Origin of the sequence: Bradyrhizobium sp. IC3195, from assembly GCF_020193585.1 — a bacterium.
Taxonomy (GTDB): Bacteria; Pseudomonadota; Alphaproteobacteria; order Rhizobiales; family Xanthobacteraceae; genus Bradyrhizobium; species Bradyrhizobium yuanmingense.
The window spans coordinates 1-87,674 of the sequence record NZ_JADYVG010000028.1; the positions used below are offsets into that span (position 1 = coordinate 1).

General features: G+C 64.5%; 73 protein-coding genes, 1 tRNA gene and 1 pseudogene. 31 read left to right on the forward strand and 44 right to left on the reverse strand.

Features of this window, described 5'->3' with window-relative positions; genetic code table 11:
* Positions 1-205: 205 nt before the first annotated feature.
* The 8 genes from gyrB to rpsT all read right to left on the reverse strand — a co-directional run bounded on the left by gyrB (position 206) and on the right by rpsT (position 12,023).
* Positions 206-2,641: a DNA topoisomerase (ATP-hydrolyzing) subunit B gene (gene gyrB / locus I6F09_RS33250; protein ID WP_036002622.1), complete on the reverse strand. Its 2,436-nt coding sequence runs from the start codon at positions 2,639-2,641 to the stop codon at positions 206-208.
* Between the two features lie 389 nt (positions 2,642-3,030).
* Positions 3,031-5,193, reverse strand: coding sequence for a hypothetical protein (locus I6F09_RS33255; RefSeq protein ID WP_225189899.1), 2,163 nt, complete (start codon positions 5,191-5,193; stop codon positions 3,031-3,033).
* Between the two features lie 120 nt (positions 5,194-5,313).
* Complete coding sequence (locus tag I6F09_RS33260; protein WP_225189900.1) at positions 5,314-6,048, reverse strand: hypothetical protein; 735 nt, start codon at positions 6,046-6,048, stop codon at positions 5,314-5,316.
* 120 nt (positions 6,049-6,168) lie between these two features.
* Positions 6,169-7,305 carry a DNA replication/repair protein RecF gene (gene recF, locus I6F09_RS33265; RefSeq protein ID WP_225189901.1) on the reverse strand — a complete coding sequence of 379 codons (1,137 nt, stop codon included), beginning with the start codon at positions 7,303-7,305 and terminating at the stop codon, positions 6,169-6,171.
* Between the two features lie 46 nt (positions 7,306-7,351).
* Positions 7,352-7,639: a GIY-YIG nuclease family protein gene (locus I6F09_RS33270; RefSeq protein ID WP_157284865.1), complete on the reverse strand. Its 288-nt coding sequence runs from the start codon at positions 7,637-7,639 to the stop codon at positions 7,352-7,354.
* Positions 7,640-7,695: 56 nt separating this feature from the next.
* Positions 7,696-8,814 (reverse strand): DNA polymerase III subunit beta, encoded by a 1,119-nt coding sequence (gene dnaN / locus I6F09_RS33275; RefSeq protein ID WP_036002613.1) that lies wholly within the window; start codon positions 8,812-8,814, stop codon positions 7,696-7,698.
* 258 nt (positions 8,815-9,072) lie between these two features.
* Positions 9,073-10,482: a chromosomal replication initiator protein DnaA gene (dnaA, locus tag I6F09_RS33280; protein ID WP_225148457.1), complete on the reverse strand. Its 1,410-nt coding sequence runs from the start codon at positions 10,480-10,482 to the stop codon at positions 9,073-9,075.
* Positions 10,483-11,756: 1,274 nt separating this feature from the next.
* The gene (rpsT, locus tag I6F09_RS33285) at positions 11,757-12,023 is read right to left on the reverse strand and encodes a 30S ribosomal protein S20 (RefSeq protein ID WP_036002606.1); all 267 of its coding nucleotides are present in this window, start codon (positions 12,021-12,023) and stop codon (positions 11,757-11,759) included.
* 424 nt (positions 12,024-12,447) lie between these two features.
* Here rpsT and I6F09_RS33290 point away from each other — a divergent pair, with 424 nt between their 5' ends.
* Positions 12,448-12,765, forward strand: coding sequence for a hypothetical protein (locus I6F09_RS33290; RefSeq protein ID WP_025033220.1), 318 nt, complete (start codon positions 12,448-12,450; stop codon positions 12,763-12,765).
* Between the two features lie 133 nt (positions 12,766-12,898).
* Complete coding sequence (locus I6F09_RS33295; RefSeq protein ID WP_036002627.1) at positions 12,899-13,645, forward strand: polysaccharide biosynthesis/export family protein; 747 nt, start codon at positions 12,899-12,901, stop codon at positions 13,643-13,645.
* 147 nt (positions 13,646-13,792) lie between these two features.
* Here the strand turns inward: I6F09_RS33295 and I6F09_RS33300 are convergent, their stop codons facing one another.
* The 3 genes from I6F09_RS33300 to I6F09_RS33310 form a co-directional block, all read right to left on the reverse strand.
* A complete protein-coding gene (locus I6F09_RS33300; RefSeq protein ID WP_225189902.1) occupies positions 13,793-14,467 on the reverse strand; it encodes a dienelactone hydrolase family protein in 675 nt (224 codons plus the stop codon).
* Positions 14,468-14,634: 167 nt separating this feature from the next.
* Entirely contained in the window at positions 14,635-14,970 is a 336-nt protein-coding gene (locus I6F09_RS33305) for a hypothetical protein (RefSeq protein WP_225158010.1), read from the reverse strand.
* 24 nt (positions 14,971-14,994) lie between these two features.
* Positions 14,995-15,759 (reverse strand): alpha/beta fold hydrolase, encoded by a 765-nt coding sequence (locus tag I6F09_RS33310; protein WP_225189903.1) that lies wholly within the window; start codon positions 15,757-15,759, stop codon positions 14,995-14,997.
* 485 nt (positions 15,760-16,244) lie between these two features.
* On the opposite strand from I6F09_RS33310, the gene I6F09_RS33315 reads away from it, so the two are divergent.
* The 3 genes from I6F09_RS33315 to I6F09_RS33325 all read left to right on the forward strand — a co-directional run bounded on the left by I6F09_RS33315 (position 16,245) and on the right by I6F09_RS33325 (position 20,529).
* Entirely contained in the window at positions 16,245-16,736 is a 492-nt protein-coding gene (locus tag I6F09_RS33315; RefSeq protein WP_025033225.1) for a (2Fe-2S)-binding protein, read from the forward strand.
* Positions 16,733-19,015 (forward strand): molybdopterin cofactor-binding domain-containing protein, encoded by a 2,283-nt coding sequence (locus I6F09_RS33320; protein WP_225189904.1) that lies wholly within the window; start codon positions 16,733-16,735, stop codon positions 19,013-19,015. Before I6F09_RS33315 ends, I6F09_RS33320 begins: the two co-directional genes overlap by 4 nt.
* Positions 19,016-19,434: 419 nt before the next feature.
* Positions 19,435-20,529: an HD domain-containing phosphohydrolase gene (locus tag I6F09_RS33325; RefSeq protein ID WP_225189905.1), complete on the forward strand. Its 1,095-nt coding sequence runs from the start codon at positions 19,435-19,437 to the stop codon at positions 20,527-20,529.
* Positions 20,530-20,664: 135 nt separating this feature from the next.
* On the opposite strand, the gene I6F09_RS33330 is transcribed toward I6F09_RS33325, so the two are convergent.
* Both I6F09_RS33330 and I6F09_RS33335 read right to left on the reverse strand, forming a co-directional pair.
* Positions 20,665-22,245 (reverse strand): AMP-binding protein, encoded by a 1,581-nt coding sequence (locus I6F09_RS33330; protein ID WP_225189906.1) that lies wholly within the window; start codon positions 22,243-22,245, stop codon positions 20,665-20,667.
* A gap of 226 nt (positions 22,246-22,471) precedes the next feature.
* Complete coding sequence (locus tag I6F09_RS33335; RefSeq protein ID WP_109142053.1) at positions 22,472-22,888, reverse strand: VOC family protein; 417 nt, start codon at positions 22,886-22,888, stop codon at positions 22,472-22,474.
* Positions 22,889-23,011: 123 nt separating this feature from the next.
* On the opposite strand from I6F09_RS33335, the gene I6F09_RS33340 reads away from it, so the two are divergent.
* The 4 genes and pseudogenes from I6F09_RS33340 to I6F09_RS33355 all read left to right on the forward strand — a co-directional run bounded on the left by I6F09_RS33340 (position 23,012) and on the right by I6F09_RS33355 (position 25,687).
* Positions 23,012-23,986: a tripartite tricarboxylate transporter substrate binding protein gene (locus I6F09_RS33340; protein WP_225189907.1), complete on the forward strand. Its 975-nt coding sequence runs from the start codon at positions 23,012-23,014 to the stop codon at positions 23,984-23,986.
* A 149-nt stretch (positions 23,987-24,135) separates the two neighbouring features.
* Entirely contained in the window at positions 24,136-24,588 is a 453-nt protein-coding gene (locus tag I6F09_RS33345; protein ID WP_225189908.1) for a metalloregulator ArsR/SmtB family transcription factor, read from the forward strand.
* Between the two features lie 8 nt (positions 24,589-24,596).
* Positions 24,597-24,932 (forward strand): annotated as a pseudogene (locus I6F09_RS33350) (SRPBCC domain-containing protein); the annotation flags it as partial.
* A 17-nt stretch (positions 24,933-24,949) separates the two neighbouring features.
* A complete protein-coding gene (locus I6F09_RS33355) occupies positions 24,950-25,687 on the forward strand; it encodes a thioredoxin family protein (RefSeq protein ID WP_225189909.1) in 738 nt (245 codons plus the stop codon).
* A gap of 166 nt (positions 25,688-25,853) precedes the next feature.
* On the opposite strand, the gene I6F09_RS33360 is transcribed toward I6F09_RS33355, so the two are convergent.
* Entirely contained in the window at positions 25,854-27,101 is a 1,248-nt protein-coding gene (locus I6F09_RS33360) for a serine protease (protein WP_225189910.1), read from the reverse strand.
* A gap of 200 nt (positions 27,102-27,301) precedes the next feature.
* On the opposite strand from I6F09_RS33360, the gene I6F09_RS33365 reads away from it, so the two are divergent.
* The 4 genes from I6F09_RS33365 to I6F09_RS33380 all read left to right on the forward strand — a co-directional run bounded on the left by I6F09_RS33365 (position 27,302) and on the right by I6F09_RS33380 (position 29,637).
* Positions 27,302-27,919, forward strand: a complete 618-nt coding sequence (locus tag I6F09_RS33365; protein ID WP_036002509.1) for a hypothetical protein — start codon at positions 27,302-27,304, stop codon at positions 27,917-27,919.
* Positions 27,906-28,280: a transcriptional regulator gene (locus I6F09_RS33370; RefSeq protein ID WP_025033235.1), complete on the forward strand. Its 375-nt coding sequence runs from the start codon at positions 27,906-27,908 to the stop codon at positions 28,278-28,280. Before I6F09_RS33365 ends, I6F09_RS33370 begins: the two co-directional genes overlap by 14 nt.
* Before the next feature lie 28 nt (positions 28,281-28,308).
* Positions 28,309-29,049 (forward strand): di-trans,poly-cis-decaprenylcistransferase, encoded by a 741-nt coding sequence (locus I6F09_RS33375; RefSeq protein ID WP_225189911.1) that lies wholly within the window; start codon positions 28,309-28,311, stop codon positions 29,047-29,049.
* A 102-nt stretch (positions 29,050-29,151) separates the two neighbouring features.
* Positions 29,152-29,637, forward strand: coding sequence for a cyclic nucleotide-binding domain-containing protein (locus I6F09_RS33380; protein WP_036002505.1), 486 nt, complete (start codon positions 29,152-29,154; stop codon positions 29,635-29,637).
* Here I6F09_RS33380 and I6F09_RS33385 read toward each other — a convergent pair.
* Entirely contained in the window at positions 29,576-30,403 is an 828-nt protein-coding gene (locus I6F09_RS33385; RefSeq protein WP_225189912.1) for a metallophosphoesterase family protein, read from the reverse strand. The genes I6F09_RS33380 and I6F09_RS33385 overlap by 62 nt on opposite strands.
* A gap of 209 nt (positions 30,404-30,612) precedes the next feature.
* Here I6F09_RS33385 and I6F09_RS33390 point away from each other — a divergent pair, with 209 nt between their 5' ends.
* Together I6F09_RS33390 and I6F09_RS33395 are read left to right on the forward strand one after the other, a co-directional pair.
* On the forward strand, positions 30,613-31,299 hold the full coding sequence (locus tag I6F09_RS33390) for a DNA-3-methyladenine glycosylase I (RefSeq protein WP_225189913.1): 687 nt from the start codon (positions 30,613-30,615) through the stop codon (positions 31,297-31,299).
* Between the two features lie 203 nt (positions 31,300-31,502).
* Positions 31,503-31,796, forward strand: coding sequence for a hypothetical protein (locus I6F09_RS33395; RefSeq protein ID WP_036024052.1), 294 nt, complete (start codon positions 31,503-31,505; stop codon positions 31,794-31,796).
* A 123-nt stretch (positions 31,797-31,919) separates the two neighbouring features.
* Here I6F09_RS33395 and I6F09_RS33400 read toward each other — a convergent pair whose 3' ends face one another.
* From I6F09_RS33400 to I6F09_RS33415, 4 genes are all read right to left on the reverse strand, one after another.
* Entirely contained in the window at positions 31,920-33,374 is a 1,455-nt protein-coding gene (locus I6F09_RS33400) for a lipopolysaccharide biosynthesis protein (protein WP_225189914.1), read from the reverse strand.
* A 424-nt stretch (positions 33,375-33,798) separates the two neighbouring features.
* Entirely contained in the window at positions 33,799-35,244 is a 1,446-nt protein-coding gene (locus tag I6F09_RS33405; protein WP_225189915.1) for a HAMP domain-containing sensor histidine kinase, read from the reverse strand.
* Positions 35,245-35,347: 103 nt separating this feature from the next.
* Positions 35,348-36,448, reverse strand: a complete 1,101-nt coding sequence (gene dinB, locus I6F09_RS33410) for a DNA polymerase IV (protein ID WP_036002491.1) — start codon at positions 36,446-36,448, stop codon at positions 35,348-35,350.
* 193 nt (positions 36,449-36,641) lie between these two features.
* A complete protein-coding gene (locus tag I6F09_RS33415; RefSeq protein WP_225189916.1) occupies positions 36,642-38,576 on the reverse strand; it encodes an acyltransferase family protein in 1,935 nt (644 codons plus the stop codon).
* A 307-nt stretch (positions 38,577-38,883) separates the two neighbouring features.
* Between I6F09_RS33415 and I6F09_RS33420 the strand changes: the two genes are divergently transcribed.
* Both I6F09_RS33420 and I6F09_RS33425 read left to right on the forward strand, forming a co-directional pair.
* Complete coding sequence (locus I6F09_RS33420) at positions 38,884-39,327, forward strand: TspO/MBR family protein (protein WP_225189917.1); 444 nt, start codon at positions 38,884-38,886, stop codon at positions 39,325-39,327.
* 96 nt (positions 39,328-39,423) lie between these two features.
* Positions 39,424-39,633, forward strand: coding sequence for a hypothetical protein (locus I6F09_RS33425; protein WP_225113284.1), 210 nt, complete (start codon positions 39,424-39,426; stop codon positions 39,631-39,633).
* Between the two features lie 226 nt (positions 39,634-39,859).
* On the opposite strand, the gene I6F09_RS33430 is transcribed toward I6F09_RS33425, so the two are convergent.
* From I6F09_RS33430 to I6F09_RS33495, 14 genes are all read right to left on the reverse strand, one after another.
* On the reverse strand, positions 39,860-40,735 hold the full coding sequence (locus tag I6F09_RS33430; RefSeq protein ID WP_225189918.1) for an SDR family oxidoreductase: 876 nt from the start codon (positions 40,733-40,735) through the stop codon (positions 39,860-39,862).
* A gap of 129 nt (positions 40,736-40,864) precedes the next feature.
* Entirely contained in the window at positions 40,865-41,698 is an 834-nt protein-coding gene (locus tag I6F09_RS33435) for an AraC family transcriptional regulator (RefSeq protein ID WP_225183666.1), read from the reverse strand.
* 388 nt (positions 41,699-42,086) lie between these two features.
* Positions 42,087-42,163, reverse strand: a tRNA-Arg gene (locus I6F09_RS33440).
* Between the two features lie 63 nt (positions 42,164-42,226).
* Entirely contained in the window at positions 42,227-43,264 is a 1,038-nt protein-coding gene (locus tag I6F09_RS33445; protein ID WP_225189919.1) for a diguanylate cyclase, read from the reverse strand.
* Positions 43,264-46,374, reverse strand: a complete 3,111-nt coding sequence (locus I6F09_RS33450; protein WP_036002400.1) for an EAL domain-containing protein — start codon at positions 46,372-46,374, stop codon at positions 43,264-43,266. The genes I6F09_RS33445 and I6F09_RS33450 overlap by 1 nt, the downstream gene beginning before the upstream one ends.
* A 176-nt stretch (positions 46,375-46,550) precedes the next feature.
* The gene (locus tag I6F09_RS33455) at positions 46,551-47,636 is read right to left on the reverse strand and encodes a branched-chain amino acid ABC transporter permease (protein ID WP_225189920.1); all 1,086 of its coding nucleotides are present in this window, start codon (positions 47,634-47,636) and stop codon (positions 46,551-46,553) included.
* Positions 47,633-48,643: a branched-chain amino acid ABC transporter permease gene (locus tag I6F09_RS33460; RefSeq protein WP_036002397.1), complete on the reverse strand. Its 1,011-nt coding sequence runs from the start codon at positions 48,641-48,643 to the stop codon at positions 47,633-47,635. The genes I6F09_RS33455 and I6F09_RS33460 overlap by 4 nt, the downstream gene beginning before the upstream one ends.
* On the reverse strand, positions 48,640-49,362 hold the full coding sequence (locus I6F09_RS33465) for an ABC transporter ATP-binding protein (RefSeq protein ID WP_225189921.1): 723 nt from the start codon (positions 49,360-49,362) through the stop codon (positions 48,640-48,642). The genes I6F09_RS33460 and I6F09_RS33465 overlap by 4 nt, the downstream gene beginning before the upstream one ends.
* Positions 49,359-50,135 carry an ABC transporter ATP-binding protein gene (locus I6F09_RS33470; RefSeq protein WP_225189922.1) on the reverse strand — a complete coding sequence of 259 codons (777 nt, stop codon included), beginning with the start codon at positions 50,133-50,135 and terminating at the stop codon, positions 49,359-49,361. The genes I6F09_RS33465 and I6F09_RS33470 overlap by 4 nt, the downstream gene beginning before the upstream one ends.
* Before the next feature lie 200 nt (positions 50,136-50,335).
* The gene (locus I6F09_RS33475) at positions 50,336-51,520 is read right to left on the reverse strand and encodes a substrate-binding domain-containing protein (RefSeq protein WP_036002387.1); all 1,185 of its coding nucleotides are present in this window, start codon (positions 51,518-51,520) and stop codon (positions 50,336-50,338) included.
* A 104-nt stretch (positions 51,521-51,624) separates the two neighbouring features.
* Positions 51,625-53,658 carry an acyl CoA:acetate/3-ketoacid CoA transferase gene (locus I6F09_RS33480; RefSeq protein WP_225189923.1) on the reverse strand — a complete coding sequence of 678 codons (2,034 nt, stop codon included), beginning with the start codon at positions 53,656-53,658 and terminating at the stop codon, positions 51,625-51,627.
* Positions 53,659-53,903: 245 nt separating this feature from the next.
* Entirely contained in the window at positions 53,904-55,346 is a 1,443-nt protein-coding gene (locus I6F09_RS33485; protein WP_036002382.1) for a sigma-54-dependent Fis family transcriptional regulator, read from the reverse strand.
* Between the two features lie 272 nt (positions 55,347-55,618).
* Complete coding sequence (locus I6F09_RS33490; RefSeq protein WP_225189924.1) at positions 55,619-57,355, reverse strand: EAL domain-containing protein; 1,737 nt, start codon at positions 57,353-57,355, stop codon at positions 55,619-55,621.
* A gap of 433 nt (positions 57,356-57,788) precedes the next feature.
* Entirely contained in the window at positions 57,789-58,754 is a 966-nt protein-coding gene (locus I6F09_RS33495) for an HWE histidine kinase domain-containing protein (protein ID WP_109142072.1), read from the reverse strand.
* 179 nt (positions 58,755-58,933) lie between these two features.
* Here I6F09_RS33495 and I6F09_RS33500 point away from each other — a divergent pair, with 179 nt between their 5' ends.
* The gene (locus I6F09_RS33500) at positions 58,934-59,773 is read left to right on the forward strand and encodes an SDR family oxidoreductase (protein WP_109142073.1); all 840 of its coding nucleotides are present in this window, start codon (positions 58,934-58,936) and stop codon (positions 59,771-59,773) included.
* Between the two features lie 128 nt (positions 59,774-59,901).
* On the opposite strand, the gene I6F09_RS33505 is transcribed toward I6F09_RS33500, so the two are convergent.
* Both I6F09_RS33505 and I6F09_RS33510 read right to left on the reverse strand, forming a co-directional pair.
* Positions 59,902-61,278, reverse strand: coding sequence for a cytochrome P450 (locus I6F09_RS33505; protein ID WP_225189925.1), 1,377 nt, complete (start codon positions 61,276-61,278; stop codon positions 59,902-59,904).
* Between the two features lie 262 nt (positions 61,279-61,540).
* On the reverse strand, positions 61,541-62,776 hold the full coding sequence (locus tag I6F09_RS33510) for an LLM class flavin-dependent oxidoreductase (protein WP_225189926.1): 1,236 nt from the start codon (positions 62,774-62,776) through the stop codon (positions 61,541-61,543).
* 474 nt (positions 62,777-63,250) lie between these two features.
* Here I6F09_RS33510 and I6F09_RS33515 point away from each other — a divergent pair, with 474 nt between their 5' ends.
* Positions 63,251-64,441, forward strand: coding sequence for a PHB depolymerase family esterase (locus tag I6F09_RS33515; RefSeq protein WP_225189927.1), 1,191 nt, complete (start codon positions 63,251-63,253; stop codon positions 64,439-64,441).
* Between the two features lie 31 nt (positions 64,442-64,472).
* Here the strand turns inward: I6F09_RS33515 and I6F09_RS33520 are convergent, their stop codons facing one another.
* A complete protein-coding gene (locus I6F09_RS33520) occupies positions 64,473-64,775 on the reverse strand; it encodes a hypothetical protein (RefSeq protein ID WP_225130141.1) in 303 nt (100 codons plus the stop codon).
* 195 nt (positions 64,776-64,970) lie between these two features.
* Here I6F09_RS33520 and I6F09_RS33525 point away from each other — a divergent pair, with 195 nt between their 5' ends.
* Entirely contained in the window at positions 64,971-65,339 is a 369-nt protein-coding gene (locus I6F09_RS33525; RefSeq protein WP_036023994.1) for a helix-turn-helix domain-containing protein, read from the forward strand.
* A 2-nt stretch (positions 65,340-65,341) separates the two neighbouring features.
* Here I6F09_RS33525 and I6F09_RS33530 read toward each other — a convergent pair whose 3' ends face one another.
* Complete coding sequence (locus tag I6F09_RS33530; protein WP_225189928.1) at positions 65,342-66,022, reverse strand: MBL fold metallo-hydrolase; 681 nt, start codon at positions 66,020-66,022, stop codon at positions 65,342-65,344.
* A gap of 161 nt (positions 66,023-66,183) precedes the next feature.
* Between I6F09_RS33530 and I6F09_RS33535 the strand changes: the two genes are divergently transcribed.
* A complete protein-coding gene (locus I6F09_RS33535; protein WP_036024022.1) occupies positions 66,184-67,785 on the forward strand; it encodes an alpha-amylase family glycosyl hydrolase in 1,602 nt (533 codons plus the stop codon).
* A gap of 200 nt (positions 67,786-67,985) precedes the next feature.
* Positions 67,986-68,474: an MmcB family DNA repair protein gene (locus tag I6F09_RS33540; protein ID WP_225189929.1), complete on the forward strand. Its 489-nt coding sequence runs from the start codon at positions 67,986-67,988 to the stop codon at positions 68,472-68,474.
* 207 nt (positions 68,475-68,681) lie between these two features.
* Here the strand turns inward: I6F09_RS33540 and I6F09_RS33545 are convergent, their stop codons facing one another.
* The gene (locus tag I6F09_RS33545) at positions 68,682-69,236 is read right to left on the reverse strand and encodes an ActR/PrrA/RegA family redox response regulator transcription factor (RefSeq protein WP_036002403.1); all 555 of its coding nucleotides are present in this window, start codon (positions 69,234-69,236) and stop codon (positions 68,682-68,684) included.
* 102 nt (positions 69,237-69,338) lie between these two features.
* Positions 69,339-70,661: an ActS/PrrB/RegB family redox-sensitive histidine kinase gene (locus I6F09_RS33550; RefSeq protein ID WP_225141305.1), complete on the reverse strand. Its 1,323-nt coding sequence runs from the start codon at positions 70,659-70,661 to the stop codon at positions 69,339-69,341.
* A 119-nt stretch (positions 70,662-70,780) separates the two neighbouring features.
* Here I6F09_RS33550 and I6F09_RS33555 point away from each other — a divergent pair, with 119 nt between their 5' ends.
* The 4 genes from I6F09_RS33555 to I6F09_RS33570 all read left to right on the forward strand — a co-directional run bounded on the left by I6F09_RS33555 (position 70,781) and on the right by I6F09_RS33570 (position 75,121).
* Entirely contained in the window at positions 70,781-71,584 is an 804-nt protein-coding gene (locus I6F09_RS33555) for an ABC transporter ATP-binding protein (RefSeq protein WP_225189930.1), read from the forward strand.
* 211 nt (positions 71,585-71,795) lie between these two features.
* The gene (locus I6F09_RS33560; protein WP_036002338.1) at positions 71,796-72,614 is read left to right on the forward strand and encodes an ABC transporter permease; all 819 of its coding nucleotides are present in this window, start codon (positions 71,796-71,798) and stop codon (positions 72,612-72,614) included.
* A gap of 121 nt (positions 72,615-72,735) precedes the next feature.
* Complete coding sequence (gene phaZ, locus I6F09_RS33565) at positions 72,736-74,064, forward strand: polyhydroxyalkanoate depolymerase (protein WP_036023987.1); 1,329 nt, start codon at positions 72,736-72,738, stop codon at positions 74,062-74,064.
* A 217-nt stretch (positions 74,065-74,281) separates the two neighbouring features.
* Positions 74,282-75,121 (forward strand): SprT family zinc-dependent metalloprotease, encoded by an 840-nt coding sequence (locus I6F09_RS33570; protein WP_036023974.1) that lies wholly within the window; start codon positions 74,282-74,284, stop codon positions 75,119-75,121.
* Positions 75,122-75,445: 324 nt separating this feature from the next.
* Here I6F09_RS33570 and I6F09_RS33575 read toward each other — a convergent pair whose 3' ends face one another.
* Positions 75,446-77,656 (reverse strand): penicillin-binding protein 1A, encoded by a 2,211-nt coding sequence (locus I6F09_RS33575; protein ID WP_225189931.1) that lies wholly within the window; start codon positions 77,654-77,656, stop codon positions 75,446-75,448.
* 170 nt (positions 77,657-77,826) lie between these two features.
* Here I6F09_RS33575 and I6F09_RS33580 point away from each other — a divergent pair, with 170 nt between their 5' ends.
* Positions 77,827-78,252, forward strand: a complete 426-nt coding sequence (locus I6F09_RS33580) for a DUF1330 domain-containing protein (RefSeq protein ID WP_036002330.1) — start codon at positions 77,827-77,829, stop codon at positions 78,250-78,252.
* A 129-nt stretch (positions 78,253-78,381) separates the two neighbouring features.
* Here I6F09_RS33580 and I6F09_RS33585 read toward each other — a convergent pair whose 3' ends face one another.
* Positions 78,382-79,605 (reverse strand): ABC transporter substrate-binding protein, encoded by a 1,224-nt coding sequence (locus I6F09_RS33585; protein ID WP_225153624.1) that lies wholly within the window; start codon positions 79,603-79,605, stop codon positions 78,382-78,384.
* Positions 79,606-79,739: 134 nt separating this feature from the next.
* Positions 79,740-80,123 (reverse strand): DUF1304 domain-containing protein, encoded by a 384-nt coding sequence (locus tag I6F09_RS33590; RefSeq protein ID WP_081494490.1) that lies wholly within the window; start codon positions 80,121-80,123, stop codon positions 79,740-79,742.
* Positions 80,124-80,195: 72 nt separating this feature from the next.
* Here I6F09_RS33590 and I6F09_RS33595 point away from each other — a divergent pair, with 72 nt between their 5' ends.
* Positions 80,196-80,726: a methylated-DNA--[protein]-cysteine S-methyltransferase gene (locus I6F09_RS33595; protein ID WP_036023966.1), complete on the forward strand. Its 531-nt coding sequence runs from the start codon at positions 80,196-80,198 to the stop codon at positions 80,724-80,726.
* Between the two features lie 8 nt (positions 80,727-80,734).
* Here the strand turns inward: I6F09_RS33595 and I6F09_RS33600 are convergent, their stop codons facing one another.
* On the reverse strand, positions 80,735-80,920 hold the full coding sequence (locus I6F09_RS33600) for a hypothetical protein (protein ID WP_036023964.1): 186 nt from the start codon (positions 80,918-80,920) through the stop codon (positions 80,735-80,737).
* 33 nt (positions 80,921-80,953) lie between these two features.
* Positions 80,954-83,743 (reverse strand): [protein-PII] uridylyltransferase, encoded by a 2,790-nt coding sequence (locus I6F09_RS33605; protein ID WP_225189932.1) that lies wholly within the window; start codon positions 83,741-83,743, stop codon positions 80,954-80,956.
* A gap of 242 nt (positions 83,744-83,985) precedes the next feature.
* On the opposite strand from I6F09_RS33605, the gene I6F09_RS33610 reads away from it, so the two are divergent.
* From I6F09_RS33610 to I6F09_RS33620, 3 genes are all read left to right on the forward strand, one after another.
* Positions 83,986-84,495, forward strand: coding sequence for an OsmC family protein (locus I6F09_RS33610; RefSeq protein ID WP_036002314.1), 510 nt, complete (start codon positions 83,986-83,988; stop codon positions 84,493-84,495).
* A 184-nt stretch (positions 84,496-84,679) separates the two neighbouring features.
* Positions 84,680-85,489 (forward strand): hypothetical protein, encoded by an 810-nt coding sequence (locus I6F09_RS33615; protein ID WP_036002311.1) that lies wholly within the window; start codon positions 84,680-84,682, stop codon positions 85,487-85,489.
* Between the two features lie 366 nt (positions 85,490-85,855).
* Positions 85,856-87,532 carry a PAS domain-containing methyl-accepting chemotaxis protein gene (locus I6F09_RS33620; protein ID WP_225189933.1) on the forward strand — a complete coding sequence of 559 codons (1,677 nt, stop codon included), beginning with the start codon at positions 85,856-85,858 and terminating at the stop codon, positions 87,530-87,532.
* The last annotated feature ends 142 nt before the right edge of the window (positions 87,533-87,674 follow it).

Here is an 87,674-nt window from a genome sequence, read left to right on the forward strand (position 1 = left end):
GTTCAGGGGCGGTGTTGCCACGAAGGTGGTGCGCCCTCTCCCCCGTTTGCGGGGGAGGGCGGGGGAGAGGGTCTCTCCACACGGGACAATCCCCTAGAGGAGGAAGCCCTCACCCGCCACGCTCTGCGAGCGTGTCGACCTCTCCCGCAAGCGGGAGAGGTGCAGCGAGTGCTTGGCCAGCAGATCAATCCAAAGCCAACCGCCCTCAAATATCGATCGTCGCGCTCAGCGAATGTTCCTGAATGAAATCGCGGCGCGGCTCGACGACGTCGCCCATCAGCTTGGTGAAGATGTCGTCGGCCTCGTCGACCTCCTTGACCTTCACCTGGAGCAGCGAGCGTGCCTCGGTGTCGAGCGTCGTTTCCCAGAGCTGCTCCGGGTTCATCTCGCCCAGGCCTTTATAGCGCTGCAGGCTGATGCCCTTGCGACCCGAATCGGTCACGGCCTCGAACAGATCGACCGGGCCGTGGACCACGTGCTCGGAATCCTTGCGCCGTAGCTTGCCGGAGCGGGCGTAAACGTCCTGGAGCTTGGTCGTGTATTCGTCGAGCTTGCGCGCCTCGGCCGAGCCAAGCAGCGCATCGTCGATGACGGCGGCTTCCTTGACGCCGCGCACGGTGCGCTCGAACAGGAAGCCTTGACCCTCGATGAATTGTCCGACCCAGCCGCGCTCGACCTCCTCGGCCTGGTTGTCCAGCCGGCTCGCGATGTATTGCGCGGCGGCCGCCGCCTTCTCGGGATCGCCGTAGATCTCCTTGTTCAGCACGCCGGTGATCGCGGCCTGCTCGACCACCTTGCGATTATAGCGGCTGTGCAGGTTGCGCAGGACGCTGCGGACTACGCGGGCGTCGTCGACCAGCGCGCGCAGATCGCGCCCGGAGCGGTCGCCGCCGGTGCCGGGGATGTACACGCAATCATCGAGGCCGGCGTCGATGAGATAGTCTTCCAGCGCCCGCTCGTCCTTCAGGTACTGCTCGGACTTGCCGCGTGAGACCTTATAGAGCGGCGGCTGGGCGATATAGAGATAGCCGCCATCGATGATGTCGCGCATCTGCCGGTAGAAGAACGTCAGCAGCAGCGTGCGGATGTGGGCGCCGTCGACGTCGGCGTCCGTCATCACGATGATCTTGTGATAGCGCAGCTTCTCGACCGAGAACTCGTCGCTGATGCCGGTGCCGAGCGCGGTGATCAGCGTGCCGATCTGCTCTGACGACAGCATCTTGTCGGGACGCACGCGCTCGACGTTCAGGATCTTGCCGCGGAGCGGCAAGACGGCCTGGAACTCGCGGTTGCGGCCCTGCTTGGCGCTGCCGCCTGCCGAGTCGCCCTCGACGATGAAGAGCTCGGACTTGGCTGGATCCTTTTCCTGGCAGTCGGCGAGCTTGCCCGGCAGCGAGGAGACCGAGAGCGGGCTCTTGCGCGTCAGCTCGCGCGCTTTTCGCGCAGCTTCACGGGCCGCCGCGGCCTGGATCACCTTGCCGACGATCATCTTGGCTTCGCTCGGGTGCTCCTCGAACCAGGCGGCAAGCGCCTCGTTAAGGACGTTCTCGACCACGGGGCGCACTTCCGAGGACACCAGCTTGTCCTTGGTTTGCGACGAAAACTTCGGATCGGGCACCTTCACCGAGAGAACGGCGGTGAGCCCTTCGCGGCAATCGTCGCCGGTCAGCGCGATCTTTTCCTTCTTGGCATTGGCCTCGGCATAGCCGTTGACCTGGCGCGTCAGCGCGCCGCGGAAGCCGGCGAGATGGGTGCCCCCGTCGCGTTGCGGGATGTTGTTGGTGAAGCACAGCACGTTCTCGTGGTAGCTGTCGTTCCACCACAAAGCGGCCTCGACGCCGATGCCGTTGGCTTCCGAGCGCACCATGATCGGCGCCGGCACCAGGGCCTTCTTGTTGCGGTCGAGATATTTGACGAACTCCTCGACGCCGCCGGAATAGAACATCTCCTCGCGCTTCTCGACCGCGTGGCGCATGTCGGAGAGCACGATGTTGACGCCGGAATTGAGGAAGGCGAGCTCGCGTAAGCGATGCTCGAGCGTGGCGAAGTCGTATTCGATGTTCTTGAAGGTCTCGGTCGAGGCCAGGAACGTCACCTCGGTGCCGCGCCGGCCCGGCGCCTCGCCGACCACCTTCAGCGGTGCGACGGCATCGCCGTGAGCGAACTCGATATAGTGCTCCTTGTTGTCACGCCAGATGCGCAAGCCGAGCTTGCTCGACAGCGCGTTGACGACGGAGACGCCGACGCCGTGCAGGCCGCCGGAAACTTTGTAGGAGTTCTGGTCGAACTTACCGCCGGCGTGCAGCTGGGTCATGATGACCTCGGCCGCCGAGATGCCTTCGCCCTTGTGGATGTCGACGGGAATGCCGCGGCCGTCGTCGCGCACGGTGACGGAATTATCCGCGTTGAGGATCACCTCGACGCGCGAGGCATGGCCGGCGAGCGCCTCGTCGATGGCGTTATCGACGACTTCGTAGACCATGTGGTGCAGGCCCGAGCCGTCGTCGGTATCGCCGATATACATGCCCGGGCGCTTGCGGACGGCATCGAGTCCCTTGAGCACGCGGATCGATTCCGCGCCGTAATCGCTCGCGTTGGAGGGCTCGTTTTCGGCAGCGTGCTGCCGAGCAGGTTCTGTCATGAGAGGCCTTCGAGATGTCGCCCGAATCAGCGGCGCAAAAGGCGCTGATTTGCGGGGCTATTTGTGCCATGAAAGACCGCTTGCGCCTAGCGCAAAGTATCCTCCGGCAACCCTTTGAGTAGATAGGGTTTTTCGGCCGGTTTTCAAGGCGCCGGAGGGCCGATTCTGGGCGCCGCAAAAAGCCCGATTCGAGGGCAGTTTTTTGCCTCGAAAAGACGTGGATTTTTGCGGGGGCCAGGAAGAGTGGTTTTGGGGCACCTGAAACTGATTCATCGATCGCCGTCATGCCCGGCCTTGTCCTGGCATCCACGTTCTTGGCGTCGCGGAAGACGTGGATGGCCGGGACAAGCCCGGCCATGACGATACCGCGAATCTGAAAGCGTGCAGCCTCAATACATCTGCAGCGGCAGCACGTCGCCGCTCGGGCCCACCAGAAGGCCCCAGGCCTCGCCGGCGGCAACGGTCAGGGACTCGCTACGCGCAGGGCGGCCGGGCAGGCGGAACGCGTACACGTATTTGCCGGGCGGTAGGTCGAGCATCGGGCCTTTCGGTGATTGCGGGCCGCCGGCGCCGGCTGCGATCTTCACCGTCTGCTTGTTGATCGTCAGCGCGACCTCGTTCGCTGCCATGTTTCCGAGCATGAGCCGCGCTTGTCCCGCCTTCGGCATGATCTCGGCCTTGGCCGCGGCATCGGCATTCTTCTGCGCCAGGCTGACCGTGGTCTCGCCCTTGGCGCGGCCGAGCTTGAGCACGGCGGGACCTTGCGGCGAGGTGAAGTCGATCTGCGCGCGTTCTGCGGACGCGGTCGCGCCGTCGGCTCTCTCCCGCCAGCCCAGCTTTGCAAGCTCGGCCCGGTAGAAGGCGAGGACCTCGTCGAGCGAAGCGGGGATGCGGGCCTCGAGCTCGCGGCGGAGCGGCGCTTCGCCTCCGGGTATCTTGGTGGTGGCGAGCGATTTCGACGAACGCTGCGTCGGCACCGGCAGCGGGGACTCAGGATCGGGTTTGAGCGGCTCGGCGGATTTGGCCTGAACCTCCACCTCCGCGCCGGCCGCAGCCTTGGCCGCTTCGGTCACCAGGCCCGATCCGTCGGCGCGGACATTCACCTTCGGGGCCATCTGCATCACCGTCATCGAGATCGACTTGCCGCCCTTCGAGAACGCCATCACCGCCATGTTCGGCTGGTTGATGACGGAGGGCTGCTCCTTCCAGCCCGAGCTCTTCAGCGCGGTCCGATAGAAGCTGCTGAGCGCCTTCACGCTCGACGCCGAGGAGAATTCCAGGTGGCCGTCGCCGCCTTCGAACTTCACGGCTTCGGCGTTTTCGGGCAGCGGCACCGGCGTCTTGCTGTCAGCGAGCGCGGTGAGCGGGGCGTCCGACAGGGAGGCGGCCTGCGTCTTGCGCCTGATATCATCGGCCGCAATGAGCTGCTGAGCCGTACCCAAGGCATCGCTCAGGAACCTCGCGTCGGCCTCCTTCTTCGCCTTGGCGCGAGCGGCGAGCGCGGATTCCTTCACCTGCGCGGTCAGGCTGACCATGGTGAAATCATATTTGCGGCCGAGCCGCAGCACACCGGTTTCATCAGTGTTGGAAATCTTGATCGCCACCTCGTCGCCGGGCGCGAGCGGCGCGCGGCCGTCCTCCTGCCAGCCGCGCGCGGTGAGCTCGCGCTGGTAGAAGGCGAGCACGGCGGGCAGCTCGGCGATCGCGGCGGCCGAGATCTCGCGCTTGTTCGAGTTGGCGCTGCCGAGGCCCCGCGCAGATTTGGTTGGCTTCGGCCGTGGCAGGCCGGCCATGTCGTCGTCGGCCTCGAGCACCTCCGGCAGTGCGAACGGCGCCACCCTGATCTCGACATTGGTGCGGCCATCGTCGCGGCGCGTCAGGGTCAGCATCACCGGCTTCTGGTAGATGTGCGTCGCGTCGCGATCGGGGTGGTCGTAGAAGACGCGAACGCCGTTCGGAACGGCTCCGGCAAGATCGGCGTTCGGCCAGCGCGATGCCGTATCGGGGTTAAGCTTGCGCCACCCCATCGCCGCCATGTCCTTGGTAAAGAATGCTGCGGTCGCATCGAGCGCGCCGGGCGCAATGCAGCTGAGATAGGGCCGGGTCTCGTCGAACACGAGATCGATCGCGCCTTCCGGAAAGGGCACGTTCGCATAGATCCGGTTCGGCGTGTAGAACACGGCGGACTGGTCGGGTCGCCCGCGCGCCTGTGTGAAGGAAACGCGCAGCCCCTGCCGTCCCTTCTTGAAGGTCAACGCTGCGCTTTTCTCATCCAGCGGATACACATAGGGCACCCAGCCGTCGGCGCTCAGCAGCTTCCTGGTCGCGTCCGACGTGGCGGCAAGCGGGGTCGACACGGTGTAGATCACGCGATAGGTGTCGGGACGCGAAGTGTCCTCCACCGCACCGTCGAGCCGCGGCAGCGTATGGACGTCGACGATGCCATCGTCTGCCGCGCCGGCGGGACGCGAGGGGATCACTATCGCGAGAATGCCGCAGGCAAGCAGCAGCCATCTTGCCGGGACTTGCGCCCCGCGCCGGATCATCGGCATCGTCAAAAAACTCCTGGATGTCGCGCGGGTCGTCTTGCCCTTGCGCATTGGCGGGCTGCGGCGCCGTCGGCGCGGCCTCAGACGAGAAGTCGCGCCGGGAACCGGAGAGGTTCAACAGGCTCAGTACAGCTGCAACGGCGGCCAGGCGTCACCGTCGCGCCCGACCGTGAGCTCCCAGGTGTCGCCGGCGGCGACGGTGAGGATGTTCGTGGTGGCGGGTTGGCCCGGCGCGCCCAGCCTGTACGAATATTCGCCCGGCGCGAGGTCCAGCGCGACGGCGTTCGCGCTGGCCGGGCGCGGGATGGTCCGCTCGTTGATGGTGAGGACCGCTTCCTTGTCGCCGATATTGCTGAACACCAGCTTCGCCTGGCCGGGCTCGGGCAGCACGTTCGCCTTCGTCGCCATGTCCGCGTTCTTCTGCACCAGATGAACCGAGGTGCCGGAATCCTTGCGATCGAGCTTCAGCGCGGCCGGCCCCAGCGGCGAGACGAAGGCGAGCCGGACGTGATCGGCGTTGACCACGGCGCCATCATGCTGCTCTTGCCAGCCGAGCTTGCGAAGCTCGGTCCGGTAGAAGGCGAGCACGTCGCTGAGCCCCGCGGGCACGGTGGCCTCCAGCCTGACGCGGAGCGGCGCGTCGACGCCCTGCATCAGCGTGGTGTGGATCCCTCTGTAAGTATAGCGGGTCGGTGCGGGCAGCTTGGCATCGGAATCCAGCGTGAGCGTCGTCGGAAACAGATGCGGCAGCGAGGCACCGGCGCTGGCCGCGAGCATGCACATCGCAAGCAGGGCGAAGCCGCACGCAAACAACTGCCATCGTGCCGGAGCTTGCGCCCCATGCCTCACCGCCGTCATGCTCATGCTCCAAAAATATCGCGAAGGATATCGCGCATGTCCGAGTGCTGCGCGATGGCCGCTTCTTGCGGCCTCAAGCAGCTAGTCGCGATCTGGAACAGGCGGGTTCAATGCGGCGGCCTAACTGCGGGCCGAGACTCGTCCGCTCTCGACGTCAAACACTTCGCCCCCCGCGCCGATCTCGGCGAAGGCGGCAGGATCCGCACCGCTCAGCCACACCTGCGCGCCGAGCTTCTTCAGCTCATCGAACAGCGCCGCCCGGCGGTTCGGATCGAGATGCGCAACCACCTCGTCGAGCAGCAGCAGCGGCACGATGCCGGTCATCTCGGCGACCAGGCTCGCATGCGCCAGCACGAGGCCGATCAGCAGCGCCTTCTGCTCGCCGGTGGAGGCATCGCGCGCCGGCATGCTCTTGGGCGCGTAGATCACCTGGAGGTCGGTGAGATGCGGGCCGTCGGTGGTGCGGCCGGCGATCGCATCGCGCGGGCGGTTGTCGCGCAGGATCTGGCGGTAGCGGTCCTCGACCGAGGTCGCGGTCTCCTCGAGCAGCGCATTCTCCATCCAGCCGTCGAGCGCGATCTGAGCGGACGGAAATGCGGATGCCTGTGCGCGCGCGTTGAGCATGCCGGTGAGCCTTGCCGCGGTCTGGCCGCGCGTGGCCGCCACCGCGACGGCGAGTTCGGCCGTCTCGCGCTCGATCGCGTCGCACCAATGGTCGTCGTAATTGCGCGTCTCCAGCAGGCGGTTACGCGAGCGCAACGAGCGCTCGAGCGCGTTGATGCGGCTGGAATGCTCGCTGTCGATGGCGAGCACGAGACGGTCGAAGAAGCGCCGCCGTCCGGACGCTGCGCCCATGAACAGCCCGTCCATGGCCGGCGTCAGCCACACCATGCGGATATGATCGCCGAAGGCGCTGGCCGAGCCCACCGGCTCGCGGTCGATGCGGCAGCGCCGGCTGACCGTGGTATCCGCGCGCGGCGCATCGATGCCGGTGCCGAGCGTCGCCAGCCCCAGCGCGCCCTCGACCTGCGCCGACACCGCCCAGGAGCCGTCGCCCTGGTTGTCGGCGACATCCTCCAGCGTCGCCCGGCGAAGGCCGCGGCCCGGCGACAGGAACGAGATCGCCTCGATGCAATTGGTCTTGCCCGCCCCGTTCGGTCCGACCAGCGCCACCAGATCAGCCGCCGTCTCGAGCCCCGCCGCCCGGTAATTGCGAAAATGCGTCAGCGTCAGCCGATGAATGCGGGAGGGGGTCATATCACTCTGTCATTGCCGGGCTTGACCCGGCAATCCATCGCCCGCGTCAGCGGGCTATTTCATCATATAGGTCTTGCCACGCGGGATTGCTTTTCACGATCAGGTCGATCTTCCACTCGCGTGACCAGTGCTTCATGTTCTTTTCGCGCTGAAGGGCAGCGGCGATCGTGTCATGCGCCTCGAAATAGACCAGGGTCTTCACGCCGTAACGCTTGGTGAAGCCGTCCGCCAGGCCTTCGCGGTGTTCGTAGACGCGCCTGACCAGATTGTTCGTGACGCCGATGTAGAGTGTTCCACCGGGCTTGCTGGCGAGGATGTACACCCAATAGGTCATCTTGTTCGATGGATGGCCGGGTCAAGCCCGGCCATGACAAAAAGGGGAAAGCAGCCTCACACCCGCATCGGCATCAGCACGTACAGCGCGCTCTTGTCGTCGCGGTCCTGCACCAGCGTCGGCGAGCCGGGGTCGGCGAGGCGGAGCGTGGCGACGTCGCCTTCGATCTGGGCGGCGATGTCGAGCAGATAGCGGGAGTTGAAGCCGATATCGAGCGCGTCGGAGGCGTATTCGACCTCGAGCTCTTCGGTCGCGCTGCCGGAATCCGGATTGGTCACCGACAGCACCAGCTTGCCCGCCGACAGCGACAATTTGACCGCGCGGCCGCGCTCGCTCGAAATCGTCGAGACGCGGTCGACCGCGTTCTCGAAATCCTTCTTGTCGACCACGAGCTCCTTGTCGTTGTTCTGCGGAATGACGCGGCCGTAATCGGGGAAGGTGCCGTCGATCAGCTTCGAGGTCAGCACGACGTTGCCGATGGTGAAGCGGATCTTGGCCTGCGACAGCTCGATCGTCATCTCGGCCTCGGTGTCCTCGATCAGGCGCTGCACCTCGCCGACCGTCTTGCGCGGCACGATCACGCCGGGCATGCCCTCGGCGCCCTTGGGCTGCACCAGGTCGAGCTGGGCGAGGCGGTGACCGTCGGTGGCGACACCGCGCAGGGTGGCGGCCTTTGGCGTGCCGGCGGCATGCAGATAGATGCCGTTGAGGTAATAGCGCGTCTCCTCGGTCGAGATCGCGAACTGGGTGCGGTCGATCAGCCGCTTGACGTCCTTGGCGGCGAGCGAGAACGAATGCGACATGTCGCCGGCGGCCAGATCCGGGAAATCGTTCTCCGGCAGCGTCTGCAGCGTGAAGCGCGAGCGGCCGGCGCGGATGGCGAGCACGGCGCGGTCGCCGTCGGCCTCCAGCACGATCTGCGAGCCGTCCGGCAGCTTGCGCACGATGTCGTAGAACATGTGCGCCGGCACGGTGGTGGAGCCCGCGGTCGCGGTTTCCGCCGGCAGCGTCTCGGTCACTTCGAGGTCGAGGTCGGTCGCCTTCAGCGACAATTTCGCGTTCTCGGCGCGCACCAGCACGTTGCCGAGAATCGGGATCGTGTTGCGGCGCTCGACCACGCGGTGGACATGGCCCAGCGACTTCAGCAGTTGTGCGCGTTCGACCGTAACCTTCATTGCACTACTCGCCCGATCCCTTAGGAAAACACAGCGTTGAGAAGGCCGGGCGGCGGGACGCGCGCCACGGCATCGAAGACCCCGACCGGCCGGATCATTCCTGCCGATATGACCAAAGCCGTCTGGGTCGCGCAAGGTGGCGCGGATAGCCCGCAGATTCAAGGCATTGGGGCCAGTTCCCCACGATTTACCGCCTCAAAACGAAGACGCCGCCCAGGCAAGCCGGGGCGGCGGGAGCAGGGCGGGAGCCCTAGGCCTTTATTCCTGAAGCTGGCGCTTCAGCGATTCCACTTCCTCCGACAGCGCGGTGTCCTTGGAGACCAGCGCCTCGATCTTGCGCACCGCGTGCAGCACGGTCGTGTGGTCGCGTCCGCCGAAGCGGCGGCCGATCTCGGGCAGCGAGCGCAGCGTCAGCGTCTTGGCGAGATACATCGCCACCTGGCGCGGGCGCACCACGTTGGCGGTGCGGCGCGAGGACAAGAGGTCGGAGCGGCTGACATTATACTGCCGCGCCACCACGCGCTGGATGTCCTCGATCTTGATCCGCTTCGGCTCCTGCGGCCGCACCAGGTCGCGCACCTCGTGCTCGGCCATCTCCAGCGTCACCGGCCGGTTGTTGAGCTTGGAATGCGCCAGCAGCCGGTTGATAGCGCCTTCGAGGTCGCGGCCGTTATGGGTGATGGTGCGCGCCAGATAATGCAGCACCTCCTCGGGCACCTCGAACGTGGCGTGATGGGCGCGGGCCGCCGCGACGCGCGACTTCAGGATGCCGTGGCGCAGCTCCTCGCCGAGCGATCCCATCTCGACCACGAGCCCGCCGGCGAGCCGCGAGCGCACGCGATCGTCGAGGCTTTCCAGATCCGATGGCGGACGGTCGGCCGCGATCACGACTTGGCGGCCGGCGTCGATCAGCGCGTTCAGCGTGTGGCAGAACTCGGCCTGGGTCGACTTGCCCTGCAGGAATTGGAGGTCGTCGATGACAAGCACGTCGATGCCGCGCAGCGCTTCCTTGAAGGCCAGCGCCGTCTGCGTCTTCAGCGCGGCGACGAAGCCATACATGAATTTTTCGGCCGTGAGATACAGCACCTTGCGCTCGTTGCCGGAATTGCCGGCCCAGGTCACGGCCTGCAAGAGATGCGTCTTGCCGAGGCCGACACCGGCATGGATGTAGAGCGGGTTGAACATCACGGAGTCGCCGCGACGCCCTTCGGCGACCTGGCGCGCGGCCGCATGGGCCAGCGTGTTGGAGCGGCCGACGACGAAGCTGGCGAAGGTCAGGCGCGGATCGAGCGGCGAGCCGCCGAGCGCGTCGTGATTGGCCGAGACCGGCGCGGTCGCGGTCGAGCGCAATTCCGGCATCGGCGCGCGGCGCGCCTCGACCGGCGCGGGCGCTTCCTTCGGCTGCGCCGAGGGGCGCACGGCGGACCGCACCGTGAGGTCGATGCGATGCACTTCCGGCATCTCGGCCTGCCAGCACGACAGCACGCGCTCGGCATAATGGGCCTGAATCCAGCTCTTCAGGAACCGCGTCGGCACCGAGAGCCGCACGCTCTCGTCCTGCACGCCTTCCAGATCCATGCGCGCAAACCAGCTTGTGTAGACGTCCTCGCCAACGCTCGAGCGCAGCCGACCCTTCACGCGTGACCAGCGATCCTGTTCCATTGTCATCGTCAGAAAACTTCTCTTGAGAGATATAGTTGCGTTTGTGAGCGCCATGCAGGGTTCCTGCCACGGTCCCTGGAGTGGCGCGACCTCGAGCGAGTCCATCGTCGGGCATGGCTCGACCGTTCGGCGCGAACGCCGCGGGTCAGATCAGCGATGTCAGAGATGGAGCAGTCGCGAGGTCAGCGCGTACTCGGCGCTCCGTCACGCGCGGGAGGCTGGAGATCCGACGGAGCTGAAACGGCATCGTTGGAAAAGGAAACGTGCTGCAATACCGCGTTGAGTCCGTAAGACATGATACCTCCCCGTCCTGCCGTGATCGCCCACGACAAGGTCCTGCGTGTCCTAAAGACAACCGCGCCGTACTCCTGTCGCGGATGCCTGCCCAAATGTACTAGTCGTCCGCTCGACTTCGCCACCTTGCGTGCCGGGGTAGCTTCGCGATGTCTCTCATATGAGCCTGGCGCGAGTAGATGCGCCTGGCGCGAGCGGGAAAGGTCCCGCTTGGAAACATTCAGACAAAGAGCTACCATTCCCACATTGCTGTGGGTTTTGCACCGACATCACTTTTTGAAGCGTCGCCTACGTGCACACCGCCGCCGATTTGCACGCTCGCCCCGTTTCCTAAACCGCGCTGGTCTGAAGATCGTGGGCGCCGCTGACTGGGTTAAGGAATACACTAAGCGGAAAGACTCGCAACGAAATTGATTCACAGTTGAGCCGTCAAAAAACTTGACCTCGGTTAACGTCGCACAGGAGTTGTTCACAGGCTGCGAAGCAAGTTTTTGAATCCGTGCACAGAATCGAGAAGGCCGCGCGTCATGTGACAATTCTCGTTCAGCGCCAAATTATTTTTATAAATTCGTCATGCGCCCGACGTGCGGGCGAATTTTCCAAATGCTTGTCCCTGCTATGTTGATAAGTGATTATCGAGCCATCGCTTTTCGAGACTCGTTTTGCAGGGTAACTCCACCGTGACACACGTTCCGGTGAATCTACGGTGTGCAGAACTCTCATCGGCCATCGATTCAATTCGCGCACGCCTCACAGGGGTTTTTTGCAACGCAGTGAAGTTTCCTCTGTTGCAGAACATCGGCAGGTAGAATTACGGAATGAAGACTGACGCAGACGATGTAAATCATCCAAGCGAGGCGTGAGCCTCGCGTGACTGCTTGCGTGAATGTGACAGTCAACAAAAAAGCCCGGCGCGAGGCCGGGCTGTTTGACGCGCTGACCGGATCGACCGATCAGACGATGTCGCCAAGATGACTTGGCAAGATTTACTTCGCGAGCTTGGCGATCTGCGCGGTGAGGCGCGAGACTTTGCGGCTGGCGTTGTTCTTGTGAATGATGTTGCGCTGGGCGGCGCGCATCAAGGCGGGCTCGGCCGTCGCGAGCGCCTTCACGGCAGCGGCGCGGTCGCCGCTCTCGATGGCTTCCTCGACGTTGCGCACGGCGCCACGCATCTGGGTGCGGCGCGACTTGTTGACGGCAGTGCGGCGGGCGATCTTGCGCGTCGCTTTCTTGGCGGAAGTGGTATTGGCCATGGTCTCAATGTCCTTTGCGGGTACCGGTCGCGTCTTCGTCGGGTAGCGCCGGCTTGCTTGACCGCGGAATCGACGCTCGGATTTAGGGTTGTTCGGTTGCTGGGCCGTTCCCGGAACATGAGCGACCGCCTTGCGGCTGTCTCTGAGGCTCCAAGGTGTCTTCAAGCTCGGATGAGTCCTGAAGCCCAGGGTGCCTGCAACTGCTCAAAGAACAGCGGCGGCGGGATTGAGCCCACCGCCAGTTGGCGCCCTTATAGAGAGGGTCTTTCGCACCGTCAACGCTTTCGGGCGCCGGAAACGCCCCTTTGGCGGCCTGGATGAGTGCCGTAACGCCCTGAAGAGGTTGAATTTCTGCCGTCGCCCGGCTATTGGCTGGCATCGTTCCGAAAAGGTCGTCCGCTTCGACGGCCATCGTAGGTGAGGCATGATCCGCGGCTTTTTCCGACTGATTGGGCTGTTGCTGCTCGCCGGCGGGTTCATCTTCATGGTCTATGACGGCGCCCGCTGGGTGGCCGACCAGACCCTCAAATTCACCCGCTTCGGCCAGTTCTGGAACGATATCAATCAGGCCAGCCAATCGGCCTTCCGCACCTGGGTCGAGGCCAAGGCGCCCTGGCTCTGGACCTCGGTGATCCGCCTGGTGCTGGAGCAGCCGGTCTTCGCCGTCCTCGGCATTCTCGGCATCCTCCTGATGATCTTGTTCCGCCCGCGGAAACCGCTGATCGGCTATTCCCGGGATTGAGCCTGCAGCTGGCGCCGCGTAACAGCGCTGCCTCCAACCCTCCCCCTCCAGGGGAGGGTTGGAGCCCCACTCAACGCTTTATTAACCATAACCGGTGCATCACTGGAGCCGTCTCGTTTCGAGGATGGGTCCGGTGCCGGTTGCACGCGCGTTTCGATGGTCGAACTTGGCGTCCTTGGCAGCGTCCGCCGCGCTCGCTTTGGGCGGCTGCATGCAGACCGCAACTCCCGTCGCGATGGTGCAGCCTCGTCCCGATCTCGATGCCATGGCCTATGGCCAGCCCTATAATGCGCCGCGGCCGGTCGTCGTCGCCAATAACGGCGGTGGCGCGATCGCAGCGCTCAGCAATTCCTTTGCCGCTTCGCCCGCACCGATGCCTGTCGGCTACGCCGCGCCGATGGCGGTGCCGGTGCGCAATGGCCCCTCCTACCATCTCGACGCCGGCGACAAGCTCCGCGTCGTGGTCTACGGCCAGGAAGGTCTCACCAACAGCTATGCGATCGACGCCGGCGGCTCCATCACCATGCCGCTGATCGGCGCGGTGCCCGCCCGCGGCCGCACCACGGCAGGGCTGGCCGGCGAGATCGCCGCACGCCTGCGCAACGGCTACATCCGCGAGCCTTCGGTGGCGGTCGAGATCGAGACCTATCGTCCGTTCTTCATCCTCGGCGAGGTCCTCGCGCCCGGCCAATATCCCTACGTGCCGAACATGACGGTTGAGAGCGCGGTCGCCATCGCCGGCGGCTTCTCCCCGCGCGCCAAGCGCGACATGGTCACCGTCACGCACACCGAGAACGGCGGCGCCATGCGCGCCGTGGTGCCGCTCGGCACGCCACTCGCGCCCGGCGACACCGTGTTCGTCGGCGAGCGCTGGTTCTAGGGCTCAAGCCCAGGCACTCTCCTCCCGTCATTCCGGGGCGCGACGAAGTCGCGAGCCCGGAATCCATTCATCCACGAACGCTGACGCACGATGGATTCCGGGCTCGCGCTGCGCGCGCCCCGGAATGACAGTGGAAAGAGCCGCGCGCTACTTCGTCAAATGCTTCGCGAAAAAATCCATGCTGCGCGGCCAGGCGATGTCTGCGCTGGCCTTGTCGTAGCTGGCGCGCTCGTCGCAATGGAAACCATGCTGGGCGCCTGGATAGATGAAGACCTCCACATCCGGCCGCTTCGACTTGATGGTCTCGACGTCGGCGAGCGGAATGCCGGCATCCTTCTCGCCGAAATGCAGCTGGGTCGGCACCTTCGGCGTCTCGTCGGCGAAGCGCACGACGGCGCCGCCGTAATAACCGATCGCCGCCTTCAGGCCGGTCAGTCGCGTCGCCGCGACGAAGGCGATGCTGCCGCCCAAGCAAAATCCGATGATGCCGACGGGCCCGACGCTTCTGACCGCATCGATCGCAGCCTGCGTGTCGCGCAGCATCGCGGCCCAGTCCGGGTTGGCCACGAACTTGCGCGCCTCCGCGATCTCGTCGGGCGAATAGCCCGACTGGAAGTTCGGCGCCGTCCGGTCGAAGATCGACGGCGCGATCGCGACATAGCCTTCCCCGGCGAGGCGGTCGCAGACCGAGCGGATGTGGTGATTGACCCCAAAGATCTCCTGGATCACCACCACCGCGCCCTTCGGCGTGCCGGCGGGATCAGCGCGATAGGCGCCGAGCTTGAAATTGTCCGAGGCTGTCAGCTTGATGTCCTGTCCCACGCGGGTTGTCCTTCTTGGTTGTCGATCCGAAATTCAGCTCTCTCCCCTCATCCTGAGGAGCGCGCACCTGCGCGCGTCTCGAAGGATGAAAGGCCGAGATGCAGCAGCCGGGCCTGCATCCTTCGAGACGCTTGCTGTGCAAGCTCCTCAGGATGAGGGGTAACACCTCACTCCCACATCCAGTTCTCGCCGTAATCCTCCTTCCATCCGGCCAGCCGGCCGTGGCGGAATTGCAGGAACAGGCGATGGCGATAGGGGATCAGGCCGCTGCCGCCGATGTTGCGCAAGGCGAGATAGATCTCGTGGCCGGGACGTCCCCGCACATATTGCAGCCTCTGCCCGAGGGCGCGCGCGGTCTGTTCGGCATCCATGCCGAAGGCGAGCGGCGTGTTGTTCGACAAGGTCGTGACGAAGGGCTGGCGCGGCGGCACGGCGCCGATCGGCTCGCCCTGTGCGGATAGCGACAGCAACATCGTCCCCGCAGCCAGCATCATCAGCTTCATCGCCTGTGTCCCTGCTCGATCGGCCTATGCCGGCAAGTTCTTCAGGAAAGGCACGACCGCGTCAACAAAAGCCTCGGGCTGATCGATGTTGACGGCGTGTCCGGCCGCGGGGATCACGACCTTTTGTGCGCCCGGAATCTTTGCGGCCATGTAGTCGGAGGCGGCGAGGAACGGGGTGTCGTCGGCGCCGACCACGATCAGGCTGGGCACCTTGATCTCAGGCAACAGCTCCATCACGCGCGCATCGCGCTGGGTCAGCATGCCGCGCGCGGCGAGCGCAAGCCCACTGGCGTTGCGATGGTTCGCGGTGGCGCGCTCGCGCGTCGCCGCTTTCAAGACATCGAGGCCTTCGCGGTCGAGCCGGTCGGCCGTGGCAAGCGCCCGCGCGTTCCAGGCTTCGCGCGCATCGTCCTTCCTGAAGCCGGGGCCGGTGTCGATGATCAGTAGCGCGCGGGCCCGCTCCGGATGTGCGCGATAGAACGCCAGCGACATGTAACCGCCGAGCGAAAGCCCGCCGATGATGGCGAGCTTCGCGCCGACCGCATCGAGGATTGCCGCCATGTCACCGACCGTCAGCGCTTCGCTATACGCGCTCGCATCGTCAGGGTAATCGGACTGGCCGTGGCCGCGCATGTCCCACAGGATCAGCGTGTGGTCCTTCGCCAGCGCGTCGATTTGCCCATGCCACATCGCCGAGGTCGAGGAATAGCCGTGGGTGAGCAGCAGCGGCGGCCCGTTGCCATGAACCTCGTAGTAGATGTTGACGCCGTCGCGATTGATCTCCGGCATTGCTTCCCGCCCTTTCTTTTTCCTCGCCACGACACCGCTGCACCCTCTCCCCTTGCGGGAGAGGGTGGCTTCGCTGAAAGCGAAGCCGGGTGAGGGGTCTCTATCCGCGCATGACTCTCTCAATGCGAGTGCGCGGATAGAACCCCTCATCCGGCGCTTCGCGCCACCTTCTCCCACAAGGGGAGAAGGAAGAAAGCGGCGGCAGCTGCACCTTAGCTCGCCAAGTTACCTCGAAGAAACTGCCTGAATGCGTAGCACGCATGCCGGAGGCATGCGCTGTTGTGTCCAGTGGCTGCGTCGACGCCCTTGGCGCGGCGCACAACGGGCGAGTGTGGCGAGCGCTTTTTCGACTCGTTCCAAATTGCATTTGCCTCCGCGCCGGAACGCGATCATTCTCGCCGGCAAGGCTGACGCCAGCCCGGTGGGCGTCCGCCATTCAAATTGCCGCCGTAAGCGGCTTCATGCACCGGCAGGGGAAGACGCCTATGCCAACTCTCACCATCAACGGGCGGAGTCTGTCCGTGGATGCGGCGAACGACACGCCGCTCCTCTGGGCGATCCGCGAGCAATTGCAGATGACCGGCACCAAGTTCGGCTGCGGTGCCGGGCTGTGCGGTGCCTGCACCGTGCACGTCAACGGCGAAGCCGTGCGCTCGTGCCAGACCATGCTCAGTGACGTCGCCGGCAAGAAGATCACCACCATCGAAGGTCTCTCCGCCAAGGGCGATCATCCCTTACAGAAGGCCTGGATCGCCGAGCAGGTGCCGCAATGCGGCTATTGCCAGTCCGGCCAGATCATGCAGGCGGCTTCGCTGCTCGCCAAGAATCCCAATCCGACCAAGGAGGAAGTGGTCGCCCATATGGACGGCAATCTCTGCCGCTGCATGACCTATTCGCGGATCCAGAAGGCGATTATGCGCGCCGCATCCGAGATGCGCACGGCGTCCGCCACCTCGAGCGAGCGGAGGCCCACATGAACAAGCATGTCAAGAACGTGACACCTGAGACGACCGATCTCAGCCGCCGCTCCTTCCTCGTCGGCACCGCCGCGACCGGCCTCGTGCTCGGCTATGCCGGCGTGCCCGGCATCGAATCGGCAGCCGCCGCGCCCGCCAATTTCGAGCCGAGCGTGTGGTACGCGATCGCGCCGGACGGGCTTGTCACCGTGACCTGCGGCAAGGCGGATATGGGCCAGCACATCGCCTCCACCATGGCGCAGATCGTCTGCGAGGAATTGGGCGCGAAATGGAGCGACATGCGCGTGCAGCTCGCCTCCAACGATCCCAAGTTCAACGATCCCGTGCTGGGCGCGCAGATCACCGGCGGCAGCTGGTCGACCATGATGAATTTCGAGGCGATGAGCCGGGCCGGTGCCGCCGGGCGCATCGCATTGACCGAAGGTGCCGCCGCCGCCATGGGCGTGCCGGCATCGGAGCTGGTGGTGCGCGATTCCATGATCGTGCATCCGAAATCGAAGAAGCAGATGTCGTTCGCCGATGTCGTGAAAAGCGGCAAGGCGACGAAAACCTTCACGCCGGACGAGTTGAAGGCGCTCAAACTGAAGACGCCCGATCAATACACCATGATTGGCGTCTCGGTTCCGCAGCTCGACATCCCCTCCAAGACCAACGGCACGGCCAAGTACGGCATCGACGTGATGCTGCCGGGCATGGCCTATGGTGCGCTGGTCACGCCGCCGGTGCGCTTCGGCGCCACCGTGAAATCGGTCGACGACAGCGCGGCAAAGAAGGTGCCGGGCTTCATCAAGGCCGTCACACTCGACGACAAGACCGGGACGACGTCGGGCTGGGTCGTCGCGGTCGCCAGCACCTACGCCAACGCCAAGAAGGCCGCGCAGGCGCTGAAGATCGCCTATGATTCGGGTCCGAACGCGAAGCTGTCGAGCGAGTCGCTGCTCGACGAGGCCAAGCGGCTCCAGAAGCTGGACGATTCCGGCCAGTTCTTCGTCAAGGACGGCGATCCCAATGCGGCCTTCGGTTCGGCGGCCAAGGTGGTGGAAGCGGAATACACCACCAGCATCAACATCCACGCGCCGCTGGAGCCGATGAACGCCACTGCGGAGTTCAAGGGCGACATCCTGCACATCTATTCCGGCAACCAGTTTGCGACGCGCTCCGGCGCGATCGCGGCGGGCGCTGCCGGGATCGATCCGAAATTCGTGGTCATGCACCAGATGTGGCTGGGCGGCGGCTTCGGCCGGCGTCTCGATGCCGACATGATGATTCCGGCGGTGCAGGCGGCCAAGGCGGTCGGCAAGCCGGTGAAGGTGATCTACTCGCGCGAGAACGACATGACGATGGATTTCTCGCGTCCGCTCACCTACCAAAAAGTGAAGGCCGGCGTGGACGGCGATGGCAAGCTCATTGCGATCAGCCACGACGTGGTCTCGGCCTGGCCGACCGCGCGCTGGGGAATCCCCGATTTCCTGACGCCCTCGGTCGACAAGAAGGGCCCGCTCGATTCCTTTACGGTGAACGGGGCGGACTTCTTCTACACCGTGCCCAACCATTATGTGCGCGCGATCAAGAACGAGCTCGCGCACAACGCCACGCCCTCTGGCCAGCTTCGCTCGGTGGCGCCGGGCTGGACCTTCTGGGCGGTGGAAAGCATGATCGACGAGATCGCGGCGGCGACGGGCAAGGATCCCGCGCAGTTCCGCATCTCGTTGCTCGACGGCGCCGGCAAGAACGACGGCGGCGCGCAGCGCTTGCGCAACACGCTGCTCGCCGCGATGGGACTGTCCGGCTACGGCACCAAGCAATTGCCGAAAGGCGAGGGCATGGGCGTCGCCTGCGTCTCCTCGCAGGAGCGGGCGACCGCGAGCTGGACGGCGTGCGTGGCTCACGTCGCCGTCGCGCCGTCTGGGGAGGTGACCGTGAAGAAGCTCACGGTCGCAACCGACGTCGGCACGCAGGTGCATCCCGACAATGTCCGCGCCCAGGTCGAGGGCGCGGCGCTGTGGGGCTTGTCGCTGGCGATGTACGAGAAGGCGACGCTGAAGGACGGTGGCATCGAGCAGACCAATTTCGACGGCTACACGCCCTTGCGCATGAGCCAGACGCCCGAGGTCGCGATCGCCGTGATCGCCAATGGCGAGAAGGCCACCGGCGTCGGCGAGCCCGCGGTCACCGTGGTCGCGCCGGCCATCGGCAACGCCATCTTCAATGCTAGCGGCGCCCGCGTCCGCGCCCTGCCGATCACCGCGGAAGCCGTGAAGGCGAGCATGAAGGCGTAAGTCGAGCCGTGATTGCCAAATGAGCTGATCCGCCGGAGGGCAACCTCCGGCGGATTTGTTTTGGAGCCGCCTCCACACCCTCACCGTCATGCCCCGGCTCGACCGGGGCATCCAGTACGCCGCGGCTTCTCGGTTTCAGCCGGACCGTCTCAGCATACTGGGTCGCCCGGTCGAGCCGGGCGACGACAACGGACGGCGGGGCGATAGCGTCCAAAATTCCCCTTATCCATCAATGCCCGTTCTACTGTGCATGGGGTTGTTTTCGCCGGTTGTGAAATTCCCCCCTGAACCCCAATCCGTAAAATTGCGTGCAATTCCCCAAGGTTCCATTGAGCACGCCTCTTAAGGGCCAGAGAACCTGATCCGGCTTAGGCTCATCGGCCAATACGCCCGAGTTTCCGGTCCTTGTGGGGGAAGCCATGAACGCCACAGCCAAATCCGCCGCCAAACGCCGGCTCCTGCTCGCCTCCGATCGGAGCGACGGGAGCAGCGAGCTCGCCAGCATCCTGAAGGCGGTCGGCGACGTCTCCACGGTGAAGACGGACGAAATCCCCGCCCAGCCCTCGCGCGATCTCTCCGGGCTCGTGGTCGACATCAACCTGCGCTCGCCCGACAGCGTGCAGCGGGTGCGCAACAAACTGCGCGGCGATGCCTATCGTTCGATGCCGCGGCTGTTCGTGCTCGCGGACGCCCTGCATCACGGCACCATGCAGGCCTGGGCGTTAGGAGCCACCGACACCATCTCACGGCCGCTCCAGGCCGAGGCCATCCTGCAGCGCATTCGCGCCGCCTTCCCGGACACCGCGGCCTATGACGCGACCGATCGCGGCAAGACGCTCAACCGCGGCGTCGAGGCGGCGCATGCGGTGCTGACCAAGATGTTCGAGAAGGTGCCGCTCGGCGTGGCCCTGACCTTCGATGACGTCATCGCCGCCGAGAGCAAGATCCTGAAGGCGATCAAGCATTCCTCGCTGCGCGAATGGCTCACCACGGTCGGCTGTCACCATGTCGGCAGCTACCGCCATTGCCTGTTCGTCACCGGCTTCGCCGTCGCCTTCGCCCAGCATCTCGGCATGCGCGAGGACGACCAGCGCCGCCTGACCCGCGCCGCGCTGCTGCACGACGTCGGCAAGGCCTTCGTTCCGGCCTGGCTGCTCGACAAGCCCGGCAAGCTCACCGACGAGGAGATGGCTGAGGTCCGCCAGCATCCGCGCCGCGGCTATGATGCGCTCGCCGCGCAAGGCGGCTTCCCGCCGGAGATGCTGGACGTGGTGCTGCATCACCACGAATTCCTCGACGGCTCCGGCTATCCGAACGGCCTGTCGTCGAACCAGATCAGCGACATCGTGCGCCTGACGACAATCGTCGACATCTACGCCGCGCTCGTCGAGAAGCGCGCCTACCGCATGCCCTTCACCCACTCCCGCGCCTTCACGATGATGGAAGGCATGGGCGGCAAGCTCGACCAGCAGCTGCTGCAGGCGTTCCGTCCGGTCGCGCTGGGGTCGTTTTAGTCGGGATGCCGTAGTCATAGGGTGGGTTAGCCTCGCGGCTGCGCGAAGCGCAGGCGCCAGGCGTAACCCACCATGCCTCCGCAATTGCCGAACGAAGTTGGTGGGTTACGCCTTCGGCTAACCCACCCTACAAGATCACCCCACCAGCTTCCGCAGCTCCGCCTTCGCCACCTTCTCCAGCGTCGAGCGCGGCATGTCGTCGACGAGCCTGATCTCGCGCGGCAGCTTGAAGTCGGCGAGGCCCTTGCGGCAGGCTTCCATCACGCGATCCTGCAGATCGGGCGCAGCGCCCGCGACGCCGCCCTGCGGGATGATGAAGACCACCGGCACCTCGTCCAGCATCGGATGCTTCTTCGCCACCACCGCGGCCTCGCGCACGCCCGGCACGAGCGCGATCACCTGCTCGATCTCGGAGGCCGCAACGTTCTCGCCGCCGACCTTCAGCATGTCCTTGGCGCGGTCGCCGAACTTGATGAAGCCGTTCTCCAATCGCTCGACGCGGTCGCCGGTGAGGAAGAAGCCGTGCTCGTCAAAACTCTCGCGCGTCGCCTTCTCGTTGTGCAGGTACTCGGCGAACAGCGACAGGCCGGGGATGCCTCTGATCGCGAGATTGCCGGTGTCGCCGACCTCCGTCGGCCGTCCGTCGTCGTCGGTGATGCGGATCTGATATTCGGGCGCGGCGCGACCGATCGACATCGGGATGTTGGGCTGATCCACCTCGCCGACGATGCCGTGGGTGATGGTCTCGGTCATGCCCCACCAGCCGATCATCTTGACGCCGAAGGCGGCAAAGGCCGGCGGCTCGTTGATGGCGGTGCCCCACAGGCGGAACTTGTGGTCTTTCGGGATATCCTGCTCGAGCAGCGCCTTCATGCAGAACGGGATCGTCGAGGTCCAGGTCGCGCCGTGCTCGCGCGCGACGCTCCAGAACCGGCTGGCGGAGAAACGCGGCTGGATCACGCAAGTGGCGCCGACCCACAGCGCCGCCAGCATGGAATAGGCCAGCGCATTGGTGTGGAACAGCGGCAAGTACGCCTGGTGCACGTCGCCGGCGTGAAGGTCCTCATGCGCGGCGTTGATCTTGGCGCCCCACAGCGCGTTGGCATGGGTCCACAGCACCGCCTTCGGCCGCGACGTCGTGCCCGAGGTGTATTGCACGCTGCATGGCGCGAGCGGATCGGTCGCGCGCCGGGGACGATCGGTGCTGTCGGCGAACAGCGATTCGAAGCTGTCGCCGCGCGAGACGCCCCGCGCGGGCGCCGCGCCCGCATCATGCGAGGTCACCGCGAGCCAGCGTATGTTGCGGCAGTTCTGCGCGACGGCTTCCGCATAGGCCGGCTGCGTGATCGCGGCGACCGCGCCGCAATGATCGGCGAAATACGCGATCTCGGCCGGCGCCGAGCGCGTGTTGGTGGTGACGGCGACGGCCCCGAGCTCGACGCAGGCGAACCAGGCCAGCATCGCCTCGATGCAATTGTCAAGATGAATGAGCACATACTCGCCCGGCTTGACGCCGCGCCTGGCGAGGCCGGCCGCGAGCGCGCCGACGCGCTCGTGAAACTCGCCGTAGCTCCAGCGCCGCGCCGGCGCGTCGAACGGCGCCCAGATCAGGAATGGATGATCACGCCGGACTTCGGCGCGCAGCTTGAGCAGCCAGGGCACGTCGAGCCCGTCGAACGGGCCCACGATTCCAGCTGTGGTCTGTTGAACTGGCATGGCTCCTCCCGGTGCAGCCGCATCTTGCCGGCGGCTGTCTTTTGATGATTGCGTCTTCCTGCCATTGGACGACGCGGGACGCAATCGGGGGTATGCGTGAGCGCGCTCTCTCCACCGTCATTGCGAGCGCAGCGAAGCAATCCAGACTCTCTCCACGGAGGCAGTCTGGATTGCTTCGTCGCAAGCGCTCCTCGCAATGACGGCGTTCGGGGGCGCGGCGGCCCTATCAGCCGGCGTCCCCGTACGACGAGATCTCGATCAAACTGCCATCGGGATCCCGGCAATAGACCGAGCGCAACGTGCCGCGGGCGCCTTGCCTCGGGCCCGGACCTTCCTCGATCGCGACGCCATGTGCCCGCAAATGCGCCACCACCTCGTCCGGCGTGGCCGAGGTGAGAAAGCACAAATCTTCGCTGCCCACCGTGGGATGGTTCGCGGTGAACCACTCCACCTTGTCGGCATCGCGTTGCCGGACGTTGATCCTCTGGTTACCGAATTCAAGGAAAGTCCGCGGCGCTTTGCCGCCGCCGGGATCGAACACCTTGACTTCCATGCCGAGAATCTTGCCGTACCACGCAGCACTCGCCGCGACGTCGCTGACATTGATCACGAGATGATCCAGGGCATGAACCTTGACCGGCATGTCTCATCCTTTCGTCGTGATGTGCCCCGCGCACTTTCCGCACGCGGCAAGCTTTGTTACAACCGCAGCGACGCGGCTTTCAAGCCATCCGACTTCAAGAACAACACTGGGAGAACCCTTGAGATGATCACTCGCCGTACCGCGCTGGGCCTGCTCGCCGCCAGTCCGCTTGCAGCCACCCCGCTGTCGAAGGCCTTTGCCGCCGATTATCCGGCCCGTCCGGTGAAATGGGTGGTGGGCTATCCGCCGGGCGGCGCCACCGACATCCTGGCACGGCTGATCGGCCAGCGGCTGTCGGAAAAGCTCGGCCAGCAATTCGTGGTCGAGAACAAGCCCGGCGCCGGGAACAACATCGCGACCGAATCGGTCATCAATGCCGAGCCCGACGGCTACACGCTGCAGCTGGTCAACCCGGCCAACTACATCAACGCCTCGCTCTACAAGAATCTCAAGTTCAACTTCGTGAACGATATAGCGCCGGTCGCCTCGTTCCAGCGCGTTCCGAACGTGATGACCGTGAACAAGGATGTGCCGGCCAAGAACGTCGCCGAGTTCATCGAGTATGTGAAGGCCAATCCCGGCAAGGTGAACATGGCCTCGTCCGGCAACGGCACCTCGGTGCATCTGTCCGGCGAGATGTTCATGGCCATGACCGGCTGCAAGATGCAGCACGTGCCCTATCGCGGCGCCGCGCCCGCGATCACCGACATGCTCGCCGGCCAGGTGCAGGTGATCTTCGACAACATGCCCTCGATCATTCAGCACATCCGCTCCGGCAGCCTGCGCGCGATCGGCGTCACCACCACGGAACGCTCGCCGCAGCTGCCCGACGTGCAGCCGATCGCCGACACCGTCAAGGGCTATGAGGCGAGCGCGTTGTTCGGCATGGGCGCGCCGAAGAACACGCCGAAGGAAATCATCGCCAAGCTCAACGCCGAGGTCAACGCGGTGCTCAAGGAGCCCGACATGGCCAAGCGCCTGGTCGAGCTCGGCGGCGAGCCGCGGGTGCAGACGCCCGAGGCGTTCGGCGAGGAGATCAAGGCCGAGACCGAGAAGTGGAAGAAGGTCGTCGACTTCGCCGGCCTGAAGGTCGAGTAGAAAATTCGTTATGACGAGGAAGAGAGCCCTGCCGTTCGGCAGGGCTTTTTTCTTGGCTGCATTGCCAGCAACCCGATCACGCTCTCGTGCGGATCCGCGTCTGCGCCTTCCGGCTTGACGTTGTCGCGCTCGCGTCTATACTAAACCACATGGTTAAGTATCAGGACGAGACGCTGGACCGGACTTTTGCGGCGCTGTCAGACCCGACGCGTCGTGCCTTGCTGGCGCGCCTCGGCGAGCAGGACGGCCTGTCGGTGAGCGAGCTGGCGGCCCCGTTTGCGGTATCGCTGCCGGCGATCATGAAGCATCTCGACGTGCTCACCGATGCCGGGCTGATCGTGCGCGAGAAGACCGGGCGCACGGTCGCCTGCCGGCTGGCCGCGCAGCCGATGGAGCAGGCGATGAACTGGCTCAATCGTTATGCGCAGTTCTGGTCCCACAATCTCGATCGCCTTGCCGCCTTCGTGGAGGAAGAGACATGGCCAACGCAACCGCCAACACCGCCGAACGCCCGGCAGAACGACCAAGCCTCACGCTCACGCGCCGGCTCCGCGCGCCGCCGCAAAAGGTCTACGCCGCCTGGACGCAAGCCGCGCAGCTAGCGCAATGGTTCGGGCCGCCGAACATGAAGCCGGCGACGCTTCAAGCCGAGCTCGACGTCCGCGTCGGCGGCCGGTTTCGCATCAGCTTCACGGGGGACGACGGCGAATACTTCGAGGCCGGCGGCCGCTATCGCGAGGTGGTGCTGAACGAGCTTCTGGTCTTCACCTGGGCCTGGCACTCGACGCCGGAGCGTGAGTCGCTGGTGACGATCTCGCTGAAGCCGGACGCTGCCGGCACCTTGATGATCTTCCATCACGCCCAGTTCTTCGACGAGACCGCGCGCGACAACCACCAGCGCGGCTGGAGCTCGATTTTCGACAAGCTCGATGCTTTCGTCGCCTGATCCCCAAGGAGAACGCCATGCAGCAACATCAGATCGTTTCGCGCGAGCAATGGATCGTCGCGCGCAAGGCCCTTCTGGTCCACGAGAAGGAATTGACCCAGGCTCGCGAACGGCTTGCCGACGAGCGCCGCCGGCTCCCCTGGGTCAAGGTCGACAAGGCGTACGCATTCGAAGGGGCGAACGGCACTGTGTCCCTGGGCGATCTGTTCAAGGGCCGGCCGCAGCTGATCGTGCAGCACGTGATGTTCGCACCCGATTGGGACGCGGCCTGCAAGAGCTGTTCGTTCTGGGCCGATGGGTTCGAGCGCATGGTGCCGCATTTGGCCGCGCGCGACACCGCCATGGTTGCGGTCTCGCTGGCGCCAAGCGCAAAGCTCGAAGCCTTCAAGAAACGGATGGGCTGGACCTTCGACTGGGTTTCGTCAGGCCACAACGACTTCAACCGCGATTACGGCGTGACGTTCTCACAGGAAGAGGTCGCGACCGGCAAGCCGATGTACAATTTCGGGACCACGCCGTTCTACGGCCCCGAACTGCCCGGCATCAGCGTGTTCTTCCGCGACGAGGCCGGCGCGATCTTCCACACTTATTCCTGCTTCGCCCGCGGCCTCGACATGATGAACGCTGCATATCAATATCTCGATCTCACCCCGCTCGGCCGTCACGAGGAAAGCCTGCCTTATCCGATGGACTGGGTGCGCCTGCGCGACCAGTACGAGCCGCAGCCGGCGAAGGCGGCGTGCTGCCACGGGTGAGGGGAGCGCTCGACGCACATCAAAGGTGTCATCGCCCGGCTTGACCGGGCGATCCAGTATTCCGAGACGGCAGTGATGAATCGAAAGGCCGCGGCGTACTGGATTCCCCGCCTTCGCGGGGAATGACAGCTACGGGTGAGGTGCAGGGTGTGCCTTGCCCCGATAGCTACCGCTTCGCCTCCGCCTGCTCCGCCGCGTTGCACGAGATCAGCATCGTGTACGGCCGGGCGTTGGTGGCGATGTCGGTGGTCTTGAGCTCGCTCTTTGGCTCGGCGGTCTGATAGGGCACGATCGAATTGTCGAGGAAATCGCGCAGCACTCCGGTCTTGATGGCGAAATTGATGTTTTCAGGGATGTTGCCGGTCGCCACCGCGATCCGCAAGGCTGGAATCTTGCCCGTGACCACGCCCACGACCTGACCCGTGTTGTCGAACAGCGGCCCGCCGCTATTGCCTGGCTGCACAGGTGCGCTGATCTGCAGGAAGCGCGAGTCGTTGCGCATGCCGCTGAGCGAGCTCACGATGCCGGTGGTCACGCTGAAGTCCGAGGTCAGGATGCCGTGATAGGGAAAGCCGATCGCGATCACGGAATCGCCGGAGCGGATCGAGCGGTCGCGGATCCGGGCAAAATCCTTGAAGGTCGTCGTCGACGGCGCCTGCAACAGGGCGAGGTCGTTGTTGGCATCGCTCGAGACGACGCGCAGCACCATTGCGGCTTCGCCGGTGAGATTGCCCCTGACGTCGCCGACGCAGCCGTCGATCACATGATGGTTGGTGACGACGTGCCCGCTCGCGCTGACGACGAAGCCGCTGCCGCTCCTGGCTCGGGCGGGTTTGCCGCCGGCCGGCGCTGCCGTCTGCTTCTCCGCCGTCGCCGCCGGCTTGGCCGCACCCTTGGTGAAATCGCCGGCCTTGCTGAGCCCGTCTGCCTTCACCCGCGTGACGCAGTTCGCCAGCGCCGCGATCAGGGGGGCCGTCGACGTCAGCACAAATTGGAGTGGCTTGCTCCCGTTGGTCGTGATCACCATCAGGCTTGCCTTCTGGAAGGTGCGAGCGACGTTGGGGGGCAGGATGGTCGTCACCATATTGGTGGTGCCGGCGGTCGCAAACAACCTCGCCTGCTCCTGGCCGTCGAAGATGAAGTCGATGGGCGCGGTATCGCCCTTGTTGAAGCGAAAGCTGGGGCTGGCAAAGCTCAGCAGCCAGGAGCCGGCCGCATTCTGCGCGACGAAGAGACTCACGCCGTTGGCGTAAGGTGCGGTCGCCGCGCAATGGGAGAACGCGCCCGTCTCGTCATTGCTGAATGCGCCGCCTGCCCAGTTGCCGACCTTGACGGTGCCGAACGGCCCCGCCGCGTTCGCCCCGAACACACTCACCTGCAACACGAACGCAACGACCAACGACCTCAACCACATACCAGCCCCCGGGCAAACGCACTTGCACCCATCTTATCCGCGAGGGCAGGGCAGGCGCAACCGTCAGTTGTCCGCTCCCGTCCGGCTGGCCGCGACAATTCGGGCTTGCACATACTTTGCAGTGCCGTATACTTTGCGATACAAAGTAACGGGGCCGTTGCCTCGTAATGTCCGGGTGGAACGAGGTTTTGGCGTTGCCGATGCGCGATCTCGACAAGGCGCTGGCCGACATCGTGACGATCCGCAGCCAGATCGCGGCAGGTACCGCCTTCCGCGGTTACGGCCCGGCGACGATGGCGGCGACCGGTGCTGTTGCGCTCATCACCGCCGTCCTGCAATTCTGGCTGTTGGATGATCCCACCGGCGAGCCGCTCGTTTTCTTCATCGGCTGGTTCATCGCCGCCGCGCTGTCGGGGCTGATCATCGGCATCGAGATGCGCGCCCGGTCGCGTCGCCATCATTCCGGTCTCGCCGACGCGATGATCCACCAGGCGGTCGAGCAGTTCCTGCCGGCGGGCGTTGCCGGCGTTCTGCTCGCCGTGGTGATGTGGAAGTTCGCGAGCGAGACGCTGTGGCTGCTGCCGGGCCTGTGGCAGATCCTGGTGTCGCTCGGCATCTTTGCCTCGGTCCGCTCGTTGCCGCGCACGGTCGCGCTCGCCGGCGCCTGGTATTTCGTGTCCGGCTTCGCGGTCGTGGTGCTCGCGAGCCGAACCCACACGCTGTCGCCATGGACCATGGGCCTACCTTTCCTGATCGGCCAATCGCTGATGGCGGCCATTCTGCATTTCGCGTCCGGAGACAACGATGTCGAAGACTGACAGCGCGCCCTTCTCCTATGAAGGGCTCGACCGCGTGATCCACGAGAAGGCGAGGCTCGGGCTTCTGACCTCGCTGATGGCGCATCCCAAGGGGCTGGCGTTCGGCGATCTCAAGCAGCTCTGCGGCCTCACCGACGGCAATCTCAGCCGGCACCTTGCCGTGCTGCAGGAAGCCGGACTGGTCGAGGTGACCAAGGGCTACGAGGGCAATCGCCCGCACACCACCTGCCGCCTCACCAAGGCCGGCCGCCGCCGCTTCCTCGACTATCTCGCCGTGCTCGAGCGGCTGGTGCGCGACGCGGCGAAGGCCGCCGGCCGCGAAGCGCCGCCGCTCGGCCGTCTCGGCATCGCCTCGACCTGATCTCCCTTTTTTGACCGGAGACTTTGCAATGCAAAGTGACATCACGTCCCGCAACGAGAAGCTTCATGTCGGCATCATCATGGACGGCAACGGCCGATGGGCGACGCGACGCGGCCTGTCGCGCGTGCGCGGCCACGAGGCCGGCGTCGAGACCATCCGCCGCATCGTCGAGGCCGCGCCCAAGCAGGGCATCGGCACGCTGACGCTTTACGCCTTCTCCACCGACAATTGGCGGCGGCCGAAGGCCGAGGTCGCGGCGCTGATGACCCTGCTGCGCTTCTACCTCGCGAACGAAGTGCAGAGCCTCGTCAAGAACGGCGTGCGCCTCTCCGTCATCGGCCGCCGCGATCGCCTGCCCGACGGCATCGCCGCCGCGATCGCGCGCGCCGAGGCGGCCACCGCCGATGGCCGCGCGCTGCATGTGCGCATCGCCGTCGATTATTCCGCGCGCGACGCCATCCTCAATGCCGCGGCCAAGGCGGCCGCGCTGACCAACCTGACGCGTGAAGCCTTCTCGCAGCTCGTCACGGGCGAGGCTGGCCTTCGCGACGTCGACCTCATCATCCGCACCTCCGGCGAGAAGCGGCTGTCGGACTTCCTGCTTTGGGAAGGCGCCTATGCCGAGCTGTACTTCACCGAGCGGATGTGGCCCGAATTCGACGCGGGCGATCTTGCCGAGGCGCTCGCCGCCTTCCATGGCCGCGAGCGCCGCTTCGGCGGGCTGCAAGCCATTATGCCCGGAGAGGCGCCCTCGCTCTCGCAGGTGTGAGGCGCCTCGGCGCCCGCCGGCTCCCCCACCGATTGCCGCTCGGCACGGATCGTGCTCTAGTCTTCCGGCGTTGTGTACCCCTGCGACGGGAGCGTTCGCACCATGCGCGCAGTCCTCGATTACTGCACCGGCGGAACGGAGCGGCAGCTTGCCGCCGGCACCATCATCGTCGCCGAGGGGGGCACCTCCGGCCATCTCTACGTGCTGATGCAAGGCAGGCTCGAGGTGCTCAAGGGCGAGATGGTGGTCGCCACCGTCACCGAGCCCGGCGCGGTGCTGGGTGAGATGTCCGTGCTGCTGGGCCAGCCGCACACCGCAACGGTACGGGCCTGCTCCGACGCCATCGTCTACGAATTCGAGGATGCCGCCGCGTTCCTCGAGAGGGAGCCGGGCGTGGCGCTGCTGATCGCAAAAATGCTGGCGCAGAGGCTCAACGTCGCCAACACCTACCTCGCCGATCTGAAGCGGCAATATGCCGGCCACGGCACGCATCTGGCCATGGTCGGCGAAGTGCTCCAGAGCATGATCAACCTGCCGCCGGCTGAGGTTTCGCCCGGCTCTGATCGGCAATCCGATCCAAGAATGTGAGCCAGTCGGGCGGCGCCTCGATGGGGGCGGCGGGCCGCCGCAACGGCGCATTCAGGTCGATCCATTGCGCCTCGCCGGCCGCCAGCCAGAACGCATTGCCGGCATCGAGATCGAGCACGATGTAGGTCGGGGGACGGCCGGGTTGCAGGCCCGTGTTGAAGACCCAGGTCTGGCCCAGCCGGTCGAACCACGATCCATTGCTGATGAAGGGCGATTGATGCACATGGCCCGAGATCACCATCGACGGCTGGTATTGCATGATCCACTGCACCAGCTCGACGTCGCCGAAGAAGCGCTTACCGCCCCAGCTCGTCGGTGAATCCGCCGGCGGCGCATGATGCGCCCAGATCCAACGCTGCGGCCTGACGGCTGCGGCATCGCGCAATTGCTCGATGAGGCGTTGCTTGACCTGAGGTCCATCCCACCACGGGCACACGGTGAACAGGGTATCGCCGACCGTCAGGCCGTCGCCGTCGCAGGCGATGCCGAGCTCGCGCACCTCCGAGATCCAGCGCGAAATCTTCTCACCTTCGGCGTTGCGCTCGTCGAGATCGTGATTGCCGGAGCAGAGGATCACGCGGGTCGTCGCGGCCAGCAGCGCGAGATACTTCTTCACCACCACGATCTGGGCGCGGAAATCCACCATCGAGCCGATGTCGAGCGCGTCGCCGGCGAAGATCACGAGGTCGAATTGCGGCGCCGCGCTGACCAGCCAGTCGAGCTGCGGCAGCGAATAGTGCAGGTCGGCCACGACCAGGCAGCGCATGGAAAATCCGACGGCGAGAGATCAAAATGTCAGGGAATTCCAAAAACGGTATAAAGCAAGAAGCAGACCAGCCCGGCCGCCCCTTTGCATCAATCCAATGAGCGACAGCATGCTGCGTCCCGTCGCAGAGCGCAAGGGGCGGCAATGCGGGGGCTGGACCGGATCGCCGAATTCTGGTGTCGTGGCCTGCCCTCAACACCCGTGTTCACATGACCCCCTTCAAGACCATTCGCGCCCCCGCCGAGAAGCGCAAGGGCGGGCCCAAGGCGCTGGACAAGTTGATGCCGGCCAAGCCGGACCTCAAGCAGCTCGCCAAGCTCGGCGACGATCGTATCCTCGCCGAAATGACCAAGCGGGTGTTCTGCGCCGGCTTTGCCTGGAGCGTGATCGACTCCAAATGGGACGGCTTCGAACAGGCCTTCCTGCATTTCCAGCCCGCCAAGCTCACGTTCCAGCCCGAAGACTATTGGGAAGGCCTGCTGCGCGACGCGCGCATCGTGCGCAACGGTGCCAAGATCATGTCGGTGCGCGACAACGCCGCCTTCGTGCAGGAGATCGCGAAGGAGCACGGCAGCTTCGGCAAGTTTCTGACGAAATGGCCGTCCTCCGACGAGATCGGCCTGCTCGACCTCCTCAACAAGCGCGGCAGCCGGCTGGGCGGCAACACCGGCCAGATGCTGCTCCGCTTCGTCGGCTGGGACGGCTTCGTGACGTCGAAGGACGTCGTGGCCTGCCTGCGCGCTGCCGGTCTCGACATCGCCGAGGAGGTCAAGTCGAAGGGCGATCTCGCCAAGGTGCAGGCGCAGTTCAACGCCTGGGCCGAGGAGTCCGGCCTGCCGTACACATATCTGTCACGCATCTGCGCGCTGTCGGTCGGCGAGAACAGCAGCGAGTAGCGCGTCGATCGATAGATCGTGTGCATCCTGTGGCGATCCTGTGCCGCGAACGCGGCCGATGAAACCCCGCGATCACGAAATACATTTCGCAGGAACATTTGTCCGCAGCACCTGTTCGGGACTCTGAGCCAGGCGCATAAGGGCGCAGGGAATGCTCGCTCCCGCCTGGCTCGATGAAACCGGATACAACAACGGAGCAGCTCATGAAGCTCACATCTGAACAGGTGAAACAGACCGTCAACCAGCTCGGCGCTCAGGTGCTGCCCGACGAACATCCGGCGATGCCGCAGCTCAACAGCATGTTCGGCGAGCACACCTTCTTCGTCGACGAGATGGGCCTCAAGGTGCTCGAGCCCACGGGATCGCTGGGCAGCGACCGCCAAAGCGGCGAGGTCGTCAGCCTCGCCGATTGGGGCGATTCCGACCTGACGCGCCTGATGGCGCATGAGCCCGAACCGACCGGCGTGATCGTGGTGTTCGAGCATGTGAGGCATTGAGCAGCCCGACGGGACGTTTTGGAGACACGTGCGCCACGGCACTCCCGTGGCGCGCGGCTTTGGCGTGACTGGTGACGTGGTGATCAGCTCCACCGTCTTGCGAACGGTCTGGTGCCGATCGCATTATCTGCCGCGAATGCTCTGTGCGTAGCGCCACATTTCTCCGCGACAGGCCGGAAACAGCGCAACGATCGTGAGCGAAACCGCATATGAAAGGCAGAAGCAGGCTGCCAATTCCGGGATCCCTCCGATCGAACGCGCCAGCAGCCAGCGATGCAGCAGAGACACCGTCACCACTGAAGCGAGGGCTCCGGCGAGATGTGGCCCGACCACTTCCATGAGGTCTCGATGACGCACCGGGCCGCGTCGCCCAATCAGCCACCACAGGATGGGCGTGCGCACGCACTCGCTGATCGAGTATGCGCTGGCGACGCCGACTGGTCCGAACGGCAGCCCGCATATGAAAGCGAGAATCGATGTTGAGACATTGAACAGGCCCCAGCGCATGTATTCCTTGGTGCGGCCCTGGCTGAGGAAAAGCCAGTTGGCGGGGCTGTTGCTGGTCTGCAGCAGACCGGCGATGCTGAGGGCGACGAAGATCGGCGCAGCCTCGCTCCATTGGTCGCCGAGCAGGGTTTCGACCAGCGTATCGGCGGTCGCGATCATGAGGCCGACGCCAGGCAACACGAGCAGGAGCGCCGGCAGCACCGCGCGGCGGAACGAATCCCGATAGCGCTCCGGCTCCTTCAGCAGGCCCGACAGCGTCGGCAGCATGATTCGCACCATCGGATTGCTGACTTGCTGAAGCGGAAACAGCAGCAACCGGTAGGCGCGGTTATACGCGCCAAGCGAGGCAGCCCCCCAGACCTTGCCGATCAACACCCCGTCGGTATTGCGGGACAGGAATTCGGCAAGATTGTAGCCGGTCACGCCGAGCCCGAAGTTCAGCATGTCGCGTGCAGCCTTGATCGAGCCGGGCCTCGACGGCAACCATCCCGAACTCAGCCACGCGCCGCTCGCGAGCACCAGACCTGATGTCAGGCTGCCGGCGAGAATGGCCCAATAGCTGTGATAGACGTACGCGACCGCGGCAGAGGTCAGTAATCCAGTCAGTGCGGCCGCGGACTCCAGGCCTGCCAGCGTCCAGAATCTCATCTGTCGCGTCAGCAACGACAAATGCTGGACGTCAGCGCCGCTGAGCAGCAACGTGACGCTCATACCGGATGTCAGTGGGGCGAGATTTGGCGCGCTGTAGAACCTGGCGACGAGCGGCGATAGCGCCACCTGTGTGGCCGCCAGTAGCGCGCCGACCGAGAGGTTCACCCAGAACAGCGCACTCAGCTCGTTGTGCGTCAACTCGTCCTTCTGCACGGTCGCGTGTCCAAGACCGAGATCCTGGAACAGCACCGCGAAGGCGAGCACCGGCGAAGCCATTGCATAAGTACCAAAGTCGACTGGCGTCAGTAGGCGCGAGAGCAGGATCACAGATCCGGTCTGCGTCGCTACACGCACGACCTGAGTGACGATCGCAGCGAGCGCACCTTTCCGTACGTTCCGGGACTGCTCGTCCTCGGACAAGCGCATGTTGAGTTGAGTCACGATCAGCTCCTCGAGCGGCGAACAACGAAAATTTCAAGCGCAGTTCGAAAGCAAGACGGTGAATCAAACGACAGTTTATCTTTTCGATTTGATGCGATTGGCGCTTCATTCATGTGCGATCAACCGGACGCCCTCATGCGCGGACCACCGCACGAGAGAGACATCGAGGCTATCGCGCGTGAGCAGCGTCGCGAAACGCCGACGACTATCCGTCAGTACGTGTCAATTGAATGGCGCGACCAAACTGCGTTCGCAAAAAACTTTACGTCGATCGCGCTCGAACGAACAGCCAATGGAGTGCATCTTGTTCAGAGCAGCGCGTCGAAACCGAAAAAGAGGCTGGTCTGTCAGCTTCATGTCAGGCAGTGCCTCGAAGATCGACACAGAACCGCTCGCAATAGTGTCAAACCTCTAGTCTTCGCGGTTCTCTTACAACGTGTTCTTCAACGGGAATTTCGATGACGATCTGAGTTCCCGGACTCGCCTTGCTCTCGAGCAGCAAGCGCCCGTTGAGCGATGAGGTGACGAGATTGAACGCGATGTGCAGTCCCAGACCGGCATTGCCTTTCTCGCGACTTGTCGTGACGAATGGATCGAAGATGTGCGCCTGCAGATGGTCAGGGATTCCGACGCCTTCATCAGCGCAGACAAGGCGGACTGATCTCGGATTCGGTTGGCTGACCGTGATCACGAACCGGCCGCCTCTCTTGTCAGGATACCCATGCGCTGCAGTGTTGAGGGCGAGATTGCTGATCACCTGAGCAAGCGCTCCGGGATAGCTGTTGAGCTTGATTCCCGCCGGGCAGTGTACCTCCACGGTCAGGGCATGATGCGACAGCAATGGCCCGAGCCGGGACATCAACTCCGATAGCCAATCCCTGAGCTCGAAACTGCGCCGGTCCTCATCGGCTTGATGGACCGCGACCTGCCTGAAGCTGTGCACCATTTCGGATGCGCGGTGCAGATTTTCGAAGGTCAGGTTGAGCCCCTGCTTGAGCCGGTCAATGCCCTTGGTTAGATCGGACCGCCGGACCGATGCTCCGCCCAATGCATCACTCATCGTTTGCAGGTCATCCTGCATGGCCGTCGACGTCGTCAAGGCGAGGCCGAGCGGGGTGCTGACCTCGTGAGCGACACCTGCCACCAATTGCCCGAGCGAGGCGAGCTTTTCCGCCTGCACGAGATGCTCCTGGGTCGCGCGCAGATCGCGCAACGATTTCTCGGAGCGTTCCTTTTCCCGTTGCAGCGCCTCGGATGTCCGGAACTGCTTTCGCGCCCGGTACTCGCGCGCAGCCACCGCGTAGAGCGACAACGCGTAGGCGTTGCCGACGAGAGAATGGTTGATGAAGCTCAGGCCGGTCGGCATTGTCGACGCGAATGTCTCGGCGACCAGCAACGCCACCCACGACAGCAGGCAGAAGATCGCCAGCGAGCCGATCCGCAAGGGCAGCATGGTCGAGACGAACAGTATGATCATCATCATGCCGGGCGCGGCAAAGGTGAAGCCCGAGGGAAGCACGAGATAGATGCTCGGCAGAATGCAGCCCGGGATGACGCAATAGATGAGAAAGATCGTCTCCGCCCATGGCTTCATCCGGCGCCGCGACAGCAGCGCCGTCAGCGGGAGCAGGATGACCACGGCGGTTCCACCGCGGATTGCGAGCGTGGTCGGCACGACTTCGGGGTAGAGCACCCAATCCCAGAGCGTGTAGCTGGCATAGGTGGCGGCGCCAAGCAGCATCGCGATCTGCGTCCATCCGAGACTGCCCCGGACATATTGGTCGACAAACCGGCGTTCCTCGATGCGGTCTTCGAAGCGCAGTCCGAGGCGTATCAATAAGGCAAGCATCCAAACTCAATCGCGAAAAGTCATGTCTGGTGTATCTACGACAGGTTTGGCGCCGCGTCGCGGATAAAGATGCCGCGTTCACCGAAGGGGCCTCAAGCCGCGTTCAGATGCCCAGCGTCAGCTGCGGCTCCGACTCGCCGGCGGCGTGGAGCGACGACAGCGAGACCCCAAGCAGCCTGACGCGCTTGGGCAGCGGCATCTCGGCTTCGAGCAGGCCGCAGGCCAGCCGCTCCAGATCGTCGCGTCCGGCAACGGACGCCGCGACGGATCGGCTGCGCGTGATGATCTCGAAATCGGCGAACTTGATCTTCAGGGTGACGGTGCGGCCGCGATTGCCCGTCGCCTCGCAATGCCGCCAGACCTTGTCGACGAGCGGCCTTAGCTCGGCGGCAAGCGCGTCGAACGCATCGAGGTCGGTCGAGAACGTGTTCTCCGCGCCGACGGATTTGCGGATCCGGTTGGCGCGGACCGGCCGCTCGTCGACGCCGCGCGATATCCAATAATAATACGCGCCTGACTTGCCGAAATTCGCGTTCATGAACTCCAGCGATTGGTTGCGGATGTCCCGGCCGGTGAACAGGCCGAGCGCGTTCATCTTCGCAGCCGTCGCCGGACCGATGCCGTGGAATTTGCCGACCGGCAGCGGCTCGACGAAGGCCGGCCCCATCTCCGGCGAGATCACGAACTGGCCGTTGGGCTTGCGATGATCGGACGCGAGCTTGGCCAGGAACTTGTTGTAGGAGATACCCGCCGACGCGGTGAGGCCGGTCTCCGCCTTGATCTTCGCGCGGATCTCGAGCGCGATGTCCCGCGCCAGCGGGATGCCTTGCAGGTTCTCCGTCACGTCGAGATAGGCTTCATCGAGCGACAGCGGCTCGATGACGGGCGTGTGCTCGGCAAAGATGTCGCGGATTTGTCTGGAGATCGCCTTGTAGACCTCGAAGCGCGGCCTGACGAAGATCAGGTCGGGACATTGCCGCTTCGCCGTCACCGACGGCATGGCCGAGCGAACGCCGAACTTTCGAGCCTCGTAGCTCGCCGCCGCAACGACGCCGCGTTCCGCGGAGCCGCCGACCGCGACCGGCTTGCCGCGCAGCTCCGGATTGTCGCGCTGCTCCACAGAGGCATAGAACGCATCCATGTCGATATGGATGATCTTGCGGACAGGCGAGGGCTCGCCGGTCGTCGGGTCGGATTCGCTCATGGAAAGATGATACAATCGCGTGGGGAGATGCGCGAGCTGAGGGATGCTTCCGTCGATCCGGCGGCTGAATTGAGCTGCACAATCGCGGCAGGGTCAAAAGCCATCTCAGGCTCGTGACGAGAGGCGCTCGTCAGTTCCGTTCAGTCGAGATGGCTTCGGCTCGGCCGCGATCGCTTGGGAGAGGCAGAGGCTCCTACTTGCCACGGATGAACTCAAGGAGTTGGCTTGAGGCTCCGTCGCCAACGCGCTGCGCACCTGCGACCGTGAGGTGATTGACGTCCCAATAGAGCCAGAGGCCGTCCATGGCGGTCGGACACTCGGCTTCTCCGCACAAATAGCGTTCTGGATAGAGCAGAAAGACCTGGTTCGGGTAGCGGCTCCGGATCTCCTCGAGCATGGCGTGGAATTCGCGATTGTCGGCCTGCACGCGATCGAGGGGCACGGCAGGACAGGGCTTGCTTGGTGCGTGCCAGGGGGGTCCCGGTGCGAAGCGGGACATTGGGCTGCGGCAGCCCGGCTCGACTCCGGGCGCTATGATCAGGATGCGCCGTCCGCTGCCGCCGAGCTCATGGATCGTGTTCTCGATGCCGGCCCGCCAGACTTGCAGGGCCGGTGCATCGACCTCCGGCGTGAGCTCGTTGCGGAGCGCATTGCCGTAAGTCATCCAGGATTGGCTGAGCACGATTGGAGCCTGGTTCTGCCTGATCGCGGCGAGGTAGGTATCGCGCTGGCGTTTGCAGTCCTGCGAGCCGTCGAACGCTGTTCGCACCAGCCCGACGAGCAACGGACAACCTTCGGCCGTATAGGCCTCTCCCCGGACGGCGGCGCGCTTTGCCGCCGGATCCAGCGCTGCGACATAGTGCTCGGCGAAGGAGTCGCCGAGCACTTGCACCCCCACGGGGTCGCTCAATGAACCGAAGGCACATTTCGATTGTGCGCTCTTGGCGCATGGCCAGAAGCCGAAACGCTGCAGATCGGCGACCTCGCGGGCCTGTGCCGGGAGCCGCCATGGCCAGCCATCTTGGCGGTTGGCCACAAATGCAACAATCGCGAGCGCGACGATCGTCGCGGCGGCGGGGCCGGCGACTCGCAGCAGTGACGAGCGACCCGCGCGATACGGCTGTTCGATCAGCCGATACATCAGCGCAGCCAGCGCCATCGCGAGGGCGACGATCAGCACTTTCACCGCAACCGACTTGGCGTCATCGCCCAGGATGTAGTTTGCGTAGACGATCAGGGGCCAGTGCACGAGGTAGAGCGAGTAGGACACCAGCCCGATCCCCGCACTCAGCGGATTGGTCAGGACAGGCGAAAGGACGTGACGCTCGCCCGCCAAGATCACGCAGGCTGCACCCAGGCATGGGATGAGGGCCGTCGCGCCAGGGAAGGAGGTCGCACTGTCGAAGCTGACGACCGCGTAAGCGATCAAAGCGAATCCGGCGGCAGCCAACAGCGAGCGCGCTCCGGCCGGGAAGGTTAGCCTCTGCTCAGCAAAGATGACCAGCGCTCCGATCGCAAATTCGAAGGCGCGACAGGTCGGCAGGTAGAAAGCACCCGAGCTGTCGGTTGCGAGTGTCGCTTGCGCGACGCCGAGCGAAAGAATTGCGATGCCAAGAATGAGCAAAGGCAGTGCGCGACCGAGCAATCGGCGCCCCAGCAGAATGAACACGGGCCAAAACAGATAGAATTGCTCCTCGACGGCCAGCGACCAGAAGTGAAGCACGGGGCTGGGATCGGTCGAGTTGGCGAAATAGGCGTGGCTGCCGCGCCAGAAGTAGAAATTCGAGACCGATACCAGCGTAGCCACGGCGTCTTGAGTCAGGCCCTTGAAAAGCTCCGGAGAGAACCAGAGGCCACCGACGGCCAAGATGCCGATGATGGTGACGATCGCTGCGGGAAAGAGGCGCCGGATGCGGCGCTCGTAAAATCGCTGGAGCGAAAATTCACCGCGATCTGCCTCGCTGAGAATGATCCGAGAGATCAGATAGCCGGACACGACGAAAAACAGGTCGACCCCGACGAAGCCGCCGCCGAACGGCGGAACGTCCAAATGATAGAGGAATACGCTCAAGACGGCGATCGCCCGGAGCCCGTCAATGTCGCGTCGATGGGATAGCTTTGTAACCAATTGCTGAATCCACTGGCGGCGGTTCGTCCGACTGCGGATCCGCGCGCGCCCGCTTGCCTTTAGCGCGCCCGCATGCGTTCCTCAACCGCAGGACGGGCCGAATTCTCCCCCAATCGGGCTCGCCCCGGTCAGGCCGTCTCCGTCAACGTCGGCAACCCATCCGACGCTGCTGCGAGAAGACGCAGGACTTTGCCATGGCGCTCAGCGCATCGCTTCTCGTCGCACGGCCGCGGCTGCGCCAGGCATCGAGTCGGATTGGCTCATGGAAGGATGTTACAATCGGATGATGAGAAGGGCGAGGTGACGGATGCTTCAGTTGTTGGTCTTCGTGGTGGGCGTCGTCGGCACCGGCTGGTTGATCGGCGCGACCAATCCCCCCGGTGAATGGTATGCCGGCCTTGCCAAGCCGAGCTTCGTCCCGCCGAACTGGGCGTTCCCGATCGCCTGGACCATCCTTTACGTTCTGATCGCTGTTGCGGGATGGCGGACCTTTCGCCGTGAGCCCAGGGGCAAGGCGATGCTGGCCTGGGCGGCGCAAATGGCGCTCAACTTCATTTGGTCTCCGGTCATGTTCACGATGCACCAGATCGGCGCCGCGCTCGTCATTCTCGTCGGCCTGTTCATCGCGATCGTGACCTACATCGGTCTCGAGCTGTCACGCGACAGGCTCGCCGCCGCATTGTTCGTGCCCTACGCAGCCTGGGTCACGTTCGCCGGTGTGCTCAATGCGGCGATCTGGCGCTTGAATTGAGGCGCTCAGTCCGGATGGATTCAAAAAACGATCTCACGCTTGTGAGTGGCAAGCCGTAGCCTGTGCTTCCATATGAGCCCGCGGAGGACAAGGCCCATGCAATACAGCTCCGAGCTCATTCACACGATGCGTCAGGCATTGGAGACCGTGATGGCAAGCGTACCGGCCCATCAATCCGTGTTCGGCCTGAAAGCGGCCGTCGCCGAATGCATCCTGAACGCCGCCGCACACGGCCACACGTCATACGATGGATTGGTGACGGCAGCGTCCGACCAGCTCCAGGCGATCATCGCGATGCTGACGTGAGGGCCGGCCTCGTGCTCGTCTTCACGGTTCGGGTGCTGCGGGTCAGTGGGTGAGAGGCGCTGCTTCCTGCGCGCGGAGCTCTCGTCCAGTGCGCTGCCCAGCGCCGGGGTCAGCATCGCGAGCAGCTCCGGATTGTGCCCGGGGGATATCGAACGCCCGGACAAATCTTACGCAATGCCGCCAATGATGAGATCGAAAGATCTTTCGTGCGTCGCTTTCGAGTAGTTTATCGCCCGGTGTAGCCGCCGTTAATGTAGACAGTCTGGCCCGTGACCCAATGCGATGCTGGCGACGCAAGGAACCGAATCAGCGGAACGACGTCGGAGACCGTGCCGAGGCGCCCCGCTACAGAAAGACGCGTCGCGTAGGCGATGGCGGCCGCGTCCTCGGGCGCCCGATAGAAGGGTGTATCTATCGGTCCGGGCGCAACGGCATTGACCGTGACACCGCGAGGCCCGAGTTCGCGCGCCATGGAGCGCGTGAACTGTTCGAGAGCTGCTTTCGATCCCTGATATAACGCATAGTTGGGAAGGTAGCCGTCGATCAGCGACGAGCATGCATTAATGATTCGCCCACCGTCCGGAAGATGACGGCTCACCTCCTTCATTATGAAAAAGCTCGCCTTGGCGTTCACTCCGAACACGTCGTCGTATTCGGCCTCGCTGATTTCGGCCACCGGCTTCTTGACCATGCGACCGGCGTTGTTGATCAGTATGTCGATGCGACCGAATTCGCGCAGCGTCGCCTCCACGAGGCGCGAATGAGTCGGCATTTCGTGGAGTTCGCCTTCGATAGTGGCGGCACGAGCACCCTGTGCGCGGACAAGGTGCGCTGCAGTCTCGGCATCAGCTCGATCGCCCGCGTCATGATAGTGGATCATGATGCTCGCACCGTCCGCTGCGAGTCCTGCTGTATATGCGCGGCCGAGATTGCGCGGCCCTCCGGTGATTAGCGCGACTTTTCCCGCGAGAACACGGGTTGGGTCTCCCGACTGATTCGTTTGGGCGTCTGTTCGATCGACTGCAGCCGCCGTAGCCGCCGCCGCGGTGATGCCAAGTGTCATCGAACGACGCGATAGCCAAATGTTTTCGTTTTGAGTCATGGTTATCCTGCGCCTCCGCTTCAGCATGTCAGCAGGCCGTCGTTCACAAAAACGGCTTGGCTCTCCGGTCACGCGAACCTAGAGGCATGAGGCCGCTGCGCGGCAGGTCGATTCTTGCTGTCTTTTGCTTCAGCGCGCGCGGATATCAGACGGCAACAGACCTGTCCGGGCACGGAACTGACGACGAAAATGATTGATGTTCGAATAGCCGAGGTCGGCGGCGATCGCTTCAACGCTATCGGGCGTGTTCCGAAGGCGTTGGCGCGCGTGCTCTAGGCGGCGGCTCGACACATATTGATGCGGCGGAGATCCGGTGGCGGCCTTGAACGCCCTGGCAAAGTGAAACGGACTTAGTGCCGCAACTTCGGCCAGCCGCGCGAGCGTCAGATCCGTGGCGGTGTGTGCTTCTACAAAATCCAGCACTCTGCGCAGGCGCCGAGTATCCAGCGAGCCTTTTGAGCGCTCGATCGCCCGCCCTCCGAATTTTCCGCACAAGACAATCGCGTAGAGGGTCCGCACCAATGAATCGCGTTCGACGTCGTTCAAATGATGCCTCCCGCGCGCGGCTGCGCGGAAACGGTCAACGATCGCCCATGCGTGAAAGTTCTCCCAGCCATGAATATCGGCAAGATCGGCATGGCCCTCAGCACCAAGTTCCTCGGCAATTTGCTTCCGCAGCGAGCCATCCGCTGAAATTTCTACCACTTCAGCGGGCGAAGTTGTTCGCACCCATTTGACCGGTTCTCCGCCGGTCAGACCGATTGTTCCGGCAGGCGCATCGCGAGCGACCGTGCGTCCATTCGCCAGCATTACAGCGGCGTTCTTCTGGCCGTTAAACCCCACCGCGATCGCTCCAGGCAGCGCGAGCGATGCATCACCTGCGTCCGCCGCGGGCGGCAGACGGAGGTGCGCAACGCGCACACTCCCCCATGTGAACCGGGCTATGTCGATGCGATTGAACATCCGACGTGAGATTTGGGGGACGGTGTACGTCGCATCAAGCCCGGTATCTCGCCGCCAATCGGTAACATTCGTCGCTCCGGGAGAGAGGCTCCGGCGGGCAGAACTGGCTCACGCGAGCCGAGGCCGTTGCATCGAAGACGTGATCGAAAAGGCTCTGGTGAATGTGGGGCGGTTCGGTAGCGCGAGCGACATTCCGCTGCTTCGCGCTTGGTCACTCTATCCTGATCTGGGGTGTGCTTCGCGATACAGGCCATCAGGGAGATTGATGAAGCGACCGGCCAGATGAAGCCGCCTGCCGAGGGCTAGTTGAGGTAGGGCTAATTGAGGTAGCGCGCCGCATCGAGGGAGCTGCGCGTCAATCGGTGACAATATCGCGCAAATCACAAAATGGCGCACCCGACACGATTCGAACGTGTGACCTTTGCCTTCGGAGGGCAACGCTCTATCCAGCTGAGCTACGGGTGCTAGTCGAGGTTCATTTAGCCGATTGGCGCGGGGCGGGCAACCGCTTCTCGATGGAAGCGCGCTTCAGGCCGATTTGCGCTTGACGGGGTCCGGAACCGGCTTGCCGCCGAGGGCGGCGAATTCGGCCAAAACCCGTTCGGCGCAGATGACGCGGTTGCGGCCGAGGCGTTTGGCGACATAGAGCGCCTCGTCGGCGGCGCCGAGCAGCCGGTCCGGGCTGCCGTCGGTACCACCAGGAATATGGCTGGCGACGCCGACGCTGAGGGTGACGTGGTCGCCGGCGCCCATTGCGCCATGGGCGATCGCCAAGGCCATCACGGCGCAGCGGATCGCCTCGGCCACCATGCAGGCGCTGTCGCAATCCATGTCGGGGAGGATCAGCGCAAACTCCTCGCCGCCATAGCGGCTGGCGAGGTCGAGCGGGCGCACCGCATGCCGGCTGACGACGTCAGCGACCGCGCGCAGGCACTCGTCGCCGCTCTGGTGGCCGTGCTGGTCGTTGAACAGCTTGAAATGGTCGACGTCGACGAACAGCAGCGCCAGCGGCTTCTGCGTGCGCTGGGCACGGGCCCATTCGCCGAGCAGCATCTGGTCGAAGGCGCGGCGGTTCGCGAGGCCAGTGAGCCCGTCCTTGGTCGCGAGCTCCTTCAGCGCCATCTCGGCGCGCTTCTGGTCGGTGAGGTCGCGCAGCGTCTCCACCACCGCGATCAGGTTGCCGGCCTCGTCGTGGATCGGGCCGGCGTCGATGGCGAGATAGAGCTGGCTGCCGAGTTTGGGCATCACGCACCAGTTCTCCGCTGAGAAGCCGAGCCCGTTGTGGCCGCGCGCGGCATATTCCGAATAATACTCCGGCAACTGCTCGGGCCGGTCGAGCGCGACGAGGTCGGCAAGGCAGGGGCGCTTCGTCTCGTAGAATGCCTGCCAGTGCTTGCTGGTGCCGATCACTTCGGCGGCCCCGACGCCGGTCAGCCGCTCGCAGGCTCTGTTCCAGATCACGACGCGGCGCTTCGGGTCAATCACGAAGGTCGGCACCACGAGGTGCTGCATCAGCCGGACGGCGTAGGAATCGGCGACATCGAGCGCCTTGCGCGACTTCGGCATCAGGCCACCGCAGCCACGGGCAAGCCATCGGAGGGACCGAACAGCTTGCGTACCTCGCTGGCCGGCTTCGGTGCACTGAACAGATAGCCCTGCATCTGCGTGCAGCCGAGCGCGCGCAGCATGTCGCGCTGCGCCTCGGTCTCGACGCCCTCGGCGACCGTGGTCATGCTGCTGGCGGCCGCGATGTTCACCACCGCCTGCACGATGATGGGCGAGCCGCTCGCCTCGGCGATGTCGACGACGAAGCAGCGGTCGATCTTGATCTTGTCGAACGGGAAGCGCTTCAGATAGCTCAGCGAGGAATAGCCGGTGCCGAAATCGTCGAGCGCGATGCGCACGCCGATCGACCGCAACTGGTGCAGGATCGAGAGCGCCGCCTCGTCGTCGCGGATCAGCACGGCTTCGGTGATCTCGAGCTCGAGCCGGCGCGGGTCGAGGCCGGAGGCGGCGAGCGCGCCCGCGATTCGCAGCGCCAGCGTGTCGCATTTGAGCTGCACGGGCGAGACGTTGACCGCGAGGCGCACATGCGCCGGCCAGGTCGCGGCCTCACTGCAGGCGGTGCGCAGCACCCAGTCGCCGAGCTCGGTGATGAGGCCGGTGTCCTCGGCGACCGGAATGAACTCCGCCGGCGACACCATGCCGCGCTGGGGATGGCGCCAGCGCAGCAGCGCCTCGCAGCCGGAGACTTCACCCGAGCGCAGGTCGACCAGCGGCTGATAGTGAATCTCGAAGCCGCCGTTGACGAGGGCCTGGCGTAAATCCTGCTCCATGCTGAGGCGTGCCTTGGCGCAGGCATCCATTGCGGGCTCGAAGAAGCGGTGGGTGCGCCGCCCCTCGGCCTTGGCCCCGTACATCGCGAGGTCGGCGTTCTTGACCAGCTGATCGAGATCGGCGCCGTCCTGGGGCGCCAGCGCGATGCCGATGCTGGCATCGGTGGAGAGCTGATGGCCGAGGCAATGATAGGGCTGCCGGATCGCCTGGTAGATCCGCTTCACGAAGGACAGCACGTCGGCGGAAGACCCGATGTCGGTCTGGATCACGGCGAATTCGTCGCCCCCGAGCCGCGCGATCAAATCGCCCTGCTTGAGACAGCCGCGCAGACGGCCGCCTATCGCCTTCAACAGCTCGTCGCCGACGTGATGACCGAGCGAATCGTTGATGCCCTTGAACTCGTCGACGTCGATGTAGAGCAGCGCAAACTGGCCGCCTTCGGCGACCTTCTCCAGCTCGCATTCGATCTGCTCGCGGAACAGGGCCCGGTTCGGCAGGTCGGTCAGCGCGTCGTAATGCGCCATATGCGCGATCTTCTCGTGATCGCGCCGCCGCTCCGTGACGTCCTCGACGACATTGATGATGTAGCGCGGCTCGCCCGACCTGTCGCGGATTCCGATCCGGGTGGACGTGATGTAGCGCCGTCCGATGCTTGGCGTGGTCCACACGTGCTCGTCCAGGAACAGCCCGTCCGGCGATTGCAGCAGCTTGTCGTCGTCCCGGGTGATGATCCCGGCGGTTTCTGCCGGATAGAGATCGAACGCGGTCTTGCCGACGATCGTCTTGCTGGTTTCGCCGAGTTGTTGCTCGGCCACCTGGTTGGCCAGCAGGTAGCGCCGCGTGCGGGCATCCTTCACGGTGATCCGTGACGGGATATGGTCGATGATCTCGCGCAGGAAGGTGTAGTTGCGGTCGCGCTCCTGCTCCAGATTGCGCTGCTCGGTGATGTCCTCGATCGTGGCGACCCAGCCGCCCTGCGCGAGCGGCGTGTTGATGACCTGGAAGGCGCGGCCGTTGGCCAGCTGATGCGTTCTCGTCGAGACCGTGCCTTCGGCGACGACCCTCATGACGTCGGCGCAAAACGCTTCGACATCGCCATCGAATGCGCCGCGCTCCTTGCGATGATACATCGCCTCGCGGATGTGGCAGCCGGGCTTGATGACGTCGTGGGACAGGCCGAACATGTCGGCGTAGCGGCGGTTGCAGGTGACGATGGTGCCGCCCGCGTCGTACAGGATCAGCCCTTGCGACATGTTGTTGAGGGCGGTGTCGAGCCGCAGCCGCTCCGCTTCGATGCGCTGCTGGGCTTCGCGGTTCTGCCGGTTGATCTGGCGGATGATCAGATAGAGGATCAGCGCGATCACGCTGGCCGCGACGCCTGCCGTGGCCACCATGAAGCCGGTTTGCTGCCGCCAGTCCGCAAGTGCCGCTGCCGTGGTGTTGGTGGCGATGATGACCAGCGGGAAATGCGTCAGCGACGCAGCCGAGCCGAGCCGCTCCTCACCGGTGACGGGGCTCCTGCCGCGGAGCGTCTGCTGACCGCCTTCGGCCAGCACTTTCTGCATCAGCGGCCCGTCCTTGAAGTTCCGCCCGATCAGCTCCTCGGCGTGCGGATAGCGCGCCAGCATCTTGCCCTCGCGATCGAACAGCGAGATGGCCGTGCCGTCGGCGAGCGCGACCGAAGCGAAATATTGCTGATAGCTGCTCGGGTCGATCCGCCGCACCATGGCGCCGAGGAATGTGCCGTCCGCGCCGCGCAGCCGGCGTGCGACGACCGTGGTCCATTTGCCGATGATGAGGCTGCGGACCGATTCCAGGATGACCGGCTCGGCCGCCGGGTTGAACTTGAACGACTGGAAATAGCCGCGCGAGGAGATGTTGATCTTGGGCAGCGGCTGGGCCCGCGACCAGTTGATCAGATCGCCCTCGGCATCGTAGATCGCGATGTCGCCGAGATACGACACGGAGCTGATCTTGCTGCGCAGCATCTGGTTTGGCGCAGGCCCGGACATGCGCTCGCGGAACATCGCAGGCGAGGTGATCTCCGCCAGGTTCATCTGTCCGATCAGGTCGGCGGCGACAACGTCGGAATCCTCGAATTGCTGATCGAAATGCCGCGCGATCAGCTTCACCGTGTTCTCGAGCTCGCGTTCGCGGTTGGCGAGGGTCCGCTCGCGAAACTCGCCGACGGCGATGGCCGTGGCGATGAAGATTCCCGCGACCAGAAGCACGCCGCACAGGGTCAGCCACAGGACGGGACCACGCCGCGCCAAGGCCTCCCAGCCGTTCCTCGCGGCTCGAGACATTCCGGCTGCTACGCTGGCAAAGACCTGGCGCATTCCCCCTCGCTGGAGGACCACGAATACACCGCACAAATGGCGCAAACCTTAGGAAAGCCAGTTACCTAAGCATTAATCCGGCTCGTGTGATCGCATCCATCCTAGCGCTGCGCCCATCGCACGCGGCGCTTCTGTCGCGCGCGCTGCAATCGCGGCGCCGCATCGTGAATCATCGGTTAATGCCCGGGTCCTGCGGGCTTCTTGCCGCCGCCATGGCGCAGCCGTCCGACCACGCCGGTCGGGAAAAAATAGACGCTGGCGATGAACAGCAGCCCGAGCCACAGCAGCCAGCGGTCGGGATGCAACAGCCCCGGCAGCAGCGGCAGCCCGGCTTCGTCTGCCGCCTTGGAGGCGACTCCCATCAGCGACTGCAGATAGTTCTGGGCGAGGATGAAGATGGTGGCGCCGATGATCGCGCCGTAGATCGTGCCCATGCCGCCGATCACCACCATCAGCAGGATGTCGAGCATGATGGAGAAGCTCAGCGAGGTGTCGGGACCTGCATAGCGCAGCCACAGCGCATTCAGGATGCCGGCGCTGGCCGCGACGAGGGCGGCGAGGCAGTTGGCGTAGGTCAGGTGGAACACGGTGCGGAAGCCGAGCGCCTCGGCGCGAAAGCGGTTCTCGCGGATCGCCTGCAGCACGCGCCCGAACGGCGAGTTCACCACGCGGAGGAGAGTGAGGATCATCAGGCCCGAGATCGCGAACACCAGGTAGAAGGTCAGGATGCGGCCGTTGATCTCGAAGCCGAACAGGTTCTTGGAGATCAGCACCGTGCCGGGGCGCAGCAGCTCCGGCAGCTGGAAGCTGCGCCCGTCCTCGCCACCGGTCAGCCAGGACAGCTGCGAGGCCAGCACCTGGAAGGCCGAGGCGACCGCGAGCGTGATCATGGCGAAGAAGATCGCCGCGACCCGCAGCGAGAACAGCCCGATGGCGAGCGCAAGCAGGGCTGCGAGCGGCAGGCCGGCGACGATGCCGGTGGCGACCGCGGCCCAGTTCGGACCTATGCCGTACAGCGCCATCGCGATCGCGTAGCTGCCGATGCCGTAGAACATGGTGTGGGCGAACGACACCGAGCCGGTATAGCCGAGCAGGAGATCGTAGGAGGCGACGAGGGCTGCGAAGATGCAGATCTTGGCCGCGACGTTCAGCGCCTTGGCGCCCGGGAACAGGAATGGCGTTGCCGCCAGCGCCAGGATGATGACGACGAGAACGAGCGTCAGGACGCGACTGCGCGGCGGATCGCCTGAGAGGATCATCATCGGCTGGTCACCGCATAGAGGCCGCGCGGCCGCCACATCAGAATGGCGACCATCAGCAGGATGTTGGAGACGAGGGCGAGCTTCGGCACCAGGAAGCCGCCGTAATTGGCGACCATGGCGACGAGGATGGCGCCGATGAAGCAGCCGCCGATCGATCCCAACCCGCCGATGATGACGACGATGAAGATCAGGACGGTGAGGTCGTCACTCATGGAGGCGTGCACCTGCTCGCGGTAAAGCGCCCACATCACGCCGCCGAGGCCGGCCAGCGCCGATCCGGTCATGAACACGCCGAGGAACAGGCGGCGGATGCGGTAGCCGAGCGCCTCCACCATCTCGCGGTTCTCGACGCCGGCGCGGATCAGGAGGCCGAGCTTGGTGCGGTTGAGCACGAGCTGGATCGCGATGAAGACGGAAAGCCCGATCAGCATCGCCAGCACGCGGTACTTGGCGATCGCGACGTCGCCGATGATGAAGGAGCCGCGGAGCGAGGCCGGCAGCGGCATCGGGATGATCTGCGGCCCCCACAGCGCATAGAGCGTCTGCTCGGCGACGATCAGGCCGCCGGTGGTCATCAGGATCTGCTTCAGGTGCTGGCCGTAGACGGGAAGGATGAGCACGCGCTCGACGACGAGGCCGAGCGCACCCGACACCGCCATTGAGAGCAGCGCGGCTGGCCCCAGCACCGCGAGGTTCATCCAGAGCGAATCGGCCTGGATGGACGCCGCGAACGGCGCCAGCACCAGGGTCGCGACATAGGCGCCGACGGCGATGAAGGCGCCGTGGCCGAAATTGAGCACGTCCATCAGGCCGAACACCAGCGTTAGCCCTGAGGCCATGATGAAGATCATCATGCCCATGGCGAGGCTCGCGACGGTCAGCGTCAGCCAGGACGAGGTCGATCCGATCAGCGGGATCATCAGCAGCGCGAGCGCGAGCGGCAGCAGGATCGGCGCGAGATCGCGTTTCGGCTTCGGCAGCGGATCGGTTGCGGCAAGGTCTGTCACTGATGCGCCTCCAGGCTCAGGCCGAGCAGCCGCTCCTGCAGCGGCACGTCGGCGGCGAGTGCCGCCATCTCGCCGCGATGAACGATGGTGCCGTTGTCCATCACCAGCACGTTGTCGCCGAGCTCGCGGGCGGCAAAGAAATTCTGCTCGACCATCAGGATCGTGGCGCCCTTGCGCTTGATCTCCTTCAGGCACTCGATCAGCGCCATCACGATGGCGGGCGCGAGGCCCTTGGTCGGCTCGTCGATCAGGAGCAGCTTGCGCGGCTCGACGATCGCGCGCGCAATCGACAGCATCTGCTTCTGCCCGCCCGACAGGCTTCCCGCGCGCGACAGCCAGAAGCGGCGCAGCGCCGGGAAGAAGCCGAAGATCCAATCCAGCTGCTTGTCGTCGAGCGGCGCGTCGCGCGCCGCCAGCACCAGGTTCTCCTTCACCGTGAGATCGGAGAACACTGCCATGCTCTCCGGCACGTAGCCGACGCCGATCCGCGCGATGTCGGGGGTCGCAAGGCTCTCGATGCGCTGGCCTGCCAGGGTGATCTCGCCTTTCGAGGCCTGCCACAGCCCCATGATGGTGCGCAGCGTCGTGGTCTTGCCGGCGCCGTTGCGGCCGAGCAGCATCGTGACCTGTCCTTCCGGCACCGTGAGATCGATGCCCTGGAGGATGTGATAGCGCCCGATATGGGTGTGCACGCCGGAAAGCTTGAGGAGATCGCTCATGCTGCGCTCCCTGCAGCGTTCTTGGGCGCGATGCCGAGATAGGCTTCCTGCACGATCGGCGAGGCGATCACCTCGGCAGGTGCGCCGTCCGCCACCAGCTGCCCGTTATGCAGCACGATGATGCGGTCGGCGAGCGAGCGCACCACGTCCATCTTGTGCTCGACCAAGAGGATGATCTTGCTCTTGTCCTGCTTGAGCTGCGCGATCAGGTTCAGGACGATCGGCACCTCGTCGATGCTCATGCCGGCGGTCGGTTCGTCGAACATGAAGACTTTTGGCTCGAGCGCGATCATCAGCGCCACCTCGAGCTTGCGCTGGTCGCCATGCGACAGCGCGGTCGCAGTGACGCCGCGGCGATTGCCGAGCGCGACCTGGTCGAGAATGGCGTCGGCGCGCGCGATCAGGTCGCGGCGCACCATCCAGGGCCGCAGCATGTCGTAATGCGTGCCCGCTGCCGCCTGCACCGCGAGGCGGACATTCTCTTCCACTGAGAGGTTCGGGAAGAGATTGGTGAGCTGGAAAGCACGTCCGAGACCCGCACGGGTGCGCATTGGTGCGGAATGCTCGGTGATGTCGGCGCCGTCGAACAGGATGCTGCCGCCGGATGCCCGCAGCTGGCCCGAGATCAGATTGAAATAGGTGGTCTTGCCGGCGCCGTTCGGCCCGACGATGGCGGTCAGCTCGCCCGGGCGAAACGTGCAGGAGACATTGTTGACCGCGACATGGCCGCCGAAGCGGATGGTGAGGTCGCGGGTTTCGAGGGTGAGCGGCATGGAGAGTCTGGCAAATGATGAAACGAGATAGATCCGCAGGTCACGCTGCGCTCCCTCCCCCGCTTGCGGGGGAGGGTCGGGGAGAGGGCTGTCTCCGCAGGCGAGAACCCCCAAGAGGAAGGAGTCCTCTCCCGGCCTCTCCGCATCCGCCTTCGCCAAGGCTTCGGCGGACAAGAGCGGGAGAGGTGAAGCAAGAAAGCTTACCGCTTGTTCTTGATCGGAACGTTCATGTCCTCGATCTTCAGCTCGCGCACCGGCTCGAGCACGGCCCAGGCGACGTTCGGATCGACCTTGACCTTGAAGTGATACATGCTCTGCAGCGCCTGATGGTCCTCTTTCCGGAACACCATCTTGCCCTTGGGCGTGTCGAACTCCAGGCCCTCCATCGCGCTGATCAGCTTCTCGGTGTCGGTCGACTTCGCCTTGGTGACGGCAGCGACGACGGACATCGCAGCCGCGAAGCCGCCCGCGGTGAAGAAGTCCGGCGGCGCGTTGAAGCGCTTCTGATGCTCGGCGACGAGCCAGTCGTTCACCGGGTTCTTCGGGATCTCATAGAAGTAGTAGGTCGCGCCTTCCATGCCGGGCAGACCCTTATAGGCGGCGAGCGCCGGCAGGATATTGCCGCCGGTGGAGAGCTCGATGCCGTAGCGCTTCGGGTCCATGTCCTGGAGCTTGGCCAGCGGATTGCCGGCGCCGGCCCAAATCACCCAGATCACCTTGCGGCCCGGCTTGTCCTTCAGCGCGTCGAACAGGCGCTGGCCGACCGCGGTGAAGTCGGTGGTCGAGGTCGGGGCATATTCTTCCGCCGCGAGCGTCGCGCCGGTCTTGGCGAGCGCTTCCTTGAACGCGGCGACCCCGTCGCGGCCGAAGGCGTAGTCCTGCGCCAGCGTCGCAACGGTAACGCCCTGCTTGCCGATCGCGACCGCGTTGGAGATCGCGTCCTGCGAGGAGTTGCGCGCCGTGCGGAAGATGTAGCGATTCCATTTCTCGCCGGTAATCTGGTCCGCGACCGCGGGCTCGACGATCAGGATCTTCTTGTTCTCCTCGGCGACGGGAAGAATGGCGAGCGCCGCGGCCGACGAGGTCGTGCCGATCGCGATATCGACCTTGTCATCCTGATAGGCCTCCGAGAGCGCGGCCTTGGCGAGGTCCGGCTTGCCCTGGTCGTCCTTGGTGATGATGACGATCTTGCGGCCGTCGAGCGTCATGCTGCCCTTGGTGGCGTATTCGAATCCCATCTTCAGGCCGGTCTCCGTCTGCTTGGCGTAGGCCTCGAGCGGACCGGTCTTGCCGTAGATCAGCGCGATCTTGAGATCGTCGGCGAGCGCGGAGGTACCCGCGCCGAGCGCGAGGATGGTTGTTGTTATGATGAGTGATCGACGCACGATGGTCCCTCCTGATGTAAAGTTTCTGCCAACAGCGATTTGCACAACGTCACGAACATTGCAATTGATCCTTCCGGCGGCGTGCGCCGGCGCGAGAGCATGCATCATTTTTGAGCCTGGCTCGCATTGCGCGCCGCGCCGGCCTCGATCTGGCGCCAGTCCGACTGCGCTTCCTCCGCGCTCTCGAAGATGTGCGGCGCGACGCCGCGCTTCTCCAGGGCTTCGCCGAGCTTGATGCGCAGGAAACCCGACGTGGTGTAGCGCGACACGCCGGAATAGAAGCGGTCGACGAGGCTGCGCACCATGGCCGAATAATCGTCCATCAGTTCCGGCAGGATAGAAAAATTGTCATAATTGACGATGGCGTAGACGCGGCGTCCGAGCGGCGCCAGGCGGGCCTCGACGATGGCGGCGATGGTGTCGATCTCCGCCTTGCTGCGCAGCGGATAGCGCTCGAGATTGACGAAGAACAGGTTCTGCTGCTCGTCCAGCGTGAAGCGCTGGTCGAGCGGGATGGTGAGCAGGCGCTCGCGCAAATCCATCAGGCCGTCGCCGAAGATGCGCGCGTCCATCAGCGCGGGGTCGCGCGGGATCAGCGGCTTGAAGTCCATCAGGCGCAGGATGTCGCGCTCGACGTCGATGCCGGGCGCGACCTCGACGAGCTCGAGCCCGCCCTCCCGGAGCTCGAACACGCAGCGCTCGGTGACGTAAAGGGTGCGTTGCTTGCGCGCGGCGGCAAACGGGCCGCTGAAGGTGACGTGCTCGACATTCTCGACGAATTTGCGCGACGTGGCCTCGTCCAGGATGACGAGCTTGCCGTCCTTCACCGCGATGCGTTGCTTGCCCGCACCGAACGTGCCGACGAAGATCACTTCCTTGGCGTTCTGGCTGATGTTGATGAAGCCGCCAGCGCCTGCGAGCTTCGGCCCGAACTTGCTGACGTTGAGGTTGCCGGCGCGATCGACCTGGGCAAGCCCAAGGAAGGCGGCGTCCAAACCGCCGCCGTCGTAGAAGTCGAACTGGTAGGGCTGGTCGATCACCGCCTGCGTGTTGATCGCCGCGCCGAAATCGATGCCGCTCGCCGGGATGCCGCCGATCACGCCCGGCTCCGCCGTCAGCGTGATGAGGTCGATGATCCGCTCTTCATTGGCGACCGAGGCGATCCCCTCGGGCATGCCGATGCCGAGATTGACGACGCTGTTGGCCTTCAGCTCCAGCGCCGCGCGCCGGGCGATGATCTTGCGCTCGCTGATCGGCATCACCGGCAGCGAGGCGGCGCGGACCCGGATCTCGCTCGAGAAGGCCGGATTGTATTGCGTGCCGAAAGTCTGCCAGTGGTTCTCGGGCCTTGACACCACGACACAGTCGACGAGGATGCCGGGAATCCTCACTTGACGCGGATTGAGGCTGCCGGCCTCGGCGACGCGCTCGACCTGGGCGATGACGATGCCGCCGGAATTATGCGCCGCCATGGCGATGGCAAGCGCCTCCAGCGTCAGGGCCTCCTTCTCCATGGTGAGATTGCCGTCGGGATCGCCGGTGGTGGCGCGGATGATCCCGACATCGATCGGGAAGGTCTTGTAGAGCAGGCACTCCTCGCCGCGCAGCGTGATCAGCTCCACCAGGTCCTCGGTGGTGCGTGCGTTCAGCTTGCCGCCGCCGTGCCGGGGGTCGACGAAGGTGCCCATGCCGACACGGGTGATGTGGCCGGGCCGGTGCGCGGCGATGTCGCGGAACAGGTGGGTGATGACGCCCTGCGGCAGGTTATAGGCCTCGATCTGGTTCGCGATCGCGAGCTGCTGCAGTTTCGGCACAAGGCCCCAATGCCCGCCGATCACGCGCCGCACCAGGCCTTCATGTCCGAAATGATTGAGGCCGCGCTGCTTGCCGTCGCCCTGACCGGCCGCGTAGACCAGCGTCAGATTGCGCGGCTTGCCTTGCGTATAGGGCGCATCGCCCTCGTGGGACAGATAGAGCTCCTCCAGTGCGACGGCGATCTCCTCGGCAAAGCCGATGCCGACGAAGCCGCCGGTCGCCACCGTGTCGCCGTCGCGGATCAGCATGACGGCTTCATTCGCCGAGACGACCTTGCCCTTCTCGGAATTGCGCAAGTAAGGCAGAGCTGGATGATGGCTCACGGCGTTCCTCCCGCTCCCTGGACCGTAGGCCTTGTTGTGCTTGATCTTATCGCGAAGCGCTGCCCCGGAACAGGTTGCTCCTCGCGAAGGAAAGACGGCAAAGCGGAGAGCAAGGTCCGCGCCAGATCCCGCAACGTCGCGCAAAACCGCTGAAATCTGCAGCAATTGCCTGCAATCTGTCCCGGAAGAGCAGCCGGGTGCGGTGTCCGGAATCCGAGACTCCGGACAGTCCGGTGTCTCGAAACTCAGACGGGCGCCGATCCCGAGGCGAGGCCGAACTTGGCGAGCTTCTTGTAGAAGGTCGCGCGCGAGATCCGCAGCATCCGGGCGGCCTCGGTGATCTGGCCGTTGCTGGCGGCGAGCGCCTGCTCGAGCGTGTGCTTCTCGAACTCGGCCTCGGCCTCGGCATAGGGCACCACCAATCCGGCCGGGCGCTCGGCCGGTGCGAGCCTGACCTCGGTGCCGATGGGGAGGATGCGGGCGACATCCTCGCCGGTCAGCCGCCCGGAATCGCTGAGGATCAGCGCGCGCTCGAGGATGTTGCGGAGCTCGCGGACATTGCCCGGCCAATCGTAACGGGCGAGCGCAGCGAGCGCGCTCGGCGTGATCTTCGCCTTGACGTAGTCGCCCGACGCGCTGATGTCGTCGAGCAGCCGGGCGCAAATGTCGGGGAGATCGTCGAGGCAGTGGCGCAGCGGCGGCAGATCGACCGAAAGCACGTTGAGGCGGTAGTAGAGATCGGCGCGAAATGCGCCGTCGCTGACACGCTTGCGCAGGTCCACATTGGTCGCGGCGATGACGCGGACGTCGACCCTGGTGATCTTGTCCGAGCCGAGCGGCTCGATCTCGCGCTCCTGCAGCACCCGCAGCAGCTTGGCCTGCAATTGCAGCGGCATCTCGCCGATCTCGTCGAGGAACAGCGTGCCGCCGTCAGCGATGCGGAACTTGCCCTCGCGTCCCCGTCGGTCGGCGCCGGTATAGGCGCCCGGCGCAGTGCCGAAGAACTCCGACTCGATCAGCGTCTCGGGGATCGCGGCGACGTTGACGCTGACGAACGGCTTGTCGGCGCGCGAGGAGGCGTTGTGAATCGCCTGTGCCAGCATCTCCTTGCCCGTCCCGGTTTCGCCGGTGAGCAGGACGGTGACGCTCTGCCGCGCGGCGCGGCTGGCGATCTCCTTGGCGCGCGCGATCGCCGGCGTCGTGCCGACGAAATCGGCAAAGGTGAAGCGCGCCGCGCGGGCGTTGGACAATTGCCGCCGCGCCAGCCGCAGATCGCTCTCGAGCTGGGCGACGCGGGCGAGCAGGGGCTTCAGGCTTTCGAGATGATCATAGAGCACGAAGCCGATCGCGCCGATCACCGTCCCGTTCTCGTCCTCGATCGGCATGCGGGTGACGACGAGTTGCTCGCCGCCGAGCTCCATGATGTCGAGCAGGATCGGCTCGCCGGTCTCGGCCACCTTCCGCATCAGGCTGTTCGGGATGACCTCCTCGATCGACCGGCCGATCGCCTCGCTGGCATGGTCGAGACCGAGCGCGGCAAGATATTTCTCGTTGACGTAGACGACGCGCCCGCCGCGATCGATCGCAATCGCGCCCTCGCAGAGCTTCTCCAGCCGCTCGAACAGCGTTTCCATCGCGCGCGCACGGAGATAGGCGGGATCGCTGATCGAGGAGGCGGCGGCAGGCATGAGATACCTCGGGGAGGTCCGCCCCGTGTATTAGCAAAAGTGCAGCGATTTCAAAGGGGGAAATGGCGCCAAAGGAGGAATGGGCGCTGAACCCAGCTCAGCAATCGCTGTCGTCCCGGGGCGCGCAAAGCGCGAGCCCGGGACCCATAACCACAGGGCGCAGTTGCTGCGCGACGCTCCCACTCCGAGTCTTCGCTAAATTGCTCCCTTTGGGTATGGGTCCCGGGCTCGCTTCGCGCCCCGGGACGACAGCGGTATGTGTCGCGCCGCCCCTACCGCCGGTACCCGCTCGCCCGCGAATAGCCCTGGCGGTGCTGTTGCGCCGGGCGGCTTGCCACGCTGACCCGCGCCTCGCTCGAGGAGGGCGTTGCGAGCTTCAGCTCCTCCAGGAAGATCGGCCGGGAGAAATAATAGCCCTGCGCGTAGCGGATCTTGGTCGCCGCCTGCAGATAGGCCAGCTCCTCGTAGGTTTCGAGGCCTTCGGCGATCACCGTCATGCCGAGCGCCTCGCTCAAGGATTCGATCGCGCGCAGGATACCCTGGCTGCGCGGACGATTATGAATGTCGGTGATGAAGGAGCGGTCGATCTTGATCTCGTCGGCGGTGATGTCGGCCAGCGCCGAGAGCGAGGAATAGCCGGTGCCGAAATCGTCGATGGAGACGCCGACGCCGAGCTTGCGGAACATCGGCAGGATCTCGTCCTGAAAATGATTCTTGGCGACGAAAGCATCTTCCGTCACCTCGATCATGAACCGCTGCGGAAAGCCGGTCTCCTCCAGCGCCTGCGCAAAGCTGCGCATGAATTCGGGATTGCCGGCCTGCTTGGCGGCAACGTTGATGCTGATGGTCGCTTCCGGGCCGAACGTGTCGTTGATCAGGTCGATCGACTTGACGATCTCGGCGAGCACGAGATGGGTCAGCTCGTCGATCAGGCCGAGCTCGCCGGCAAGATTGATGAACGAGCCGGGCGCCTGGATCACGCCTTCGTCGTCGCGCAGGCGCACCAAGGCCTCGATGCCCTTCACGGCCTGCGTGCGGATATCGACCTTGGACTGGAAGGCGCAGCAGAAGCGCTTTTCCAGGATGGCGAGCCGCAGCGACTGCTCGACCTTCATCCGCGCCTGCGCCTCGCGCTCCATGCTGGCATCGAAGAAGGCGGCCAGTCCCTTGCCATTGTTCTTGATGCGGTACATCGCGATGTCCGCGTTCTGCCGCAGCGTTTCGAAGCTGCGTCCATGGTCGGGATAGAGGCTGATGCCGACTGAGGTCGAGGCGAACACTTCCGAATGGTCGATGAAGAACGGCGCGGTCAGCCGCTCCAGCGTCGATTGCATGAATTCGGCGACTTCCTCCTGGCTCTGGACCGGTGACAGCAGCAGCAGGAATTCGTCGCCCGAGATGCGCGAGAGTATGTCGGAATCGCGCAAGTCCCGTCCGAGCCGCTTCGCCAGCTCGACCAGCAGCGCGTCGCCCACGGCGTGGCCGTAATAGTCGTTGATGTGCTTGAAATTGTCGACGTCGAGGAAGGCCAACGCAAAGCGTTCGCCGCTGTGGGCGTGCGCCAGCAGGGCATTGGCGCGGTGCTCGATCACGCGGCGCGAGGGCAGCCCGGTCAGCTCGTCGAAATAGGCCGAGCGGAACAGCTGGTCCTCGAAATTCTTCTGCTCGGTGATGTCGGAGGATGCGGAGATCAGGAGCTCGCGTCCGTCGAGACGAACGGGGCGATGGGTCGTGAGCAGCACCTTTCGCGCGGCGCCGACGTGAAGCGCTTCCTCGGTCACGACGGGCTGCCCGTCGCTCAGGGCCTGGCGGCAGGCCTCGCGCCGCGGCGTCAGATCGGGTGAAGGACGGCTGCCGTCCAGGCCGAGCTGCGCGGCGGCGGCATCGTTGACCAGCAGCAACTCGCCATGCGCGTCCTGCACGGTGAGGCCGGCCGGCAGCATTCTAACGATTTCCTTGAGAAAACCGAGCTCGGCTTCAGTCGCGCCGGAATATTGATTGTCGTTCATAGAAGTCATGAATCTTGTTGTTTCAGCGCGCCTTTGCAATGGGCGCGATCTTCCGCGGTTCCCTCTTAAGTTTGGTTAAGGGGTCAGGAGAAATACGGGGGTGTTTTGGAGAAAACTTGCGACGATCCGACGCGCGCTGGCGATCGTCATTAACGGAGCGTCAACGCGCTCGGCGAAACAGCGAAGTATCCGCGTGGGAGCGATTTCGCCTGCGGCCATCCTTCGAGACGCCCGCCGTGGGCGGGCCCTCAGGATGAGGGCCGGAGTGCGCTGCGCGATATCACCCGAGCACCGATGCCGCTTAGCCTCATCCTGAGGAGACCGCGAAGCGGTCGTCTCGAAGGACGAGGCCGCTTGCTCAGGTCGCGCAAGTGCCACACGCGATTGCGCCACCGCGCGGGCAGCAAGGAGCACACCTTACATGTTGCGACGTCTACTCGCTTCGTGGAATTCGGCACTGCATGATGCAATGCAGCCCGGTTTTCAGATACGAGATCTCGGTTTTGCCGTCGAAAGCCGACAGTGCCGACTTCAAGAGCTTGGTGCCGAAGCCGGGCTCCGAAACCTTGTCCACGCTCGGTCCTTCGGTTTCGTCCCAGGTGATCGTCAGGCGGTCGTCGGTGATGGTCCATGACACCTGCAACAGACCGCGCGGTGAGGAGAATGCGCCGTACTTGCCTGCATTGGTGGCGAGCTCGTGAAACATCAATGACAGCGTGACCGCGAGCTTGGGCGGCAGGAACAGCCGCTCGCCGTTGAGCGTGAAGCGGACATGGCCGTAAGGCCCGAGCTCGGAGATCAGGAGGTCGCGGATGTCGCAGCCGGCCTTGTCGATCCGCGAAATCAAATCATCGGTTGCGGCCAGCGAGCGCAGCCGCGGATCGACCCGGGCCCAGACCTGTGGCTGGTCGTGCAACACCTGGTGCACCACGGCATGCACCGTCGACAGCTTGTTCTTCAGCCGATGCTGGAGCTCCTCCACCAGCAGCTTGCGATAATCCTCTTCCTCGATCAGGCGTTTGGAAATTCGGCGCTGCTCGGCCAGCATGGTGCGATAGTGCTCGACACCCCAGATGGTGATCGCGCACACGGTCCAGTAAAGCGCCAACAGGACAAACCGCGCGCGATCCGCAAACGCATCGCCGAAATTCAGCGCGACGCCGAGCACGCCGCCGACGAGCGCCGTCACGATGCCGATCCGGAATCCGCCCAGGGCCGCAGCAAAGAAGACGGCCGGGAAGTACGGCGTGAAATAGATGTCGGGACGAACCTGAGCGAGGCCCCAGCGGACCAGGGTTGCAGCCAACAGGCAGACCACCGCAAAGCCGATGCTCAGAGCGAGCGAGGGCGGCGCCGCACCCTGCCAGCCCTTGCGGAACTCCTCGATCAGCTTCCTCATGCACTGCCTGGTTGCGATAGGCGTTCGACGGTCGAGCGGCCCGTGAGGATGTTACGCATGCCGCCCATACAAGCATAGCTTGCCTTGTCGGAAGCGGGCAGGAATAGTGACCGCTGCGGCGACGGCGGCGGCCGGCATTCGCCATTTGGCATCAAATCACTCGAAAACAGGAACATTCCATGGGCAGGCTGGACGACAAGGTTGCGGTGATCACGGGGGCGACGAGCGGCATCGGATTGCGCACTGCGGAAGTCTTCGTTGCCGAAGGTGCCAAAATTGTGATCGCAGGCCGGCGCGTACCGGAAGGCGAGGCGCTGGCGAAGCAGCTCGGGGAAAGCTGCATCTTCCGTCAGACCGACGTCACCGTCGAAGCGCAGATGCAGGCGCTGATCGCGCTCGCGGTCGACAAGTTCGGCAGGATCGATTGCCTGTTCAACAATGCCGGCGGGCCGGCACAGACCGGCGGCATCGAAGGGCTCGAGGTCGAGCGGTTCGATGCGGCGATGGCGACGCTGGTGCGCAGTGTCATGCTCGGCATGAAGCACGCCGCGCCCTACATGAAGAAGCAGGGCGGGGGCAGCATCATCAACAATGGCAGCATTGCCGGCCGCCTCGCCGGCTTCTCGTCGTCGATGGTCTATGGCGCGGCCAAGGCGGCGGTGATCCATCTCACCAAATGCGTGGCGATGGAGCTCGGCGAATCCAACGTTCGCGTCAACTCGATCTCGCCCGGCGCGATCGCGACCGGCATCTTCGGCAAGGCGCTGGGGCTCTCGACCGATGCCGCCGAGAAGACGCCGGCGGTGATGCGCGAAGTCTACAAGACCGCGCAGCCGATCCCCCGCGCGGGTCTTCCTGAAGATATCGCCCAGGCCGCAGTGTTCCTGGCCAGCGACGAATCCAGCTTCATCAACGGCCACGACCTCGTCGTCGACGGCGCCATGACCGGCGGCCGCAACTGGAGTCAACAGCAGCAGGGCTATGTGGCCCTGCGCAAGGCGTTCGACCAGGGGGCGTAGCAGCTCCGGCGATGGTGCCGTAGGGTGGGCAAAGGCGCGCCCTTCGCGCGCCGTGCCCACCATCGATGTTTGCCCCCGGAGAAATGTGGTGGGCACGCTTCGCTTTGCCCACCCTACGAGATCGGCGCCTAAACCGCCTTCACCGTCACCCGCAGCCCGTCCCGCGGCTTCGGGATCGGCCACATCTGCCAGTCGGGCTTGTAGCCTGGCGCGAGCGACACTTCGATATTCTCCAGGAAATGCCGCGCGAAACATTTCGCCTGCATGTAGGCGAAGTGCAGGCCGAGGCACATATGCGCGCCGCCGCCGAACGGCACGAAGGCGAAACGGTGACGGCCACGCTGGGCGTCCTCGGTGAAGCGCATGGGATCGAAACGGTCCGGCTCCGGCCAGATCTCCTTCATGTGGTGGGTATAGAGCGGGTTGATGCCGATCGCCGTGCCGGCGGGAATCGCAAAACCCTTGAAGCTGAAATCGCGCATCGCGCGGCGCGGCATCGACGGCACCGGCGGCTTGAGCCGCAGCGCTTCCTTGAACGCCATCTCGGTCAGCGGCATCTTCTCGAGATCGTCGAAGCTGGTCGGCGCGCCGGAGGCGAGGCCGAGCGCGAGCACCTCCGCGCGCAGCCGGTCCTGCCAGTCCGGATTGGCGGCGAGCTCGCCGATGAAGGAGGTCAGCGACGAGGTCAGCGTGTCGTGCGCGGCCATCATCAGGAAGCTCATATGGTCGATGATGTCCTGGTCGGACAGCAGCGCGCCGTTCTCATGGGTGGCGCGGCATAGCTGCGAGAACAGATCGTCGCCGCCGTGATTGCCGCGCCGCAGCGGAATCTGCTCGCGGAAATAGCCGATGATGCGCTTGCGTCCCTTCACCCCTCGCGCCATCTGGGTGCCGGGCAGGGGGCGGCGGATCGGGGTGACGGCGGCGGCCACCATGTCGATGAAGGCGCGGTTGATCTCGTCGACCTCGGGCCCGATATCGGCGCCGAGGAAGGAGGCCGCGGCGAGATCGAGCGTGAGCTGTTTCATCGCCGGATAAAGCTGCATCTCGCCGGGCTTTGCCTTCCACTGCGCGACGCGCGCGGAAATGCCCCGGTCGAGATCGCCGAGATAGGACTTCATCGGCCCGGACTTGAACGCGACCGAGAGCGCCTTGCGATGCAGGCGATGCTCCTCGAAATCGAGCAGCATCAATCCGCGCGGAAACAACAGCCCCAGCACCTTGTCCCAGCCATGGGTCGAGGAGAACAGCTTCTGCTGGTCGAACAGCACGAGCTCGTTGGCCTCGGGCCCGAGCAGCACGACGTTGGTCTCGCCGAAAAAGTGCGTGCGGTAGACCAGACCGTACTTGGCGCCGTTCGCCTCGATATGGCCCTTGGGGTCGGCGAGCACCTGAAAGGTCTTGCCGATGATCGGCCAGCCTTCGTCACCGGGAATGTGCGTCAGCTCGTTGCGCCTGGGCGGAGTGAACGGAAGCGCAGGGGCGGCCACATTCTGCATCGACATGACGTTTGCTCCGGTTGGCTGGCCCCGCAAACATAGCACGATCCGGCCGCGATGAGCTGCGGTCGTCTTGCGCACAAAATCGTCACTCCCACCGCCGTCGTCCCCGCGGAGGCGGGGACCCATAACCACAGGGAGGAGTTTTGGTGCGAGGCTGGTAGCTCCGAGTCTTCGTAAATCCGCATCCTGTGGTTATGGGTCCTCAGATGCGCAATTGCGCATCATAGCTCGCGCTGCGCGCGCCCCGGGACGACGAGTGGAGTGCCTACCGCTTCGCCGCTTCCTTCTGCAGATCCGGCGCGTTGACGGCGGGAATGGCGACGCGGCCGGGGCCGGTCACCTTCAGCGCCTCGGCGGCCTTCTCGTTCTCCATGATCTTGGCCATCACGGCCTGACCCGCACGCTCGAAGATCGCGCGGTTCTCGATCACGAATTTTTGCGACCTGCGCAGCCCGTCGATATAGCCGTTGATCTCGGGCACAACGTAGCGCGCCACCATGTCCCAGCTCCGGCGGGTGTTTTCCGGATTGGCCCAGTCGTGCACGAAACCGATGACGGCGCCGACGCCGCCGGAGACCTGCATCACGTTCTTGATGGTCTTGACGAGATCGTCGGGCGTGCCGATGGTGGACGCGGCGCCCTCGACGAAGGCGGTCTTGTCGACGGCCTCGTCGGGCGATGAGAACGCGGTGAGGCCGGGCCGCTGCAGCGTGCCGACATTATATTCGTTGTGCCAGCGCATCAGCCCGGCGCCGGCCTCGCGGCGGGCTTGTTCACGCGTCTCGGCGATGTGCCAGGTCAGGAGCACGCGCCAGTCGGCGCGGTCGACCGTGGTGCCGTGCTTCTTGGCGGCATCCTCGGCGAACTGCCATTGCTGCTGCAGCGACATCAGGCCCTGCGTCGTCATCGAGCCCAGCGAGATGATGCCGATGCCGTATTTGCCGGCCAGCGTCATGCCGGAGGGCGAGATCTGCGAGGCCACCACGAACGGCATCTCCTCCTGCAGGGGCAGGATCTGCAGCGCGGCGTCGTTCATCGTGAACCAGTCGCTTTTGGCGGTGACGCGCTCGCCGTTGAAAAGGCGGCGGATGATGCCGATCGCCTCGTCCTGGCGGTCGCGCTGCGTCATCGGATCGATGCCGAGCGTGTGCGCGTCGGAGGCGAGCGCGCCCGGTCCGGAGCCGAAAATGGCGCGGCCGCCGGTCATATGGTCGAGCTGCACCATGCGCTGGGCGACGTTGAAGGGATGGTGATAGGGCAGCGACACAACGCCGGTGCCGAGCTTGATCCGCTTGGTGCGCTCGCCGGCCGCGGCCAGGAACATCTCGGGCGAGGCGATCATCTCCCAGCCCGAGGAATGATGCTCGCCGCACCAGAACTCGTCATAGCCGAGCGCATCCAACTGCTCGACCAGGTCGAGATCGCGCCGGAACTGCAGCATCGGATGCTCCCCGATCGGGTGATGCGGGGCAAGAAAGGCTCCGAACTTCAGGCGCGCCATGGCGGTCTCTCCGGCTGAATTTTCTGTTTGTTGGTCGTGTCAGGCTACGTGCCTGACGGCACGAACGCAATCACGCGATGTCCCGCGCGGTGGAATGCAGGCATGCGCGGTGGCAAGCGAGACGTTGCGTAGTCCTCGCCTCCTTCGCGCTTCATCACGATAACGACACGCAGCGCGATTGGGCCGGTTCGTTCATTCGCGTTCGCACCTCCGCGTCGAAGCCTCACAATCAGCGCGCGCAGAATTCCTCGCCTCGCTCTTGTCATTTGTGACATTCGTCATGATGGGCGCCGCATTTCCGGCGCGGATACGCCGCGCATCGGCACGAGATTGCGACGTTGCGGTTAATACGTGCGGATTCTTGCAGATTTTCAGCCAATTTCCCGAGATTGACAGCGCACGGTCTTTTTATTTTGCGCCGCAGCAACTATCTGGTTGGGCTGGACGTTGAACGTCGCCCACCAGGAACTTGCCGTGTCGTTAGCCAGAAACATCGACCTCTTGAGACGTCTGCCCCGGCTGGACGGACTGCGCTTCGCCGAGCCCGGCCGCGGTGCAGATGGATCGAGCCCGCTGCAGGAGGTCACTGGCTTCGGCGACAATCCCGGCGCCTTGCGCATGTTCGCGTTCGTGCCGGCGCAATTGCAGCGGCCGCGCGCGCTCGTCGTCGTGCTGCATGGCTGCGGGCAGACGGCGGTCGCTTACGATCTCGGCGCGGGCTGGTCGACGCTCGCGCAACATTACGGCTTTGCGCTGTTGATGCCCGAGCAGCAGCGCATCAACAATGCCAACACCTGCTTCAACTGGTTCAATCCGGAGGACACCGCGCGGGACAGCGGTGAGCCGGGTTCGATCCGCGCGATGATCGCGCATATGGTGAAGACGCATCGCATCGATCCCAGGCGCGTCTTCATCACCGGCCTGTCGGCCGGCGGCGGCATGACCTCGGTGATGCTCGCGACCTATCCGGAAGTCTTTGCGGCCGGCGCGATCATTGCCGGGCTGCCTTACGGCATCGCCTCGAACTTGCGCGAGGCGCTCGACGGCATGTTTCATTCCCCGGCGCGCCCTTCGCGCGAGCTCGGCGATCTCGTGCGCAGCGCCTCCGATCATCGCGGGCCCTGGCCGAGGGTCTCGGTGTGGCACGGCAGCGCCGACCGCACCGTCAATCCCGGCAATGCCAACGAGATCGTCAAGCAGTGGCTCGACCTGCATGGCTTGCCCGAACTGCCGATGGCGGAGACCAATGTCGACGGCTATCCGCGCCAGGCCTGGTGGGACAAGGACGGCGAGACGCTGGTCGAGTCCTACGCCATCACCGACATGGCGCACGGCACGCCGCTGGGGCTCGCCGACAACGATCAGCGCTACGGCATCGAAGGTGCCTTCCTGATCGAGGCCGGCATCTCCTCGTCCTACCACATCGCAAAGTTCTTCGCTCTCACCGGCTGGATTGCGGACGCCGCGACGACGAAGGCGGAAGCCGCGAAGCCCGCCACGAAGCCTGGCGCGAAACCGGCACTGTCGCCGGCACCGCATCTCGCCCGCTCGATCCGCACCGCGGTCGCCGCGGAGCCGGCCGAGCCGCAGGGCGAGAAGGCGCGCGGCTTCGACCTCGGCCAGATCATCACGCGCGCGCTCACGGCCGCGGGGCTGATGAAGTAGCTCCACCCCGCTGTCGTCCGGAGGGCAAGGTCTACCCCGTCTGATCGATCACCTCGACCGGCGTCACGCTGATCTCGCCGCCCGCGACCTTCCGCGTCACCTCCTGGTAGTGCTTGAAGAAGTCGCGCGATTGCAGCGTTTTCTGCGCAGCATCGTCGGCGACGCTGGCGAAGTGGAGATAGCTGCCGTCGTCGCGATGCTTCAGGCAACGATAACCGATCCTCCCCTTCAGCTCCGCATCGGCGTCGATCGCCCTGATGAAGCGGCCGATCTCGCGGTGCCACTCCTCCGTCGTGCCGTTCTTGAACGCGTATCTGATCATGAAGTGCTTCATGTGACGCTCCCTGTTCGTCTTGTGCGTCATCATCTGCGCGCTCGATACGATCCCGCAAGTATGGACAAAATTGATAGTATGGACTTTTTCGCCGTTGCTCCTATCCTCATCGCATAGCGTTTTCGAGCGAAGTGGATACCGGTTCGCGTAAAGAAAACGCGTCAAAACAAGAATCTTCCACGTGGAGGAAACGACATGGCGAAGATGTCTCCCGCGCGCACCTGTCCGGTCGCGGCGTTTCAGAAGATGATCAGCGGCAAATACAAGCTGCGCATCGTCTGGGACCTCAAGGACGGCCCGCGCCGCTACGGCGAGATCAGAAGCGGCTTGCTGCGCGGCGCGTCAGGCAGCGCCGAGATCACCCCGCGCGTGCTCAGCCGCGAATTGAAGGCGTTGACGATGAGCGGCCTGATCGACCGCAAGGATTTCGGCGAGGTGCCGCCGAAGGTCGAGTACCGCCTGACGCGCAAGGGCAAGAGCTTCGTCCCCGTCGTTGCCGCAATCCGCGAGTGGGGCGAGCGCAATCTCGGTGAGGCGACGGCACTCGCGGACGCCGCTGAATAAGCCTACATCTCGCCGGTGATGAACGGATTGGTCATCCGTTCCTGGCCGATGCTCGAGCCGGCGCCGTGGCCGCAGATGAAGCCGACATCGTCGCCGAGCGGCAGCAATTTCGTCTTGATCGAACTGATCAGCGTGGCGTGACTGCCGCCGGGCAGGTCGGTGCGTCCGACCGAGCCGGCGAACAGGACGTCGCCGACATGGGCAAACCGCAGATCCTTGTTGAAGAACACCACGCTGCCGGGCGAATGACCCGGACAATGCAGGATGTCGAACTGCAAGCCGCCGATCGACACGCTGTCGCCCTCGTCGAGCCAGCGGTCGGGCGTGAAATCGCGTCCTCCCGTCATGCCGAAGCGCGCGCCGCTCGCCACGACGTTGTCGAGCAGGAACTTGTCCGCGACATGCGGTCCCTCGATCGGCACCGTCAGCGCATCGCGCAGCTCGGCCGCGCCGCCGACATGGTCGATATGGCCGTGGGTCAGCCAGATCTTCTCCACCGTGACGCCGGTCTGCTTGATCGCATCCAGGATCTTCGGCACGTCGCCGCCGGGATCGATCACCACGGCCTTCTTGGAAGGCTCGTCCCAGATGATGGTGCAGTTCTGCTCGAACAGCGTCACGGGAACGATGATCGCGCCCGCCTTGGCTTGCCGGGATTCTTGGCTGTCGTTTTGCTCGGTCATGGCCTCACAATGCCGATTTTTGCCGGGCCGCCAAGCAAAAGATTCGGGCCCGTGCCAGGGAACGACCGTCACACGGCCGTCCCAATTGGCCTGCCAATTTGAACCGGGGCGTTGCTGTCGCGTTCTCCCGCGCAAGGCGTCAGATTTGGGTGGTCTTCGGCATGGCTCACGACAACGAGAATTGGTGGCGCGATGGCATCTTCTATCAGATCTATCCGCGCTCGTTTCAGGACTCGGACGGTGACGGCGTCGGCGATCTCGCCGGCATCCTCAAGAGGCTGCCTTACGTCAAGTCGCTCGGCGTCGATGCGATCTGGCTGTCGCCGATCTTTCCCTCGCCGATGGCCGATTTCGGCTACGACATCTCGGACTATGTCGGCATCGAGCCGCTGTTCGGCACGATGGCCGATTTCGACGCGTTGCTCGCGGCCGCCCACGACAACGGCCTGAAGCTGATCCTCGACCTCGTGCCGAACCACACCTCCGACCAGCATCCCTGGTTCGCCCTGAGCCGGTCCTCGCGCGACAATCCCAAGCGCGACTGGTACATCTGGCGCGATCCTGCGCCAGGCGGCGGCGTTCCGAACAATTGGTTGTCCGAGTTCGGCGGCAGTGCGTGGGCTTTCGACGAGACCACGGGACAATATTACTACCACGCCTTCCTCGCCCAGCAGCCGGATCTCAACTGGCGCAATCCGGACGTCCGCAAAGCGATCTACGACGTGATGCGGTTCTGGCTCGACAAGGGCGTCGACGGCTTTCGCGTCGACGTGATCTGGCACCTGATCAAGGACGCCGAATTCCGCGACAATCCGGCCAACCCGCACTACGTCGAGGGCCGTCCGCCGAACGAAAAAATCCTCACGCAATATTCTACCGACCAGCCGGAGGTGCATGACGTTATCGCCGAGATGCGGCGCGTCACCGATTCCTATGGCGCGCGCGTCTTAATCGGCGAAATCTATCTGCCGCTGCACCGGCTCGTGGCCTATTACGGCAACGATCTCACCGGCGCGCAGATGCCGTTCAACTTCGCGCTGCTCTCGACCTTCTGGAGCGCCCGCTCGATCGAAAAGATCATCGAGGATTACGAAAAGGCATTGCCGCGCGGCGCTTGGCCGAACTGGGTGCTCGGCAATCACGATCGTCCGCGCGTCGCGAGCCGCGTCGGGCCCGAGCAGGCCCGCGTCGCGGCGATGCTGCTGCTGACGCTGCGCGGCACGCCGACGCTTTACTACGGCGACGAGATCGGCATGCACCAGCTCGCGATCGCGCCGGAGGACGTGCGCGATCCCTTCGAGAAGAACGTCCCCGGCATCGGTGTCGGCCGCGACGGCTGCCGCACGCCGATGCAATGGGATTCCTCGAACTTCGCAGGTTTTTCGCAAGCAAGGCCCTGGCTGCCGCTGCCGGAGGACCACATCCGCGAGAATGTCGCCAATCTCGAAGCCGACCCGCGTTCGATCCTCAACCTCTACAAGCGCCTGATCGGCTTGCGGAAGAGCTGCCCTCCGCTGGTCACGGGCGATTATCATCCGATCGCCGCGCAAGGCGATCTGCTGATCTATCGCCGCGCGGCCGGCGGCAAGGCCGTGATCGTCGCGCTCAATCTCGGCCCCGATCCGGTCGCGGTGACCAGCAGCGCGATCCGTTTCGGCAGCAGCATCTTGCTGTCGACGTTCCTGGATCGCGAAGGTGAGGAGATCGAAGGCGTGCTGGACCTGCGCGGCAACGAGGGCGTGGTGGTGGCGTCACCCACCTAACTGTCGTCCCGGGGCGGGACGAAGTCGCGAGCTATGATGCGCAATTGCGCATCTGAGGACCCATAACCACAGGAAGAAGTTTTGCGACGACTCGGAGTTGCCCGCTTTGCCCCACACGTCTCCCTGTGGTTATGGATTCCGGGCTCGCGCTGCGCGCGTCCCGGAATGACGGGCGGGATGGAATCGGCTATTCTCCCGCCATGGACAACATCGCCCGCATCACACTCGTGCCGCCGCCGGATCGTCGCCAGTCGGAGACGGCGCTGGCGATCGCGCGCGGCACCGCGCGTCTGTTGCGCTCGCTCGGCTTCTCCTGCATCAGCGAATTGCCGCTGCCGTCGGGCCGGCGCGCCGATCTCGTCGCGCTGAACGAGCGCGGCGAGATCTGGATCGTCGAGATCAAGTCGTCGGTCGAGGATTTGCGCGCCGATCAGAAATGGCACGAATACCGCGCCCATTGCGACCGGCTGTTCTTCGCCTTCACGCAGGATCTGCCGTGCGAGATCTTCCCCGATGACACCGGCCTGATCGTCGCCGACGCCTACGGCGCGCACCTGCATTGCGAGGCACCCGAGCACAAGCTCGCCGCCGCCACACGCAAGCAGATGACGGTACGTTTCGCGATGACGGCGGCCTTGCGGATCAACCGCCTGGTCGATCCGCAGGGCCATGCGGATTTCTGGGAGTAGGCTGACTTCGTAGCCCGGATGGAGCGCAGCGCAATCCGGGACAATTGCAGCCCGTCGCGCCAATCCTGGATTACGCTGCGCTCCATCCGGGCTACGCAGTGTCGTAGGGTGGGCAAAGCGAAGCGTGCCCACCAATTAAAATTAATCAGGATCGAAATAGAGAACGTGGGCACGGCGCTTCGCGCCTTTGCCCACCCTATGCGACCGCTACCTCGGCGCGCGCTTCGCCAGGATCCGCTGCAAGGTACGCCGGTGCATGTTGAGCCGGCGCGCCGTTTCCGAGACGTTGCGATTGCACATCTCGTAGATGCGCTGGATGTGCTCCCAGCGGACGCGGTCGGCCGACATCGGGTTGGCCGGCAGCTCGGATTTGTCCGTGTTGGTCGACAGCAGTGCGGCGACGACGTCGTCGGCATCCGCGGGCTTGGAGAGATAATCGATCGCGCCCATCTTCACCGCGGTCACCGCAGTGGCGATGTTGCCGTAGCCGGTCAGCACGATCGCGCGCGCATCCGGCCGCTTCTTCTTGAGCGCCGAGACCACGTCGAGGCCGTTGCCGTCGCCGAGCCGCAGATCCACCACCGCGAACGCCGGCGCCGATTTGCCGATCTGCGCAAGCCCGTCCGAGACCGTGTCGCATGATGTCACCGAAAAGCCGCGGCTCTCCATGGCCCGTGACAAACGCTCCAGAAACGGCTTGTCGTCTTCAACGATGAGCAGCGAGCGGTCGGTCTGTTCGTTCAGGTCGGCAATGGCGTTCAAGGTTGTTTCCTCTCTCCAGCGCATCGACATATGGCGTCGCAATCGCGCGGTGCCAAGGCGGCAAATGGTCGACCCGCCCCGTTGTGCGACGCAAGGTCGCGGCTATCCTATTGTTTCTTCGAGCGTCTCGATAGCCTCAAAACGCTGTCTCGGCCATGTGATCTGAACCACCGCACCATGGTCCGGAAAGATTCGGTTGGTAAACGAAACCTTCGCGCCGGTGCGCTCCAGCAAGGTGCGCGCGATGAAGACGCCGAGGCCGAGGCCGCGCCGTTCGCCGCCACCATCATCCTGGGGGCGTCGCCGCGACAGATAGGGCTCGCCGATCCGGTTGAGGATATCGGGTGGAATGCCCGGTCCGTCGTCGGAGATCACGAGCTCGATATGGTCCTGGTTCCACCAGGCGTTCACCTCGACGGTGGTGCGGGCGAAATCGACCGCGTTCTCGACGATGTTGCCGATGCCGTAGAGGATGGCGGGATTGCGCGAGCCGACCGGCTCCGCCGCCGCGGCCACCGCGATCCGCACCTTGATCTCGACGCCGAAATCGCGATGCGGCGCCACCACCTCCTCGATCAGCTCCGACAGCTTCATGTGGTCGAACGGCGCGCCGGTGGGGGAAAGCTGGGTGATCTTGCTGAGGATGTCGCGGCAGCGCTGGGTCTGCTCGCGCAAGGTCTTCAGGTCGGCGGCGATGCTTGGCTCCTTCACCGTCTTTTCCAGCTCGCGCGAGATCAGGAAGATCGTCGCGAGCGGCGTGCCGAGCTCGTGTGCGGCCGCGGCGGCAAGACCGTCGAGCTGGGTCAGGTGCTGCTCGCGCGTCAGCACCAGTTCGGTTGCGGCCAGCGCGTCCGCAAGCTTGCGCGCCTCCTCGGTCACCTGGAACGAGTAGAGGCTGGTGACGCCGATCGCGAGCGCAATCGAAAGCCAGACCCCGACGAGATAGACCGGCGGCAGCACCAGGGGATCCTCGGAATCCCACGGCAGCGGAAAATGGAAGAAGAACAGGATCGACGCGCAGGCCACCGCGAGCAGGCCGAGGCCGAAGGTGAAACGGGCCGGCAGCGCCGTGGCCGAGATCAGCACGGGCGCGAGGAACAGGAACGAGAACGGGTTCTGCAGTCCGCCGGTGAAGAACAACAGACCGGCCAGCTCGACGATGTTCAGCGCGAGCAGGCCGGCCGCCTGCATCGGCTCCAGCCGCTGCATCGGATTGGCTGCGGTCTGGAGTGCGAGGTTGAGCGCCGCCGAGAGCGCGATGATGCTGACGCAGGGAATGATCTCGACGTTGAACTCCAGCCCCTGGGCCACGATGAAGATCGCGGCGAGTTGCCCCAGCACCGCCAGCCAGCGCAGCCGCAGGATCGTGTCCAGCCGGATATGCCGCTGCGCGTGATGGAAGTCGGAATCGGCAATTTTGGTCATATCGGCCAATGTGGCGGCGCCTTCCAAGGTCACGGACGCCGGGCTGACGGAACCGCCCGGTGAGGAGCCCTTACATCGAGCCTTGCGCTCGCCGATGCAATAGCAGAAGAACGGCCAGCATGACCGAGAATGGCAAGGCTTCAAGTCGGCCGACTGTCGCGGATCGAGATTCGTCCGCGGCAATTGCCGCCGATCACCTCGTCAAGGTCTACAAGCAGACCCGCGCCGTCGACGACATCTCCTTCTCGCTGCCGCGCGGCAGCATCACCGGGCTGCTCGGCGGCAACGGCGCCGGCAAGACCACGACCATCGCGATGATCATGGGCTTGGTGCTGCCGACCTCCGGCCGCGTGCAGGTGCTCGGTCACGAGATGCCGGACGAGAGTGCGTCCGTGCTGGGGCGGATGAATTTCGAAAGCCCCTATGTCGACATGCCGATGCGGCTCACGGTGCGGCAGAACCTCACCGTGTTCGGCAAGCTCTATGCGGTGAAGAACCTCACTGAGCGCATTGCCAGGCTCGCCGCCGATCTCGACCTCGGCGATTTCATCGACCGCGCCAACGGCAAGCTCTCCGCCGGGCAGAAGACCCGCGTTGCGCTGGCAAAGGCGCTGATCAACCAGCCGGAGCTGCTCTTGCTGGACGAGCCGACCGCCTCGCTCGACCCCGATACCGCCGATTGGGTGCGGGCGCATCTGGAGCGGTATCGCCGGGACAACAACGCCACCATTCTCCTCGCCTCGCACAACATGCTCGAGGTCGAGCGGCTCTGCGACCGCGTCATCATCATGAAGCGCGGCCGCATCGAGGACGACGACACGCCCGAGGCGATCATGGCCCGCTACAACCGCACCACGCTGGAGGAGGTGTTTCTCGACGTCGCCCGCGGCCGGGCAAACGGGGCGAAGGAGGCGGTGAGGTGAGGGAGAGCTGTAATCGTAACTTCAATGGAACGACGTCATTCCGGGGCGCGCGGAGCGCGAGCCCGGAATCCATAACCACAGGCGGCAGCTGTGAGGCGAGACTGGTAAATCCGAGTCTTCGCCAAATTCAATCCTGTGATTATGGATCCCGGGTTCGCGACTACGTCGCGCCCCGGGATGACACTTTCCATCCCGGCCACGGGGTACGGCCATGACCGAGCTCTCCCTCCACCGCGGCATCTCGCTCCACCGCATCGGCGCGATGATCCTGCGCTATTGGTATCTGCTGCTGTCGTCCTGGCCGCGGCTGCTCGAGCTGCTCTATTGGCCGGCGCTGCAGGTCATCACCTGGGGCTTTCTCCAGTATTACATCGCCGAGAACGCCAATTTCTTCGCGCGCGCCGGCGGCACGCTGATCGGCGCCGTCATCCTCTGGGACATCCTGTTCCGCGGCCAGCTCGGCTTCTCCATCTCGTTCTTGGAGGAGATGTGGGCGCGCAACCTCGGCAATCTCATGATGAGCCCCTTGAGGCCGATCGAGTTTCTGTTGGCGCTCATGGTCATGAGCCTGATCCGGCTTGCGATCGGCATCATTCCGATGACCCTGCTCGCGCTGTTCCTGTTTCACTTCAACATCTATGCCCTCGGCCTGCCCCTGATCGCGTTCTTCTGCAATCTGATCTTCACGAGCTGGTCGGTCGGCATCTTCGTCTCGGGCCTCGTGGTGCGTAACGGCCTCGGCGCCGAGAGCATCGTCTGGACCTTGATGTTCGCAATCCTGCCGCTTGCCTGCGTCTACTACCCCGTCAGCGTGTTGCCGGTGTGGCTGCAATACGTCGCCTGGGCGTTGCCGCCGACCTATGCCTTCGAGGGCATGCGCGCGCTGCTGATCGAGCAGACCTTTAGGAGCGATCTGATGATGGAGGCGTTGCTCATCAACGCCGTCCTTTTGGTTGCATCTTTTGGGGCATTCCTTGCCCTTTTGCGCAGCGCAAAGCGGCACGGCTCGCTGCTGTCGGGCGGTGAATAAAGTCACTTTCCCGTGGATTCAGGCTGATTTGGCGGTTTTCGGCACGTAGATGTACGGAACCATGCATTGACGCAATATTACGCATTCGGCAGTATGCTGCGATGCGAAGAGGAATATGACGATGCCTATTGGTGAGTTCGGCGGCGCACCGCCCCTGGCGGCAGAAGGCAGTCCGGCCCTGACGACGCCGATGTACTGGATGTACGAGATGGCGCACGCCTCTCTCAATCCGGCGCGTGCGGTCACCGACGCGACCAAGCTGCTGTTTCAGAACCCCCTCAATCCCTGGTCGCGCACCGAGGTCGGCAAGTCGGTCGCCGCGGCCTGCGAATTGTTCGAGCGCACCACGCGCCGCTACGGCAAGCCGGAATGGGGTCTCAACGACACCGAGGTCAACGGCATCCGGGTCCCCGTCGAGATCCGCTCGGTCTGGGAAAAGCCGTTCTGCAAGCTGCTCTACTTCGACCGCAAGTTCGCCCGTCCGCTGCGCAGTCCGCAGCCGCGTGTGCTGATCGTGGCGCCGATGTCCGGCCATTATGCGACGCTGCTGCGCGGCACGGTCGAAGCCTTCCTGCCGGCGCATGAGGTCTACATCACCGACTGGGCCGATGCCCGCATGGTGCCCTTGAGCGAAGGCCGCTTCGATCTCGACGATTACATCGACTATGTCATCGAGATGCTGCATGTGCTCGGCGGCAACACCCACGTGATGGCGGTGTGCCAGCCCTCCGTGCCCGTCGTCGCGGCGGTCTCGATCATGGAAGCGCGGCGCGATCCGTTCGTGCCGACCTCAATGACGCTGATGGGCGGCCCGATCGACACCCGCCGCAATCCGACAGCGGTGAACAATCTCGCCCAGGAGCGCGGCATCGACTGGTTCCGCAACCACGTCATCACCAAAGTGCCGTTCCCGCATCCGGGCATGATGCGCGACGTCTATCCAGGATTCTTGCAGCTCAACGGCTTCATCAGCATGAATCTCGACCGGCACATGGATGCCCACAAGCAGCTGTTTGCCCATCTGGTGAAGGGCGACGGCGATCTCGCCGACAAGCATCGCGACTTCTACGACGAATATCTCGCGGTGATGGATCTGTCGGCCGAGTATTACCTGCAGACCGTCGACACCGTGTTCGTGAAGCACTCGTTGCCGAAGGGCGAGATGACCCATCGCGGAACCCGCGTCGATCCTTCCAAGGTCAAGCGCGTCGCGTTGATGACGGTCGAAGGCGAGAACGACGACATCTCCGGTCTCGGTCAGACCGAGGCGACGCACACATTGTGCAGCGCGATTCCCGATCATCGCCGCGTTCATTACGTCCAGAAGGGCGTCGGACATTACGGCGTGTTCAATGGATCGCGTTTCAAATCGGAGATCGTGCCACGGATTCACGACTTCATGGTTTCGGCTGCGAATCCTGCTTCGTTGCAGGCGCTTGCGGCTGAATAACCTCGAATTTCGGCTTTCCCGTCGAAATTTAGGCCCCTGTCGCGGCCGCCGGCGGGCGCAACTCCACGCCAGATTCGCGGTATTTAGGTAGCTTTATAGGAGTGAGTCAGCCCTCACCCCTTGGGGGTGTTGCATGCGTCTAGCGGGGGCGAAAAAAGCCGGTTCCAACCCCAGTCTGTAGGGTCTCCCGGACGCCTGACCGCTGTATATTGGGCAAATGATTTGTTTTTGCGCCGAGCGCTTCCCATGGCGGCGGTTATGGCAGAATCCGGGCGCCCTCCTGCCCCCCGGACTGACAGACATGGCCACCCGCGCACTCCTTTATCGTAGGCCCCACGAACCGAAGACCCTCGTCATCACCCACGGATCGCAATTTTTTGCGATTCGGCTGCGCCGGCACCGCCGCGCGCGCCGTTACACGCTCCGAATCCATCCGAGCGACCGCGAAGCCATCCTCACCATGCCGCCGCGCGGCACGCTTGCGGAGGCCAAGGACTTCGCACAGCGTCACGGTGCGTGGATCGCAGCGCGCCTCGGCCGCTTGCCGAAGGCCGCACCGTTCCAGCCGGGCACGGTGATACCGCTGCGCGGGACGCCGCATCGCATCGTTCATCGCGCCGGCACCCGCGGCACGGTGTGGACCGAGGTGCGTGACAGCGGTGAGCGCATTCTCTGCGTCGCCGGCGGCCTCGAGCATGTCGATCGGCGCGTCAGCGATTTCCTCAAGCGCGAGGCGCGCCGCGACCTGCAGCGCTCGGCGGAGGTCTACGCGGCCGAGCTCGGGGTCAGGGTCAAGCGCCTCTCGATCCGCGATCAGTCCAGCCGCTGGGGCTCCTGCACCTCGGCCGGCTCGCTGTCGTTCTCCTGGCGGCTGATCCTCGCCCCGCCCTTCGTGCTCGACTACCTCGCCGCGCACGAAGTCGCCCATCTCGTCGAGATGAACCACTCGCCGCGCTTCTGGCGCGTCTGCGGCAAGGTCTGCCCGTCGATGGAGCGCGCCAAGAAGTGGCTCGACACGTACGGGAATGATCTGCACCGGTATGGCGTCGAGGATTAGTTCCTCGCAGATCAGGCCGCGCTCCCAGCGCTGTCATCGCCCGCGAAGGCGGGCGATCCAGTACGCCGCAGCAGCCGTTATGAATCTCGATGCCTCGGAGTACTGGATTCCCCGCCTTCGCGGGGAATGACAGGAGAGAGTGGGCAGGCATCACCGCTCCATTATCGCCACACTTCGCGACGATTGCGCCGCTTGCCTGATTAATCCCGGCGCATCAACCGCTTCGCAGCATCCAGCGCGCATCGCGCCGGACCTCGTCTTCTACTGTGCATGGGGTTGTTTTCGCAGTTTGTGCTTTGAGGCCCGAAGGGTCCCAACCCACAACTACCGATTCCCGCCGAACAGCCGGTCCATCAGCCAGCCATCGAGCCCGGCTGCCGCCTCGGGGCGCACATTGGCGCGCGTCGGAGGCGGCGGGCGATAGCCGCCGGCGTTCGGTTGTGGCGGTGCCGCGGGCGTCGGCGGCGACACCTGCGAGGCCGCCTGCGCGAGGTTCGACAGGCCCCAGCCGCCGGGTGAGCTCGGCAACGCCGCCACCGGCACGCCCTCGTGCGCGGCCTTCATGAAGCGCGACCAGACTTCGACCGGCAGGCCGCCGCCGGTCGCCTTCTTGGTCGGCGAGTTGTCGTCATTGCCGAGCCAGACGCCGGTGACGAGATTGGCGGTGTAGCCGATGAACCAGGCGTCGCGATAATCCTGGCTGGTGCCGGTTTTGCCCGCCGCCGGCCAGCCCGGGATCTCCGCCTTCTTGGCAGTGCCCGAAACAAGCGTCTCCCGCATCATCGCGTTCATCATGCCGACATGGCGGGGGTCGATGACCTGGTTGCGCTCCTCCGCCTGGCGCATGTAGAGCAGCTTGCCGCTGACTGTCCTGATCCTTGTGACGACATGCGGCGCCACGGCGAGGCCGCCATTGGCGAACGGCGCATAGGCGCCGACCAGCTCGACCATGGAGACTTCGGAGGTGCCGAGCGCGATCGAGGCGTTGGGCTCGAGCTTGGAGGAGATGCCGAGGCGGTGTGCGGTGCGCACCACGTTCTTCGGCCCGACCTCGAGGCCAAGACGGATCGCGACGGTGTTGAGCGACATCGCCAGCGCCTGCGTCAGCGTCACCGCGCCGAAATATTCATGGGTGTAGTTCTCAGGACGCCAGCCCTTGACCTCGATCGGCGCGTCCTGGCGCATGGTGTCGGGCGTCAGCCCCTGCTCGAGCGCGGTCAGGTACACGAACGGCTTGAACGAGGAGCCCGGCTGACGTTTTGCCGTGACCGCGCGGTTGTACTGGCTGTCGGAATAGTTCCGCCCGCCCACCATGGCGCGCACCGCGCCGTCGGGCGTCATGGCCACCAGCGCGCCCTGGCTGACGTTGAACTTCACGCTCTTGGCCGCGAGCTCGTCGATGATGGCGGCTTCCGCCACGCTCTGCAGCTTCGGATCGATCGTGGTCTCGACCTTGATGCTCTCGTCGATCTGCCCGACCAGATCGTCCAGCACCTCGCCGATCCAGTCGGCGACATAGTTCACCGTGCCGGCGCCGGCCGGCTTCACGTTGTAGGAGGGATGGCCGATCGAGGCCTTCGCCTGCGCGTCGGTGATGAACTTCGCATCCGCCATCGCCGCGAGCACGATCTGGGCCCGCGCTTCGGCACCTTCCGGATTGCGGTTCGGGGCAAGGCGGGACGGCGACTTGACGAGGCCGGCCAGCATCGCGGCTTCCGCGACCGTCACGGCCTTCGCCGACTTGCCGAAATATTTCTGCGCTGCCGCCTCGACGCCGTAGGCGCCCGAGCCGAAATAGACCCGGTTGAGGTAAAGCTCCAGGATCTCATCCTTGGAATGCTTGCGCTCCAGCCAGATCGCGAGCTCCACCTCCTGCAGCTTGCGCCGGATAGTGCGCTCCTGGGTCAGGAACAGGTTTTTCGCGAGCTGCTGCGTCAAGGTCGAGCCGCCCTGCGAGACGCCGCGATGGAGCACGTTGGTGACGAGCGCGCGCAGGATGCCGACCGGGTCGATGCCGAAATGCGAATAGAAGCGGCGGTCCTCGATGGCGATGAACGCCTTCGGCAAATGCGGCGGCAGATCCTTCAGCGCGACATTGGCGCCGGCCATCTCGCCGCGCTGGGCCAGAATGCTGCCGTCGATGCCGACGATCTGGATCGTTGGCGGGCGCTTCGGGATCTCCAGCGACTGGATCGGCGGCAGATGCGCGCCGACATAGATCACGACGCCGATCACCGCGATGACGCCCCACAGGCTCAGCACCGCGCCCCAATAGACAAGGCGGCCGAGACCGAACCCGCCACGCGACTTCGCTCGACGCTTGGCGCCGCTGCGGCCGGCTGGCGCCTTGCGCTCGCGCGGCGGCTCGGTGCCGGCATCCTCGCTCTTGCGCTTGGCGGATGGTTTCGCGGATTTCTTCGGCTTGTCGTCGCCGCCGGGAACGCGGTCTGCCGGGGTGAGCCGCAGATCGGCGAGCGCCGCGGGCAAGCCGAACAGCGGCTCCTTCCGCGCACCCTTTTTCTTTCCCCACGCCATACGCAAAACGCCCGGTCAGCCCGCCCCGCCGAGACGCTAGCGGTCGCTGTTTAAGGCCGGGTTACCCCGGCGTTAACGCACGATTAGGAGATGCGGCATTCGCCGGCCGCAGTTCCGCTTCGGGGGCCGCAAGGCTAAGATCGCTCGTATCAATAAGATGAGGGAGCGCCATGGGCCATATCGATCCGACCAAGGAGATCTTCGCGCAATTCCGGGAGAACGATCGGCCGGGCCCGATCCACATGCTCAACCTGGTGCGCCTGCGCAAAGAGGCGGCCTATCCCGACGGCCGCAAGGCCAGCGGCGCGGAAGCCTATGCGGCCTATGGCCGCGAAAGCGGCCCGGTGTTCGAACGGCTCGGCGGGCGCATCGTCTGGCAGGGCAAATTCGAGCTGATGCTGATCGGCCCGCAGGAGGAACGCTGGGACCATTGCTTCATCGCCGAATATCCAACCGTCGCCGCCTTCGTCGAGATGATCCGCGACCCCGTCTATCGTGAGGCGGTGAAGCACCGCCAGGCCGCGGTGGAGGATTCGCGGCTGATCCGGCACGCCGTGCTGCCGGTCGGGAAGAACTTTGGAGAGATACCGACCTGAACGCCAAGTAGGAGGCTCTCTCGATCGTCATGGCCGGGCTTGACCCGGCCATCCACGGCTTCCTTGACGCCCCAACAACGTGGATGCCCGGGACAAGCCCGGGCATGACGTCGCAGAGGCAGATGCGTTCTAGCCCGACGGGCCGGTGTCCTCGATGATCGGTCCGAACAGCTCCCAGCGCTCGCCGTTGAACTTCATCATCTGCATCTGCTTGTTGACGCGGTAGTCGTTCGGGCCGGTGTTGATCTTGATGCCGGGCAGCGCCAGGCTCGGCGTGTAGCCCTTGATATTGGCGGCCTGCTTCATGATGTTCGCACGCGTCAGATCGTCGCCGCATTGCTTCAAGACCTGCACCAAGAGCTCGGCGACCGAATAGGCGTAGGTGTTGATGGTGTTGAGCTTGTCACCTTCCGGGAAATACTTGTCCATGAAAGCGAAGAAAGCCTTCACGCCGGGATCGTCCTTCCACTGCGGGTCGCTCGGCTCCTTGCCGTAATTGGTCGAGATGATGCCCTTGGAGATGTCGAGGCCTGCCGGCTTCAGCGTCGCCGAAATCGGGCTCGCATTGATGTCGAGGATGTGCACCGGCGTCCAGCCGAGATCGGCAAGCTTCTTAATCGCCTGCGCCGCGAATTTCGGCGTCGAGGCGTTATAGAACAGGTCGACGCCCATCGACTTCAGCTTCACCACCTGCGAGTCGACGGTGGGGTCGGTCACCTCATACGACACCTCGCCGACGATCATGTTGGCCTTGTCGCCGAGGCCGCTCTTGAGGCCGGCAAGATAGTCGCGGCCCATGTCGTCGTTCTGGTAGAGCACGCCGATCTTGGCGTTGGGGTGATTGGCGAGAATGTATTTTGCGTAGATCCGCCCCTCGGACACATAGTTGGGATTGTAAGCGATGGTCCAAGGATAGTTCTGCGGATCGTTGAAGCGCGCGGCACCGGTCGAGGCCAGCAGCTGAGGTACCTTCTTGCCGTTGAGGTACTTCTGCACGGCGGCGTTCGCGGCTGTGCCGATCAGCTGGAAGGTGAACAGGACCTCATCGCCCTCGACCAGCTTGCGCACCTGCTCGACGGTCTTCGGCGGCGAATAGGCGTCGTCATACTGGATCAGGTTGATCTTGCGGCCGTTGATGCCGCCCTGATCGTTGATCATCCTGAAATATGCGGCCTGGGTCTTGCCGATATTGGCGTAGACCGAATAGGCGCCGGAGAACGGCACGGTCTGGCCAATCTTGATCTCGGTGTCGCTTGCGCCGGTGTCGTATTTCTTCTGGGCGAGGGCCTGGCTGGTCGAGACTGCGAGGGCGAACGCCGCCGTGGCAGCTAGGAAGGCTCTGCGATTGTTCATATTGGAACGTTCCTCCTGACGGAATTATCGGCCGATGGTCTTTCTCCGTTGATTGCAACGGTCGCCATCGCTGCCGAAGATTGTGGAGGAAGCTTCGCCGCAGCGCAAGGATCGCGGCGCTGTGCCGTAGCGTCTCAGGCGAGAAACATCGCAATCAGCGCGATTGCCGCCGGCAGCGCCTGCACGATCAGAATCCGCGTGCTGACGGTCGCCGCGCCATAGGCGCCGGCCACGATTACGCAGAGCAGGAAGAACACCTTGATCTGGAATGCGAAGGCCGGGTTGCCGTGGAACAGGCCCCAGACCAGGCCGGCCGCGAGGAAGCCGTTATAGAGACCCTGATTGGCGGCCAGCACCCTGGTGATCTCGGCCTTCTCGGGCGAATTCCGAAACACCTTCAGGCCCAGCGGCTTGTCCCAGAGAAACATCTCCAGGACGAGGAAGAAGACGTGCAGCGCCGCGACCAGCGCCACCAGGATATTGGCGATCAGGATCAAGGTGAGCTCCCCCAAAAGCATCAGCTTTCGGGTGGACGTTAGCACGGCCGCCGTGGCAAGTGCGATCGATGTGTTTCGATTGCTGGTGCCGCAATGTCCGCTCGATCAACCAAGGTGCCTGAACGCTTCGGTCTCGACCACCTGGCGACGCCGATCGGGATTGCGCTGCTCGTCACCGATGCCGAGGGCAAGCTGCGCGCGCTCGACTGGGAAGACTATGAGCACCGCATGCGCGATCTGCTGCGCCTGCACTATGGCACAGTGGATCTGCGTGATCAGCCTGCGCCGTCGGACATGCGGACCGCACTATCGCGCTATTTCGACGGTGATCTCGGTCAGCTCCAGAGCATCGCATGGCGTATCGCCGGCACGCCGTTCCAGCAAAAAGTCTGGACCGCGCTCGCGCAGATCCCCGCCGGCACCACGATGAGTTACGGCGCGCTCGCCGCGAAGATCGACATGCCCAGGGCGATCCGCGCCGTCGGCCACGCCAACGGGTCAAATCCGATCAGCGTGGTGCTCCCGTGCCATCGCCTGATCGGAGCGGACGGTTCGCTGGTGAAGTATGGTGGTGGCCTCGAGCGGAAGAGATGGCTGCTGCGGCACGAGGGGGTGGAGATTTGACGCGCAGCTCAGATGCTGTTCGGGTTAATGCGCGGATCCCCCTGTTTCCAGTCAACCCATTCCTCTGCGTCTCGAAGCGAAACAAAGTCGGCGATCGGAATGTCTGTTAGGTCAGCGCGCCGTTCGATCACACGCCATCCGCCCTGTTCGAGGCGCTGGATTATGTAAGATTCGACCGGAAGGTAATCAGTCATTGCGGCTGAGCCTTTTGGGATTGCGAGGCTGGTTCAAGCCGCCGGCTGCACCGCCTTGTCGCCGGCCATCACATGGGTCAGCGCGCTCTTGATCGCGGCCTGGCGCGTCGGCGCGTTGATCTGGGCGCCCAGGAGGTCGGTGACGTAGAACACGTCGCGCGCGCGCTCGCCGAAGGTCGCGACATGGGCCGAGGCGATGTTGAGATTGAGCTTGGAGATCGCGGTGGTCAGCTCGTAGAGCAGGCCGGGCCGGTCGAGCCCGGAGACCTCGATCACGGTGTAGCGATCGGACCATTGGTTGTTGATCGTCACCTCTGGTTCGATCACGAAAGGCTTCGCCTTGCTGCGCACGGTGCGCCGCGCCACCACTTCGGGCAGGCGCAGCTTGCCCTCCAGCACGTCCTCGATCATCTCACCGATGCGCGTGGCGCGCCGTCCCTCGTCCTCGTCGCGGTCGTATTCGCGCGAGATCGAGATGGTGTCGAGCGCGCGGCCGTCGGTCGTGGTGTAGATCTGGGCGTCGACGATGTTGGCGCCGGCCGAGGCGCAGGCGCCGGCGATGATCGACAGCAGCCAGGGATGGTCGGCGGCGAAGATCGTCAGCTCGGTGACGCCGCGCACCTCGTCGAAACCGACATTGATCGCGAGCTTGTGGCCGGCCTGCTCGCTGGAGCGGACGAAGCGGGCGTGCCGGATCTTGCGCGGCAGCTCGACCTTGAGCCAGTAGGCCGGATAGTGCCGGCCGATATAGGCGTCGAGCTCGTCGTTCGGCCATTCGGCGAAGGCCATGCGGAATTCGGCGTGCGCAGCGGCGAGGCGCTTGCCGCGGTCGACCTCTGAGAAGCCGCCGGTCAGCACCGGCTCGGTCTCGTAGTATAGCGAGCGCAAGAGCTGCGCCTTCCAGCCGTTCCACACGCCAGGGCCGACGCCGCGGATGTCGGCGGTGGTCAGGATGGTCAAGAGCTTCATCTGCTCCACAGACTGCACCACGGCAGCGAAATTCTCGATGGTCTTGCGATCGGAGAGGTCGCGCGACTGCGCGACCGTGGACATCGTCAGGTGCTCCTCGATCAGCCAGGCCACGAGCTCGGTGTCGGCCGGGCTGAAGCCGAGCCGCGGGCAGAGCCGCCGCGCCACCTTGGCGCCGGCGATGGAGTGGTCCTCGGGACGGCCCTTGGCGACGTCGTGCAGCAGCGTTGCGATGTAGATCACCGCGCGGTGCTCGGGCCGGATCTTGCGGAACAGGTCGCTCGCCAGCGCGAACTCCTCGATGCCGCCGCGCTCGATGTCCTGGAGGAAGCCGATGCAGCGGATCAGGTGCTCGTCGACGGTGTAGTGATGATACATGTTGAACTGCATCATCGAGACGATCTTGCCGAAGGCGCGGATGAAGTGACCGAGCACGCCGGTCTCGTTCATCCGCCGCAGCACGATCTCGGCATTGTCCGAGGTCAGGATCTCCATGAACAGCCGGTTGGCCTCGGGATTTTCGCGCAAGCCCGCATTGATCAGGCCGAGCGAGCGCGTCACGTCGCGCATCGCATCCGGATGGAAGGCAAGGTTGTTCTTCTGCGCGAGGCGGAAGATGCGGATCAGATTGACCGGGTCGTGCTTGAACACGTCGGGCGCGGCAACATTGATGCGGTTGTTGTCGACGATGAAGTCGTCGCTGTCGGGGACGCGCCGCTTCACTGCGCTCGGTCGCAGCCGCGCCATCACCCGGCTCAGCACCGGCGCGGGCTTGGCCTGCTGGTCCTCGAGCTTGGCGCAGAGGATGGCGGTGAGGTTGCCGACTTCCTTGGCAACCAGGAAGTAGTGCTTCATGAAGCGCTCGACGTCCTGCATGCCCGGATGCGAGGTGTAGCCGAGACGTATCGCGATCTCGCGCTGGAGATCGAAGGAGAGGCGCTCCTCGGCGCGACCAGAGTAGAAATGCAGATTGCAGCGCACCGACCAGAGGAAGTCGGCGCAGCGGCGGAAGGTGCGATATTCCTGCGCGTCGAACACGCCGCGCCCGACCAGCTCGTGGGTGTCGCGGACGCGGTAGACGTATTTGGCGATCCAGAACAGTGTGTGCAGGTCGCGCAAGGCCCCCTTGCCGTCCTTGACGTTGGGCTCGACCAGATAACGCGACTGGCCGCCGCGGCGGTGGCGCTCCTCGCGCTCGGCGAGCTTTGCGGTGACGAATTCGGACGCGGTGCCCTGCACCACCTCCTTGTCGAAGCGCTCGACCAGCTCGTCATAGAGCGGCTTGTCGCCGGTGAGGAAGCGCGTCTCCAGGATCGCGGTGCGGATGGTCATGTCGCCGCGCGCCTGCCGGATCGATTCATCGACCGATCGCGTGGCGTGGCCGACCTTCAACCCCATGTCCCAGAGGCAATAGAGGATCGCTTCGGCGACCTGCTCGCCCCAGGCGGTCTGCTTGTAGGGCAGGATGAAGAGCAGATCGATGTCCGATTCCGGCGCCATCAGGCCGCGGCCGTAGCCGCCGGTCGCCACCACCGCCATGCGCTCGGCGCCGCTCGGGATCGGCGAGCGGTAGAGATGGCGCGTCGCGGCCGAATACAGGATGCGAATGATCTCGTCCTGCACGTGGCACAGCCGCTCGGCGCAGCGGCGGCCGTGGCGGTCCTTCAGAAGGATCGCCTGGGCGGCGGCGCGCGCCGCGATCAGCTCCGTCTTGAGCAATAGCGCCATCGCCGTGCGGAACGCGTCCTCGCGCCCCTCGTGCTTCTCGGCAAGCGCATCGACCGCGGCGGTGATCCGCGCGGTATCGAAGCGCTCGTCCACCTGTGGCTTCTGCTCAGTCGCGACGCTGTCCATGTCTTACCGGATATAAGAGGTGACAGGCGCTGTCACGAGACATTCGCAAGGGACGACCGGCGAGTTTCGCCACGCAGATGAATCGGCTTCGATACCGATATCGGCGCCTGGGGTAACGTCATGAATGTGCTCAGATTTTTCTCCTGGATCCCGGCTGGTCATGACTGCCTCCACCAATCATGGGCTGACACAAAACCAATCGCGCTCTATACCGCTCGTCGATATCCCCGGGAGAGAACAAGATGGACGCTGCAGAGCTGCGCCAGATGCAGGCCCCGATCAAGGAGCGCTACAAGACCGATCCCAAGGCTGCGCTGATCACGCTGAAGGCCAAGGGCTCCACCGATAGCGAAGGCATTGCGTGCAAGGTCGAGACCGGCCGCGCTATCGCGATGGCCGGCCTGCATCCGGGCACAGGCGGTTCCGGCCTCGAGCTCTGCTCCGGCGACATGCTGCTCGAAGCCCTGGTCGCCTGTGCCGGCGTCACGCTGAAATCGGTCGCGACCGCGATCGAGGTGCCCTTGAAGACCGGCAACGTCTATGCCGAGGGCGATCTCGATTTCCGCGGCACGCTCGGCATCGACAAGGAGACCCCGGTCGGCTTCGCCGAGATCCGCCTGCGCTTCGAGGTCGACACGTCAGCGCCGCAGGACAAGCTCGATCTGCTGCTCAAGCTCACCGAGCGGTATTGCGTGGTCTATCAGACCATCAAGAACGGCCCGAAGGTTTCGGTGTCGATGCAAAGGATGTAAGACGCAGGTCGTCATTCCACCGATTGGTGTCGTCCCGGGGCGCGCCGCTTGGCGCGAGCCCGGGACCCATAATCCCCGGCCGTCGGGATTTTCGGACGGTCGTTGCTCCTAGCTCTTAAGCCACCATGGCCTGTGGTTATGGATTCCGGGCTCGCGCTTCGCGCGCCCCGGAATGACAGATAAAATGTCCCTCGATCTCCACTTCCTTCTCTTCCTGCTCCTGCGCATGGCGATCGCGGCGGCGTTCGTGGTGACGGCATCGATCATCACCGAACGCTCGGGACCCGTGATCGGCGCGCTGATCGCGACCCTGCCGGTCTCGGCCGGGCCGTCCTACGTCTTCCTTGCGATCGATCATGACGCCGCGTTCGTCGCCCAGGGCGCGCTGGCGAGCCTGCCGGTCAATGCGGCAACGATCTTGATGTGCCTCACTTACGTTGTGCTGTCGCAGCGGCACACTCTCGTGGTGAGCTGCGGAAGCGCTTTCGCGGTATGGATCGGGATGGCCTCGATCATCCGCCAGTTCGACTGGTCGCTCGCCGCGGGGCTCGCCGCCAATCTGATCGCGTTCGGCATCTGCATTCCACTGCTCGCGCGCTATCGCCATGCGAAGATGCCGCTGGTGACGCGCCGCTGGTACGATGTGCCGATGCGCGCTGCGCTGGTTGCGACCCTTGTCGCCATCGTGGTTTCGACATCGAGTTGGGTCGGCCCGCGCATCAGCGGCATCATTGCACTCTTTCCCGTGGTGTTCTCCAGCATCATGGTCATCCTGCATCCGCGCATCGGTGGACCGCCGACCGCTGCCGTGCTCGCCAACTCCGCCTGGGGCCTGCTCGGATTTGGCATGGCGATTGCGGTCCTGCACGTTGCAGTCGTGTGGTTCGGCTCCGCCGCCGGCTTGTGCCTCGCGCTCGCAACTTGCGTGGCATGGAATCTGACGCTGTGGAGAATAGGACGGCGCGCCTTGCGCCGCACGCGGCCGATGCCGTGAGACTACGGATATGCGCGACGCGACGTCGCGAGAAGCCGATGTGGCCCGCTCGGATCAACCGTTGAATGAGCGCCATCATTTCAAGTCCTGCCGTACTGTTCCGGTGTGAGCTCCAGCGGCTCCTCGCGCTGACATGCTGATAACCCCCGTCGAATTCCCGACAGTAAAATTAGAACTTTGTTCGAGCTTTTGCCGTAAAGAATCAGGCTGCTCGCCCGCTTCGTTGCTGTCCGACCATCGCGACGGACCTTCCAATCGGATCTGGGGGAGACGCAGATTGGAATATGTCAGCACTGCTGCGCGATCAGTTCCTCGATACTGACGAGCATATCCCCCTTCGGCTCAATTCGAGATGGAGATTTCCTGATGTTCGGCCGTAAATTCCACACTGATGCACAATCGCGGCTCGATGCCATCGGCCGTTCGCAGGCGATGATCGAATTCAATCTTGATGGGACGATCATCGCGGCCAACAAGAATTTTCTCGACGCACTCGGCTACCGGCTCGAGGAGATCCAGGGCAAGCATCACTCGATGTTCGTGCCGGCCGACCAGCGCGACAGCGCCGAGTACAAGGCGTTTTGGGCCGCATTGAACCGTGGCGAGTATCAGGCGCGCGAGTTCAAGCGGATCGCGAAAGACGGCCGCGAGGTCTGGATCGAAGCATCCTACAATCCGGTGCTCGACGGCAACGGCAAGACGGTGATGGTCGCCAAGATTGCGACCGACATCACCGAGAAGAAGATCCGCAGCATGACGGACGCCTCCAAGATCGCTGCCATCAGCCGCGCCCAGGCCGTCATCGAGTTCAAGCTCGACGGCACCATCGTCTCGGCCAACGAGAACTTCTGCAAGGCGCTCGGCTATTCGCTCGACGAGATCAAGGGCAAGCATCATAGCCTGTTCGTGGCCGAGGCCGACCGAAACAGCCCGGCCTATCGCGAATTCTGGGCCGCGCTCAACCGCGGCGAATACCAGGCCGGCGAGTTCAAGCGCATCGGCAAGGGGGGCCGCGAGGTCTGGATCCTTGCCTCCTACAATCCGTTGCTCGACGAAAACGGCAGGCCGTACGGCGTGGTCAAGTTCGCGACCGACGTCACCGCGGAGAAGCTGAAGAATGCCGATCTCGCCGGCCAGATCGCGGCGATCGACAAGGCCCAGGCTGTGATCGAGTTCAACATGGACGGCACGATCATCACCGCCAACGCCAACTTTCTCGGCGCGCTCGGCTATTCGCTGGCCGAGATCAAGGGCCGCCACCACAGCATGTTCGTCGAGCCCTCCGAGCGCGACGGTGCCGGCTATCGCGAGTTCTGGGCCGCGCTCAATCGCGGCCAGTACCAGGCGGCCGAATACAAGCGCATCGGCAAGGGCGGCAAGGAGGTCTACATCCAGGCCTCCTACAATCCGATCCTCGACCTCAACGGCAAGCCGTTCAAGGTCGTGAAATATGCCACCGACGTCACCAAGCAGGTCCTGGTCCGCATGGGCAACGAGCGTGTCCGGGGCATGATGGAATCGGTCGCCGCCGGCTCGGAGGAACTCAACGCCTCGGTGCGGGAGATCTCCGAGGCCATGACCAAGTCGCGCGAGACCGCGATGGGCGCGGTCGAGCAGGTCGGCGCCGCCGACGCGCAGGCCCAGCGCCTCACCGAGGCCGCGCAGGCGATGAGCGGCATCGTCGAGATGATCAACAACATCACCGGGCAGATCAACCTGCTCGCGCTCAACGCCACGATCGAATCGGCACGCGCAGGCGAGGCCGGCCGCGGCTTCGCAGTGGTCGCTTCCGAGGTCAAGAGCCTCGCCAACCAGGCCAAGCAGGCGACCGACAAGATCGGCCAGGAGATCGGCAGCCTCAACAGCATCTCCGGCGACGTCGTCAGCGCGCTCGGCTCGATCAAGCAGGCGATCAACAATGTCAGCGAGTACGTGACCTCGACCGCCGCCGCGATCGAGGAGCAGAGCACGGTGACCAACGAGATGTCGACCAGCATGCAGCGCGCCGCCGCGGAAGCCGCGGCGATCGCGGCGCGGGGGTAGGCCGGGCTCGGAATTGTAGGACCTCCTAGCCTTGGTCAAGAGGTTTCATGCCTTAATGCAACAGAGTAGCGCAGTGCTCACCGCTGTCCAGGACGCTTCGCGCCGGCTACGCCGGTGCCGATGGCATCCTGGACAGCGGCTG

What these genes read in the sequence shown, in the direction of transcription:
- I6F09_RS33520 (WP_225130141.1), bottom strand. Translation starts at nt 64,775, where the DNA reads ATGAAGCACTTCATGATCAGATACGCGTTCAAGAACGGCACGACGGAG.
- I6F09_RS33510 (WP_225189926.1), bottom strand. Translation starts at nt 62,776, where the DNA reads ATGGCGCGCCTGAAGTTCGGAGCCTTTCTTGCCCCGCATCACCCGATC.
- I6F09_RS33530 (WP_225189928.1), bottom strand. Translation starts at nt 66,022, where the DNA reads ATGACCGAGCAAAACGACAGCCAAGAATCCCGGCAAGCCAAGGCGGGC.
- I6F09_RS33505 (WP_225189925.1), bottom strand. Translation starts at nt 61,278, where the DNA reads ATGTCGATGCAGAATGTGGCCGCCCCTGCGCTTCCGTTCACTCCGCCC.
- dnaN (WP_036002613.1), bottom strand. Translation starts at nt 8,814, where the DNA reads ATGAAGGTTACGGTCGAACGCGCACAACTGCTGAAGTCGCTGGGCCAT.
- I6F09_RS33535 (WP_036024022.1), top strand. Translation starts at nt 66,184, where the DNA reads ATGGCTCACGACAACGAGAATTGGTGGCGCGATGGCATCTTCTATCAG.
- I6F09_RS33310 (WP_225189903.1), bottom strand. Translation starts at nt 15,759, where the DNA reads ATGCCGGAGATCAATCGCGACGGCGTCAACATCTACTACGAGGTTCAT.
- I6F09_RS33615 (WP_036002311.1), top strand. Translation starts at nt 84,680, where the DNA reads ATGTCCCTCGATCTCCACTTCCTTCTCTTCCTGCTCCTGCGCATGGCG.
- I6F09_RS33320 (WP_225189904.1), top strand. Translation starts at nt 16,733, where the DNA reads ATGAACAAGCATGTCAAGAACGTGACACCTGAGACGACCGATCTCAGC.
- dnaA (WP_225148457.1), bottom strand. Translation starts at nt 10,482, where the DNA reads ATGACAATGGAACAGGATCGCTGGTCACGCGTGAAGGGTCGGCTGCGC.
- I6F09_RS33605 (WP_225189932.1), bottom strand. Translation starts at nt 83,743, where the DNA reads ATGGACAGCGTCGCGACTGAGCAGAAGCCACAGGTGGACGAGCGCTTC.
- I6F09_RS33610 (WP_036002314.1), top strand. Translation starts at nt 83,986, where the DNA reads ATGGACGCTGCAGAGCTGCGCCAGATGCAGGCCCCGATCAAGGAGCGC.
- I6F09_RS33435 (WP_225183666.1), bottom strand. Translation starts at nt 41,698, where the DNA reads ATGTTCAATCGCATCGACATAGCCCGGTTCACATGGGGGAGTGTGCGC.
- I6F09_RS33420 (WP_225189917.1), top strand. Translation starts at nt 38,884, where the DNA reads ATGCTTCAGTTGTTGGTCTTCGTGGTGGGCGTCGTCGGCACCGGCTGG.
- I6F09_RS33585 (WP_225153624.1), bottom strand. Translation starts at nt 79,605, where the DNA reads ATGAACAATCGCAGAGCCTTCCTAGCTGCCACGGCGGCGTTCGCCCTC.
- I6F09_RS33445 (WP_225189919.1), bottom strand. Translation starts at nt 43,264, where the DNA reads ATGCCGAAGTCGCGCAAGGCGCTCGATGTCGCCGATTCCTACGCCGTC.
- I6F09_RS33390 (WP_225189913.1), top strand. Translation starts at nt 30,613, where the DNA reads ATGACCCCCTTCAAGACCATTCGCGCCCCCGCCGAGAAGCGCAAGGGC.
- I6F09_RS33455 (WP_225189920.1), bottom strand. Translation starts at nt 47,636, where the DNA reads ATGATGATCCTCTCAGGCGATCCGCCGCGCAGTCGCGTCCTGACGCTC.
- I6F09_RS33370 (WP_025033235.1), top strand. Translation starts at nt 27,906, where the DNA reads ATGTCGAAGACTGACAGCGCGCCCTTCTCCTATGAAGGGCTCGACCGC.
- I6F09_RS33305 (WP_225158010.1), bottom strand. Translation starts at nt 14,970, where the DNA reads ATGAAGCTGATGATGCTGGCTGCGGGGACGATGTTGCTGTCGCTATCC.
- gyrB (WP_036002622.1), bottom strand. Translation starts at nt 2,641, where the DNA reads ATGACAGAACCTGCTCGGCAGCACGCTGCCGAAAACGAGCCCTCCAAC.
- I6F09_RS33405 (WP_225189915.1), bottom strand. Translation starts at nt 35,244, where the DNA reads ATGCTTGCCTTATTGATACGCCTCGGACTGCGCTTCGAAGACCGCATC.
- I6F09_RS33375 (WP_225189911.1), top strand. Translation starts at nt 28,309, where the DNA reads ATGCAAAGTGACATCACGTCCCGCAACGAGAAGCTTCATGTCGGCATC.
- I6F09_RS33590 (WP_081494490.1), bottom strand. Translation starts at nt 80,123, where the DNA reads ATGCTTTTGGGGGAGCTCACCTTGATCCTGATCGCCAATATCCTGGTG.
- I6F09_RS33500 (WP_109142073.1), top strand. Translation starts at nt 58,934, where the DNA reads ATGGGCAGGCTGGACGACAAGGTTGCGGTGATCACGGGGGCGACGAGC.
- phaZ (WP_036023987.1), top strand. Translation starts at nt 72,736, where the DNA reads ATGCCTATTGGTGAGTTCGGCGGCGCACCGCCCCTGGCGGCAGAAGGC.
- I6F09_RS33260 (WP_225189900.1), bottom strand. Translation starts at nt 6,048, where the DNA reads ATGACGGCGGTGAGGCATGGGGCGCAAGCTCCGGCACGATGGCAGTTG.
- I6F09_RS33490 (WP_225189924.1), bottom strand. Translation starts at nt 57,355, where the DNA reads ATGAACGACAATCAATATTCCGGCGCGACTGAAGCCGAGCTCGGTTTT.
- I6F09_RS33395 (WP_036024052.1), top strand. Translation starts at nt 31,503, where the DNA reads ATGAAGCTCACATCTGAACAGGTGAAACAGACCGTCAACCAGCTCGGC.
- I6F09_RS33470 (WP_225189922.1), bottom strand. Translation starts at nt 50,135, where the DNA reads ATGCCGCTCACCCTCGAAACCCGCGACCTCACCATCCGCTTCGGCGGC.
- I6F09_RS33270 (WP_157284865.1), bottom strand. Translation starts at nt 7,639, where the DNA reads ATGACCTATTGGGTGTACATCCTCGCCAGCAAGCCCGGTGGAACACTC.
- I6F09_RS33425 (WP_225113284.1), top strand. Translation starts at nt 39,424, where the DNA reads ATGCAATACAGCTCCGAGCTCATTCACACGATGCGTCAGGCATTGGAG.
- I6F09_RS33430 (WP_225189918.1), bottom strand. Translation starts at nt 40,735, where the DNA reads ATGACTCAAAACGAAAACATTTGGCTATCGCGTCGTTCGATGACACTT.
- I6F09_RS33560 (WP_036002338.1), top strand. Translation starts at nt 71,796, where the DNA reads ATGACCGAGCTCTCCCTCCACCGCGGCATCTCGCTCCACCGCATCGGC.
- I6F09_RS33570 (WP_036023974.1), top strand. Translation starts at nt 74,282, where the DNA reads ATGATTTGTTTTTGCGCCGAGCGCTTCCCATGGCGGCGGTTATGGCAG.
- I6F09_RS33380 (WP_036002505.1), top strand. Translation starts at nt 29,152, where the DNA reads ATGCGCGCAGTCCTCGATTACTGCACCGGCGGAACGGAGCGGCAGCTT.
- I6F09_RS33495 (WP_109142072.1), bottom strand. Translation starts at nt 58,754, where the DNA reads ATGAGGAAGCTGATCGAGGAGTTCCGCAAGGGCTGGCAGGGTGCGGCG.
- I6F09_RS33345 (WP_225189908.1), top strand. Translation starts at nt 24,136, where the DNA reads ATGGTTAAGTATCAGGACGAGACGCTGGACCGGACTTTTGCGGCGCTG.
- I6F09_RS33290 (WP_025033220.1), top strand. Translation starts at nt 12,448, where the DNA reads ATGATCCGCGGCTTTTTCCGACTGATTGGGCTGTTGCTGCTCGCCGGC.
- I6F09_RS33525 (WP_036023994.1), top strand. Translation starts at nt 64,971, where the DNA reads ATGGCGAAGATGTCTCCCGCGCGCACCTGTCCGGTCGCGGCGTTTCAG.
- I6F09_RS33555 (WP_225189930.1), top strand. Translation starts at nt 70,781, where the DNA reads ATGACCGAGAATGGCAAGGCTTCAAGTCGGCCGACTGTCGCGGATCGA.
- I6F09_RS33315 (WP_025033225.1), top strand. Translation starts at nt 16,245, where the DNA reads ATGCCAACTCTCACCATCAACGGGCGGAGTCTGTCCGTGGATGCGGCG.
- rpsT (WP_036002606.1), bottom strand. Translation starts at nt 12,023, where the DNA reads ATGGCCAATACCACTTCCGCCAAGAAAGCGACGCGCAAGATCGCCCGC.
- I6F09_RS33325 (WP_225189905.1), top strand. Translation starts at nt 19,435, where the DNA reads ATGAACGCCACAGCCAAATCCGCCGCCAAACGCCGGCTCCTGCTCGCC.
- I6F09_RS33485 (WP_036002382.1), bottom strand. Translation starts at nt 55,346, where the DNA reads ATGCCTGCCGCCGCCTCCTCGATCAGCGATCCCGCCTATCTCCGTGCG.
- I6F09_RS33595 (WP_036023966.1), top strand. Translation starts at nt 80,196, where the DNA reads ATGTCCGCTCGATCAACCAAGGTGCCTGAACGCTTCGGTCTCGACCAC.
- I6F09_RS33340 (WP_225189907.1), top strand. Translation starts at nt 23,012, where the DNA reads ATGATCACTCGCCGTACCGCGCTGGGCCTGCTCGCCGCCAGTCCGCTT.
- dinB (WP_036002491.1), bottom strand. Translation starts at nt 36,448, where the DNA reads ATGAGCGAATCCGACCCGACGACCGGCGAGCCCTCGCCTGTCCGCAAG.
- I6F09_RS33335 (WP_109142053.1), bottom strand. Translation starts at nt 22,888, where the DNA reads ATGCCGGTCAAGGTTCATGCCCTGGATCATCTCGTGATCAATGTCAGC.
- I6F09_RS33360 (WP_225189910.1), bottom strand. Translation starts at nt 27,101, where the DNA reads ATGTGGTTGAGGTCGTTGGTCGTTGCGTTCGTGTTGCAGGTGAGTGTG.
- I6F09_RS33550 (WP_225141305.1), bottom strand. Translation starts at nt 70,661, where the DNA reads ATGACCAAAATTGCCGATTCCGACTTCCATCACGCGCAGCGGCATATC.
- I6F09_RS33465 (WP_225189921.1), bottom strand. Translation starts at nt 49,362, where the DNA reads ATGAGCGATCTCCTCAAGCTTTCCGGCGTGCACACCCATATCGGGCGC.
- I6F09_RS33540 (WP_225189929.1), top strand. Translation starts at nt 67,986, where the DNA reads ATGGACAACATCGCCCGCATCACACTCGTGCCGCCGCCGGATCGTCGC.
- I6F09_RS33620 (WP_225189933.1), top strand. Translation starts at nt 85,856, where the DNA reads ATGTTCGGCCGTAAATTCCACACTGATGCACAATCGCGGCTCGATGCC.
- I6F09_RS33255 (WP_225189899.1), bottom strand. Translation starts at nt 5,193, where the DNA reads ATGCCGATGATCCGGCGCGGGGCGCAAGTCCCGGCAAGATGGCTGCTG.
- I6F09_RS33385 (WP_225189912.1), bottom strand. Translation starts at nt 30,403, where the DNA reads ATGCGCTGCCTGGTCGTGGCCGACCTGCACTATTCGCTGCCGCAGCTC.
- recF (WP_225189901.1), bottom strand. Translation starts at nt 7,305, where the DNA reads ATGACCCCCTCCCGCATTCATCGGCTGACGCTGACGCATTTTCGCAAT.
- I6F09_RS33575 (WP_225189931.1), bottom strand. Translation starts at nt 77,656, where the DNA reads ATGGCGTGGGGAAAGAAAAAGGGTGCGCGGAAGGAGCCGCTGTTCGGC.
- I6F09_RS33600 (WP_036023964.1), bottom strand. Translation starts at nt 80,920, where the DNA reads ATGACTGATTACCTTCCGGTCGAATCTTACATAATCCAGCGCCTCGAA.
- I6F09_RS33580 (WP_036002330.1), top strand. Translation starts at nt 77,827, where the DNA reads ATGGGCCATATCGATCCGACCAAGGAGATCTTCGCGCAATTCCGGGAG.
- I6F09_RS33365 (WP_036002509.1), top strand. Translation starts at nt 27,302, where the DNA reads ATGCGCGATCTCGACAAGGCGCTGGCCGACATCGTGACGATCCGCAGC.
- I6F09_RS33450 (WP_036002400.1), bottom strand. Translation starts at nt 46,374, where the DNA reads ATGCGCCAGGTCTTTGCCAGCGTAGCAGCCGGAATGTCTCGAGCCGCG.
- I6F09_RS33355 (WP_225189909.1), top strand. Translation starts at nt 24,950, where the DNA reads ATGCAGCAACATCAGATCGTTTCGCGCGAGCAATGGATCGTCGCGCGC.
- I6F09_RS33330 (WP_225189906.1), bottom strand. Translation starts at nt 22,245, where the DNA reads ATGCCAGTTCAACAGACCACAGCTGGAATCGTGGGCCCGTTCGACGGG.